Below are 115343 nucleotides of genomic sequence, written 5' to 3' on the forward strand. Positions count from 1 at the left end.
TTTAACAAAGGGGATTCGTGTATTTTTTAAGGTTTTGGCGGCTTCCCGTCAGGTTAAGTAATTTTTTTTGAATCCACACGACGTTTGTGAAGTTATGGTAAAAATGACATTTTCTAAAAAGGGGCGTAAAGTTAGGTCATCAGTACAGGTAGATCGTAAGACTCAGAGCGAATCTTTGGAAGAGGTTTTACGACGACTACAAGAGGAAAGAAAGGCCTCTTTTGGTAACTATCGGGAGAGGTCGCTTGCTATTCACGGTCTTGTATGTGCTCGTTGCGGGAGATCGTTTTCGGAAAAGGATATTCATTTGCTTACCGTTCACCATAAGGATGGAAATCATTTCAACAATCCTGCAGACGGGAGCAACTGGGAGAATTTGTGTGTGTACTGTCATGAGAACATCCACAGTCGGGAGATTCTTGCAGATTATCTTGCTAAAGATAGTACCGGTCCTGAGTTTGGATTGGTTTACACTGAGGAGACAAAAGATAGTAGGCAAGGTGGAGGATTTGTTTCTCTCGGTGACGTTATAAAAAAGAAGAGGAGGTGAGTAATAAAGGGGAATCTTGGTGGTTTGTTGGTAGATAAAGAAATTTCCCTCTTGAAAAGGTTGAGAAATGTGTGTTAAAAACAGTCGAGCTTGAGATCTCAAGTAACACGTCTTACTTAAAAGTAAATTCAAATCTATGGAGGAGGGTTGATCAGTGGAAGTTTTAGAGCAAGGAATCGGAAAGATATTCACGGATCCCGATGCGGATAAGGCAAGGGAGTTTTTCCGCAAGAAGAATCGAAAATTAGAAAGCAAATTGATGACTGTAAAAGAGGCGGTGGAGAAATTTGTTCACGATGGAGATTATCTTGTATTAGGTGGTTTTGGGGCAAATAGGATTCCCACAGCTGTTGCTCATGAAATTGTCCGTCAGGGGAAGAAAAATCTCGCCTTTGCGGGGCATACTTCAACGCATGATTTTCAGATTTTGTGCGCAGGAGAGTGTTTCAACAAGGTTGATGTGGCGTACATAGTGGGACTTGAAGCGCGTGGACTTTCTCCCAATGCGAGACGTTACATGGAGAGCGGAAAGGTAGAAGTGAGTGAATGGACTAACTATGCGTTGTCTGTGAGGTTCAAAGCTGCAGCTGCTGGTGTATCTTTCTACCCCGCTCGTAATATGCTTGGGACAGATACGTTTAAGTATAGTGGGGCAAAAGTTATAAGTTGTCCATTTACGGGAACGAAGTACGTGGCACTACCAGCGATTTACCCGGATGTGGCGGCCATTCATGTCCATGAGGCGGATATTTATGGAAACTGCCGTGTAAGAGGTATAACCGTATCCGATTTTGATGTGGCACGCGCAGCGAAGAGGCTGATAATTACCTGTGAACGATTGATACCTCATGATGAAATTAGAAATAATCCCAGTTTAACTGTGATCCCCTACTGGTGTGTTGATGCAGTTTGTGAAGTGCCTTTTGGTAGTTATCCAGGAAATATGTACGGTGAATACTTCTCTGATGAAGAACATCTGCGTGAATGGCTGAAAGCAGAGGAAGATCCAGACGAGTTCAAGAGGTTTCTCGATAAAAACATATACAGTTGCAAAGACCATATTGAGTATGTGGAGAAGAACGGTGGCATTCGTAAAATGCAGATGCTCCGTCAGAAAGAGTTTATGTTTATCGGTGCTAGGGCTTAAGGAAAGGAGGAGGTAATTCAAATGGCAAATTACAATACAATGGAACTTATGATTTGCACCGCTGCAAGGGAACTTGAAGACGGTGCTTCTGTTGGGGTTGGTACAGGTGCGCCATGTGCCGCTGCCATGTTGGCCCAGAAGCTGCATTCCCCAAATCTTGTCATAGTATTCGAGGCGGGAGGAGCTGTACCTCAGATTCCCGAAATGCCCATTTCGGTTGGCGATTCTAGGACAACCTGGAAGGCGGTTATGGCCAGTGGTATGTGTGAAATAATGGAAACCGCCTGCAGGGGTATGCTTGACTATACATTCCTTGGTGGTGCCCAGATAGATATGTACGGCAACCTAAATTCCACACGAATTGGGCCTGATCACCAGAAACCGAAAGTACGCTTCCCTGGTAGTGGGGGGGCAAATGATTTTGCTTCCTTCTGTTGGCGTATGATCGTCATGACACCACAGGATCCTCGTCGATTTACTGAGAAAGTTCAATTCATAACCACGCCTGGTTGGTTGCAGGGCGGTGATTCTCGTGCGAGGTCGGGACTTCCCCTTGGAGCGGGACCTTACAAGATTATCACCAACATGGCGGTGATGGATTTTGAGCCCGAATCTAAGCGTATGAGAATCATTGCTATCAATCCGGGATATTCAGAGAAAGATGTTCAGGATAATTGTGGTTTTGAATTACTCAGAGCTCCGAAGATCGTTGAGAACCCACCGCCGACGGAAGAGGAGCTTGTGATTCTCAGGGAACAGGTTGATCCATACCGTTACGTTATAGGAAGATAGGATAGGAAAAACATCGTAAAGAAAAGCCGGTATTTACTAAAGAATGCCGGCTTTTCTTTTAAGGGATTATCAAATGTATGTTCTCGGCAGATTTTACGATTTTATCACCAACTGATGTACCACAAAATACACAAGTATAATCGTATTTTTCGCCATCTGGTAGGATCAAAAGTAACCGTTTCCTTACTGGCACGGCGCGGCGACATCTAGGACAGAAGAGTTCTAGTGCTTCAAAATCGCGGTACTGTTCTTTTCTGTCTCCTATCCTTATCATGTTCTCTTATTCCTCGTCGGGTATTAGTTTGGCGTTTTCAAGCCACACCGTGGCTTCACTGTCACTCGGTGCTCTGTAGTCTCCTCTAGGAGAAAGTGATCCCCCTGAACCAACCTTAGGACCATTGGGCATACAGGAGCGTTTAAACTGGGTCGTTTTGAAGAATCGATAGAGATATACGTTGAGCCAACGTTTTATTTCTCCTATAGTGTAAGCTTTGCGCTTGCTTTGAGGAATATCGGGCCATTCTCCTTTATTCACATCGTGCCACGCGTTATAAGCCAGAAAGGCAACTTTAGTGGGCAAATAACCGTACCGTGTGATGTAGAAATTGTTGAAATCCTGAAGCTCAAAAGGTCCTAATACCTCTTCTGTTTTCTGAGCCGGTTGGTCTTTGTCTTCGCCCGGGATGAGCTCCGGACTTATTTCGGTGTCGAGTATTTCTCTCAATATTTGCGACACCTCGGGTGAGAAAATTTCCCTTTCCGCTACCCATCTTATAAGGTGTTGTATGAGGGTTTTTGGTACACTAGAATTGACGTTATAGTGGGACATATGATCACCCACGCCGTAAGTGCACCAGCCTAGGGCAAGTTCACTCAAGTCTCCTGTACCTACCACCAATGCTCCGTGCATATTGGCCAAGCGGAATAGATAGGAAGTTCTTTCTCCGGCCTGAACATTTTCGAAGGTTATATCGTAGACCTTTTGCCCGAAAGCGAATGGATGACCGATATTTTTTAGCATTAGTAGAGAACTGTCCCGTATATCCAGTTCGTTAATCTCCACTCCGAGAGCTTTCATGAGTCTCTTTGCATTGGTGTACGTTTTTTCCGAAGTCGCAAAGCCTGGCATAGTATAAGCTTTAACATTGGTTCGTGGTAAGCCAAGGAGATCCATAGTTCTCGCTGCTACAATTAGTGCGTGTGTTGAGTCGAGTCCACCGGATACGCCTATAACAACCTTCTCTATTCCTGTAGCTTCCAGTCGTTTCGCGAGACCATTAACCTGGATGTTGTATGCTTCGAAGCACCTTTGATCCCTTTTCTTTGGGTCGGCAGGGATATAGGGAAATCTTGACACCTCACGATCGAGGAGCAGCTTTTCACCCCGGCCAACTGTGGGAACTTTTACTTCAAAAGTAATCTTTCTAAAAAGTTCTAATTCTTTTTTGAAAGTTCTGCTGCATTGATTGAAGGTGTTCATACGCATGCGATCCTGACTTAAACGATCGAGATCGATGTCAGCGTATATGATCTGGGGTTCTCTAAGAAACCTTTGTGTTTCAGCAAGCAAATTGCCATTCTCGTATATCATGGCATGTCCGTCCCACGCGAGATCCGTAGTGGATTCTCCTGGCCCTGAAGCCGCATATAGATAAGCTGCTAGACATCTTGCAGATTGGTTACCTGCCAGACTTTGTCTGTACTCGGATTTTCCAATTGTGACATTAGATGCGGAGAGGTTAGCGATGACTGTTGCGCCTGCCATTGCTGCGAAACTTGAAGGGGGAATTGGGACCCAGAGATCTTCGCATATCTCTATAAAAAAGCAGAAATTCCTTATGTTCGAAACTTGGAATAGTAGATTTGCACCAAAGGGAATGTCATCTATGCCAGCGAGGCGCACCTTTTTTGATAAGGCTTCTTCGGCGGGGCAGAACTGTCTTCTTTCGTAGAACTCTCTGTAGTTTGGGAGGTAGGATTTTACAGCCACACCTAGAATTGCACCCTGGTGTATGACCGCACCACAATTGAAGAGTTTGTTTTCTACCTGAAGTGGCAAACCAACGATGATAATTATGTTCATCTTCACTGACGCCTTTTTCACGCGTTCTATACCTTCTAAGGCGGCACTTATGAGAGCTTCCTGATGGAATAGATCCTCGTTAGAGTACGCTGTTAAGCCTAATTCGGGGAATAAAACGAGTATGGCCTTATTTTTTTCCGCTTCCTCGGCGAGTTCTATGGTCTTCTCAGTGTTAAAATAAACGTCGGAAACACGAACTTCAGGAACGCAGACTGCCACTCTTATGAAGCCGTGGCTGTAAAGGTTGAAGAATGTTTCTGTCATGGTAGTTTTTTCTCCACATAAGCATAGGCGCTATGGTTGTGAATGCTCTCAAAATTCTCTGCTTCCACGCTGTACCACGTGAAATTTTCTATTTCGTTGAGCCGAAGGGCTACGTTTCGTACCACGTCTTCTACAAACATAGGGTTGGCGTAACTTTTTTCTGTGATGTATTTTTCGTCTGGACGTTTCAGAAGTGTATAAACTTCACCGCTTGCAGACTCTTCGACGATCTTTATCAGGTCCTCGATCCAGAAAAATTTTCTGAAACGTACCTTCACGGTCACCATACTCCGTTGGTTGTGGGCTCCTACTTTACTTATCTCCTTGGAACAGGGACACACGGTTGTTACGGGAACCGTTACTCCTACGATAAAATCCAGAGAATTTCCGTTGATTTCCCCACTGAAAGAACACTGGTACTCCATTAGACTCCTCGCACCAGAGATCGGCGCACTCTTTTCGACAAAATATGGAAATGTAATTTCCATGAAGGAAGACTCTGCGTGCAGTTTTTCTTTGATTTTTGTGAGAATTAAGTGAAAAGTTTTCAGGTTTATCTGTCCTCGGAATTCGTTTAGTACTTCTACAAAACGGCTCATGTGGGTTCCTTTGAAGTGGTGGGGTAGATTCACATACATGTTTATAGTAGCGTTCACATATTGCGTGCCCGCTTTTTTATCGAGGACAAGTATGGGATACTTGATACCTTTTACTCCCACTTTTGTAATATCAATGCGGCGATGGTCCTTCTGATTCTGTATGTCCATCATGGCTCTTTGTAAGTTGCTCTGGCGTTATCCGATTCCCAGACGGTTACCTCCTTGAGTTTCACACCTGGTATTTTGATGCGTGAAAGTAACTCTTTGTATATGTAGGCAGCGATGTTTTCTGCTGAGGGGTTTATCCCTCTGAAAGCGGAGGTTTCGTTGAGATAAGAGTGATCCAGTGTCTCCAGTATTTCGGATACCCATCTTTTTAAATCCCGAAAATCAACCAGAATTCCTTTTTCATCTAATGCGGGTCCAGATACAGTTATTTCCACATGGTAGTTATGTCCATGGAGGTTTTCACACCTACCACCCATTTCCAGGCTGTGTGCGGCGGAGAAACATTCTCGGATGGAAATTTCGTACATATCACGTCTTCTCCCAATTTTTTTAAGTCTAATTAAAGATGACAAATATTGCAATCCTTTTGAAAAATCGATTTAAAATAACCAGTTTGTCTGCTTATGGTAAAAAAAATTTGAATGAAGCGGTTTAATGTGGTATTTGATTAGCGCAAAAAAGGGGGTGATGCGGGGAATTTGACCTATAAGAAGTGTGTGTCTTTGCTAAAAAAAATGAAGGAGGTTGAATATGAAGGTGTTCAGAAGAAAAAGAGGTGAGAAGGGTTTCACTCTTATTGAGTTGATGATAGTCATTGCGATTATTGGAATACTTGCTGCAATCGCCATTCCGCAGTTCATGGCGTACAGAACAAGGGGTTACGAGGCGGCTGCTCGGGCGGATGTGAAGAATGCTTTCACAGCTGCACAGGCATTTTTCTCTGATAACCCGGGTGGTACCGCTACTCTTGATGCTCTTAAGAGTTATGGCTTCAATACAACGGCAAATGTAGTTACGACTGTGGTTAATGGGACGCAAGCTGCCTTACAAATTACTGCCTCTCACACTGGTGGAGGTCGTGCCTTTACGGTGGATAGTACAGGGGCAATTACACCATAAAGAAATGGTTTTTGTTAAGAGGAGTAAAGGGGTGAATACATCACCCCTTTATTTTGTTTCTAATGTGGGTAGTGAAATTAGAAGAGCTATAATTTGTTCGTTATTATTATCTTTCGCGGTTCTTTGCATTTATTTTCAGGTTCAAGATTTCAAGTTCGTATATTACGATGATGATGTTTACACAACGGGTAAACTCCATATTATGAAGGGTGTTACCTGGGAAGGTGTAAGATGGGCTATAACCGCGACAGAGGCGGGATTTTGGCATCCTTTAACGTGGTTGTCCCTGATGCTGGATATGGAACTTTTCGGATTAAACACGGGGGCCTTCCACTGGACGAATGTGGTGATTCACCTTGCTTCTAGTATCATCTTTTTCTTATTTCTAAAGGCCGCAACGGATGATGTAAAGAAAAGCTTCCTCGTAGCCATTCTCTTTGCCGTTCACCCACTTCATGTGGAGTCCGTTGCCTGGGTTGCCCAAAGGAAGGATGTGCTTTCGACGCTTTTTGGTTTTGCTAGCCTCCTTGCATATGTACGTTACGCGAGGTTGTTACATTGGGGATGGTATATAGGAACTTTTCTGTTCTTCATTTTGGCGTTAATGGCGAAACCGATGGTGGTCACCTTCCCGGTAGTAATGCTGCTTTTAGATCTATGGCCCCTCAGACGTTTTCCAGAAACGCCGATTAAACGACTATTTTTTGAAAAGATCCCCTTTTTTGTTGCATCGTTTGCTGCCTCTTTGCTTGTGATATATACGGAGAAGAAAGTTGGGGCCATTACGCCTCTGGAAGACTTGGGTTTGCTGAAACGTATAGCAAATGCTTTGGTATCTTATGTGAAGTACGTCGTACTCACCATTTTCCCTAATAACCTTACCTTTCATTACCCTTACCCAGACTACATCCCTGCATGGCAGGTTGTAGGAGCTTTGTTTTTCTTGTTGGGTGTTACGATTTTTGTTTTATCTTGCCGGGAGAAGTATCCATATCTCGCTGTGGGTTGGTTTTGGTATTTAATAACTCTGTTTCCTGTGTGTGGGATTATTCAAATAGGACCCCATGCAATTGCGGATCGTTACAGTTACGTGACAATAAATGGTTTATTCCTTATGTGTGTATGGGGGATAGAGGACTGTGCAAGAACAAAACTTAAGCAAATGATAATAAATGGTTTTTGGGTTGCTGTTATCGTTGCTTTTTCAATAGCCGCGTGGTTTCAAACGGGATACTGGCGCAATACTGAAACACTTATGGAGAGGGCTTTGAGGGTGACTGATCGCAACTTTATAGCGATGAACAATTTGGGGGCTTATTATATTGATAGCGGTAATCCTTTTAGCGCTTTACCCGTTCTCTGTGAGGCGCTGAAGATTAAACCCCAGTTGGGTATAATACATTTCAATTTGGGCAGGGCTAACTATTATGCGGGGAATTTTGATGGCGCCCTTGAATCTTTTCATAAAGCTTTTGATCTTTCCTATAGAAGAGATGAAAGTCTATGGTGGATCGCCAGGGTATACGGTAAATTGGGTGAGTGGAAGAAAGCGTCGGAGATTTACGAGAGAGTACTTGCTTATAAGATAGATGATTGTTCGCTTCGCTTTGAGTATGCTTGGGCGTTGAAAGAAAGCAAGGAAGTAGAAGGTGCTAAGAAGGAACTTTTTTTTATTTTAAAAAGAGAACCACATAACGTTCAAGCAGCAATTTCACTCATAGATATCTTTATGGATGAGGAAGATTTTGACAGGGGCATCAGTTTGGGGGAAGAAATGATAGGAGAGGGATACGTTGATGAGCAGTTATTCAGGAAACTATCTCAGGTATGTGCAAGAAAGGGATTTTACGGCATGAGTGTATGGTATGCATCGATGGCTGAGAAAATGGCAGAGATGGGATCTCCTGAGAAGCTCAGTTCGCGCCACTAGACTTCGCAGAGAACTCTGGGTGAAAGTGTAATGATTTCATTCTCATGATTTTTGACGAGAATCATATCTTCAAGTTTTACTGCCCCGACACTTTCATCCATCATGTGTAAATCCAGTGCGATGACTGCACCCTCTCCAATTTCAGAATGGTCATGCTCAGCAAGAATGGGAGGTTCGTTTAACTCTAGTCCTACCCCATGTCCTACGAGGTGCGCTTTTTTCCCTCCTTCAAGGGACTGAAATTCTTTTTCTTTACCCACCTGGGCGGCCTTTTGTACTGCGAGTCTGTATACCGCATTCGCTTTTATACCTGGTTTTATATTGTCTATGAGATAATCTGCAATCTCTCTCAATGCATTAAAGAGCTCGTGGATTTTGGTTTTTGCTTTTCCAAGGACGTAGGTTCTTGCTTGGTCCGCATGATAACCCTCAACCAGAGTTGGAATGTCCACAATAACCACATCACCTTTTGATACTTTTCTTTTTGATGGTCCTGCGGGAACAGCGGGGCTAAGTCCAACACCTGAAATCGTCTGCACAACACCACTTGTACGAAAGAGGTTTTCACCCGAGGCAAGTGGTCCCCTGCTCATGAAAAAGTCTGGTTGTCTGATAAAAAATATTCCTTCATGCCCAGCAAGGCGGTGAGCGTATTCGATAGCCGCAGCCAGCTCCAGTTCTGTAATACCCTCTTTTAACGTATTAAGTATGGCTCCATGTCCTGCATTAACGGCGATACAGGCCCTTTTTATTGCCTCTATTTCTTGCACATCTTTTTTCTTCCTCTGATCCATGATGAGTGGGGAAATGTTTACACAATTAACATTAGGTATGGTATTTTTAATTGTCAGCCAATCTTTTGCAGTAATTATATCCATTTCCAGCCCTAAAGAGGTTTTCTCAGTTAACCTTTTGGACTGAATCATAGACAAAAGGAATTTTAGTTTTTTTTCCTCTCTAACTTTGTCCAGAGGTATGAAGACTTCTTCCTTTGCAAAGGGTAATCCATGGCGGACATAAAGGGCATACTCGTTAGGTGTAACGAGTAACCATGATGGTTGTGAAGTACCGGTTAAATAGAATACATTTCGTGAATACCCCACGATGGCAAATTCTATTCCGTTATCTTCAAGGGCTCTCTGAAATTTTTTTATTCTCTCTCTTTTCTCCATCCCGAACAAATTTTTATAACAATTTTTCGATTGATTCAATTCGAATAATAACGGTAACTTAGTATTACACCGTATAGATGGGTTCGCACTGCGAAAATGCTTTCGCATAGCCAGTCTGTTTTTTTGTTGGTTGCTCGTCTAAATATTCAGTGATTTCAATTAATTTTGATGTTTAAATAAGCTTAGATATGGCACGGTTTATGGATAGGATGTTTAATAGTTTGGCAAAAGGAGGGTGTGAAGTATGAATTCTGGTATTTATGGGTCTGGATTTGGTGTAGAGGTACCTTACGAGTTTGGAGGAATGGAGTATATAATAGATTATTTGAGCTTAGAAAATCATCCCTTGAGCTTGGAGTCAGGGGAGAAATTAGACGTAGAGTTTTTTTACTACGATCTGACCAATCTATTGGAAGGGGATACGGATATCACGGTAGATTTTGATTATTCTGTGCATAGAAGTGCTAGCGAATATCACACTAATGAGGATATACAATTTACTGTGGTTCCACCTGTTTACGAAAGCGCTGTCTGTTTCCGCTATGTTTAGACTTAGGAGATGATCTGTTCGGAGGAGTGGCTCCCTCTTTTCTGTTGTTACTTTTTTAAAAGTACGGTCTTATTCTTGACTTAAGGGGAAGGCATTCTATAATGCTTGTGTGGAAACATTCGTCCTGGCTGTATTAAGTTTTGCTCTTGCCGTTAAGGTCCTTATCACGAGGAAACTTAGCGGCACCATGATCTCCTTTGCCATTCTTTGTTTTTCCATTTCTTTTTTCAAAATCAACTATTTTCTGTACGGCATTTCTCAACACAAGCTTTGGTTTAACCTTTATCTTCTGGGGCTTTTTTCGATCGTACCATCATTTCTCCTATTTGTGTGGTACGTCACAGGATACGGAAGTATTTTGTCAAGAAGGATGTTAATCTTTACCGCATTGCTGGGTCTGATTGCGTTATCTGCTGCTTTTATTAAATCCCCATGGTTTCCGGGACACTGGTATGTGTACTTTTATGTTTTTACCGTGCTCTGTGCGGGTAATATAGATATGTACTACGTTTTAGCACGAAAGAGGGATGGAGTTGAGAAAGCTCGTTTATTTTATGTATCTTTATTCGTCTCAGCAGCACTGCTAGTAAGCCTACTTGACTTGATTTTCCTGTTGGGAGTTGCCTGGCCACCTATTTCCAATTTCATCGTAGCTGCATTGCTTTACCTTATTTTCTCTGTCATCACCCATCCTCAACTTCTGGAGTTAAAGGAACTTATGGCACGTGCGCTTGTTACAGCTGTTCTAACGTTAACAGTTATGACTACATTCTTCTGTGTTGTTTACCTTTTGGACAAGGTGGGTTCATCTTACCTCACCGGTGTTATGCTTGCGTCATTCCTTATCGTTATCATAATCGATCCCGCACGGTATTTTTTTAAAAAACTTCTGACGATGCTTTTTCCAGAAAGCAAGGATGTATTTGATTTTGTTTATTCCTTTGACAGTCGGCTGGAACAGGAGAAGAGTTTGTTGCTTGAAGAGATGGCCCCTGTTCTTGCCCATGAAATACGAAATCCACTGGGTTCCATTAAAGCCGCTGCTCAGTATCTGCGATCGGAATCGGAGAAGGAGGAAGATCAGAGATTGCTGGATGTTATAATAGAAGAGGTAAATAGACTTAACAATGTGGTGACCCAGTTTCTCTACTTTGCTAAGCCCTATACTTTGAATCTTAAGGTTCAGGATGTGAATACCGTAGTAGAAAAGGCTGTTTCTATTATACGCGCAAGTCCCCTTGCACAGGGAGTAGTAATTGAAGAGGATCTTCGCGATGGTATTCCCCAGATATCTGTAGATGCGGAACAGCTAATAAGGGTGATCTTGAATATTGCGTTCAATGCTCTGGAGGCTATGGGTGGGAAGGGGAGGTTGACAATACGGACGAGAAGGATTAACACAAATGAAGGAGTTTCCGTAGGTATATCTATAAGGGATACGGGGCCTGGAATTCCAAAGGAGCATATAAAGAATATTTTCAAACCTTTTTTTACTACCAAAGAACGAGGAGTGGGTCTTGGTCTCGCGATATGCATGAGGATTGTCAAAGGTCACGGCGGGCATATAAGAGTGAAATCGATTCCAGGTCAGGGCAGTATCTTTTACATTCGTTTAAATGCACAGCGATAAGGGGGATATACGGATGAGTCATCTTCTCGTTGTAGATGATGACAGGAGCATGCGCCTGGTGTTAAGTACCATGCTGAGGAAAGAGGGCTATGAGGTGACATCTGCGGTCGATGGCATGGAGGCGCTTGAGGTGCTCCGTAAGAAGGATATCGACGTTGTCATCACCGATCTGAAAATGCCCCGTCTAGATGGAATGGGTCTTCTTGAGAGGATCCGTTATGAATACCCGGAGATTCCCGTCATATTAATTACAGCCTATGGGACGGTAGCAACAGCAGTGGATGCCATCAAAAAGGGGGCTTTTGACTATATAACAAAGCCTTTTGAGCAAGATGATCTGAAGAATATTGTATCCAAGGCTGTAAGGACTAGGAATCTCAATCGAGAAGAGGTGATACTTAACCCTGATGATCTCAACCGTTTCGGTATGGTGGGTTCCAGTCCGGAGATGCTTGCCATTTTTGAGACGATCAGGAGGGTGGCTCCCACCACAACGACAGTTCTTATAACAGGAGAGACGGGCACGGGGAAGGAATTAACGGCGAATGCCATACATGCGAATAGTCCCAGGAGGAACAATCCATTCATCAAGATAAACTGTGCGGCGATTCCTGAGAATTTAATGGAGAGCGAACTATTTGGGTACGAGAAGGGGGCTTTTACCGGAGCTGTGGTGAATAAGCCGGGGAGAGTGGAACTTGCTCATAAGGGTACGCTTTTTCTCGATGAGGTGGGTGAATTGCCCCGAGAGATGCAGGTTAAGCTACTGAGAGTAATTCAGGAGCAGTCCTTTGAGCGGGTCGGTGGATTGCGCACCATACATGTTGATGTGAGAATCATCGCTGCTACTAACCGCAATCTTTTCCAGGAAGTAAAGGAGGGAAGATTCAGAGAGGATCTCTTTTACAGGTTGAATGTGATGCACATCCATATGCCAGCACTAAGGGAGAGAAGAAGCGATATCCCTGCGCTTGTGGATTTTTTTATAGAAAAATTCAACAAGAAGCTCGAAAGAAATGTTACGGGTGTCGATGAAGAAGTAATGAACCTATTTATGAATTATCGCTGGCCGGGCAACATACGACAGATGGAGAATGTTCTTGAGCGGATGATACTTATGTGCCGGGGACATGTGCTGAGGTTGGAAGATGTTCCTCAAGAGATTAGGTTGGCAGTTGATGATGAACACCGCATACCCGATGTGCAGAGTGGTCAGTTTAAAGAAGTCATCCGTGAGCAGATCAGCGAGGTGGAAAAACAGTTGATCATCCGCTGTCTAGAGGAATGTGGTGGTAATATAACAAAGGCTGCACGTCAGCTCGGACTTAGCCGTAAAGGATTGCAGCTAAAGATGATCAAGTACAATCTTCGTAAGTGAACCCCACCTTGACAATCAAAAAATAAGAACTAAATTAGTGGCGAAAAAAGAAGAAAAGTTGAATACTTAGATAGGGAGGTGGAATCAATGTTGGAATCTACGCTCTGGAGGTTTGGTAGATTTATGGATCCGTTTGCGGAGATGATGCGTTTGCGAGAACAAATGAACAGGATATTTTCCAGTTTTATCTATGGAACAGAAGCGGCGTTTCCGCCCGTTAACATGTGGTTGGGGGAAGATAAGGTGATTGTCACAGCAGAAGTGCCCGGTTTAGAGCCGGAAAACATAGAAGTTACCGTGTTAGGTGACTCGCTTACTATCGCTGGTGGCCGCGAGGAGGAGATCCAGAGGGAAGTGAGCTACCGCCGGAAAGAACGTAATAGCAAGCGTTTTGCTAGAACTTTTAAGTTGCCTTTTAGGGTTGACAGCGATGGTATTGAAGCCCGTTTGGAAAGAGGAGTTCTTGTGGTCACCCTTCCAAGAGATAAGGCTGATATGCCGCGCAAGATAAATATCCGGGGCTAAATTAATTATGAAAGGGGGTATTGATTATGGAGCGGGAAGCTCAGGTTGTAAAAGAGCAAGAGTTTCGCACGCCTGAAGAAGGTGCTCGTACAAGGAATAAAAGGGTATTTATCCCAAGGGTAGATATTTATGAGAGCAAAGATAGTATTGTGCTCTTAGCTGATATGCCTGGTGTTGATGTGGATGACGTGGATGTTACTTTAGAAAAGAATACTCTCACGATCCGGGGCAGCGTGAAACCCATGTCCTTTGAAGGATTGGATTTGGTATATTCGGAATATGATGCGGGAGATTATCAAAGGTCGTTTAGTGTGCCAGAGGATGTTGATCGGGAGAGAATTGAGGCTACGGTAAAGAACGGTGTTCTGAGACTTGTGCTTCCTAAGAGTGAAGCAGCAAAAGCTAAAAAAATAGCCATAAAGGTTGAAAACTAAGCGAAGGAGGTGAAGTAACTATGTTCGGCAAATCACTGCTACCTTCCATTTTCGGAAACAGAGGAGTTACCATCAGAAGGGAAGAAGAACATCCCTTCTATAGATTACAGAGAGAGTTGAACCGCTTGTTCGATGATTTCTTCCGAGGATTTGGGTCAGTTACACCATTTGAAGGGGAGTTTGGACGTTTTGTCCCTTCAATTGATGTAAGAGAGGATGAGAAGGAGTTTGTTGTTCAGGCAGAATTACCGGGCATGGATGAAAACGATGTAGAGGTGCTCCTTACGGATGATACCCTGACCATTAGAGGAGAAAAGAAAGAGGAAAAAGAGGATAGGAAGAAAGGGTATTATCATGCGGAGCGCACCTACGGTGCATTTTCGAGGACCATCCCTCTGCCTGAAGGTGTGGATACTAAAAAAGCCGAGGCTACTTTCAAAAAGGGCGTGTTGAGTATCACGCTCCCGAAGACTGATGAGGCCCGCTCACGGGTGAAGAAGATAACTATAAAGTCAGAATGAGAATGTAAGTGGCAAAAAGTAGCCCCCATCTCCTGGGCAGATGGGGGTTTTGCTCTATTATAAATCTTTCTCACCGTTTAAGCGTTTTATCCAATCTATCATGTACGCGAGAGTATGAGGATTGCGTCATTTTGCTTCAACGACTCGCCTTCATGATACCTGGTTTATTTGACGAAATCGTGAAAATGTTTAAAAAGGTAATCAGTGATCAAGATTGAGCTCCAAGTTGTTGGTCTGGATAGACATTAGCTTTAGGCAGAAAAGGGGTTATAGAGCCCTATTAATTCATTCGTAGGGAGAATTTCCCTGACAAGCTCGACATTGGGCACCGTCTTTTGCGGGATATGCTTCTCTACAGGAAGGGCAAATAGAAAAAATATCACTGAAATGTTCAGTGCGGTACTCTTTTTTTAGCGAAACGGGATGCAATCCGAGTATGGAGGCGCCTGCAGTGACTAGCTCTTGGATAAGAGATTCTGGTATTTTGATTTTTTCCCTCTTTCCTGTGTACCAGTTGTAGATTTCCGGCCAGTTGGAAATTTTGGAAGTGTCGATGAATACTCGGATACCTTCACCTTTTTTCCTATCGTAAAACGTGACGGCGAGTCGCCCAAGATCAATTATTTTCATCATACCATTTCCGATTGTGCAGTGTGTTAGAATCTGAATGGCATCCGGAAGGTAATAAGGGGTTTCACATATTACGTAGTAAGGCTCAGAACCGTAGAAATTTTCCAGTGCTAGCCTTACCATGAAACAACCGAGTATCAACTCCGGTGTCAGATGTCCGTGGAAGGATCTAACAATTTTCAAGTATTCTTCAAATGAGAAACCGTTCAGTTCTTTCATTTTATTATCTGAAAGATGTCTTTCGCCCGCGGATCATCAGCGGTTTTTAGAAGTTCAAAGAGGACCATTTCCGTGCTACTGATCATGGCGCCGGCGGAGACCATTCTCTGAATTCCTACCTCTCTGTTTAGAGGGGATCTGGAAGCTACAGCATCAGCTACCAGGTGAACCTCGTATCCTATCTTCAGAAGATCCAATGCTGTTTGGTAAACACAAACGTGCGCCTCGATACCACAAAGTATAACCTGTTTACGGTTATTTGCATGTATGATTTTCATGAAATTGCTATCGCCGCAGCAACTGAATGTACTTTTTACAATAGGCTTTACATCCGGCATTAGGTCTGTTAATTCGGGGACTGTAGCACCGATCTTAATCTGTTCTGTACAGATGATAGGTACATTCAGTATTCTTATCCCGTTGATTAGTTTTTTGACATTTGTTAGAAGGGAATCCCGATTGTGCATTGCAAGAAAAAGGTTCCCCTGGATGTCAATGATAAGAAGCAAGCAGTTTTCTCTTTCCAGCATGGTTTAAATACCTCAAGATAAAGATTTTGGAAGCCCTGCGTGATAAACGGCACTTGTTGTTATGATTCCAGGAATTGATTCCTGCAAATAGTGTGTCACTTTTAAGAGCGCATTCAGGTCGATGTCCGTTGCACAGCCCATACTGTTGAACATGAAAACGATATCCTCAGTGGCTATGTTTCCTGTCGCACCTGGAGCAAAAGGGCATCCTCCCAGTCCTCCAAGGGCGGCATCGAATCGTCTTATACCCATTTCATAGGCTTTGAGTGCATTGGCAAGTCCCAATCCCCGGGTGTTGTGAAGGTGAAGTGCAAATTCAATTGTCGGGAAGAGCTCAAAACAGAGGGATAGTATTTCCTCCACCAGCGCAGGATGGGCATAACCAACAGTGTCACACAGTGTTATTTTCCTTATACCAAGAGATACAGTTTTTTCGATGTATTTTACAATTTCATCGTTGGGTATGTATCCTTCAAAGGGACAACCGAAAACGGTTGCCAGAGCCACTGTTATATCCACGCTCTTTTCTGTGGCGAACTCTTCTTTGATTACTTTAAGCTCTCTAAGGGATTCATCTCTACTCTGGTTAACATTGTTCTGGTTGTGGGATTCGCTTAAGGAGTAAAAGAAAACTAGTTCTTTAATACCTTTTGAAACTGCTGTTACTGCCCCTTTCACGTTTGGAACGAGAACGTTTAATTTAGTGTCACCTAAATCTTTAAGGTTTTCGATTACTTCCTCCATATCACTGAACTGCGGTATAGCCCTCGGGCTTACAAAAGCGCCCACTTGAATTTCCTTTATGCCGCAGGTAGCGAGCTGTTTTATTAGAGAGATTTTTGTGGCTGTGGGAACAAAAAAATTGAGATTCTGAAGGCCGTCCCTTGGACCCACCTCTATGATTGTAATTTCACTCCTAGTAATCATCGCGTGTTCTTTTATAAAAGATGTTCGTTATTTTCAAGCAGTATTCTGATAAATTTCCCCTTGACATCGTTTGAATATTTAGGTACCCAGTACAACCTCGAAAACTACACGCATCAATTTGGAGGTTCCGTTGGCGAAGCATAAATCAGCGATAAAAAGGGCAAGACAGAACGAGCGTAGAAGGCAGCGCAATGCTGCGGTAAAATCAAGCATCAAAACGGCTATGAAAAAGGTGTTGAACGCTGTGTCGCTGTCAAATAAGGAGGAAGCCAGGAGGCTACTTCAGGAAGCTATTCCGAAGATTAGCAGGGCAGGAACGAAAGGATATATACACAAACGGAATGCGGCAAGGAAAATTTCAAAGCTGACGAAAAAGGTTAATGCTCTGTTTCAAACGTAATGTATTTAAAACCCGAAAGTCATCAGTTGATACGCCCTTTCTGCTATGTCAGTAGCAAGTTTGGAAATTGATTTCGATCGTGCAATTTCCCTTTCAGATAGGGTAACTGCGAAATAGTCCGCCGTTCCCTGAAAGGCAGGATTGGACCATATGATTTCTCCTTTAGATCTGTCTTTGAGTTTAACATCGAGGGTGAGATGAAGACGTTCTTCCAGTGCATAGTTTGAGGTTGATTGAGAAAGAGTTGATGACTTCAGATCGACAATTTTTATTTCTAGAACAGCATCTGCCTCTTCTGGACAGGCAACAACCTGAAAAATTCCTCCTTTTATGAGCCATTCGATAAATGCTGATTTTATGGTGTTTTCTATGTATGCTTCGTTCGTTTTATTTACGACAGGTTCTACGTAAATTTTCCGTATGTGTGGAGCTCTGTGAACAGACGCTTCCTTTACACTGTGATATCCGCATGCGCTGAATAGTATAGCCGAAATCACCATAATTAGACTCATAACGGAACTTTTTTCTTTACTAAGCATCTTTGACCACGATATTGATCAATTTTTTGGGTACGTAGAATTCTTTCACAATCGTTTTGCCGGCTGTGAATTTCTGAACCCTTTCGTCAGCCAGAGCTAAGGACTTGATGGTGTTCTCTTCTTCGTCTGCGGGAACTGTTATGCGACTTCTCACTTTACCGTTAACTTGGACCACTATTGTAATCTCTTCTTCAGTGGCAACTGCTGGATCGTATTCTGGCCAGGGGGTGTTGCACAGCATCTCTCTCATACCGAGATGACTCCAGAGTTCTTCGGCGAAATGAGGAACAATGGGGGATAGGAGTTTAAGCAGGGTTTCAATGGTTTCCCTTATTACACTTAGGCCTAAACTATCTGATGGTTTAGGTGTCGCATATAGTGCGTTTACTAGTTCCATAATAGCGCTTATTGCTGTGTTGAAGTGGTACCTATCCTCAATATCCCTCGTGACTTTTCTCACCGTCTGGTGGGTTTTTTTTCTGAGCGCTTTTATCTCACCTTCAATGGCTTCTGGACTGGAACAGGTTGGAATGTTCTTTATTTCATCCAAGTAATCAACAATGATTCTCCATGCACGATTGAGAAAACGAAAGATCCCTTCCACCCCCTGATCGTTCCACTCTAGATCTTTTTCGGGCGGGGCGGCGAAAAGACAGAACATCCTCACAGTATCTGCGCCGTACTTTTCCACGAGATAATCTGGATCTACCACATTCTTCAAAGATTTGGACATTTTTTCAACTTTTCCTATTACAACTGGCAATTGACAATGTTTGCATTTACCGTTTTCCACTTCGTACGGGTACAGATATCCATGAGTCGGGCACTTGGTGCTCTCTTTGCAAACCATGCCTTGTGTAAGTAAATTTATAAAAGGTTCGTCAAATCCTAGAATCCCGAAATCTCTCAGCACCTTTGTATAAAATCTGGAGTACAGTAGGTGTAATATGGCATGTTCAATTCCCCCTATGTACTGATCTACAGGCATCCAGTAATCCAGTTTTTCACGGTCCAGACCAGGTTTTTTGTCGTAATTGGCACAGCAGAACCGGTTAAAGTACCATGAAGACTCCACAAAGGTATCCATGGTGTCAGTTTCCCTCTTTGCGGGACCTCTGCAGTTTGGACATGAGGTGTTCAGAAAAGCTTCGTTTTTTGCCAGGGGTGATCCCCCCTCACCTGTAAACTCCACGTCTTTTGGAAGAATAACGGGTAAGTCCTCTTCAGGGACGGTAACGATACCACACTTGTCGCAGTATACTACGGGTATAGGTGCTCCCCAGTAGCGCTGTCTTGAAATACCCCAATCACGCAGACGGTACTGGACCGTTCTTTTACCCAGACCCATTTTTTCCAGATAGTCAGCAATTTTGTCCATCGCATCTCTATTTTCAAGGCCGTTGAAAGGTCCAGAATTTACGAGAACCCCGTCTCCCTCGTACGCTCTTTCCATTGTTTGTATGTTTAGGGCTTTTTGGTGAGGTTGTATAACGATGATGATGGGGAGATTGTATTTCCTGGCAAATTCGAAGTCCCTCTGATCGTGAGCAGGAACGGCCATGACGCACCCTGTGCCGTAGTCTGCGAGAACGAAGTTGGCGGCATAAATAGGCATTTTACGTTTGGTTACTGGATTTAAGCAATAAGTACCGAGGAAGATACCTTCTTTTTCATAGAAATCGGAGGTTCTTAGAATTTTATCCTGCTTTTTGATCTTATCAACCCATTCTCGAACCTCTATTTCACGGTCCTTTCCCTTAACAAGTTCCATGACCAATGGGTGTTCCGCCGCGATCAACATAAAAGTCGCACCGAAAATTGTATCCTGTCGAGTAGTAAACACTTTAATTTCTCCATTTCCATCGGCCATAGGGAATGTAATTTCGCATCCGTAACTTCTCCCAATCCAATTCTTTTGCATGGTGAGCACACGCTCCGGCCAGCCTTTTAGTTTGTCGCAATAGTCCAGCAGTTCTTCTACATAGGCGGTTATGCGGAAAAACCATTGTTCTAGTTCACGGATAGTAACTTCACTTGAACATCTCCAGCACAAACCACCTTCAACTTGCTCATTTGCAAGTACCGTTTGACACTGGGGACACCAGTTGACAAAAGAGGATTTTTTGTACGCTAGACCTTTTTCATACATCCACAGGAAGAATAGCTGTTCCCAACGGTAGTACTCAGGTTCGCATGTGGAAATCTCTCTTTCCCAGTCATAGCTAAATCCTAAACGTTTGAGTTGTTGCCTCATGGTGGTTATATTTTCGTTGGTCCAGATGGCCGGATGAATCCCATGGGCAATAGCAGCATTTTCAGCGGGCATTCCAAAAGCATCCCATCCCATGGGATGTAACACGTTAAACCCTTTCATTTTTTTGTAACGGGCAATTACATCACCGATTGTGTAGTTGCGCACATGCCCCATATGGATTTTACCTGAGGGATAAGGGAACATCTCGAGAAGGTAGTACTTAGGTTTTGAAGTGTCCTCTTCAACGTGAAAGGTTTTGTTCTCCTCCCATATTTTTTGCCATTTCACTTCAATTTCTTGAGGATTATAACGGAGGTTCATGGTTGCCTCCCTGAAAGAGATTTTATTTTGACATCCGTAGCATATATGCAGGCGTAATTCAATATATACAACTAATCGTGTTGTTGAAATTTCCTCAGTGATTTTGTTTATGCGAGGTCGTAATGGGTTGAGAGCTTAGAGCATCAAACACCCGCTGCCTTTCTAAGAATCTCAACCATGTCTGTTCTTTCCCATGGATAATCATCGAGGAAGAAGGTGACTGGGATTCTTCTGTAGATATCTCCGTTGAGGAGATCAAAACGCTCAATCATCGCTCCGGGACGGAGATCAAATAGTTCAGATACAATTTTGTCAAGCTGGCGATCAGGGATTATTCCTGTTCCAAATGTGTTTACGTATATTGAGAATGGTCTAGCTATACCTATGGCGTAAGACAATTGTACTGAACACTTTTGTGCCAATCCTGCAGCAACAATGTTTTTTGCCACGTAGCGAGCTCCGAATGCAGCAGAGCAATCCACCTTCTCCGGCGACTTGTTAACCACTGAACCACCGCCAACCTGTGCTCCTGGATATCCTCCGTAAAAATAGACAACCAACTTGCGGCCTGTTACACCTGAGTCGGCAGCGCTACATGAGTTTACCGCCTGCCACTCACCGGTGGGATTGAACAAAAATTCTGTTTTTTTATCCACCCATTCCTTAAGGCATGTGAAGGCAATTTTTTTAGCTTTTTCTTTCACCTTCTCTTTATTTCCCTTTACAAATCTGTAATCTACAGCATTGGAAACAAGCACTTTGACTAACCTTTTTGGCTTTCCTGTTTTATCGTCGTATTCAACCGAAACCTGCCCTTTACCGTCGGGTGCAAAAACAGGATCACCACACCTTTCAAAAGCTCTCATAAGTCGGCTAACCAACACGTATGGTAATGGCAATAACTCCGGCGTTTCGTCACAGGCGAAACCATACATTATGCCTTGGTCGCCTGCCCCCACCTCTCTTTCTACGTTGTGCTCCATGCTAGTACCCAGGTTTATATCGGGGGATTGGGGTATAATTGCATTTAACACCCCCATTACATTGCCGTCGAGCCCCACGGCTGAGCTGTTGTAACCTATTTTTAGAACCGTTTCTCTAGCAATCCGCTCAACCTCCACATTTACCCTAGTTCTTACTTCACCACCAACTAGGCATAATCCTTTCCCGAGGAATACCTCGAGACCACAATGAGGCATGTTTTGCAAAGACAACCCCAATTGCTTTTCTTTGTCGAGGATATCAGCAATGATATGGGCAGCTATCATATCAGCGACGATGTCAGGATGACCAATCTTTACGCTTTCTGCTGTAATTTGCATTTTTTAATCCTCCTCAGGGGTAAATAAAAAACCCGCACCAAAGCACGGGTTTAAACTGTGTATTTTAGCTTGGTGCTTTAGCACATTTATATAGCGGAGCAAGTTACCCTTAAATCACCGCTGTGTGAGCACATTACCACATGGAGGAAGTATGTCAAGGAAAATTAGCCAGAGTGGATTCTATTTTTCCATCTTGCTGTATATCGCATCAAGTATACCGTTTATAAAGGCTCCCGAGTTTTCCGTCCCGTAAAGTTTTCCGAGGTCAATAGCTTCATTTATGGTTACTTTAGGTGGAATGTCATTACAGTAGAGCAACTCGTATACTGCCATTCGGAGTATACATCTATCTACTACCGCCATGCGACTTATTGTCCAATGTTCTGAATAGTTGCCTATAATGGAATCTATTTCGTCACGATGTTCCCATACGCCCTGGACGAGTCTGAGGGAAAAATCACGGATGTCCTTCCCATCACTGATATCCTCTGGAATCCCATATATTTGGAAATAGAGTTCGAAGGCCTCTTCTACATCTCTGTTGTAGATATCCAAACTGTAAAGGATCTGGAGGGCAATTTCCCTCGACCTTCTCCTGCGGTGCATCGAAGTTGTGCATTTAAATCTTTCTGAAAAGATCTACCATTTCGATTGCCGTTATGGCGGCATCCCAGCCTTTATTGCCCGATTTTGTACCCGCTCTTTCGATGGCCTGCTCAATGGTATCCGTTGTTAAAACACCGAAAGCTATTGGTATCTCTGTTTCCAGGGTTACGTTGGCTATTCCTTTTGAAACCTCAGCCGCTATGTATTCGAAGTGCGGCGTAGCACCACGGATTATGGCTCCGAGACAAATGATTGCATCAAAACGTCCACTTTTTGCTAACTTTTTTGCAACGAGTGGGAGTTCAAAGGCTCCTGGGACCTTAACAATATAGAGGTCTTTCTCCTCTGCTCCTGCTCTTGTAAGGGCGTCGATCGCTCCTTCGATGAGGCGCCCGCTGATAAATTCGTTGAAGCGACTCGCCACAATGGCGAATTTCATTCCTTTAGCAACGATTTTCCCTTCCACAGTTTTTACAGGCATGTTTATTGACCTCTGATTTTATAGTAAGTGTCCTAATTTCTGTTTTTTTGTTTTAAGGTAGTGGACATTGTTGACGTTGGGTTCGATTACGATGGGAACCCTTTCAACTATCTGTATGCCGTAACCTTCAAGGCCGACAATTTTTTTGGGGTTGTTTGTCATGAGTCGCATCTTTCGCACTCCCAGATCTGCAAGAATCTGGGCACCAATACCGTAGTCCCGCAGGTCTGGCTTAAACCCGAGGGCGATGTTCGCTTCAACCGTATCTTTACCCTGTTCCTGAAGGGCGTAAGCGCGGATTTTGTTTACAAGTCCTATACCTCGCCCCTCCTGTCTCATATAAACGATGACACCTTTTCCCTCCTGTTTTACCATTTCCATAGCTCGATGAAGTTGATCACCGCAATCACACCGTTCTGATCCGAATACGTCGCCTGTTACGCATTCAGAATGCACCCTTACGAGAACTGCTTCATCGGGTTTTATTTCTCCCTTGACGAGCGCTATGTGCTGTAAATCATCTACATCGTTTTCGTATACTGTTACCTTGAACTCACCTCCCCAGCGAGTGGGCAGAGTTGCTGATGCCACTCGTCGGATTAAGGATTCGTGTTTTAACCTGTAATTGATTATGTCCGCTATAGTTACTATTTTTAGATTGTGCTCGGCGGCGAATTTTTCAAGGTCAGGCATTCTCGCCATCGTCCCATCGTCCTTCATAATTTCGCAGATCACCGCTGCCGGTTTTAGTCCAGCTAATCGGGCAAGGTCCACGGACCCTTCTGTTTGACCCGTACGGACAAGAACACCTCCTTTTCTCGCACGGATAGGAAATACGTGACCGGGACTCACCAAATCTTCGGGTTTTGCGTCATCAGCAACTGCCGTTAAGATCGTTGTAGCTCTGTCATGGGCTGAAATTCCAGTTGTTACACCCCTTCTGGCTTCAATGGAAACTGTGAATGCCGTTCCGAAGCGGGATCTGTTTTCCGGAACCATGGGTTTTAGGCCCAATCTATCCGCATGTTCCTCTGTTAGTGTCAGGCAGATCAATCCGCGACCGTACTTTGCCATGAAGTTTATGGCCTCAGGTGTCACAAACTGAGCTGCCATGCAAAGATCACCTTCATTTTCTCTGTCTTCATCGTCCACTAAAATTACCATCTTTCCCTGACGAATATCTTCAAGTGCCTCAGGTATGGAGCTTATGGGCATGTCATCACCTCACAAAACCGTGCTTCTGCAAAAATTCCAGAGTTATTCTTTCTTCTTTAGTTTTTTCTTTTAAACTCACGAATTTCTCGATGTATTTACCGATAATGTCTGTTTCGATGTTTACCTGGTCACCGATTTTCTTCATTGTTAAAGTAGTTACACTTGCTGTGTGGGGAATGATATTCACGTAAAAACAATTGTCAAGTACACGATTCACTGTAAGACTCACACCATCGACCGCAATTGATCCTTTTTCCACAATGTACCTCATAAGCTCGTTTTTAGTTTCGATGGCAATTACGGTCGAGGAGACTTTCGTTTCCTTTATCTTTATGTAACCAATTCCGTCTACATGCCCCAAAACGAAATGACCACCCAAAAAATCTGTCGGTCTTAGAGGTTTTTCTAGGTTGACCAGAGACTCCAATTTCAAATTACCGAGGGTGGTTCGGTTCAGCGTTTCTGCTGAAACGTCTGCAGTGAATTCATTTACTGAAACGCGTGTAATCGTAAGACAAACTCCATCGACAGCTATGCTGTCCCCGATCTTCAGATCCTCAAGGTTCAAGTTTGTTTTAATTACAATGCGTGCACCTTCACCTTGTTTACTTAACTGTTTAACTTTGCCAAGATTCTGTATAATTCCTGTAAACACGCTCAGTCCCTTTTGGCGTTGAGGAGTTGTTTCAATTCGTCAAAAAAGTCATTTACATCTCGAAACTGTCGGTATACTGAAGCGAAACGCACGTATGCCACCTTGTCAAGTTTATGGAGTTCATTCATTACCTTCTCCCCGATAAATGATGATGATACCTCTTTTCCCTGAATCTCCTGACAGGCCCGTTCTACCTCATCTACAATGCGGTCGATCTCATCAACACTTATAGGCCGCTTTTCACACGCCTTCAAGAGGCCATTTTTTATTTTCATTCTGTCGAAAGGTTCTCTACGTCCATCTTTCTTTACTACCATGGGATATATTTCTTCCACTATTTCGTAAGTTGTGAATCGTTTGCCACAACCGAGACATTCCCTCCGTCGACGGATGGCATTACTATCTTTGCTAATACGAGAGTCGATAACTTTGTTTTCGTGATAATAACAGAATGGGCATTTCACAGTTTGCGTACCTCTGTCATTGCTTCCCGCAGTATCTCTGATGAGAGGGGATCACTGTAGGGATCTTTTATAATTACTGTTGTAATTCCAGCATTTACGATCATCTTTGCACAAATTACACAGGGGTGGTGTGTGCAGTAAAGGCTTGCCCCTTTGGTGACCACACCGTGTCTTGCCGCCTGGATGATGGCGTTCTGTTCCGCATGAAGCCCACGGCAGAGCTCATGACGTTCCCCGGATGGTACATTGTTTTGTTCCCGCATACAGCCAACTTCTAAACAGTGCCTAAGACCTGAAGGTGCGCCGTTATAGCCTGTAGAGAGTATGCGTTTTTCTATAACGAGGACTGCTCCCACCGCCCGGCGCAAGCATGTCGATCGGGACGCCACGAGTTCAGCAATACTCATAAAATATTCGTCCCATGATGGTCGTGTTTTCGTGATCTTTAGCTCTCTTGCATCATGTATCATGTTTCAGCTGGGTTGAGTTCCTCGATGTTTACACCTTTCAGGTGATCCGCGTAGAGTGGAAATTTTTCACATAACTGGGATACTTGTTCTCTAACTTCTTTGATTATCTTTTCGTTGTCTATGTTTCTCAGCACGGTAGATATGAGCTGTCCAATCAGTTCCATTTCTCCTTCTTTCATTCCTCTCGTTGTTAAAGCAGGAGTACCGAGTCTCAGCCCGCTGGTAACCTGGGGACCTCTGGTATCAAAGGGAATGCTGTTTTTGTTAGCTGTTATACCAGCGCGGTCGAGAGCTTCTTGGGCTTCTTTGCCTGTGATTCCCTTGTCGGTAAGATCTATAAGCATAAGGTGATTGTCCGTACCTCCAGAGACGAGACGGAACCCTTCTTTCTTCAGTGTTGCCGCAAGGGCCTTTGCGTTTTTCACGATTTGTTCCTGGTATTTTTTGAATTCCTCTGTTAGTGCTTCTTTGAAAGCTACTGCTTTGGCTGCAATTACGTGCATTAGGGGTCCTCCCTGGGTTCCTGGGAACATGCGACTGTTGATTAGGGAGGCGTATTCTGCATTACACATGATGAGACCACCCCTTGGTCCACGGAGTGTTTTGTGAGTTGTGGATGTGACGAATTCACAAACGGGGATAGGAGAAGGGTGTAAACCTGTAGCCACAAGGCCCGCGATGTGGGCGATATCGGCCATTATCATTGCTCCCGTTGCGTCTGCTATTTCTCTGAATTTCTGGAAATCGATTGTTCGGGGATATGCGCTGGCACCTACTACAATCAGTTTTGGTTTGTGTTTCTTTGCCAGCTCTTCCACCTCGTTGAAATCGATCTCTTCTGTGTCTCTATTCACACCGTAAAATACGACGTTGTAAAGACGCCCAGAGAAGTTTGCCGGACTTCCATGGGATAGGTGACCTCCATGGGATAGGTTCATCCCCAGTATTGTGTCACCTGGCTGAAGAACTGCAAAGTATACTCCCATGTTTGCCTGTGTTCCCGAATGTGGCTGGACATTTACATGGTCAGCACCGAACAGTTTCCGGCAACGTTCGATAGCGAGGTTTTCCACAATGTCCACGTATTCGCAGCCACCGTAATACCTTTTACCCGGATAACCTTCAGCATATTTGTTTGTCATGACGCATCCTTGAGCCTCAAGGACGGCGTTGCTAACAAAATTCTCCGAGGCAATTAGCTCTAATTTGCTTGCTTGTCTGTGGGTCTCCAAGAGTATTGCCCTTGCCACCTCAGGATCAACCACTTTTAGGTGAGAAAGCATAGGATTTTACCTCCTTTTGTTTTAAAGGCCGTTAGCCTTTTCGATGAGAGTGATTTTTTCAATACGCCTCGCATGCCGACCCCCTTCAAAGGGAGTTTCAAGCCAGATCCTCACGATTTCTGACGCTTTTTTTGGGGTCGTCCACATACCTGAAAGAACTAGAATGTTGGCGTCGTTATGTCTTCTGCTGAGGTACGCCATTTTTTTGTTCAGGCACAATGTTGCCCTAATACCTCTAAACTTGTTGGCCGTAATAACCATACCCGCTCCAGAACCGCATACCAGAATTCCCCGTTTGAACTCCCCTTGAGAAACTGATCGTGCTACAGCCGCTGCATAATCGGGATAATCTGACGGTTCTTCACTGTTTGTACCCACATCCGCTACATTTAAATTTAATTCCTCAAGTATTGTTCTGACAGCCTCCTTGAGGCGATATCCTCTGTGATCGGCACCGATTATTATAGTTTCTATTTTATTCATGATTTGAATTTCTTGAAAATTAGTACAGCATTGGTTCCGCCAAACCCAAAGGAGTTTGACATAGCCGCCCTTACTTCTTTTTTCTTTGCCTTATGAGGTACAAAATCCAAATCCATCATGTCGGGATCGGGATTGAACAGATTTATCGTAGGGGGTATGATTTCTTCTTTTATCGCCATGACACAGAATATTGCCTCCACACCACCTGCGGCCCCTAACATGTGACCAGTCATGGATTTTGTTGAACTGATTGATATTTTATGAATATGATCACCAAATACCCTACGAATGGCCTGCACCTCGTATAAATCGTTCAGCGGTGTAGATGTCCCGTGTGCGTTGATGTAATCTATATCCTCTCTGGTGAGTTCAGCATCAACAAGGGCCGCTTCCATGCATCGCGCAGCTCCTTCGTGCCCTTCTGGTGGCGCTACCATGTGATAGGCGTCACTGGTAATGGCGTACCCTACAATTTCTGCGTAGATTGTTGCGCCCCGCTCCAGAGCATGATTGAGTTCCTCCAGTACGAGCAGGGCAGCCCCCTCGGCGATAACGAAACCATCTCTGTCTCTGTCGAAGGGTCTGCTTGCCCGCTCAGGCTCATTGTTTTTCCTCGAAAGAGCACGCATAGCGTTGAATCCGCCGACGCTAAGTGGTGTAATTGCTGCATCCACGCCTCCTGCAATCATGACATCAGCATAGCCATACTGAATCATTCGGAACGCATCACCAATACCATAAGTACCTGATGCGCAGGCAGCCACAGGACAGGCAATTGGTCCTTTAAGGTTAAACCTTATAGAGACGTGGCCAGCTGCCAAATTTGCAAGCACAGCTGGCACATCAAAAGGTGACATCTTGTTGGGTCCCCCTGAGAGGATCCTCTCTTTCGCATCTTCCATTGTGGAAAGACCACCGATTGCAGAACCTATAATCACTCCTGCTCTGTTGCATTCTTTAGAGGATAACTTTAGACGGGCGTGATCGACGGCCATATCAGCGGCTGCGAGGGCATATATGATGAAGTCATCGTATCTACGCAATTCTTTTTTTGTTACGTGTTTTAGTGGGTCAAAGTTTTTCAGCTCCCCTGCAATCCGTGTTTCGAAATTTTGGCAATCAAACTTAGTAAGGGGTCCTATTCCCGATTTTCCGCTGCATGCAGCAACCCACGATTCTTCTACACTGTTACCCAGAGGCGTTACTGCACCCATACCTGTGACCACAACACGTCTTTTCAAGAAAGACCTCCTTTTTTTTGGAGTTTATTCGACGCCTTTGCTTCGCAAAAACGCTATAACGTCTCCTATTGTTCGTATTCTTTCTAGTTCTTCGTCCGAAACCTGAATGCCAAAATTTTCTTCCATTTCCATGATGAGTTCAACAAGGTCAAGGGAATCGGCTCCCAAATCGTCCACAAATGACGCCTCCGGAACGCATTCCTCCCGGGTTACACCTAACTGTTCCATTATGATTTCGATGACCTTTGCCTCAAGCGACATATAGCATTCCTCCTGAACTTCCGTTTTTTTACATATAAAGACCACCATTGACGCGGAATACCTGACCAGTTATGTATTCTGCATCATCGGAGGCAAGAAAAGCGACAACGTTCGCAACATCTTCAGGTTTGCCAAATCTTTTCAAAGGGATGATCTCCTTTATTTTTTCCTTAGTTTCGCTTAACATTGTGGCTGTCATCTCTGTTTCTATTAGCCCCGGGGCTACAGCATTTACGCAGATGTTTCTAGAACCAACTTCCCTTGCCAGGGATTTTGTAAAACCGATAATTCCCGCTTTCGAAGCTGAGTATAAAGTGTCGCCGGCGTTTCCTGTTTCACCCGTAATTGAGGTGATATTTATAATTTTGCCCGACTTTCTTTTGATCATGTGGCGGATAACTGCGCGACAGCAGTTGATAGTCCCCTGCAGATTAGTACCTATGACTTTTTCCCAGACGGAGTTACCCAATCTTAGGAGGGGACCCCCAACCCAAACACCAGCGTTATTGACTAAGATGTCTATATGTCCCCATTCTTTAGCTATAGAGTTTATGTTTCTCTGAACCGCGTCTTCGTTCCGAACGTCAAAAGGACATAAACGACCTTTTCCTCCAATTTCTTCTACGGCTTTTAAGGTTTCTAGAGCAGCTTTTTCATTCTGTATATAATTGATGTAAACGAAGGACCCCTGCTTTGCTAGTTTTACTGCAATTGCCCTTCCGATACCGCGGGATGCCCCTGTTACAAGGGCCACCTTTTCTACGATCATGTGACCGTTTTTTCAATCGCTGTGATCACTCTTCCCCGGTACGTTCCACATTGACCACATACCCTGTGGGGTAGTTTATGCCCCCCACATTGTGGGCATAAAGAAAGGGAAGGAGAAGTAAGGAAGTCGTGGGCTCTTCTTTTGTTTCTTCTCGCCTTCGAATGTCTTTTTACAGGATTAGCCATAGATCTACCTCTTCAAAGGGTTATTTTACAACCTTGAGTTTCTTTAGTATGGCGAAACGTTCATCTACCTTTTCTTTGCTGCAGGAACATGGTTCGATGTTCCGGTTTTTGCCACATGTTGGACAGATCCCCTGACAATCGTCCCTGCAGAGAACTCTCATAGGGGCTTCAAGTATTAACTGTTCGTATATTAATGTCTCAAGGTCAATGGTTTCGCCGTCGTAATAGGTCACATCAAGATCTTCACTGCTTAGTTCTAGCTCTTCACTGTGGATTACTATTTGATGATAAGGTGTTATAACGTAGCGGAAATAACATTCCACAGGAAAGGTTACTGCCTCTAAACATCTGCTACACGCCATTATCAGAGATGTGGAAATTAACCCATCAACTATTACATTTCGCCGTGCCCTTTTTAACGTGCATGTTACTTGTACAACTGTGCTACTAAAAGGAAGGGGGTCGTTACTGGGAAGCTGTTGTGATAACCACTCCCGGTCTTTAAAAAAATTGAGATGTAAACCTTCATCAGGGATTCTGTTTACATTAATCTTCATATGCTTCTAAGCTTTGAATTTTTTGAAAGGTTTAATTACATTACAAAATAAAAGTCATGTCAAGAACAAAATATCATGTTGCTATTTGAGGAACTTGACAAATATATATACGGTCAATATAAAAGCCCCATTTGACTCGAGAGGGTTGGTGCATTTTGAGTGGTAAGAAGCCTGTAAGAACGAGGTTTGCTCCTTCACCAACAGGGCATCTTCATATCGGTGGTGCGAGAACGGCATTGTTCAACTGGTTATTTGCCAGGCATCATGGGGGGAAGTTCATTCTCAGGGTGGAGAATACGGATCTGAAACGTTCATCGGAGGAGTCAACCCGGGCTATTCTGGAATCTCTAACATGGTTGGGTTTGACCTGGGATGAGGGTCCTTACTTCCAAACGGACAGGATTGAGATTTATCGATCCATGGTGAGAAAGTTAATTGCGGAGGATAAAGCCTATTACTGTGTTTGTTCTCCTGAGGAGCTGGAGACTAAGCGGAGAATGGCCATAGCGGAGGGTCGAAAACCTAAGTATGATGGTACCTGTCGTGACAGGGGTCTAAAAAAGGTAGAAGGAGCAGTAGTTAGATTTAAGGCCCCAAAGATGGGTACCACGAGATTTAGAGACCTCATAAAGGGGTGGATAAGTTTTAGTAATGAAGAGATGGATGATTTGGTTATAGAGCGTGCTGATGGTTTTCCAACTTACAACTTTGCAGTGGTGATTGATGATGCTTTGATGGGGATCACACACGTAATAAGAGGTGACGATCATGTGAATAACAGCCCCCGCCAGATTTTGCTATACGAAGCTTTAGGTTTCTCCATTCCTGAATTTGCCCATGTGCCGATGATACTTGGTCCAGATCGCACAAGGTTGAGTAAACGCCACGGTGCGATGTCAGTTCTTGCCTATAGAGATATGGGGTACTTGCCCGAGGCGTTGGTGAACTACCTAGCACGGTTAGGTTGGTCACACGGTGATCAAGAGATATTTACCATAGAGGAGTTGATCGAATATTTCGATCTGGATGCAGTGGGTAGATCAGCGGCAGTTTTCAACCCAGATAAGTTGCTTTGGTTAAATCAGTATTACATAAAGCAGTATGATTCAGAAAAACTTGTAGATGCAGCACTTCCTTTTTGGCGTGCGAAGGGTATAAAAAAAGAAGATAGGGATTTTCTGAGAAATATTGTGAAAGACTTGAAGAGTAGATCCCGAACAGTTGTGGAACTCGTTGATAAGAGCTTATTCTATTTTAACGATGATATTGAGTACGATCCTGAGGTCAGATCAAAGTTTCTCACAGATGAGATTATCGTCCATCTTGAGGCGATAGCGGTTCGTCTTGCTTCATTGGAAGATTATTCCAAGGGAGGAATAGAACGGTTTCTCCGGCAATTGGCAGAAGAGAGGGGGATAACGCTGAAGACCATTGCACAGCCGCTTCGAGTGGCTCTAACCGGATCCACTGTAAGTCCTGGCATCGACGAGGTTATGCTGACGCTTGGTAAGGAACGCGTTATCAAAAGGCTGCTGAGGGCGATTTCTGTGGGTAGAGAGCGCTCAGGTTGATGCGAAAAATCTTTAAAATCTTCTTGACAAGAAGCAGGGTGTCAAATTAGTTGGTAAGATCATGGTCTTGGACATAGATGCTGGTCCTATCGTCTAGGGGTAAGGACGCCGGCCTCTCACGCCGGAAACCGGGGTTCAAATCCCCGTAGGACCATCAAATTAAGAGAGAAGGAGGACATAATGCGTATGTCATCATGCATTATGTCCTTAATTTATGGAGATGAGGTTATTATGGCGATACTTGTAACAGGTGGGACGGGTTTTATTGGAAGTCACACTGTTGTGGAGCTTATCGCAGCCGGATTTGAAGTCGTTATCATTGATAACCTCTCGAATAGTAGAAGAAGTGTTATTGACAGGATAGAGGTAATTACGGGGGAAAGACCCACATTTTACTTGGCCGATTTGAGAGATGAAGGGGCGTTGAAACGTATTTTTTCTGTAAATTACATTGAGGCTGTTGTTCATTTTGCTGGTCTTAAATCGGTTGCGGAATCTGTAGAGAGGCCACTCGATTATTACGATAATAACATTGTGTCCACTTTGATGCTGTGCAAAGCTATGAGGGAGGCAGGTGTTAAAAAGATAGTGTTTAGCTCCTCCGCCACAGTTTACGGAGATCCTCAAAAAGTGCCCGTTTCTGAGGATGCTCCTCTGAACCCCATAAATCCTTATGGCAGAACGAAGTTAATAATCGAAAACATATTGCGTGACCTTCAAGGAGCGGATAGGGAGTGGAAAGTGGTTTTGCTTAGGTATTTCAATCCTGTTGGAGCTCATGCAACAGGCCTTTTAGGTGAGGATCCACGAGGCATTCCCAATAACCTCATGCCTATTATTACTCAGGTAGCGGTCGGTAAGAGGGATAAACTTTTTGTGTTTGGAAGAGATTATCCCACACCAGATGGAACGGCTATACGTGATTATGTGCATGTCGTTGACCTTGCAAGGGGCCATGTGCAGGCTTTGAAATGGTTATTCAGTGCGGATCCGAGTGATGTCCTCATCTTAAACCTCGGAACGGGTCGAGGGTACAGTGTGCTTGAAGTAATAAAGGCTTTTGAGGAGGCTTCGGGGAGAGCAATACCATATGAATTTACAGTTCGGCGTCCAGGAGACGTACCTGTTATCTATGCTGATCCTTCACGTGCCATGGAAGTGCTGCACTGGGAGGCTCATTATGATCTAAAGCGTATGTGTATTGATGCCTGGCGGTGGCAGTTTCAAAACCCCAGTGGATATCCCTATTGAACTGAAAGAATTTTCCCCATTATGTCTGTTCCTATCGTTACTTTAATTACCGATTTTGGCACTAAAGATCCCTTTGTGGGCCAAATGAAGGGTGTGATGTTGAGCATTAACCCTAGGATTGTTATCGTTGATGTTACGCATCAGATCCCTCCGTTTGACGTCAGAAAGGCTGCTTTCGTGGTGTCAGAGAGTTTTGGTTATTTTCCTCGAGGTACTATCCACGTCGCTGTGGTGGATCCAGGTGTCGGATCTGCAAGAAGGCCGATCATTGTTGCGGCTCAGGGTCATTTATTCGTGGGTCCGGACAACGGTATTTTTTCTCTGATAATTGACGCGGATGATAACTATAAAGTGATAAAAATCGAAAACGTAAAGTTTTTCTTTCCTGAAAGAGGTTCAACATTTCATGCCAGAGATGTTTTTGCCCCAGTGGCAGCATGGTTAGCAAAAGGGATTCCTGTAGAGGATTTTGGTCCCCCTGTAGCGGATCCTGTCACACTGAACATAGATATTCCCTTGATTTTAAGTAACTCCATTAAGGGGAGAGTTGTGTATATAGACAGGTTCGGGAACTGCATTACCAATATTCATAAAAGAATGTTGCCGCGGGAAGATATGAGTACTCAATGGGAAGTTCTCTGGAGAAACAGAACCGTTGAACTGGTAAGTCATTACGAAGCTGCATCAAAGGGCGATATCTTTGCCCTTTTCAACAGCTCGGGTTATCTTGAACTTTTTGTGTTTATGGGAAACTGCGCAGCTGAATGGAACTTTCTCTGTGGTGATGAGGTTGAGTTAGTCTTCCGATCCAAATGAGAGTTTTTATTTCTTTTTATGGCGGTTCATTTTAAGCCTTTTTCTGTATTTGTGCTTGCTCATTTTTTTCCGTCTCTTCTTTACCACACTTCCCATGGCCTAAACTTCCCTTCCTACGGTAATAAGAGCTCTACTACCATAAAATCTATTAAGAGTACAGCAGATCTTATCAGCCACCTTCCCAACCTTTAAAGCCCCTGAGAGTGGCTGTTAGCTTTTCTCCCAGATAATGATAAACCTCGTATTCCGTAACATTCCCAGTTACTTCGTCGATTTTGCTCTGTTTTGCTGTGCGTTCTGGACTTGCTTGCCATGATTTCCAGTCCTCTATACTTCGCCATGTGCTGATCACTAGAAACTTATTCGGATCATCGGCGGAGACGAGAGTTTCACCACTAATGTAACCCGGTTGATTTACCGCTAATTTTCTCAGTTCTTTCACGAGGTCTAGGACCTCTTTCTCTTTGCCCTGAGGGATTTGCCTCCGGATAAACACCTTAACAGCCATGCTGCCCCTCCTTTTGAAATGCTCTTTACGATTTAAATTTAGAGTAACGGCTTTTTGGTGTCAATAGAAAAGAGAAAAAATTTTGTATCATTTACCGTAAGTGTAGACAAAAGTTTCTTTTAGAGGTAAATGTAAAACGAATGGACAGCTAGTTTTGAGGGGAGTTTTGGGCTATGGATGATTACGGGGACCTCAAAATAATTGATGCTCACATTCACTGCGGGGTTCAGAATGTCCATCAGCCTTTTGAAATGATTGTGGATTATCTTAAGACCGGTGGCATATCAGGGGCGTGTTTATTTGCCCCCGTTGAAGACGTATATGATCGCTACGACTACAATTTTAAGGATAATGCTTTCTGGCAGGTGTGTCGTAAAAAAGCGAATGAGTATGTTTTAAAAATTCAGGAAACACACGAATTTTTTTGGGCCTTTTATTTTGTTTGGAACGATTTTCCTGTGTCGGAGTTGAAAAAAGGTTTCAGAGGTGTTAAATGGCATCGGCACGAATACGAGCCAGTGTATAATTATGATGATCCTGCATGTGATACCTTTCTACAAACTGTTTTTCAACTTCGCCTACCTATTATTCTTGAAGAAACTTTCCATAACACGATAATGTTCATCTCTCGGGTTGATGGAAAAACACCGATTATTATACCCCATTTAGGGGCTCTAAATGGAGGGTTTTATGCGCTTTTTCATTCTGGGATATGGGATCTCGAAAATGTGTACGCCGATACCGCACTTGCTTCGCAAGACGAAATAGAAGCTTTCATAAACCGGTACGGCGTGGAGAAACTGATTTTTGGTAGCGATTTCCCCTTTGGCATACCGTCCCATGAACTGTCTAAAGTTAGACGGTTAGGTCTTTCTATGCAGGACTTCGAAAAGGTAGTTTGTAAAAACATCAGACAGCTGATGGGTTGTTAGAACCTTCCCTCGAGAGGATATTGATGGTCCTGTCTATAAGAATTACTGCAAATTCAGGTTCTTGGAGGGCTTTTTGGTATTCATCAAATGTGATGAAGTCACTGTAATTTTCGTAAAGCGTTCCGATTATTTCCTCTAGCTCTGCTGAGGCGATGATTGCACTTCCTAAATCGGCACATCCCATAGAAGATATAGTGAAACACAAAGCTATCCGTAAGGATTTTAGCTCCGATAATTTATCTTTAATCATGCTTAAAGTTTACTTTTTAATTTTGGTTTATTTTTTTAACTTACGCGAGCTGAAAGGTCAAATGCAAATGTGGGAAGGAGAATTGAGAAAGATGATATCAAACTATTTTCCCAATTCCCCGTTTCCCTCTATGACTCTATGCCAATTTTCCTACCCAATTCTTTGAAGAATTTTGGGAATTCAGGCTGGAAGTTAAGGTTCATTGGTATGGGGTATGTTGCCCCGACTTTTTTGCCCGCTTCTTTTAGGTTTTCAAATAGTTCGCTGAGAAATGCGCCGGGAATCGCAAAAATCATTTCGTCATCCTGAGTAAGAGAGAAGATGCGATCTCCAGTGCCAGGAATAGCCAAACGTGCATCCTGGGTTATGAAGGGAGCAATTAAATATTCAGAACATTCGACCTTGCCTCCGCAGGAACACATAACTCTGGTTCCTCTTCCATAAGTCCATGCATGGATCAACCTCATGAGCTGGGCGGGATTACCATAGAAGACAACTGTGTCCGGTTTGAAGCTCGCTCTGTGTAAGGGGGAAAACAGGAGCGCACTGTATTCGTTAGTTTTAAATGTATAGAGATTTTTTGCCTCCCTGTATCCGATTTCCTCGGTTTTTGAATAACTACCTTCGCACCACAGTTGAGACATCGTTTTAGCTGGATCTTCAGCAGTACTGAATCCAAAGACAATTGCACCAGGAACACAAACTACATCTTCCTTCGTGATACCTACAGTCCATCCATAGAGCCGAGCCATAGATAATGCTTGACAGATGGAAACTTTTTTACCGAGCTGTTTAGATGGAGTTCTGGTTTTCTCCGGAAAATCGGAGGTATCTTTTAGAAATTTTGATGCAACAGGGTAGGACTTTAGCCTGATCGTATTTCTGATAAACTCACTTACTTCTTCAAGGTTCAAGTTTGTACTCATGGGAGAACCCTCCTCTTTTTTCGATTTTTATACCATAGGTTTTATCTGGGATACTATTTTTTGTTTGTTTTAACACTGGACAGGTGTATCCATTATGAGTAAATTTTCTTTCTCAGAATTGTGCTAAAAACCTCTACTGTAAACTTGTGGGTAAGTAAAAGGGGGTTAACAGACTGAAGAATGGGAAATAGTGTTGATCTTTATGTTGGTATAGATATCGGTAGTGTCAGTATAAATCTTGTTGTCATAAATGATAGAGAGGATTTGGTGTATGAGCGACCTTACGAAAGGCATTTTGGGAAAGTGGAGGAAAAATGTACTGAGGCGCTTTTCGATGTTTTAAATAGGTTTGGGTACGAAAGAGTAAGATCTGTTTCTTTTACGGGTAGTCACGGACGTAAGATCGCGGAGCGTTTGGGGTTGTTCTACGAGTTTGAAAGCATAACCCAAGTTATGGGTACTTTGAAGGTGTATCCAAATGCCAGAAGCATCATATGCATGGGCGGCCAGGATACATCCTTTTTCCAAATTGCTCACCATTATGAGGGGGAGTGGAGTATTGAGCATTTTTCAACCAACGGACCGTGTGCTGCAGGAACGGGTTCTTTTATTGATCAGCAGGCTGAGCGATTAAGTATTGCTATGTACGAGCGTGAAGCTGTAAGGGAGGTACATGAAATTGACAAAATTTTGAAGGATTTCATCACATTGGGAATGAAAAGTAACTCTCCTGCTTGTGTGGCTTGTCGGTGTACCGTGTTCACTAAATCCGACATGATTCATCTGCAAAACAAAGGTGAAAAACTGGAGGATATAATTTACGGACTTCACGTAGGAAATGCCCGAAACTACATAAGCACTATTATAGGGAATAGAATGGTTGCGGAACCTGTGATATTCATAGGTGGTCTTTCATTAAATGCACTGCAGGTAAGAGCATTCAGGGAGTATTTCACGGAGCTTGTTATCCCTCCCTTAAGCACATCCCTGGGAGCTCTAGGTGTTGCTATTCTTGCACTGAGGGCAGGGGACAATAGGATTGTTAAACCTGAGGATATTGGAACCACCTCTGATCTTTCGACCAGTGGGACGCTGCCTGTTGGAGAGAGGTTGATCTTGGAGAAAACCGTTTTTCAGGATTCGGGTTTTCCTGAACCGGTGGAGACGGATGGGAAAATAAGGGTCTATCTGGGTATCGATGTGGGGAGCACTACTACAAAATATGCTCTTGTGGATGAGCGGGGTAGGATTATTGGAAAGAGGTATGTAACTACTCGGGGAAGACCAATTGAGGTAACACAGGAGTTACTGAAGAATATTTGCGAAACATTTGGTGACAGACTGGAAATTCTTGGTGTAGCTACCACAGGTTCGGGGAGACATGTGGTGGGTGATTTTTTGAATGCAGACCTTATGGTGGATGAAATAACCGCCCATGCTAGGGGAGCCGTGGAGATAGATGGAGATGTGGATACTGTGTTCGAAATAGGAGGTCAGGATTCAAAGTACATCTACATACATAATAGGAATCCTCTGGATTTCGATATGAACAAGGTTTGCGCTGCAGGAACAGGAAGCTTCTTACACGAGCTCGCCAGTAAATATGGAGTGAATATCGTCGGAGAGTTTCAGGATATCGCCATGAGCGCTGAACATCCCATAAAGCTGACAGAGAGATGTACTGTTTTTATGGAATCTGATCTCCTTTCTTACCACCAGAGAGGGGCCTGTCGGAATGATCTTCTTGCTGGTCTCTGTTATGCTATTGTTCACAATTACTTAAACAGGGTGGTAGGAAAAAGAAAAATTGGTAAAAGAATAATGTTTCTTGGAGGACCTTCACTAAACAAAGGGGTAGTTGCGGCGTTTGAGAAGGTTCTCGGCGTAGGTATTGTTGTACCCCCACATCGCGAGGTACTTGGAGCCTACGGAGCTGCTCTTTTTGTAAAGGAGTATATGGAGCACAGACCCTCGGTGCGATCGCGCTTCCGGTCCGTTAAGAGTGTTATAAACGACAAACTTGACTATGTTGAGCGGGTCTGCAGGGCTGATGCCAACTGTCACAATCAGTGTAAATTGAAGATTTATGATTTTGATGGGAGGAAGAGTATCTGGGGTGGAGAGTGCGGGCGATACGAAATTTTAAAAAGTGTTGAACGGGTTGCGAAGAACTATTTTAAGGTGAGGGAGGAGATTCTACATTCGTTCATAGGAGATTTAGATAGTTTTTCTGTCAAGGAAGGTAAAGTTTTGTCTCCAGTTGTAGGTTTAGCCCGATGTCTCCACTTTTTCCAGACAGCTGTATTTTGGGTCTATTTTTTTAATGAACTCGGAATGAATGTTGTGCTTACACCACCAACGGATACGCGTATCGCCGAAAGAGGAATAGAGCTTACCCTTGCCGAGACGTGTTTTCCCGTAAAATTGAGTTACGGTCATTTCGAACTTTTAAAAGGTAAGGTGGATTACTTTTTTGCTCCCCATATGATCGATATGCCTGTTGCAAACCCTGGGGAGGTAGGCCTTTACTGTCCTTTAGTTCAGGCAAGTCCTTCTATGATTAACGCAGTACTCCAAATGGACAATTTTTTGGATCCTGTGGTTCGGTTAAACCAGGAACCGGAAATAGTTGCCCACGACCTTTACGTGCAGCTCAAGGGGAAGCTGTCCATCAAATTCAAGAAGGAAGATGTAAGAAGGGCGGTTGTGATTGGTTTGGAGAAACACCGCGACTTCCAGAACAAGTTGATAGGTATCGGTCAGGAAGTTTTGAATGGGATTGACGATCGTGGTTGGATGGTTGTTGTAACAGGGCGTCCGTATAACCTTTATGACGAAAGGATCAACCTACGCCTCGGATATCATTTGAGCCGTCTTGGGATCACTGCACTTCCCATGGATTTTTTGGATGTGCGTGGAGTAGATCTCTCGGATTTTCCATCGATGTACTGGGGTTTGGGTGCTACTATTCTAAAGGTTGCTAAATTCATAAAGAATCATCCCCGCCTATTTGGTATTCACATCACCAATTTTAGCTGTGGTCCCGATTCTTTTCTGGAGCATTTCTACCGGTATGTCATGGGCGACAAGCCGTATTTGATTCTCGAGATGGATGAGCACACAGCGGTTGCAGGAATGATGACCAGGATTGAGGCGTTCCGAAACGTTATCGAGAATGTAGTAAATACATGAGGTAAAGCGTAGTTATGTCCAAGAGTGAACAGAAGATATTCAGCAGTGTTATGAACGGTGTGGGAAAAATCGGCATACGCGGCAAGACACTGCTCATTCCCGAAATGGATAGGATAGGTAGTCACCTGCTTGCAGCTGTTTTCAGGTCTTTTGGGATAGAGGCTAAAGTTTTAGAAACATACAGGGGTATAGAATTGGGAAAACAGTTTACTTCCGGCAAGGAGTGTTTTCCCTGTCAGATAACAATAGGTGATATCCTTTGGTTTGTGAAACAGGAAAGATCTAAAGGAAACTTTGATCCAGAGCGGTATCTGTACTTCATGCCGGAGACTGACGGTCCCTGTAGATTCGGCATGTACAACAAGTATCAGAGAATGGTGTTGAATTCCTTCCCGGAAACAAAGGATTTGAGAATAGTTGCGCTTACCACCGGAGATGGATACTCGCTTGAGGGACTTGTGGAAAGGGATGTTGTGAGAAACCTCAGAAAAAGTGCTTATTTTTCCGTTGTTGTCGCCGATATTGTAAATCGGTTGGTCTGGCGAGTACGACCTTACGAAAGGCGCTCAGGAGAAACGGATGATTTGGTGGACAGATCACTATCACGGCTGGTAGATTTGTTTGAGCGTTACAGCTCCCAGGGAGAATGGAGGAAGATCGAGGACGGTCTTGGAATGATATTCGCTGCAGCGCGAGATTTAGTGGATACTGAGATACCAAGAAAACCGAGGATAGGTATTATTGGTGAGATTTATGTTCGGAGTCATGAAAAATCTAATCAGGATACTATTAGGGTGATTGAGAAATACGGCGGCGAAGTGGTAAACGCCAGTTTAGCCGAGTGGATAAACTATACCACTTATTCCAGACTGAGGGATGCGAAAAGAGAGCTCAATATCGCTCTTATGCGTCTTGATTTAGATGTTTTTTTACGCACGTTGAAAAAAGTTGTAAATTTCGCTGAAGCGCTATTTTATCAGGAAGTAAAGTTATCGCAGCTTTACAAGCAGTTTCTCCGCTGGGTGGATATCCACAGGGATCATAGGATTGGGGAATTAGAAAAGATATTACATAAAACGGATGTATTCAAGTTTGATGTGGGCACTGAGGCCTGTCTGGGTATACCGGGAGCAATAACCTATGCTAGGGAAGGGTTTAACGGTGTGGTCAACGTATATCCTTTTACTTGTATGCCTGGAACTATTACAGCTGCTATCCTGAAACCAGTTATGTCACACTTTGGTGTTCCTTTTCTCAACCTGGCTTACGATTCCAGTGTACAACCAAACAGGGATATGGCCATTCGTACTTTTATGTATCAGGCGAACCAGCACTTTATTAAAAACGGCGGAAGGAAAGAGCGATGAATTCGGTCGTTGATGTTTGATTGCTTATTTCAAGATGCTTCCCTAGGTTGTGGATTTTAGTTCGAATTTTAAATGGCTTTATTCCGTGGTATCAACCCCAGCTAGGTCTTCGTGGGTGAAAATTACACCCTTCTCTCTCAGCTTAACAATCCTTTCCTCGGGGTATTTCAAGACGTTCTTTAGTATTTCCACGGTGTGTTCTCCCATGAGAGGTGCTGGCGCGTATACTTGACCTGGTGTTTCAGTCATTTTGAAAGGTGAACCAGCGATCTTTATATTCCCGGGGCCCGGCTGGTTAATGGCAACAATCATACCTCTGAAGTTAATAGCCGCATCGTTCACGACACTGTCTATTGTATTCACCGGTGAGTAGGGAAGGTTGAACCTTTCAAAGAGTTCAGACCATTCTTCAAATGTCTTTGTGATAAATATATTTCCCAAAATGCTGGTCAGTTCTTCCCGATTTTCAGTTCTCATTCTGTTTGTTCTGAATCTGGGGTGATCTATGAGATCCTCTCTCCCTAACATGCTGCACAGTTGTGACCAGAGATTATCATTACCTATGGGTACGATGATCCACTTGTTCTTTGTTTTGAAGGCCTGGAAAGGTGTGATTGTTGGGTGCATTGATCCCATTGGTTTTGGAATTTCTCCGGTTACGGTGTAGCGAACAATGGCATTCTCCAGGGTATACACCAGACTATCAACCATAGATATGTCTATCTTTTGTCCTTTGCCCGTTCTGTTTCTGTAGAGTAATGCGGCAAGTATGGCTATAGCGCATTGATGCCCTGCCATAATGTCGCCAATTGAGGTTCCTGCTCGGCAAGGAGGGCCCCCTTCGGGACCCGTTATGCTCATGAGCCCGCTGTACGCCTGGGCGACTAAATCATAGGCTGGTCTGTTTCGGTAATCTGGAAGAGTATTGTGGCCGAAACCGGAAATGGCGGCGTATATTATGGAGGGGTTTATTTTTCTCACATCTTCGTACCCAAAACCGAGTTTTTCCATCGTTCCAGGTCTAAAATTTTCCAGTACTACGTCGGAACGTTTTATAAGATCTGATAGTATCTCCTTTCCCTCTTCTTTTTTTAAATCGACGACAATACTTTTTTTGTTACGATTGATGCTTATGAAATATGCGCTGTGTTTTCCAATGAACGGACCGAATTCCCTGGCATCGTCGCCATTCGGAGGTTCTACATGAATTACCTCCGCACCCAGGTCGCCAAGGATCATTGAGGCGGTAGGACCGGCAAGGACGTGACTCAAATCGCATATCCGTACGTCTTGTAGTGCTTTCTTCAAGGAAACCTCCCTCTTGAATTTGTTTCCTTAATTTCTCACGAAAGAATTATCGATTTTTTTTTGGAAAGTCCAGGAGTAATCGGCGTGTGAGACGAAAATTTCATTCTTTACATTGCCTTGAATTTTGATTTTAAATCGTGCAATAAGTTTCCTTATATGGAGGTGATTTCAAAATATGCCGCATGATTGTCCTTCACCGGAATTCAAACCTGGTGATTTTTACGAAGGGTTTCTTGTTAAAAGGGTGGAATTGATCTCTCATCTTAGGATTACCGCCTATGAGATGGAGTATGTGCCTACGGGAACGGAGATTTTACATTTGCACTGTAACGACAGAGAGAATCTCTTCGCCATTACCTTTCTTACCCCGCCTCCGGACTCCTCGGGGTTACCGCATATATTGGAGCATTCTGTTCTCGCCGGTTCGCAAAATTTTCCCGTAAAGGATGCTTTCAACGAGCTTTTAAAGGGTAGTCTCCAGACGTTTCTCAACGCATTCACTTACCCTGATAGGACCATTTACCCCGTTGCCAGTACTAACAAAGTGGATTTTTATAATCTTGTCCGCGTGTATATGGATCTAGTTCTTAGACCTCGTCTTTTGGAGGAAACGTTTTGGCAGGAAGGCTACCATCTAGAACCTTACGATGAGCCGGGGAAAGGGCGTAGTTATACAATATCCGGTGTAGTTTATAATGAGATGAAAGGTGCGTATTCATCACCTAATAACTTGATGTACAAGGTTATTCAGGAGGGGATATTTCCTGATACTGTCTACCGCTTTGACGCCGGTGGCCATCCGGAGCACATTCCCTCACTTACATATGAGAGTTTTAAGAAATTTCACACCGCTTATTATACACCGTCTAATGCTCGAATTTTCCTGTACGGTGACATATCTCCAAAGGCGCATATGGAATTTTTTTCGGGTATGGTACGGAGATTCGAACGGGTACAGGCAAACATTGCAGTGAATCCGCAGCCACGATGGAATAGCCCCCGTTATTTAAAAGCGTATTTCCCCATTGGGAGGGATGAGGATCCAAAAGAGAAATCAATTGTGAACTGTACCTGGTTGCTTTGTGATGTTACAGACGAGGAGACGGTTCTTGCGCTTAAAGTAGTGGCTGGTTGTCTTGTTGGTACATCGGCAGGACCTCTTAGAAAAGCTCTAATTGATTCTCGTCTCGGTCACGACCTCTCCCCTGCTACGGGTATGGAATGTGATTATCGACAACCTGTTTTTACAGTGGGACTAAGGGGTACTGAGGACAACCGGGATAGGGAGATTGAAGCGTTGATTCTGGAGACACTGGATAAGGTGTGGAGGGAAGGACTGGATAGGAAGATTGTTGAGGGCATACTGCATCAGGTAGAATTTAGAGGACGGGAGATTGTTCGGGCGGAGTATCCTTATGGATTGATTCTGATGAATAGAGTCCTTCAGAGCTGGATATACGGAGGTGATCCTATAAGAAGTTTGAACTTTGCAGGACTGATAACGAGATTGAGAAAGAGATGGGAAGATAACCCCAGAGTTTTTGAAGAGGCTATAAAGGAGTGGTTGATAGACAATCCCCATAGGTTGCTCTCAGTGATGGTTCCTGACCCTGACTACCTTATGCGAAGAGAGGATAGGGATCGTCGGGTTATCGAGGAGAAGATCAGTGGTATATCCGAGAAAGAGGAGCAGGAGATTATTAATCGTGCCCAGTATCTCAAAGAATTTCAATCCATGCCTGATCCACCGGAAGCACTTAGAACGATACCGCGTTTGCGTCGCCTGGATCTTGATAGATATGGTGAGAACATACCTAAAGAAGTGAAAATTATAGAGGATGTAGCTGTCCTTTGTCATGACCAGTTCACGAATGGGATAGCTTACATTGATCTTGTATTTGATGTTGGTTCAGTCGTGGAGGATTGTCATGTTGTACTTCCTTTTCTTTGCCAGTTGATGGCGAATATGGGAGCTGCTGGTCTAAGTTACGACGAAATGGCCAAAAGAATTGCCCTTAGAACTGGTGGTATTACTTGTCGGTTGGTCTCGGGTATGGTTAGAGGTGAAGGTAATCTTTGGCAGAAAATGGTCATAAGAGTGAAAACACTAAATAGAAACATTAAGGAGACTATGGAGATTATTTCCGATGTTCTCTTCAGAGGGGATTTTTCCGATGTGAAAAGGGCAGGTGACTTGTTGGTCGAGAAGAGGAATAGTCTATACAATGCGGTGGTTCCTTCCGGCCATATATTTGCCCGACGGGTCGCTGCTGAGTCTCTCTCCCCAGCGGCATACCGAGACGAACAGTGGTATGGTCTTAAGCAGCTTGCTTACCTTACTGAGATTATACGTGGGAAGAAGATTCTGGAAGAGAATTACCTGGAAAGTCTCGCCCGTTTGAAGGAACACATTATGAACAGAACCGGTTTAACCATTGTCCTAACGGCTGAGGAAACAGGACTTAATCAGCTCTTTGGCAATGTGGGATTTTTGATAGAGTCCCTACCTAAGGGTTCATTGATGGAAGAATCTGTTCGTCTGCCTGAGTTACCTGATTTCATAGGTGTTGTTGTTCCAGCAGAAGTGGCATACGTAGCGAAGGTATGGGGAGCTCCCGTTTATGGTCATCATTTGTGTGCTCCCCTGATGGTGGCAGCCCGTTATCTCTCCAACGGTTTTATGTATAAAAAAGTCAGGGTGCAGGGTGGTGCCTATGGTGGACTATGCCAGTATGATCCTCTCCACGGGATCCTAGCATTTCTCTCCTATCGTGATCCCCATGTGAAGCGGACGCTTGATGTCTACGACGAAGCTTTGGCTTTTATAAGGAATGTTCTTCCTGAAGATGATGAGGTGGAAAAAGCGGTTATAGGAACAGTGGGGGCTTTGGATAGACCTTTGGATCCTGCAGGTCGGGCCTGGGTTTCAATGGTTCGTCATTTTTCTGCAATTACGGACGAATATCGTCAAGAACTCAGGGAAGAGATCATCCGTGTGGATGGGAAAAGAATACGAGAAGCCGGCGAAGAGTTTTTCTCTTTATCCCTCCATAAAGGTCGAGTAGCTGTTTTTGCTGGGGAAGAAAAACTACTTCAAACTAAAGAAGGTATTGAAGATATGGTTATTCGGCCCCTAGTCGAAGATATGAAGATCTGTTGAGGTGCAATATGTCTAAACATATGTCGTTTATGTTCGTTGTTCTGTCCGTGATTGTGTTTTTCCTTTCAGGATGCACTAGTGGGAGATACGGTGATATCATTCCCGATGAGAAAGTGGATAGGGATTTCAGTGCGTATGTAATGGACGCTGACTATAACTATTACTACAGTGGGCCTGATGTATATCCCAATGTTATTATCGGTGTTAAGAAAGGTCTTGTTTTAGCACCTGACCTCTGGAAACCTTTAAGAGGTGATCAGAAACAGTTTCGCGAGGTTATTCAGGATATGCAGTCTAAGGCCCGCGAGTATGGAGAAAGTGTCTTTGGTTCTGTCATCAGGGATCATCAGGGGAGGACTGTGGGCGTTTGGTATTCCATTCTTCGCGCAATAACGTTTTGCGAAATTAAGGGGGATAAAACGATTGTCGTTTACCCCCCCAATCTTGTCATTTTCCAGAGTGATGGAGCTGGTTTCGCCCCCACCGACAGGGACAAATAATTTGCCGGCAGTATTACTAAAGTATTTCGTATATTTTGTTTATAGCTTCATTGACTTTTTCTCCGTTAGGTCCTCCAGCCTGGGCCATCTCGGGGCGTCCTCCCCCGCTTCCTCCAACAATGGGAGCTACTTTTTTAACAATTTCTCCTGCTGAATAGCGATTGGTAAGGTCCTTAGTAACCATACAGAGGATCATTGCTTTTCCTTCAACAACGCTTCCAAGGAGTATGATGCCGGAACGCATTCGGTCACGCAGTTTATCTCCCAGGTCTCTCAGGGTTTTCACATCGGGGGCGTTTACCACGCTGGCTAGTACTCGAACACCTTTGACATCCTTTATTTGGTTTACCAGTTCAGCGGAATCTTTGGCCGCTAATTTGCTCTTTAGGATTTCAATTTCTTTCTCAAGTTCTCGCTGATGGCATTGAATTTTTTCCACTCGGTCAGCAATCTCCAGAGGATTTGCTTTGATCAAATTGGCCACCTTTTTTAACTCACCTTCTACTTTCCGGAAGTATTTGATAGCCTCTTCCCCGGTTAGGGCTTCTATTCGGCGAACACCCGCAGCGATGGATGATTCACTTATTATCTTCAGGGCTCCTATGTCACCGGTTCGGTTGACATGCGTTCCGCCGCAGAGCTCCATACTGATATCACCCATCTTTACGAGTCGTACTAAGTCCCCGTATTTCTCATCGAAAACGGCAGCAGCGCCCGTTTTGAATGCTTCTTCTTTGGGAAGTACTTGCGTTACAACTTCCACATTCTGGCGGATGTATTCGTTTGCTAAGAGTTCTATTTTTTCCAGCTCTTCCTCATCTATTTTTGAAAAATGCGTAAAATCAAAGCGAAGTCGTTCGGGATTAACTAGAGACCCCGATTGCTTTACATGTTCCCCTAGTACCTTTCTCAGGGCAGCATTTAGAATGTGGGTACCCGAATGGTTCGCCTCTATGGCTCTCCTACGTTTTTCATCCACCTTGAGTTCTGCTGCATCTCCCACACGGATGTCGCCCTTTCTCACCTTTCCTATATGGGTGATGAGAGTATCAAGTGGCCACTGAGTGTCCCACACTTCGAAGAGGAAATGTTCACCTTTTATAATGCCTGTGTCCCCTATTTGGCCACCTTTTTCTCCATAAAACGGAGTTTCGGTAACGAATATTTCTACATTTTCTCCTTCCCTAGCTTCATAGACTTCCTGATCGTCTTTTAGGATGGCAATTATCGGGGATGTAGCTTCAGTAACACCGTGATAGCCTACAAACTCTGTGGTGACGCCTTTAAGAGAGAGACGTTTGTACGATTCTGCCACTGCTTCTGCCCCGCTTCCTTTCCACGACTCTCGGGCTTTTTCCCTCTGGGCTTCCATACACCGCTCGAAACCTTCCATATCGAGTGTGAGATTGTCCTTTCGGACTATATCGTCTGTTAAGTCTACTGGGAACCCATAAGTGTCGTACAGCTTGAATATAAGTTCACCGGGGATTACAGTTTTGCCTTCTTTCTTGAGGACAGAAACTTCCTCAGCGAGCAATCTCATCCCGGTGCCGAGTGTTTCCAAGAAACGTTGCTCCTCATTCACTACAACCTTTCCTATATATTTTTCTTTACCGATGAGGTCGGGGTAAGCGTCTTTCATTATTTCTATAACAGTGGGTACAATCTCGTGCAAAAACGGTCGATCCATGCTGAGGAGTTTACCGTGCCTTGCCGCCCGGCGGAGTATTCTTCTTAGCACATATCCTCTTCCCTCGTTGCTGGGTAGGCATCCATCGTTTATAAGAAATGTTATAGCTCTTATGTGGTCAGCAATTACCCTTATGGAAACGTCGTTATCGGGTTCTTTTCCGTATGGTTTGCCTGTTATTTCTGAAATAGTTCTAATAATGGGTGTGAATAGATCTGTCTCGTAGTTACTGGTTACTCCCTGAACAACAGCGGCAAGCCGCTCCAAACCCATACCTGTATCGATGTTTGGTTTGGGGAGAGGATGGAAGTTACCTTCTCTGTCGCGATCAAACTGGGTAAACACGTGATTCCACAGTTCTAAGTAACGATCGCAGTCGCATTCTACTGAACAGTCTGGACGCCCACAACCTACACCTGGTCCTTGGTCATAAATTATTTCAGAACATGGACCACATGGGCCAGTATCACCCATCATCCAGAAATTGCTGTCCATTCCCATACGTACTATTCGTGTCGCTGGTACACCGATTTCCTTTTCCCATATCTCGAATGCCTCGTCGTCATCTTTGTATATGGTTACCCATAGCCTATCAGGTGGAAGTCCCATGACTTCGGTTAAGAACTCCCATCCCCAGGTTATTGATTCTCTTTTGAAATAATCTCCAAATGAGAAATTTCCTAGCATCTCAAAGAAGGTGTGATGACGGGCAGTGTAACCCACATTTTCCAGATCGTTATGTTTTCCTCCTGCACGAACGCATTTCTGTGAGCTGGCAGCTCTCGTATATCCCCTATCTTCCAAACCAAGAAACAGATTTTTAAATTGAACCATACCCGCATTTGTGAAGAGAAGCGAAGGATCATCTCTCGGTATTAGTGATGAGCTTTCAACGATTGTATGTCCTCTTTCTTTGAAGAACTGGAGAAACTTCTCGCGGATTTCCGCCGATGTCATTGCCATGATGTTTTCTCCTCCTTTAAATGTTTTAATGACTCGCAGATTAAGGATGAGGAAAACCCCCTGGCTCTCAACATGCGTGCAAAGCGGGCTTCTTCTTTTCTGTCCAGAGAGCTACTTCTCTTTTTCCGTTTTATAATCAACTTTATAGCTTCCTCTTCAGGTAACTCTGATCGTAACTCTTTGAGGGCATCGTTTATCTGCTCCTCGGATACGCCTTTGGCGAGAAGATCGGCTTTAATGCGCAGATCTCCTAAGAGATGTTCCTGAGCAAGGTAACGAACTCTCTGTTTTGTAAATCTCTCGTTGTTGAGAAATCCCAATGATTTGAATTCGGAGATGATTTCTCCGATCAGATCTTCTTCCAGGTTCATCTTCCTGAGTTTATCTCCTACCTCTTTTTCTGTCCTATCTCTGAAAGACAAAAACCTCATTATTGCTCTTTTTGCTTTTTCTTTAAAGGCTGATTCATCCATTAGTTTTCCGTAACTTCCCTTAGGCCGAAACGATCCCTTAATATGCTTTCCAGTTCAGCGAGCAATTCGGGATTTTCTTTCAGAAACGATCGGGCGTTATCCCTACCCTGGCCAAGGCGGGTACCTTTGTACGCATACCAGGCTCCACTTTTCTCGATGATTCCCTGTTCGGTGGCTAGATCTAGAATGTCTCCTTCTTTAGAGATGCCTTCACCGAAGATGATGTCGAATTCCGTTTCCCTAAAGGGAGGTGCAACTTTATTCTTAACAACCTTGACCTTACTGCGCATGCCGATCACATCCTGTCCCTGTTTGATAGTGGTGGTTTTCCTTATATCCAGTCTCATAGAGGCGTAGAATTTAAGGGCATTACCACCTGTTGTAGTTTCCGGACTGCCGAATAAAACGCCGATTTTCATTCGTAGCTGGTTAATGAATATCACTGTTGTTCTTGATTTGCTTATACTACCGGTTAATTTCCTCAAAGCTTGGGACATAAGACGTGCCTGTAAGCCCATTTGGGCATCTCCCATTTCTCCTTCCAGTTCTGCCTTTGGAACAAGGGCTGCAACTGAATCAATTACAATAACATCAAATGCTCCGCTCCGAACCAGTGTCTCCGCAATTTCCAATGCCTGCTCCCCCGTATCAGGCTGAGAAATGAGGAGCTCGTCAGTGATAACGCCAATTCTCCTTGCATAACCTACATCCAGAGCGTGTTCAGCATCGATGAACGCGGCTTGACCGTTTCTTTTTTGGGCTTCGGCAACGATATGTAAAGCTAGGGTCGTTTTTCCGCCTGCTTCAGGACCGAATATCTCCACCACCCTTCCTCGGGGTACACCACCGACCCCGAGAGCAATGTCCAGACTGAGGCAGCCCGTGGGTATTACGGGTACATCTATCTTTTCCGCACTGCCCAAACGCATAATCGCGCCTTTACCGAACTGCCGTTCTATTTGGGCAATGGCTAGATCCACCGCTTTGGTTTTATCTATGTCAGCCATTATTCACCTCCATGGTGCTTTCTCATTTTTATCCCGAGTAATTCAAAAATATCAATTGTTTTTTTATCCCCCAAAAGGAAACGAGTCTAGCTTAGTGTACACGGCCCCACTCGGTGTTAAATTGCTTTGAAAAAGAATGAGTTTATCTACTTTAAATTCACCGAATCGCGCGTGTTTTTGCGTTTTCACCAATTCCATAAGCTCCGGAATTGGTTGGGGTTTTTTTAATCGTCCCAGGGTGAGATGACCCCTGAAGTCTCTTTCCTCGTTTTTGAAGCCCAAACTCTGGAAGACATGTTCAAGTTTGCTCTGAAGGTTTTTTAGCGTATCTACGTCACCGCTTGTGCCCACCCACAATACCCGCGGACGCTTAAGGTCAGGGAAAGCACCCAGCCCTTCTACACTAATAATGAATGTCGGAGATGCAGTGCATACGGTGCGTATTGATGTGCTGAGCGATTTGAGGGTGTCTCTGTGTACAGTTCCGAAAAATTTCAGCGTGAGATGGATGTTTTCCTTACGCACCCATGTAATGGAGTACTTTAGAGTTTTTTTTAATTGTTCCTCAAAGATTGAGAGTGCCCTTTGGATTTCTTCGGGGGGTTCTATAGCGAGGAAAGCCCGGATTAAACTTTCATTTTTCATTTCAACTTTCCTTTCAGGTAATTGTTGAGAAGCATCAAGGCTGAGTGGGCCATGATAATTTTGTTACGTCTTCTATTCCAGCGAAACGTGTAGTGGCGAACGAAGGTGTCTTTATCATCTGCAAGAGCAATGTAAACTGTACCCACGGGCTTGACGTCAGTTCCACCCGTTGGTCCAGCTATCCCTGTGGTAGACAGTCCCAAATCGGTTCTTGAGATCTTTTTGATACCTTCTGCCATCAATCGGGCTGTTTCTTCACTTACAGCTCCGTAGCGTTCAATTGTTGTTTCAGGTACACCGAGGATTTCCACTTTGGCGGTATTACTGTAAGCGATTAGACCCCTTTCGAAGAACGCAGAACTTCCAGGTACGTCTGTCAGGTGATCGGCGATGAGTCCACCTGTGCATGATTCGGCTACGCTTAAAGTGAGTCCTTTTTTAATCATTTTAGAAGCAACAACTTGCTCGAGTGTCTCTTCGTCGGTTGCGAAAATGTAAGAGGATAACCTGTTTTCAACCTCGCTGCACACCCTTTGGAATTTCTGAAAGGCTATGGTTTCCGATGAATCTTTGACAGTGATGACCACGTGATTTTCCGGAAAAATTGGATAGAAACCGATCTCGATACCATCATCGTCTTTTACGTCCTTGAGAATTTCATCTATTCTGGACTCAGTAAGCCCGAAAGTCTTGTATGTTCTTGAAAATGTAAAACCTGTTGATTCTGGAAAGAATCGCTTCATAAGGGGGAGAACGCCAGAGGAAAACATCTGCGCTGCTTCGCTGGGTACACCGGGGATAACCGCTATGAGTTTTTGTTCTCTATAAAGGGCAAATCCCGGCGCTGTTCCGGTAGTATTTGGAATAATTTCTGCACCTATGGGGAATCTTGCTTGTTTTGCATTGTTTTCTGTCCACGGAAGATTCCGAGATGCAAAGAGATTCTTAATATGGGCGAGGACATTTTCTTCGGTATACAGGGGGAGATTAAAGAACCGAGCAATCGCCTCTGTAGTAATGTCGTCCTGGGTGGGGCCGAGTCCCCCTGTGATTACGATTACATCGGCCCTTTCCAAAAGAAATCTTAACCCATATTCGATATCCGTGAAGTTATCGCCTACAGATTCAATGGCGACAGTACGCCATCCTTTTTGGTGGACTTCACGGGCGATCATTGCAGCGTTATGGTCTACAATTCGACCAGTTGTGAGTTCGTTCCCTATTGTGAGGATACCTACGTTCATGAGGCCCCCCATAGTTTTGTTATCAGGTGCAAAGAAGTACAAGCGTATATACCCGCTGCAACGTCGTCCATAACAATCCCCCACCCTCCTGGTAGAGCCTTCTGAATTCTACGTATGGGAAACGGTTTAACGATATCAAAAAAACGAAAAATTAGAAAGCCCGCAGTAATGTTAAAAAAATCAGGAGAAACGAGAAACATAGTCCACAGAAAACCTGTTATTTCATCGATAATGATTGGTGGCGCATCTTTTTTCTTGAGATTCATCTCTGCAATACCGGCTATGTACACGCTGAGAATTGTAAAGGCAAGTATTGTAAGGAGGTAAAGGGTCCATTGAAGATCTACGAGGGCAAGGAATATGGGAATTCCAAGAATTGTTCCCGCTGTTCCTGGTGCGTACGGTACAAAACCGATACCGCAACCCGTAGCAAGTATTTTTGCAACTTTTGCGCTCAACGAGACAGTCCTTATGAAGACTCTTTATATCTTGGTTACGTCAATTCCTGCCTTTATAGCCAGTTTGTATGATTCCCTTTTCAGAAATATGCCAATACATATGACGGAGAAAGAAAAAATTATACCCCCCGCACCAATTTTTGCTCCAAGTACCCATCCATCTTCGTAGAGGTAGTAAAATAGGATTGGGAGAAACATTATGATAAGGAGAAAACCCACCTGAAAGAGAAGGTCTCCTATGAGCCAGAGTCGAGCCGCTTTCGGTGCTCTGACAAGCATCTTTTCGTAGAGAGGATAGTCTAACGATGTTAAAAACCTTCGTTTCATATCTTACTTACTGTTAACATGACGCTATTTCCTTGACAAGATGTTTGTTAAGTTTAAAAATTCTTCTACCCTATGCGATTGGTGGTTTTGGAAACCGAAAGGTGTGTGGGTTGTCAGAGCTGCATGTTCGCCTGCACCCGCAGGCAGGGAGGGGCGGGTCTTGCACGGTCATGCATATCTGTGAAGTCTATAGGGGGTATGGAACGCGGATTCAAGGTAATCGTCTGCAGGGCCTGTTCTGACCCACCGTGTGCCAGGGTATGTCCCACTGAGGCCCTGACTCCCCGGACGGGTGGTGGTGTGCGAATGGCAATGTCTAAATGCATAGGGTGTGGATATTGTAAAGAGGCATGCCTTTTGGGAGCGGTAATGTGGGATGAGGGGCTTAATAAGCCTATGATCTGTTTGCACTGTGGATTCTGTGTACGCTATTGTCCCCATCATGTGTTGGGGATGAGAGAAGAGAAGTTCGAGTATGTTATCCGGTGATCCTCTAAGCAACGTTCTCTACATTGATCTTACGCGCAAGTCTTTTTATGTACTTGAGCGACGTGACCTCTTCGCGAAGTATCTGGGAGGCACCGGTGCGGCAATTGCTCTATTGCACGAGGAATGCCCACCTGACTGCGATCCTTTGGGGGAAGAGAATCCAATAGTATTTGCTGTAGGTCCCTTGACGGCTCTCTACCCGCTGGCTTCGAAGACCGTGGCTGTGTTCAAGTCGCCGCACACGGGAAATCTTGGGGAAAGTCACTGTGGAGGTCGCAGTGCAATTGCCATTCGTATGGCGGGATACGGTGCAATAGTCATAAAAGGAAAAAGTGAAATACCTTTATATGTGGCTGTTCATGGGAATAGAGTATCTTTTCACGACGCCTCGTCGATTTGGGGTATGAGGAGTGATTCCACGGGACGGGTGATAAGAGAAAGGGAAGAAGGTGCGGGACTTCGAACAATTATGAGGATTGGTCCAGCAGGCGAAAAACTTGTAACTTACGCGTCGGTAGCTACAGAGACTTATAGACACTTCGGCCGTCTTGGTTTGGGTGCTGTTTTTGGTAGTAAGAAGTTGAAAGCTGTGGTCATTTCTGGCAAACGGATGATTCCCATCGCTGATCTTAAAGGCTACAGAAAACTTTACGATCACATCTACGATCTTGCTGTTTCCTCACCAGTTATGAAAAAGTATCATGATCTGGGAACGGCAGAAAACGTATTGTCCTTAAATAGGTTCAAGGGTTTACCAGTTAGGAATCTTCAGGAAACATCCTTTGAAGGCGCGTTAAACCTTTCAGGAGAAACGTTTGCAGCCCGCTTTCTGGGACGGAGACTTGCGTGTGCTCACTGTCCTGTTGGATGTATTCACATCGCTGCTTTGAGAGAGCCCTATGAGGATGAGCCATACTTTTATAAAACCTCCATGATTTCATATGATTACGAGCCTATTTATGCGCTTGGAACGATGCTCGGGATTAAGAATCCGGAGGATTTTCTTGTTCTAATGGACAGGGTGGAGGCCTTAGGTATGGATGTTATGACTACGGGTGTAACGCTCGCCTGGGCGACGGAAGCGATGGAAAAGGGTCTGATCTCTGTGAAAGATACGATGGGTGTTTGTTTTTCTTGGGGGGATGTGAAGAGCTATATGGAGGCATGTCGAATGATTGTGGAGCAGCCAAACGAATTCTATCGATCTCTTGCAAGGGGAGTAAAGTTTGCAAGCGAGATGTACGGCGGCAAAGATTTTGCGCTTGTTCTCGGAGGAAACGAAATGCCGGGGTACCATACAGGTCCTGGTGCTCATTTGGGAGTTCTCATTGGCCTTCGCCATAGCCATCTCGATAATGCAGGTTATAGTTTTGATCAAAAGCTACTTTTGGAAAGGGAAGTTTCACCAGAGGAACTTGTAGATGTACTACTTTGTGAAGAAAGATGGCGACAAGTATTATCTTCTCTAGTTGTATGTTTCTTTGCTCGAGGTATATACACACCCGAGGTAGTCCTGGAGCTTTTGAAGACTACGGGATATGAATTTAAAGAAGGAGACCTGCAGCAACTTGGTCATTTTATCTACTTTAACAAGTTTCGATTTAAAGTGAGGGAGAAATTCGCCATTTCTTACTTAACTCTTCCAAAACGTCTTTATACAACGCCGTCTCCTACTAGATCGCTAGATCCCGAATTTGTTGCACGGGCTCTTGAACATTTTAAACGCGTTATGGAGGAGGATGAGAAAAGATTTTCACCATAGTACTTTTTGTTTCGTAAAATGTGTTGTCGTAAAGTTGTAGTGGATTTCGAGCGAAGTTTTGCAAATAAAAACGTTTAGTGTTAGGTTGCCTTTCTGTGAAAACTGAGGTGAGTATAGTCATACCTGTGAAGGATGAGGCGGAGAACATAGAGGTTCTCGCAGCGGAGATTAATGCGGTTATGGGGTCACAATTCGATATTTGGGAATGCATATGGGTTGATGACGGATCTAGTGATGAAACTCCCCTGATTTTGGAGAGAATTGCCAGGGAAGATCCTCACCATCGATTTGTACAGTTGTCACGTAACTTTGGTCAATCGGCAGCACTTTTTGTCGGGTTTAAAAAGGCGAGGGGTGATATTATTGTTACCCTCGATGGTGATGGGCAAAACGACCCTTCTGACATTCCTCGGCTTGTCGGACTCCTTATGGAGCGGAATGTAGATATGGTGAATGGTGTTCGATTGGAACGGCATGATTCGCTGGTTAGGAAAATTTCTTCCTGGATTGCCAATAATTTTCGCAACTGGGCAACCGGAGATCGTGTAACCGATGTTGGATGTTCTCTCAGGGCATTCAGGTCGTATTGTGTAACCCATCTCCCTCTTTTCAAGGGAATGCACCGCTTTTTCCCCACTCTTGTTAGAATGGCAGGTTATACGAAGATAATCGAGACCCCTGTGAATCACCGTCAACGTCTCAGGGGGAAAACGAAATATGGTATACGCAATAGGCTATGGGTGGGATTGGTCGATATTTTTGGAGTTAAGTGGATGCAGAAAAGATTTGTTTTCCCCTCGGTAAAATGCGAATTTCCAGGTTCCGGGGACAATACGCAGCGGAGGGGTTTATGACCAACACATTTTGGCTTGTAGTTGGATTTGTGGCTCAGGGTCTTTTTTCTGCGCGTTTTTTGGTACAGTGGATAGCGAGCGAACGAGCAGGTAAAAGTGTGATGCCGGTGTTATTCTGGTATCTGAGCATCGTTGGTGCGGCATTGTTACTTGCTTATGCCATATACCGTCGTGATCCTGTTTTTATTCTTGGTCAGTCTGTTGGATTGATCGTGTATGTGAGAAATCTTTACCTGATACGGCGTGAAAAAGCTTCTCTTTCTGAATAAAATTTGTGATTCTCGAATTTCAGCGATTCTAGTAGTTGCTCTGCTGGCAGGTGTTGTTGCCTTTGCATTTCAAGGCACCAGGGGGCTTTACGAGACCACCGAAGGACGATATGCTGAGGTTGCCCGGGAAATGCTCGAAAAGGGCAACTACCTCGTACCCACCCTGGACTATAGGCCTCACTGGACTAAACCCCCCTTTTTTTACTGGATTGAAGTGGCAGGAATAAAGGTGTTTGGGTTGAATGAATGGGGTCTGCGGACCGGAAACGCTCTAGCGTTTCTTTTGACAAGTGTTTGTGTTTCGTTTTTTGGAGTTTCGTTGTGGGACTGGAAAAGGGGATTCGTTGCGGGATTGATCTATGTCTCTTCACCATTTCCCGTTTTTGCTGCAAATGCCCTATCCACTGACACAGTGCTTACTTTATGGGAGGTTCTGGCTGTTTTCTTTTATGTGAAGGCGTACAGGGAAATTAGGGTTAAGGTGCGGCGCTTCTTTATTTGTGGAATGTGGTTGGCTTTTGCACTTGGATTTTTAACCAAGGGTCCTCCTGCCCTTCTACCTTTTTTAGCTATTCTTGTGTGGAATCTAAAGCGGGAAAGACCTGTTAAACTTTTCTATTTTGCAGGTATTTTCGTTTTTCTTATAGTAGGTTTCTCGTGGTTTAGCTTTGTTATTTACCGAAATCCGGAGCTTCTCGATTATTTTTTAAGGGTGGAGGTGCTAGAGCGTGTTGCTTCGGAAAAGGGACATAATCCCCAATGGTATGCGCCTATCACTGTTTTTCTGCCGGTTCTTGTTTTAGGTCAGGGTGCTTGGTTATACTTTACTCTACGGGGAATGATCTCTACATTCAAAGCAGGTGTGAAGAATTTTATCCTCAACATCAAAAAACGAGAAGAAACAGCATTTCTCTTCTTATGGATTTTGATTCCTCTCATTGTTTTCTCCTTCTCTAAGAGCCGCTTACACCTCTATGTTCTACCCCTTTACGCTCCAGTATCTTTGCTCATAGCCAATCACGTGTGTGAGGAAGGTTTATGGGGCACGAGGCGTATCCTTATCGTTGCTACCTTCAGCATTGTGATCCTCGTCACTTTAAAATGGATAGTTGCTATTTACCCTAATAGAAACGATATGCGCGCCGTTTATGAAGCGGGTATTCGACTTGGGGGTAGAGGGGCGCATTACTACGTTTTTTCAGAGGACAAACTCTACGGACTTGAATTTTACATGGAAGGTAAACTCCAAAGGGTTGCTGGGGAAAATGTCGACCACCGTTTCAATATGAAAATTGATGATCTGCTGTATCAAATCTCCACGGGGACCTCTGGTGGGAGGCACCTCATTCTCGTGTCCAGGAACAAGTTGCCTGAGTTTGAGCGATTTTTATCGCGGTATTCTCTGAGGATGGAAACTGGCGGCTCTGATAAGTGGATCTGGTTTAGTCTCAGCAAGCAGGAGTGAAGTGTACCCAAAACCAGGAGTAATCCATCACCTGGAACATTTCGGGGTACTCCGTTTCTTATCAAATTAGAACGCAGGGTTAATCTAAAACCTGGATAATCAGTAAGCCCTTTTACTCAAAGATAATTCTCGCATCTACTGGGACGCATTTTTCTTCTGAAACGATGACAGGGTTCAAGTCCATCTCCTGTATTTCTGGAATAACTTGAGCCATGAATGAGAGTCTCTCTAAAATATCGATAAGCATTTCAATATTTACAGGCTTTTCACCTCTGACACCTCTCAATATGGGATAGATCTTTAGTCTTTTTATCATCTCTTCTGCCTCTTTTCTACCAATTGGGGTGAGCTCTCTTGCGATATCCATAAAGACCTCTGTGTAAATTCCTCCAAGTCCGCACGCGATGACATGCCCGAATTGGGGATCCTTTTTCAACCCTAGAAGTAGTTCTTTGCCTACGATGTGTTTCTGTATTTGCCAGGATGAAATGCTCAATTCAGCATTTATTTTTCGCACGTTTGATTCTATACGTTTGAATGCTCTTTTCAATTCTGTGGCGTTACGAATCCCGGTTTTTACCCCTCCCCACTCACTTTTGTGAAGAAATTCCGGGCCGGTGACCTTAAGCACTACGGGGTACCCAATTGCTGCCGCCACGTTCTGCCCTTCCTCTATGGAGTAAACAGTTTTAGATTCTGGAGTGGGTATGTCAAAGGCAGAGAGTAATTCTTGTGCTGCATCACCTACTAGTATTTTCCCCTTTTGCTTGAGTTTTAAAACCTTTTCCTCATCGTAGGGGAAAGTTCTCACTTCGGGTTTCTTCAATGTTTTGTTTTTTGTTGCTTGAAGTGCAAAGTTGAGCGCTAAAACAGCTTGTTCCACTGATTCAAAGCAGGCGGTACGATCAATCTTCTCTAAGTCTTTAACAAAGTACTCTCGATCCAAGTAGGGCCATACTGCAAGAGGTTTATCACTCTTTGTTTTTTTTCTGAGTTCATCGATGACATCTACGATTTTCAGATCTTGGTGTAATGGCGAGTTGGAGACGGGGAATATACCGATGATGGCATCAGCCTCATCCGATGTAAGTAATGACTCCAGCGCTTCAGAAAAGGCTTCACGAAAACCTTTACCGATCATTCCGATTGGCCATATATCAATAGGATTCTTTACGTGAAGCCAGTCTGGAAGCCCCTGTGTAAGCTTTTCTGCAAGACCTTCAGGTAGTTTCGAAGCGATGAGTCCCTGTTCTTCCGCTGCATCGGCGAAAATGATACCCCCTGCACCCGTGACCGTAATCACCGCAACACGGGGTCCCTTCATTTCTTTGAGGAATAGGAGGGCGTGAACGGCTGTTTTTAAATCGTCCATCGTTTTCACTCTTATAATACCTGCCCTGCGAAAGGCAGCGTCAAATACGTGATCTTCGCCCACAAGAGATCCCGAGTGGGAGAGGGCCATCTCCCCTCCGTACTTTGTTCTACCCGTTTTGAGCACAACAATTGGTTTTTTCTTTGTTATGTCTGTGGCTAGTTCCAGAAAGGCCTTGCCCCGTTTTATTCCCTCCATGTGTATGCATATGATCTCCGTTTGGGGATCCTTACCAAAGTATTCTAGGGCATCTACAAAGTCCACATCACATGCATTTCCTATGTCTATCGCTTTCCCTATGTCCCCATAAAATATTTCATGCGAAGCAACCTGGAAAACGCCAGACTGGGCTATAAGTGACACAGGTGCGAATTTCTCTGGACGGGGTTTATCGACAAAAGATGAGGTGAAGCAATCGTAGTTGTTTAAGACTCCCATGGTGTTAGGCCCCATTATCCTTACACCGTTTGTCTTGGCAAATTGGGTAAGCTCCTCTTGGAGAGATTTTCCAACGTCATCTGCATCTGCAAACCCCTGGGTGATAACAATGATGCGTTTTATCTCTTTTTTTGCGCACTGTTTTACAATTGAAAGCACTCTGTCCCTACTCACGGAGATGATAGCCAGATCGGGTGATTCAGGGATATCATCTACAGAGGAATAAGCTTTTAGGCCACATATATGTGAGGCATTGGGATTTACGGGGTATATTTTCCCCTTGTAACCATAGCGAAGCATCATTTCCACATTGTTGAAAGTTCCGGGACCAGTTTTCCTAGGAACGCCAATTACGGCGACTGAAGCGGGGTTAAGAAATAGATTCATGCTTATGCCTCCCAAATTTTATTTCGGTTTGCCTCTGAGTACTTCACTCTTTGCGTTGTCAAAGTTATATGATCTGATTAACGTAAATTTACTTAAGAAGATGAACATTTCCTAACCTTACCCTTTTGAGTCCCACTTGCAAAGCCGTTTCACGACACTGCTCTGCCTCTTTCCAGCTCATAAGGGGGAGATCCCGAAAAAAGTGGTGCGGAAAAAAGGCAAGGAGCGTGTAGGGTATGTCAGGGTCAAGTTGAGCTAAAAATCTGGCAATTCCTGCTACTTCTTCCACTCCGACGTATCCTGGAACGAGGAGTGTACTTGCCACGAGGAATGGAGGATCGGGACGTTTTGGGATGAATTTTGCGAGATAGGCAAAATTATCCATTGTCTTTTTGTTGCTTACCCCAGAAAGAGTACGGTGGAGGTTTTCGTTTATGGCTTTCAAATCGAATTTTATGCAACCTCCTGAAATCAGAGAAAGCTCAGCCATTTCGTCGATAAAAGTTTCATGTATGTTTCCGTTTGTTTCCCAGCATAATCGGAGGATTCTCCCCCTTTTTTTTCTGATAGCAAGCCGGCATACTTCTAGAGCAAAGGGCATCTGTGGGGAAGGGTCTCCCCCGAAGAAACACAGGCAAGCTGTGCGTTCTGTTATAGCATCCACCAGTTCCTCGGGAGTGTGTAATTCACTAGGTTCTACGGCCATTGCGTGGTAGCTCCTGTTCTGACAGAAAAGGCAATCGAACGAGCAGCCTCCAAAAAAAACAGCAAGATTCGTATATCCGCATTCTTTGTTAGGTGTGTATGAATAGTCTGGGTAACCACTTTGTGAACCGGCGGGACACACCCAGTCAGCCACACAGTTTGTTGGAAGGGGATCATGGTACCAAGTGACGAGGCCCTTTCTGCTGTCCCCTGCAATCACGGCTAGTCGGTTATCTCTGTTCTCTTTGAGTCCGCAAAACCCCCTTTTTCCAAGTTCTATACAGCAGCGGTTTGGGCAAAGAAAACATGTGACACCACCACTTTCTTTGGGTGGTGTTGCCGGAAGTGGATAGCGACTCTGTTTGTGAGTTTTTAGAATTAGTTCTTCTAACTCGGGGCCTGATAGATTTTTGATACAATCGCCGCATATAAGAAGCGACCGTGAGACAGGATATTTACCGCAGAGCTTACATGTTGCCATTTTCTGTACACTTTTTTTGTGATAGAAAGTCCATTACAGCTTTTGTGAACTCTTTTGGATTATCCGTCATTACAGGATGGGCTGCCCGGGAAATTTCATGTATGCGGCAGTTCTTAATTAAAGTGCTCATTTTAAAAGCTCCTTCTCTTGTGAGCACCCGACTTTCCTCTCCTCGTACGATCATTGTGGGGCATTCTATGTATTTTAGATAAGGTCTTAGGTCGTAATTGTCGAAATTGCGGAGCACCTCCCTATGAAAACAGAGACAGAAGCTGCCGTCTTCCGTCTTTTTTAAATTATGCAAGGCGAATCGAGAAAGGCTCTCTTTTTCTGCGTATGTGCTGTTCTTTTTTAGTATATTGACGTATTCTTCTATTGATGAGAAACTTTGTGTTAGCGATAAGTAGAGCTTTTCAAGGTATCGTTTATTCCACACTGGGGGAGCAGGTTCTATGTCTGTGTGTACGAGTGCTTTCACTTTTTCCGGGAAAAGGGTTGCAAACCGCGTTCCATGAAGTGCCCCCATGGAATGGCCCACAATAACCATTTTTCTCAGTTTTAAATGTTCGGTGAGTGCGTGGATGTCTGAAATATAATCCTCGCATTTATAAGCGGGTGGATCCGTCCAGTCACTGAGACCGTGACCGCGCTGATCGAGAGCTATAACGTAATGGGTATCCATGGCACTTTTTGCAAGGTTTTCCCAGATCCAGGCACTGTCTCCAATACCGTGAAGGAGAAGTAAAGGCTCTTTTATGTTTGTACCTCCTGTTAGATAATGGAGTTTTAGCCGGCCATTTGCGAAGAAATTGCTTCGGAAGATTTGGTCTTTGTTCATTTTTACCTTTCTGTAACGGTATTATATATTGTGAAGGAACTTTGGCAGTCAATAGATAAAAAATTAAAAAATTTTTAGTCCCTTCAAACATTAAACCCTCTTTACCAACATAGTTTGAATTAGTGGCTAAGCATTGATATTGCTGCTGATAAAGGATGAAGGTAAAGAATCTGTTTTGGGAAAACCCTCATTTGTTTACTACTCTTAGAGCCTCTTGCTGTTTATATGGGAGGCCCGTTGAGGTATATTTTACTGACTCGTGTGATTGATATAGACTAAACGGCTCGCTTTAAATAAACCGTTATACTATCTGCCTATAAAAAACTTTTTTGTAAATTGTTTATCTTTGGGGTTTGAGATACGGAGCTTGAAGTGGTGCATTAATCAGGTTTTATTGTAAAGATGTCTTGACAATGAAGGAAAGTATAATCTTATTCAATTCAACGGACAAAAAGGGGGTTCAACTATGGATCGAAAGAAGGTAGCAATTGTGAAATACGAGAAACCATACGAGTCTGTCGAAAAAGTGGTTAGTCTTTGTAAAGGGCTTGATCATCTACCGCACAATGCAAGGGTCTTTATAAAACCCAATATTGTTTTCTGGACAAAGGTTACGGCGTTTCCCAAATGGGGAGTTATAACGACGTCTAGGGTTATCGAGGATGTGGTGATAATCCTGAAAGAAATGGGAGTACAAGATATAACAATTGGAGAAGGCACTATCACATATGATCCGAAGGATAGAGAAACGCCAGCCCATGCATTCGAAACTCTTGGGTACGGCACACTTAAAAAAAGGTACGGGGTAAGAGTGGTGAATGTTTTCGAAAGATTCTTCGAAAAGGTTGATTTTGGAGATGGGGTTGTGTTGCGCGTAAATGCCGATGTGCTTCAGAGTGACTTTGTGGTAAATGTTCCAGTCCTCAAAACGCATGCCCAGACTGTTGTTAGTCTTGGAATTAAAAATTTAAAAGGATTCCTGGACATCGATTCACGGAGAAGGTGCCACGGCACCGATCCGGCAAAAAATCTTCATTATATGATATCCAGACTTCCCTTAAAGCTCCCTCCTACTTTGACTCTTATCGATGGTATCTACTCGAACGAAAGGGGACCCAGTTTTGACGGGAGAATAAGGAGGACTGACATACTCATTGCTTCCTCAGATATTTTATCAGCTGATATGGTGGGGGCGAAGGTTCTTGGCTACGAACCACGCGAGGTTCCTCATTTAGTATATGCTGCAAAAGAATGTAATAGACCGCTGGATCTTTCAGATGTGGAAATACTGGGTGAGAGAATAGATGAGATCGGCTTGCATTATGAGTATTCTTTTCCTTACACGGATGATGATTCTCTTCCATCGTCTTTAGCTATGATGGGTATAAAGGGACTTTATTACAGGAAATACGACCTCACTATGTGTTCCTATTGTTCAAGAATCAACGCGCTTATACTCCCAGCGATTGCCAGGGCCTGGAAAGGTGAACCTTGGGATGAAGTGGAGGTCCTCACGGGAAAATCCATGAGGCCCTCCAAAGGTAAAAACAAAACGATACTTCTTGGAAAATGTATGTATCAGGCTAATAAAGACCACCCTGACATAAAAGAATTGATCGCAGTGAAGGGATGCCCGCCGAAACTAAACGACATAGTGGAGGCATTTCACAAGGCTGGAATAGATATAGACCCTTCTCTCTTTGATGATATTGATAAATATCCAGGCACATTTATGAAACGCTACGAGGGCAAACCAGAATTTGATGAGTCTTTTTTCAGGGTTGTGTAAAGGTTCCTTTGTGGCTTGTTTTTGAGTTGAGAAAGCCAAAGATTTGATGCCGGAGGTGGGATTCGAACCCACATGACCTCAGGGGTCGGGGGATTTTGAGTCCCCTGCGTCTACCAGTTTCACCACTCCGGCACTATATTACGCATAATATGGGCCAGGTTAAAAAGTCAAGGGGGAAATATGCCTTGAAATTTTAAAGAAGTTATTAGTATAAGCTTTACTTTCGAAGTGGTTTGGGATTTTTGTAAATGGCTATACTAGGAATAGATTACGGTGAAAAGCGAATAGGAGTGGCGATTAGCGATGATATGGGGCTTTGCGCCTTTGCGTTGACTACTATTCGCAGAGGCAGTAAGCAGAGGGACATCGCTGTAATATGTGAACTAGTAAAGAGTCGTGGTGTAGAGCTTATTGTTGTGGGTTATCCTGTTTGCCTTAACGGATCGGAGGGCGTGCAATGTCGGAAAATAAAGTCTTTCGCAAAGGAGGTGGAGAAAGCCACGGGCAGAGAGGTGGTTCTCTGGGATGAAACCCTTTCAACTTGGGAGGCTTGGGAATTGATGGAGAAAGCGGGTGTAAGGAAGAAAAAACGAAAGGAGGTTGTTGATAGCATGGCTGCCGCGGTCATCCTTCAAGGTTTTCTTGAAGCCCGCAGGCGAAAAGGTGGGGGTGGTTTTTCGTGAATTTGCTTAAAAGTAGGGGAATTTTTTACCCTATTTTTTTGGTTTTTATTTTGATGCTCGTTATTTTAATTGTTTATGCATACGGGCCAGTGTCAAGTGACAGAAAGACTATTCTTATAGAGATCCCTCGAGGGACTAAATTTTTCCAGATAGTAAATCTTCTTGATGAGGCAGGGTTAGTTAATAATAGGCCTCTCTTCTGTGTTCTGGTGATTGCTAAGGGTGCGGCACGGAAGATAAGGGCAGGAGAATACGAATTTTCCACTTCTATGTCGCCTTTAGAGATCATAGAGAAGCTTCTCGTGGGGGACATAAAGAAGTATAGAATTACAGTGCCTGAAGATCTGAGCTTGAAGGAAATCGCCGCCCGACTTGCGGCCGAAGGTTTGGTCGATGAAAGTACATTTCTTTATTGGGCATACAACAGGGAATTTATTTCCTCACTGGGAGTGGAAGCGAATAGCATAGAGGGGTATCTTTTCCCTGATACATATTTTTTTGATAGATCTATGACAGCTCGGGATATAATAAGGACGATGGTAAAGCAGTTCTGGAAAGTGGCGACACCTGCGCTTAGACAGCGGGCTGAACGGATGGGCATGAGTGTCCACGAGTGGGTCACGTTAGCATCTATTATAGGAAAAGAGACCAGTTACAGTGCTGAGAAACCTCTCGTATCAGCTGTTTTCCACAACCGGATGAAAAGGGGAATGAAACTTCAGAGTGATCCGACGGCAGTTTATAATATTGACTTTAATGGAGTTATCACCAAGACCCATTTGCTTCTTGATCACCCTTACAACACCTACAGGATTTATGGATTGCCTCCTGGACCAATTGCGAACCCTGGACGGGATTCTCTTTTGGCTGCCCTTTATCCTGCCAAGGTGGATTATCTGTACTTTGTTTCTAATGGAAATGGTTCCCACCGATTCTCATCCACACTTGAAGACCATAACCTTGCGGTTCAGAACTATCGATCTCAGAGAAAATGATTTTTAAATTTCCCTTGACAAGGTTTTTACTCCCCCCTATAGTGGAGCAAAGTGGATTGTTGTGGAGGACAATCCCGTGTCTACATTCCGGGGGCAGTACTATCATACCATTGATGAAAAGGGCCGTATAATCTTTCCCTCTCGTTTTCGTGAGGTGCTCTCAGAGAAGTATGATAACCGTCTCGTCATAACTAAATGGGACGGATATCTCATGGTGTTTCCCTACGATGAGTGGCGGATCATTGAGGAGAAAGTGGCGCACCAGTCCATTTTGCGAAAGGAGATCCGTTCATTTCAGCGTTTCTTCATGTCTGGAGCTGTGGATTGTGCCCTCGATTCTCAGGGGAGGGTCCTCATTCCTTCAAACTTCCGAGAATATGCAGGCCTGGACAGGGATGTGGTTCTTGTAGGTATGCTTAGGGTCATTGAGATATGGAGCAGGGGCCGTTTTGAAGAGGAAATGCGGAAGATAGGTGAAAATATGGATTTGCTTATGAATTTTTTGAATAGCATTGGCATTTGAATGGTACGCTAAGATGGGTGATTTCCATGTACCTGTTCTGCTTGAAGAGGTGGCTTACTACCTTAATTGTCGAAGTGAAGGGATATACGTTGATGGTACTGTTGGGGGTGGAGGACATGCTCACAAGATTCTGGAAATGTCGGCTCCAAATGGGAGACTCATTGGTATAGACCTTGACGAAGATGCTCTGAAAACCGCTGAGAGAAATCTTAAAAAATTTGGCGATAGGGTGACTTTAATCAGAGGTAACTTTGCCGATGTGGAAGATATCCTGGGCAGGTTAAACATTTTTCGGGTTGACGGTGTTCTTCTCGACCTCGGTCCTTCTCTGCATCAACTTACATCACCAGAACGGGGTTTTGGCTTTTCCGTGGATGGTCCTCTGGATATGCGAATGGACAGGAGGAGTCGACTAACGGCGAAGACGATAGTTAACAGATTTGGTATTGAGGAGCTGGAGGAGATAATTTGGAGATACGGTGAGGAAAGGATGGCTGCAGAAATAGCACAAGCTATAGTCAAAAAGAGGGAAACTTCGCCCATTGAAACCACGAAAGAGCTGAAAGAACTGATCATGTCAGTTTTGCGAACAGGGGCGAAGAGATCCATTAATCCGGCAACGAAAACATTTCAGGCTTTGCGTATCGCCGTAAATAGGGAACTGGAGAATCTGAAGAAGGCCATCCCTGCCTGGATAGAAGCTCTTAATCCGTCGGGTAGAATGGTTATCATTTCCTATCATTCCCTTGAGGATCGTATTGTTAAGGAAGTTTTCACTTTTTACTCCAAGGATTGCGTCTGTGCCCCACGCATTCCTCATTGTATATGTGGTCACAGTAGAAAAATAAGATTGATAACGAGAAAACCCGTTCGCCCTACGGACGAAGAAGTGCAACGTAATCGCAGGGCTCGAAGTGCAAAGTTAAGAGCCTCAGAGAGAGTCTAGTGATGGATATGAACCAGTTTTTTAGCAAATCTCACTTTTCATATTTGTATAACCCTCTTAGAGGTTTATCTGTATCAAGATGGGTTTTTTTAGCTTTGCTATTTATGTCGGTATTCCTCCTTTACGTATGGAGTCACGTAAACATGACGCGATTGGAGTACAAAATTGCGGAGGCAATGGAGGTTCAAGTTGCACTCCTTGAGGAGCAGAAGAGGTTAAAACTAGAAATCGCCCGTTTAAAATCGCCGCGGCGTATCAGTGCTATTGCTCAGGAAAGACTAGGGCTTGGGCCTCCTTCACAGGATCAGATTATCCTGATCAGGTCAAAGGAGTAGGTTTAAAGTGACCTACATAGAGAAAAAATGGCTTCGTTTTCGGATAGCAACTGTACTTGCAAGTTTTGCGGTATTTTTTCTCGCTTTGATGACGCGAGCGTTCCAATTACAAATAATTTCAGGGGAAACACTCAAGAATCTTGCCAATCGTCAGCACTTTAAGGTTGCTGAAATATTGCCTGAACGTGGTAAAATTTATGACCGCAATGGTGTTGAGCTTGCAGTAAGCTTAATGGTTGAGTCAGTTTGTGCTGATCCTAGCAGAATTCGCAATCCCAAAGTGGTGGCTGATCACCTAGCCAGAGTCCTCGAAATGAATGTGGATGATATTTATAGAAAACTGACAGGAAGCGGTGGTTTTTCCTGGATTGCCCGACACATACCACCCGAGAAAGCAGAAATGGTCAAGGCATTGAGGTTGGATGGTATATATATGATAAAGGAGCCGAAACGTTACTATCCTCACGGAGAATTGGCTGCTCATCTTCTTGGTTTTGTGGGGATGGACTCCGTTGGCCTGGAAGGTCTAGAGTTGAAATACGATAAGTACCTTCGGGGCACACCAGATAGGCTGGTATGGGTGAGAGATGCAAAGGGTAGGCACCTTTATCCTCGTGTTGAACAGAGTCCGGACGGTAAAGGGGAAACCTATCATCTTGTGTTGACTCTCGACAGTAAGCTCCAACACGTGGTGGAATCTCAGTTGCGGGAGGCCGTGAAAGAGAAAGCGGCAAAGGGCGGCCATGTCATAGTGATGGATCCTCGAACAGGGGAGATCCTCGCTATGGCAAGTGAACCAGCGTTCAATCCCAACGAATTTAGGCAGATTCCTCCTTTTATTCGGAAAAATAGGGCAGTAACCGATAGTTACGAGCCCGGTTCTGTTTTGAAGCCTTTTGTAGTAGCAGCGGCCCTTGAGGAAAAATTAGTGAGAGAGGGAGACAGGTTCTATTGTGAAATGGGACGTTATACAGTAGGTAACCGCGTCGTTCATGAGGCTCAGCACAAACGATACGGATATCTTAACGTTAGAGAGATTATTAAGTACTCAAGCAATATAGGAGCCGCAAAGATCGGGGAGCGACTGGGCAGAGAGCGTTTGTACAAATATTTGAGCAGATTTGGATTCGGATCAAAGACGGGGGTTGGTTTGCCTGGAGAATCGCAAGGGCTGTTAAGACATTACACGTACTGGAGAAAAGTGGATACAGTGGCGGTTTCTTTTGGTCAGGGGATAGCTGCAACACCTCTTCAGCTGGTTACGGCGCTTTCTGCGATTGCGAATTCTGGGATACTTATGCGACCCTACGTTGTTAAGGAAATCCTTGACTCTCGTGGACGTGTGGTAGAAACATTTCAACCCACGGTAGTAAGGCAAGTTCTTTCTTACGAGACATCTAGAAAGATGAGGGCCATAATGAAATCTGTGGTAAGTGACGACGATGGAACAGGAAAGATGGCAAGAATAGAAAGCGTATCTGTGGCCGGGAAAACGGGCACGTCTCAAAAATTTGATTTCAAAAAGGGGGTTTACTCCGTGGATAGGGTCTGGGCTACCTTTATGGGATTTTTCCCGGCAGAGGAACCAAAATTAGCAATTATTGTGGTTTTGGACGAACCCAGAAGAGACCGTTGGGGTGGTTTGGCATCTGCACCACTCTTTCAGAGGATCGGGGAACAAATTCTGGTATGCTGGAGAATGGACCTCCGGGACCGTTTGGTTGGTGAAAATGGTATAAATCAGTGGAAAGGAAATATAAGACTTGCTGAAGCTTTAAAGCCATATGTGGTGGTTAATGAGGATAGGATAGATGATAGTGGGAATAGAGTTCCCGATTTCAGAGGGCTGACGATCAAAGAAGCATTCAGGAAAGCAAGGGAAACGGGCGTGGAACTAAGTATAGAGGGAAGTGGTTGGGCTGTAAAACAGGACCCGTTGCCAGGTGCAGTTTTTGGTAGGTCAAGGTTTTGTAAAGTGATCTTTAGCAGGGGGATGTAATTTGAGATTACGGGATGTGATAAGAGATACAGAAGTAATTTCCGTAAAGGGTGATCTTGAAGTGGAAGTTACCTCTCTGTGTTATGATTCTAGGCAGTGCGAGGAAAACAGCTTATTTGTGGCAATTCCAGGATTCAAAACCGATGGACATGCGTACGTTCAAGAGGCGATTTCTCGTGGAGCACGTGTTATTGTACATGAAAAAGACTTAATTTTTCCTAGTAATGTGACTGGTGTAAAGGTCAGAGATGCCCGGGACGCACTTGGGAAATTTAGCCGGAATTTTTACCGTAATCCATCCCGTTCTCTCTGTTTGATTGGTGTGGTAGGCACGAACGGTAAAACGACGATTACCTATCTGTTGGAGTCCATATTTAGAAAAGCGGGTGTTAATTGTGGTGTACTGGGAACAATAAACTACCGTTTTGAAGGTCGAGAAATTCCAGCTTCTAATACGACTCCAGAATCCTGTGATTTTCAGAGGATGCTCTATGATATGAAAGAAAGTGGGGTAAAGGTGGTTGTTGCAGAAGTATCTTCCCATGCTTTGGCATTGAAACGTGTTGACGACTGCGAATTTGATGTAGGTATCTTTACCAATCTCTCCAGGGATCACCTCGATTTTCATGGAAACATGGAAAATTATTTCAATGCGAAGAGGCGTTTTTTCTCAGAAATTCTCGCGTGTTCACCGAAGAAAAGGGAACGGGGTATGATCGTTAATGTGGATGATATGTGGGGTAAAAGACTGCTAAGGGATGTTCCTCTTAAGGCGTGCACATATGGTGTTGAGAGTGCCGCCAATATTAGACCTCTTCACTATGAATGCACTTTGGAGGGGATATTTGCCGAGGTAGCCGCAGGTGGTGTTGTGTTAACCTTAAATTCTCCTCTGATAGGAAAATTCAACCTCTCGAATATCCTTGCAGTGGTTGCCTGTGGACTGGTACTAGGTGTAGGAGCAAAAGACATCATCGATGGGGTGGCCTCTCTAAAGTGTGTTCCTGGGCGTTTAGAGAAGATTAGTAGGGATGGTCAGCCTTGTGTTTTTGTGGATTACGCACATACTGAAGATGCCTTAAGTAAGGTTTTGGGGAATCTGAGGGAGTTTAAAACATCACGTGTCATAACGGTTTTTGGATGTGGTGGTGACAGGGACAGGGGTAAGCGGCCACTGATGGGAAGGGCTGCCTTGGAAGGTAGTGACTGGATCGTGATTACCTCTGATAATCCCCGTTCCGAAGACCCTCTTTCTATAATTGCAGAGATAGAGAGTGGTATAAAAGATTTAGCGCGTAATGTTTCTCCAGAAAGATCGTTTGATCACCAAGGAAAGATCTACTCCGTTATACCGGACCGGAGGGAGGCCATTGAATTAGCTATAAGTCAGGCAAGACCTGGGGATATTGTGCTGGTTGCGGGTAAGGGTCATGAGGACTACCAGATCATAGGTGATAGAAAGATCTTCTTTGATGATCGGGTAGTAGCACGGGAAGCTCTGGAGAGGTACCATAGTTGAATATTTTACGAAGGTGTTAATGGGAAGTGAAGCTGACGGCGAAAGATATTACCCGAGCAACAGGTGGGTACATAGTGAGAGGGAGTGCTGATGTGGAGTTTTCTGGAGTGAGTACAGATTCCCGCACGGTTAACCGGGAAGAACTCTTCATATGTCTCATTGGGGAGAGGTTCGACGGCCACGATTTCGCAGAAAATGCTCTGCAAAAAGGGGCCAAGGGTGTGCTTGTGTCACGGCATATTTCCCTCAATAAGAGTTATGATGCGACGATTATTTCTGTAAAAGATACTCTTAAGGCCCTGGGAGATATTGCCACTTTTGTCAGAGATAGATTTTCTGGACCTGTGGTGGCTATTACAGGGAGCTCCGGAAAGACCACAACGAAGGAGATAATTGCAGCAGTTTTTTCTCAGTTAGGACCAACCCTTAGAACAGAGAAGAATTTTAATAATCTAGTTGGTTTGCCCCTTACCTTGCTTCGGCTTGAAGGTAGGCATGTAGCTGCCGTGCTTGAAATGGGAACAAATTCTCCTGGGGAGATACGCCGTCTTACAGAGATTGCCCTTCCTACTGTTGGTGTTGTTACAAATATTGGTCCCGCACATTTGGAAGGTCTCAAGTCAATTGAGGGTGTTTTTGAGGAGAAGGTGGATCTATTCCGGTATATGCCCGGGGGGGGCACAGTTGTGCTTAACGTAGATGATGCATTTCTTAGAAGGTACGTGTGCGGGAGTAAACACCGATGTATAACCTTTTCTATAAGATATAATGCTGATGTCAGTGCCTCTGATATTACCCTGGGCGAGGAAGGTATATGTTTCACCTTGAACGTAAGGGAAGTTACTGATCGGGTTTTTTTAAGGTTGATAGGGCAACATCAATTGGGGAATGCCCTTGCAGCAACAGCAGCGGCTTTGGCAGCAGGTGTACCGTTTGATTGTATCAAAAAAGGTCTGGAGACTGTTCGTCCCATTTCGGGAAGGATGAACGTATTGAAACTTTTAAATGGAGCTTTTGTGTTGGACGACACTTACAATGCAAATCCCTCATCAGTCAGGGAGGCAATTCATACTCTAGCCGAGTTAAACAAAAACGGGCGCAGTATTGTTGTGTTGGGAGATATGCTGGAATTGGGAAAAGATGCGCCTTTATGGCATCGAAAGATAGGTTCTCTTCTTGCGGAGGTGGGTGTGGATGGGTTGTTCCTCAAGGGAGAGTTTGCGGGAGAGCTAGCAATGGGTGCCTTGTCATATGGTTTCGATGGAAAGAAGATCCATATCGTGGAGGATAATAGGGAGTTAGCTGAACGATGCGCCGCTATCCTATCAGATGGTGATTGGGTTCTAGTTAAGGGTTCGCGCCGAACAAAAATGGAAGAAGTTGTTGCAAAGATTGTGGAAATTGTGGGTTTGAAGGAAGACAAGGAGGGTCGGGTGTGATCTACCATCTTCTGTACCCACTCCACACAGTATTCTCCTTTTTCAATGTTTTCCGCTACATTACCTTTAGAACCATCTACGCGACAGTCACCGCTCTGGTAATCTGCTTTATCATAGGACCTTGGTTGATAAGGAAGCTGCAAGAACTGCAGCTCAAACAACCGATAAGAGAAGATGGTCCAAGTAGTCATTTGTCCAAGGAAGGAACTCCCACGATGGGGGGACTAATGATCATATTCGCCGTTATTATATCGACTCTTCTTTGGGCTAATCTAACAAATCCTTATATCTGGCTGGTAATTATGGTGACTGTGTCGTTTGGTCTTATCGGTTTTTTCGATGACTATCTCAAATTGACACGGGAGAATAGTAAGGGCCTCCCGGGACGAGTACGCCTTCTGGCCGAGATAACTGTTGCATTTTTTGTTGGCCTTGTCCTTTACTTCAAACCAAATTTCAGCTCAGCAGTAACCATGCCGTTCTTCAAGACTGTTTTACCCGATATCGGTTGGGGGTATGTGCTCCTTACTGTTTTTATCATCGTGGGTTGTGCAAATGCCGTTAACCTGACAGATGGTCTGGACGGTCTCGCCATCGGCCCGGTGATTGTATGTTTTATGACTTACCTCCTTTTTTCTTACTTTTCAGGTAATGTAAAGATTGCCAATTATCTGCAGATTCCTTACGTTTCAGGTACGGGAGAGTTGGCGATATTCTGTGGAGCAATGGTTGGTGCGGGATTGGGATTCCTCTGGTACAACGCATATCCTGCCCAAGTTTTCATGGGTGATGTGGGTGCACTTGCCCTCGGTGGTGCATTGGGAACGCTGGCCATACTTACCAAACAGGAGATTCTTCTTGCAATTGTGGGTGGTGTTTTTGTTTTGGAAACTGTTTCTGTGATTTTTCAGGTAGGATGGTTTAAGCTGTCGCACGGGAAGAGAATCTTTCGCATGGCACCTCTACATCACCATTTTGAACTTAAGGGATGGGCGGAGCCTAAAATAATCGTTCGTTTCTGGATCATTTCAATACTCCTTGCGTTGCTTGCCATAAGTACACTTAAATTGAGGTGATTATTGTGGATTTTAAAGGGAAAAGGGTTCTCGTGGTTGGGCTTGCACGTACGGGTATAGCTGTTGCGAGATTTCTCCTTAAGAGGGGGGCTTACGTTTTTGTAACAGACATAAAACCCCTCCATCAGATTCCTGAAGCTGTAAGTTTACTTGAGCACTGCGGGGATAGACTTATGGTGGTTCCCCATAGCGAAGAAGCATTAGATGGGATGGATCTGGTGATACCATCGCCGGGTGTTCCTCCGAACAATGTGATTCTCAGAGCAGCATCTGGACATGTGAAGGTTCTCAGTGAAATAGAAGTTGCCGCGCGTTTTTTGAAGCGACCAATTATAGCTGTTACGGGTACCAACGGAAAGACGACGACGGTTTCTCTTACGGGATTTCTCCTCGAGCAAGGAGGTATGCATGTCTTCGTGGGGGGGAATATCGGAAATCCGCTGATAAGTTATGTGGACGGTCCTCAGGAGGATGATTACTGTGTAGTGGAGGTTAGCAGTTTTCAGCTGCAGTGGGTGAATGATTTCCATCCTTATATCGCTGCCAATCTTAACGTGACAAATGACCATCTTGATTATCACGGTTCTATGGATGAATATAGAGCCGCAAAAGAACGCATTTTTGCAAATCAGACAGAGAGGGATTATGCGGTTCTTAATGCTAGTGATGCTCGTACATCAGAACTTCGGTCCACTCTTAGATCGAACGTGGTTGTTTTCAGTTCGGGCGGATCTTCCTTAGACTGCAATGTGTATCTGCAAAATAACGCCATTCATTATATCAATACGGATGGTTCTTCTGAATCATATCCTCTTTCGATTCTTTCTCTTAAGGGAAGGCATAATGCCGAAAACGCGATGGCAGCCATTGCAATTGCTCGTCTATGTGGATGTTCGGTGGAAAGTATAAAGAAATCTCTGCCGTTGTTCAGGACTCTTCCTCATAGGATTGAGTTTGCAGGCCAGGTGAGAGGAGTGGAATTCTACGATGATTCGAAGAGTACCAATGTCGATTCAGTGCGAAGGGCCTTGGAAACATTTGAAGATAGATCTGTGATCCTTCTTATGGGTGGAAAGGACAAAGATGGCGATTTCGCGAGCTTGAGGAATGTAATTAAAAAGCGAGTGAAGAACCTTGTTCTCTTTGGTGAGGCAAGGGATAAGATAGCAAAGAGTTTAGAAGACACTGTGTCCATGGTCGTTGTTCCCCGTTTGAGAGATGGTATCTATGAGGCATACAGTTTGGCCCTTCCCGGGGAAATTGTCCTTCTTTCGCCGGGATGTGCCAGTTTTGATGAGTTTAGAGATTACAGGGAACGGGGGGAGTTTTTCAAAAGCGTCGTAAGGGAGATTGGTAGAAGTGGTGGATGAAGGGAAGAACTTGGGTACACCCGATAAAGTTCTGTTTGCTGTGGTGCTTATCCTTATTATCATGGGAACGATTATGATTTATAGCTCTAGTTCTATAATGGCACTTGAAAGGTTCAGGGATCCTCAATTCTTCCTGAAAAAGCATCTGCTTATGTTGTTGTTATTTGGTTTCCCCATCATGGTATATTTTATGAAAATGCCGTATGAATGGTTGCAAAAGCTTGCTTACCCTACCGTTATAATATCTATTTTTCTGCTCATACTTGTACTGATCCCACCTTTCGGACCTCAGATAGGGGGTGCGAAACGGTGGTTGAGACTAGGAGTGTTTTCCATACAGGTGTCAGAACTTGCAAAAGTGGCTGTAGTACTTTTCATGGCTCATTTTCTCTCGCGAAAGTACGATCTCCTTAAGGATCCTAAAAGGGGCATTGTGCTGCCCCTTACGGTAGTTCTGGCTGTGATTTTCCTTATACTAAGGGAGCCTGATTTTGGGACTGCTGTAATGGTTGGGGTTATTTCTATTGTAATGCTTTACATCGCCGGTTGTAGACTCCGTTATTTAGTTATCACAGGAATGATGTCTATTCCTTTTTTTGTCTGGCTTTTGGTTAGCAAGGCTTACAGGTTGAAGCGCTTGACTGCCTTTTTGGATCCCTGGAGCAATCCTCATAGTACGGGTTTTCAGATCATACAGTCATTTCTCTCCTTCGGATCGGGTGGAACTTTCGGTGTGGGGCTGGGGGATGGTATGCAGAAACTATTCTATTTGCCTGAACCCCACACGGATTTCATTTTGGCGGTTGTGGCGGAAGAAATGGGATTCTTCGGTGTTGCTGTGGTCATTATTCTTTTTGGGATACTCGTCTACAGAGGGTTTGTAATATCCATGCGGGCACCGGATCTTTTCGGTATGTTGCTCGCTTCGGGGTTGACAGTGTTGCTAGCCCTTGAGGCTTTTATAAATATAGCAGGTGTTATGGGATTGGTTCCTGTGAAGGGATTGGCCCTGCCATTTATGAGTTACGGGGGGAGTTCCCTTGTTATGAGTATGGCGGCAGTTGGAATGCTTTTGAATATATCGAGTCGTGATTAATAAAGAAGGTATAAAGGTAATCATTGCTGGAGGTGGGACAGGAGGACATCTCTTCCCAGGAATAGCCATTGCTGAGGAATTTATGAAGAGATCTAGCAAAAACAGGGTACTTTTTATAGGGACGAGAAAGGGGATAGAGAAAAAGGTACTTGAAGAACTCGGTTTTCCTCTTCGCTTCATAGATGTTGAAGGGATTAAAAGAAGAGGGATTTTGAAGACGGTTGCTGCTCTGTTAAAGCTTCCGAAAAGTTTTGCTGAATCACGAAGAATCCTGAAAACCTATGTCCCTCACATAGTCGTTGGAGTGGGAGGATACGCCTCAGGTCCGGCGGTACTAATGGCTGTTATAATGGGGATTCCCAGCGTGATTGCAGAGCAAAACGCAATTCCCGGCATGACAAATAGAATTTTGGGGCACTTTGTGGATCGTGTTTTTTTGAGTTTCCCCGATGAAATGGGATGTTTCGACCAAGCTAAGGTGAGAGTAACGGGAAACCCCGTTCGTTCTGCTTTTTTGGAGGCGTCTTTCCACGAAAGAAAAAGAAATGGGAAGTTTACTATTCTTGTATTCGGGGGTAGTCAGGGGGCTAGGACTTTAAACAGGACTTTCCTAGAAGCGTTGAACTACCTTGAGGAGATGAGGAATCTGATAAGAATTGTTCATCAGACAGGTGAGCATGATCTTAGCGAAGCAGAAAAAATGTACAGGGAGCGAGGTTTTGAGGCTTGTGTTTTTCCCTTTACAATGGATATGGCTCGTGCTTATGCCGAGGCGGATTTGCTCGTATGTAGGGCAGGGGCTTCAACGGTAGCTGAAATAACCATTGCGGGAAAGGCTTCTATACTCGTTCCGTATCCCTATGCGGTGAACGATCACCAGGCAAAGAATGCTGAGTACCTTGCCAGAGAGGGTGCCGCTATACTTTTGCCGGAAAAGTATCTTACGGGAGAAAGATTGGCAAACATCATAATTGAATGTATACATGACCCTCAAAAGTTGAGTTACATGGAGGAAAGGGCAAGGAGTTTGGGGAAAAGAGAGGCAGCGAAGGCCATAGTTGATGAATGTCTAACTTTATTAATGGAGAAATCAGTCACATAAGAGAGTGAAGAGAATGATGAAGAAGGAGAGGAACAGTTACTCACGTGCGGATGCCATGAAATGGAAGGTGCGGAATATCCATTTCGTTGGTATCGGCGGAATCGGGATGAGTGGTATCGCCGAGGTCCTTCTGAACTTGGGCTATAACGTATCTGGTTCCGACATAGCACTTTCGGATATCACTCATAGATTGGAGACACTTGGGGCTCGCATATATAAAGGGCACGACCGCCGCAATGTAGGGCAGACCGACGTGGTGGTTACTTCCACTGCGGTGCGCAGTGATAATCCAGAAGTTCTAGAAGCACTTAGGAGAGGAATCCCTGTTATCCCAAGGGCCGAGATGCTGGCTGAACTCCTGAAAATGAAGTTTTCCATAGCTATTTCGGGCAGCCATGGAAAAACGACCACTACCTCTATGATCGCCACTGTGCTTGCCGCAGGAGGACTGGATCCTACGATGGTCATTGGGGGTAAATTAATGAGCATTGGCAGCAATGCCCGTCTTGGAGGTGGTGAGTTGATAGTGGCAGAGGCCGATGAGAGTGATGGTTCTTTTTTGAAACTCAACCCACACATTGCAGTAATTACAAACATAGATCGTGAACATCTGGATTTCTATCGAGGGATTGAGGACATCAGGGAATCTTTTCTGAAATTCGCGAATAGCGTTCCTTTTTATGGATGCGCTGTTGTCTGCGGTGACGATCCCAACGTTCTTTGTATTCTACCAGAGGTAAAGAGAAGGATTGTGACGTATGGTATTAAAAATGGAGATTATAGAGCACGGGATATAAAGTTTTTAGGCCGTTCCTCCCTGTTTACTGTGTGCTACCAAGGTAGTACGTTGGGTCAGGTTGAGATAAACGTACCAGGACGATTCAATGTGTACAACTCATTGGCAGCTGTAGCCGTGGGTCGGGAACTGGATATGGATTTTGAGGATATTAGAGAGGGACTCAGACAGTTCTCTGGGGTTCATCGCCGCCTTGAGGTTAAGGGGGAAGTGAACGGTGTTACGGTGGTGGACGACTATGGTCACCATCCCACTGAAATTTATGAAACGTTGGCAGCTGCAAGAATGATGTGGGATGGACGAAGGTTGATTGTGGTTTTTCAACCCCACAGGTACACGAGAACCAAGGCGCTCTTTGATGAGTTTTCAAAAGCATTCCCTGAAGCTGATGTTCTTATTGTAACTGAGATTTATGCTGCAAGTGAGGATCCTATTCCTGGTGTTTCTGGCGAAGCTCTTTTTAGTGCTTTGAAGGAGAGGAACAAAGGTGAGGTGCATTATATTGCCAACCTTGATGATGTGGTCGATTTTCTCGTTGAGATAGTCCGACCAACGGATGTTGTAATTACCCAGGGTGCGGGTTCTGTCTGGAAGGTTGGAGAATCTTTATTGAAAAGAATGGCTTAGGTGAGATTGAACACCGATGAGGGAAAGCGTAAGAGAAAAGCTGATGGAGATCTGCTCGGGACGCGTAGAATTTTCCTTGCCTATTGCTGAATATACTTCCATGGGTGTGGGTGGTACTGTTGATGCGTTTGTTTATCCCCGTACGTTCGAGGAGGTTAAACAGATCATAAGGTATCTAAATGCGGTTGGGATACCTTTTCTGCCGGTGGGTCGCATGACCAATATCATTGTTAGGGATGGAGGCTACAGGGGGGTTTTTCTGTCCCTTGCCGAGCTTCGACAGGTGCGTATAGAAGAGGATGGGAACCAGGTGGTTATATATGCACAGGCCGGTGTATCCCTGGCACAGATGGTTTCACTGTGTGTCGAGAAAGGTTTTGGCGGTGTGGAGTTCTGTGCGGGTATTCCGGGAACAGTGGGTGGAGCTCTGAGGATGAATGCGGGGGCATTTGGTAGGGAAATCAAAGATGTTACCCGAGCGGTAGATTTCGTGTTTCCCAATGGTGAGATAAAAACTGTGGCAGCTGAGAAACTCCTTTTTTGTTACCGCAAGTTGGATGTTCCTGAAAGTACTGTCATAGTTGGAGGAAGTTTTGTTTTGTGGCGTGATGATCCCTCAAAGGTTGGAGGTTACGTGCGCGATATACTGCGTAAGAGAAAGGAAAAACATCCTCAGGAATTCAAAAGTGTAGGGTCGGTTTTCAAAAATCCCGAAGGTTACGTAGCAGGTCGTCTTATAGAGGAAGTTGGATTGAAAGGTTTGACCCTCGGAGGGGCCCAGGTATCAGAAAAGCATGGAAATTTCATTGTGAATTTGGGAAATGCCCGAGCAAAAGATATTCTTACCCTCATGGAGATGGTCCGGGAGAAGGTATATAGGGAGAAGGGTGTTCTCCTGGAATCAGAGGTGGTCGTTGTCGGGGATGACTAGTGGAATAAGTACAAGAACATTTAGAAAGAAACAGTATCGTTTGGAGGTTTTGAAGCAGAGGACGAAACGCCATTTCAAAGAGATTTTGCGGGAAATTTTATCGTCTCTGTTTATCCTTTTCAGTGTGCTTTTACTTTCCCTGTGTGGCGTTTATTTGTACGCTCAGATTATTACGTTGCCGTGCTTTGAAGTAAAGGATGTCGTTGTAAGAGGGGCAAGGAAGGTGAGGGAAGAAGAGATTCTTAAATTGGCGAATGTGCAGAAGGGTCGATGTATATTGAACATTGACCTTGAAGGTGTAGCTACAAGGGTTAAGTTGAATCCGTGGGTCAGGGAAGCCTTTGTGGGGAGAGAGTATCCCGACCGGATAGTGATAGAAGTAAGGGAAAGAGAACCAGTGGCCTTTCTGTGTATGCATGATGGATTTTACTTTGTGGACAGTCATGGTGTGGTGTTCAAGAAGGTTTCACAGGATGATGAGGTGGATCTTCCCGTTTTGACGCTGAGTGGGGATGAAAATGATGGCTGGGCAAGTGCTATAGAGAGATATCTTGATTTACTCCGATATCTGTCAACCCGTTCTACCTATCCTCGTCTGGAGCATGTTGCTGAGGTTCACTGGAGCAGTAAAGAGGGGTTCTTGCTCTTTACCACGGATGGTTACGGTTTGCGCATCGGAACAGGCAATTTCGAGGAAAAATTACGTTATCTGGCGAGCGTTATTGCCGATTTGGATAAAAGACAGGTAAAAGGTGGCTTCCTAATGGTGGATCTTAACAACCCTGGTCAAATTACCGTGCAAATGAGAAACGTTGTTTCACCACGTGATGTGGTACCTCTGAAGGGTAGATACAAGATATAGGAGGTAAAGCAAATTAGATGGGCAAAAAAGCCAGTATTGTGGCAGGATTGGATATTGGAACAACAAAAACCTGTATGATTGTAGGAGAAGCAAAGGAAGATGGTGTTGATATAGTGGGGATAGGAGTCCAACCATCTGAAGGTCTCCGCAAGGGAGTGGTAGTAAACATTGAGAGTACGGTGGAGTCCATTAAGGGTGCGCTTGGAGAAGCTGAAAAGATGTCGGGTTGTAGTATACGTTCTGTTTATGTTGGTATTGCAGGGGGTCATATTAAATCACAGAACAGTCTAGGGATTGTGGGTGTAAAAGGCAGGGAAGTGGATGGAGATGACGTGCAGCGGGCTATTGAGGCATCAAAGGCTATTGCTCTACCTCTTGATAGAGAGATTATTCACTCGATTCCGCAGAGCTTTGTTGTGGATGGTCAAGACGGAATTAAGGACCCAATAGGGATGTCTGGTGTGCGTCTGGAAGCGAAAGTTCACATAGTCACAGGTATTACCACGTCCATCCAGAATGTGGTGAAATCGGTTAACAGGGCGGGTCTTGAGATAGAAGAAATTGTTTTAGAACAACTTGCCGCCAGTGAGGCTATTCTTAGTGAAGATGAAAAGGAGTTGGGGGTAGCCCTTGTGGATATAGGTGGTGGCACAACAAACATCGCTGTCTTTACTGAAGGAAGTGTCAAACATACGGCTGTTATTCCTGTAGGTGGCCAGTACCTGACAAGTGATATTTCCATAGGTCTGCGTACGCCGCCCGCTGAGGCGGAGAAGATAAAGATTCACTTCGGCTGTGCCTATATGCCCCTCATTCCCAGGGATGAGGTTATAGAGGTACCAAGCGTGGGGGGGCGAGAACCACGAGAGGTGTCACGCCAGATTCTAGTAAGGATTATAGAACCTCGCATGGAAGAAATTCTGAATCTTGCCTACCGAGAGATTATCCGTTCGGGTTGTGAAGATCTCCTCGGTGCAGGTGTGGTGCTAACGGGAGGAACTGCACTTTTGCCCGGGATTGTGGAGTTGGCAGAACATCTCTTCAACGTTCCTGTTCGTTGCGGTTATCCCGTGGGGGTAGGTGGAATGGGCGATCTCGTGAGCAGTCCTGCCTATGCCACGGGAGTAGGATTGATCATCTATGGTACAAAGGAGATAGCCCAGGGGAGAACTCGGATGGGTTCAGGCCTTTTCGGTGGGTTATTTACAAGGTTAAAGCGTTGGGTTTTGGAATTTTTCTAAAATAGGAGGGCTAGGTATGTTTGAGTTTGCAGATACTTGCAATGTGCAAGGTGCGAAGATAAGGGTTATCGGTGTTGGTGGGTGTGGTAACAATGCGGTAAATACAATGATTTCCTATAATCTTACCGGTGTGGATTTTCTCTGCGCTAATACGGATATCCAGTGTCTCAGGGTATCGTCAGCGCCGATAAAGATTCAACTAGGTGCAGAGGTTACGAAGGGACTGGGAGCTGGTGCAGATCCGGAAATAGGTAAAAAGGCGGCTCTGGAGACGAAGGACCTCCTATTTAAATATCTCGAAGGGTCAGACATGGTCTTCATAACAGCGGGCCTCGGTGGTGGAACAGGTACAGGTGCAGCACCGGTGGTTGCAGAACTATGCAGGGAAATTGGTGCTCTAACAGTGGCTGTTGTTACAAAACCGTTTCAGTTTGAGGGGAAGATCAGAATTAAACAGGCTGAAGAGGGTATCGCTCGGCTCCGGGAAATAGTGGACACCCTTATTGTGGTACCTAATCAGCGACTTTTGAGCCTCGGTGGTCGAAACATCTCTGTCCTTGAGGCTTTTAAAAAGGCAGACGATGTGCTCTATCATGCTGTGAAAGGGATCTCAGATCTTATCAATGTAAACGGTTTAATTAACCTGGACTTCGCAGACGTGAAAACGGTAATGGCCAATATGGGTCTTGCCCTAATGGGTATTGGAACAGCATCCGGTGAGAATCGAGCTGTGGAGGCTGCCCAAAAGGCTATATCATCTCCTCTTCTAGAGGATAACAGTATTCAAGGTGCGAGGGGACTTTTACTGAATATCACGGGGAGTTCCAATCTAACACTCTATGAAGTTAACGAAGCTTCCTCTATGATTCAGGCGGAGGCCCATGAAGATGCAAATGTGATTTTCGGAATGGTGATTGATGACAATATGGGGGATGAGGTAAGGGTTACAGTGATTGCCACAGGATTTGAGGATCCTGGTGGAAAACGAAACGTATCCGCATCAGCGCTTCATAGGAGCGACATAAGAATTCCTACTTTTGTAAGGAAAATGGATCAAGAAACGATGAAGTCGCTTAAGACAGGTGTTCATGAAGACGAAGAGGATCTCGATCTTTCTGTGCCTGCCTTTATGAGACGGCAGGCAGACTGAAATTTATGTCCTGGGAGTTGAAAAGAAAATACCGTGATCGCCTCTTGCGGGAGAGAGGTTATGTGCGGAAGATATGGGGAGAGTGTCTAAGGATTTGTTTAGCCTATCCCAGTTCGTATCCAGTTGGCATGAGTAACCTTGGAGTTCATGCCGTTTACCGGCTGCTCAATGACTTCCCGACGGTACTGTGTGAACGTGTTTTTTTACCCGATGCCGAAGAAGAGGGATTCTATGGGAGATCTTTACCTCTTTTCAGCCTTGAATCACAGAGACCCCTGAGGGATTTCGATATTATCGCATTTTCCCTCTCTTTTGAAAACGACTATCCAGGAGTGTTAAAGATTCTGTCGCTGGGTTGTATAAATCCCCGTAGATCAGAAAGAGGTGAGGAAGAGCCTCTCATAATGGCTGGTGGAATTGCAGTGACCATGAATCCTGAACCACTGGCCGATTTTATCGATCTATTCCTCCTGGGGGAAGCGGAGGGTGTTTTGCCATCTTTTGTCAGATGTCTCCTTGATTTGTGGAAGGTAAAAAGGAACAAACAGGAGATTCTTGTGGAGCTCCAGCGATGTGTGGAGGGTGTGTATGTACCGGAACTATACCGGGTGGAGTATGGAGGGGATGGCAAAATCAAAAAGTTCTTCCCGGTTGATAAATCTTTACCTGAGCAGGTGAGAAGACCTTATGCTTCTGATTTTAATTTGTGCTCTGCGGCGCAGGCAATTGTAACTCCTGATACTGTTTTCTCAGACATGTATCTCATAGAGGTGAACAGAGGTTGTCGCCGGGGGTGTAGATTCTGCGCGGCGGGTTTTATGTATCGACCACCACGCTTCAGACGCTGGGGTAGTTTGGAGGGTGTAGTTTCTAATGGTCTTTCTGTGGTTAATAGGGTGGGGCTTGTCGGTACGGCTGTATCTGACCATCCAGACTTGGTTACAATGTGCCGTTTTATACTCAACAGTGGGGGAAGGATTGCCGTGAGCTCCCTTCGTGTAGATGCTCTGAAGGCGGAGATGGTGGAACTCCTCGCTGAAGGCGGTGTTGACACCCTTTCTCTTGCACCGGAGGCGGGTTCACAGCGATTGAGGGACCTGGTGAAGAAAGACATAACGGAAGAGCATGTACTGCAGATGGCCGATACACTTTTGGAGTATGGTATTCTGAACCTGCGTCTTTACTTTCTCCTGGGTTTACCATCAGAGAGAGAAGAGGATGTAGAGGATATTGTGAGAATTGTGAAGATTCTCGGTGGGAATTCAAAGAAAAAAGAAGGTAAAGAGTTGCGATTCCGCAAGATAACCGTCAGTGTAAATTACTTCGTACCAAAAGCTGGGACACCCATGCAGTGGTTCCCCCTGGATAATGTTAGAAAAACGGAAAAAAAGGTGCGTTACATCGAATCTGCTCTAACTGGAAGAAGAGAGTTTGATGTTCGTCCCATGCCGGTTCGGGAGGCTTATATCCAAGCTTTATTTTCAACGGGAGATCGGAGAGTGGGTGAGATTTTATGGGCAGTTCACAATGGGGAGAGTTGGGGAAAAGCGTTGCGTCGTGCATCCTTCGATGTTGATTTTTTCGTGTATCGCTTCAAAGATAAAGAGGAGTTCCTTCCCTGGTATTTCATTCATCATGGTGTGGAAAAGTCATACCTGCTTGAGGAAATGGAAAAAATTATGGTTTTGATCGGGTAATAGGGTTGCTATTAACCCTCGGATTACGATCCACTCTTTTTCGCTGAAAGATCTTGCCTACCCAATTTATTGACCTACGGTAATTTGTTCAAGCTCTTTCCACAATTATTAAGGGTTTTTCCGATTTGAAATTTTTCATTAGAAGTGTATTAGAAACAACGCTAAGAGATGATAATGCCATAGCAGCGGCTGCAATTGATGGATTCAAAAGCCAGCCAGTGAATGGATACAAGACACCAGCGGCGATTGGAATGGCTGTAATGTTGTAAAAAAAGGCCCAGAAAAGATTTTGGCTGATTTTTTTGAAGGTATATGAGCTCAATTCAAGTGCCGTTACCACATCCCGTAAATCATCCTTGAGCAGTATAATATCTCCTGTTTCAATTGCCACATCGGTTCCAGAACCTAAAGCTATACCTAAGTCAGCTTGAGCCAAGGCTGGTGCATCATTGATACCATCGCCAACCATTGCCACAACATGTCCCTTTTGCTGTAATTTTTTTATTTCGACTGATTTATCATGGGGTAGTATTTCAGCAATTACCTCATCTATGCCTGCCTGTTGTGCTATATTTTCGGCGACTATTTTGCTGTCCCCGGTAATCATTGCTATTTTTTTGCCCATTTTTTTGAGCATCTGTACTGTTTCTCTTGCGTGGTCTTTAAGAGTATCGGCAACCGCAATAATGCCGATAATGTCTCCGTTTTGAGCCAAAAAGATCGCTGTTTTTCCCTGGTTTTCCAAAGAGGTTATTGCATCTTGTGCAATGGGTATATTAGTTAAATTGTCTAACATCAATTTTTTTGATCCTAGAAAGATTTTTTTATCGTCTAATTCTGCTGAAATTCCGTAGCCTGGCATAACTTGAACTTTTTCTGCTTCCAATAAATTTATTTTCATTTGTTTTGCTTTGTTAACAATTGCTTGAGCCAGGGGATGTCCCGAATTTTTTTCTAGAGACGCAGCTAATTGTACAATGTAGTTTTTTTCAATATCATCGGTTTGGATAATATCAGTGACGCTGGGTTCGCCTCTTGTTAAGGTTCCTGTTTTGTCAAACACAACAGTGTCTACACTTCTTGCGATTTCTAGTGCTTTGCCACTCTTTATTAAGATGCCATTTTTTGCTGCGAGACCTACACCCATTATGACAGCGGTTGGTGTTGCTAAACCTAATGCGCAAGGACAGGCAATGATCAATACAGCTACGAAAACCTGCAGAGAAAAAGCGAAGGATTTGCCATACAGAATCCATCCGACAAAAGATAGAACGGCAATACCTATTACGAACGGGACGAAATAGAAAGAAACTTTGTCCACCAAATGCTGTATGGGTGGTTTCGTTCTCATTGCGTCTTCGACTGCTTTTATAGTCTGTGCAAGTACTGTATCTTTTCCAACCCCTGTTGCTCGGAATTTCAAAATACCGGTTTTGTTAATTGTTGCGCCAATTACTTTATTGCCTTTTTTCTTTTCTACAGGTATGCTTTCTCCGGTAATCGCTTTCTCATCAACAAAGGAATAACCATCGATAACAACACCATCAACGGGAATTTTTTCACCAGGTCTGACCAAGATGACATCACCCACTACTACTTTGGAGATGGGGATTTTTATCTCTTCATTGTCTTTTATTATGGTTGCTTCTTTGGATTGAAGATTTATTAATGCTTCAATTGATTCGCTTGTTTTGCTTTTTGTTATCCCTTCTAGATATCTTCCGAAGGATATAAAGACTAGAATTAGAGTAGCGCTCTCGTAGTAGATAGGAGCGTCTACTTTTGTTTTCGAAAGTTCCATTATTGAAATTATCAAACTATAGAAGTAAGAAGTGGCTGTTCCTATGAAGATGAGCGAGTCCATGTTTGGTAACAGGCGGATCAAATTCTTCAAGCCGCTAATCCAAATTTCCGCACAGGCGATAATAACAGCAGTCGTAAGTACAAGCTGAATTAGATCCCCATATAATTCCAGAAGTTCAGGAATGGGGACATTCAAATGCTCACCCATAGCAATATACATGATGGGTAGGCTGCAAATGAGGGTGAAAATAAAGCGTTTTTTAAGCTTCTTCGTTTCTTCGGCTTTTGCTTCTTCGAAAAATTTCTTTTCTTCTTCCTCAAATGTTTCAGTGTACACTCGATAACCAAGATCCTCTATTATTTCTCGTATTTTGGCAATACTGATTTCTGTAGGATCAAACTCCAAGTAGACTTTCTCAGATGCAAAGTTGACGTTTGCAGACTTCATTCCGTGCGTTTTTCTCAAAACGTTTTCGATATTGGCTGCACATGCGGCGCAACGCATGCCTGATATTTTTAAGACATCTTGTTTCATAGCTCGGCTGTCAATCATGGGTTAGTCTTTAAAGCGTATCGCATGTTTTTTCAATTCTTTTGTATAGACTTTCTTTAAATTGATTCCCCGGTCAATACGCTTCTCCTTTAGGGGTTGATTTTAGGCTTTTCATATTGGAATTGTCTGAAGTCTTAATTTTTTTACCTGGTGGGCAGGAAAAAATTGAATATATTTTTTTCTTTCTGGTAATACTTCTGCTATCGTTTTTACGTTTTCTTCTTTGATATCAGATGGAAGATGCTGCCTTTGGTATCTCATCATGTAATGCCTTTATATCTGTTTGATAACAATGTTCGTATCCACTTTGGGAAGCTTTTACGGAGTTTTTATTTTAACTTAATTTGGCGCCGAATTTTTATCTTGAATTTTTACTTTTGATGGTGTTTATACAGACATTCCAAAATGAAAATTGCAATTTTCCGTGAGCTGTAATTCGTTAGTTGGCCATTTTAAAAAGTGTTCCATTATACAAAAGAGGGGTTTATTTAAAATCTGAAGCATGAATGGCAAAGAACCTACTTTATCTGTAATCACGCCGTCTCTAAATCATGGGAAGTACCTTCGAGCGACAGTGGAATCTATATTAGCCCAATCTTATGACGATTGGGAACATATTGTTGTGGATGGTGGATCAACAGATGAGACGATTGAGATCCTGGAATCGTACAGCCATATTAAGTGGATTTCCGAAAGAGAAACGGACAAGAACACCATTCTTGAAGCGTACAGAAAGGCCTTCTCCATGTCAAGGGGAAGGTATATCATTCAGTGCTGTGTAACCGATGGTTTTCTTCACAAAGATTGGTTTAGGATGTGTGTGGATATTCTAGAGAGTGATCGGGATATTTCTTTGGTTTGGGGGCTTCCCCAGCGTATGTCATCCGATGGAGTTTTGGGGAAAATTCATTTTGTGGAGTTTTTGGACAGAAGCCCACCTCAAAAAAAGGAGTTTCTTCCCTTTTGGTTGGCTACAGGTTTTGGTTTTCCCGAAGGTAATTATTGTGTCAGACGCAGAGTGTTTGATATCTGTTTTCCAAAGCGGGGGGATGAGGATCTACTCAGTTTAAATCCTGCTTGGGGGTTTAACTACAGGTTTAATACGCTGGGATATCTCCCTTTTTTTCTTCCGATTATCGCAAATTACGGTAGGAAACATGAAAATCAGCGGGGCATCCGTCTTTATGATTTGGAGGATAAAGCCTCGCATTTTTACAGAAGACTTGTTGATAAATACAAAATTTTGCTGTTAAAAGGTAGTGTTACACATTATTTTAGAGATGGGGATTCTGAGATTATAGATGAGGTCCGTCGAAGAGACTTGGGTGAGATAATGGTTAAGGTGTATAAATACAAAGTAAAACAAAAGATAAGGAAAAGGTTTCAGGAGTTTTTGGAGAAACTATAAAGGCGAAGGGAGTTGTGACATATGTCGATGAAAGTTCTTGTAACCGGCGGTGCGGGTTATGTTGGATCTATTTTATGTGAGCATTTGTTGAGAGAAGGTTTTAAGGTCACGGTACTGGATAATCTTATGTACAGGCAGACCTCTCTGTTCCATCTCTGTGCAAACAGAAATTTCGAATTTGTTCATGGTGATGTTAGAGATGAAACACTAATGAGAAAGTTAGTTGGTCAGGTTGACGTATTGATTCCTCTTGCCGCTATTGTGGGAGCACCTGCATGTGATCGAGATCCGTGGCTGGCAAAGTCGGTGAATTATGAGTCCATATGTATGTTGAATAGAATTCGCAGTAATAGTCAGCTGGTCATATTTCCTACGACAAACAGTGGTTACGGAACAAAATCGGGTGACATCTACTGCACTGAGGAGACTCCTTTAGAGCCGATTACTCTGTACGGGCAGACTAAGGTTGAAGCCGAAAAAGTACTACTAGATAGTGAAAATACTATAACTTTGCGGCTTGCAACGGTTTTTGGAATGTCTCCAAGGTTGAGAATAGATCTTCTTGTAAATCACTTTGTTTATGCTGCAGTTACAGAGGGTTACATCGTGATTTTTGAGAAAGATTTCAAAAGAAATTATGTCCATGTTCGGGATGTTGCCGATTGCTTCATTCACTGTATAAAGAATGCTGAGAAAATGGTTGGTAAGCCTTACAATGTAGGATTGGATGAAGCAAATCTCTCCAAGGAAGAATTGGCTTTAAGAGTTAAGAAACATATACCCAATTTTTATATTCACTTTTCAGATGTGGGAAGTGATCCAGATAAAAGAAACTACATTGTATCAAACCAAAGGTTGAGGGATGCCGGTTTTGAAGCGAAGATTACGATAGATGATGGCATTAGGGAGCTCATCGTTGGTTATAAAATGCTGGTCAGAGGAAAGTTCAGGAATGTGTAACAATTTACCCTTATTGTAGGAGGGAATTGCGTTTTGGAGAATAAAAAACGTTTTTTAGAAGATGATGTTCAAGCTTTCATTCTTGCAGGCGGGATGGGAACTCGTTTGAAGTCGGTGATTTCTGATCGGCAGAAAGTCATTTCCGAAGTAAAAGGCCGACCTTTTATTACATACATTTTCGATCTTCTACTCAGAAATGGAATTGAAGAAGTGGTAATATTGGTAGGCTGGAAGGGAGAAGAGGTCAAATCTCTGATAGGGGACAAGTACGGTGATCTTAAAATATCGTATTCAATAGAGGAAAGACCTCTTGGGACAGCTGGAGCTCTTAAGAATGCTGAATCCTTTATCAAAACGGAAGAAATACTTGTGCTGAACGGAGATTCCTACTGTCATTTTGATTTTCGTGAATTATTGATTTTTCACAGGATGAAGAATTCTCAAGTTACTGTAGTTTCAATAGAGGTAGAAGATACTTCTCGGTATGGAACTTTATATTTAGATGAAACCTCGCGTATTGTTAAATTTGCGGAAAAGGAGGGTGAATCAAGGAGGGGGTTAATTAACGCGGGGGTGTACCTTATGTCGCGGAGTGTTGTTGAGTCCATTCCTTTCAATCAAAACTGCTCTCTGGAGAAGGATGTGTTTCCTTATTTAACTGGAATATGTGGGTACATAGTTCAAGGACCTTTCATAGATATAGGAACACCTGAGGATTACAAGAGGGCTTCAGAGTTTTTTGATTCTTTTGCTAAAATCTCATATGGGTGATTTTGCCAGTGCATAAAGAAAACCAGGTGCTGTAAAACTGAAATGGTGATTGTTAGAACCCCTTTTAGAATATCTTTCTTTGGCGGCGGGACGGATTATCCAGCGTGGTATGAGAGAAACGGTGGGGCTGTTTTAGCTGCCGCAATCAACAAATACTGTTATTTAACGTGTCGATACCTTCCCCCATTTTTTGAACATCGTATTCGTGTTGTGTATTCTAAAATAGAGAACTGTTCGGTCATAGATGAGATTCAACACCCTGCTGTAAGGGAAATCCTCCGGTATATGGATATACAGAGGGGGATTGAGATTCATCATGATGGCGACCTCCCGGCGAGGAGTGGTATCGGATCCAGCTCCTCATTTACAGTGGGATTGTTACACGCTCTTTATGCCTTAAAGGGAAGAATGGTAGATAAGGAAACATTGGCCAGGGAGAGTATTCACATAGAACAGAATATCCTGAAAGAAACTGTGGGTTCTCAAGATCAGATTATGGCCGCATATGGTGGGTTTAATCACATAACTTTTAAGGCTAACGAGTTCAATGTAACACCAATTACCATTTCGAAAGACAGAATATCGCACCTGCAGCTTCACCTTATGTTGTTCTACACAGGTATTAAAAGGACGGCCGCAAAAATTGCGGAAACGTACGTTAATAAGCTCGGTAGTGTGGAGAATCACTTGATACGCATGTCTGAGTTTGTGGAGGAGGGTTTGCGTATCCTTAATAGTTCTAGCGATATAAAGGATTTCGGAAGACTTCTTCACGAGGCGTGGATGGTAAAAAAAGATTTGAGTGATAGAGTCACCAATCACTATGTGGATGAATTGTACGAAACGGCTCTCTCCGCTGGTGCCATTGGAGGAAAGTTACTTGGCGCTGGTGGGGGAGGATTTATGCTTCTTTTTGTTCCACCTGAGCAGCGGCCAGTTGTTCGGGAGCGCCTTAAGAAGCTTGTTTACGTTCCTTTTTCCTTTGATTATAGGGGCAGTCAGGTGATCTTTAATGATCCGCAGGAAGACTACACGGAACTCGACCTAGAAAGACGTAGCAAAAAGGTGGAGGTTTTTGAAGAACGCGAGTTCATTGAGAATGGGGAAAAGATATGATCGCGTATTCAAGAAAGTTTCTTCGAAGGCTATTTTATGAGATGCTTCGCATTCGCCTTGTGCAACTTAAAATTGAATCACTTTACCACCTGGACGAAATGAAGACACCGGTCCATCTCTGTATAGGTCAGGAAGCAGTAGCAGTTGGTGTATGTGCAGCCCTAAGGAGAGATGACTATATTTCGAGCAATCATCGAGGGCATGGTCATTATCTGGCGAAAGGTGGAGACTTGAAAGCCCTCATTGCCGAGCTTTACTGCAGAGAGACAGGGTGCTCAAAGGGGCGTGGGGGGTCAATGCATCTCGTTGACACATCTTGTGGTCATATGGGTAGCTCTTCAATTGTCGGTGGAGGGATACCTATCGGTACTGGTTTGGCTTTGGCTTCTGTTATGAAAGGTGAGGACAAGGTAAGTGTTGTCTTCTTTGGTGATGGTGCAGCTGATGAGGGGGTTTTATATGAGAGCGTGAATTTTGCAGTGTTGAAACGGCTACCAGTTATCTATATATATGAGAACAACGAGTATTCTGTATGTTCTCATGTTTCTCAACGTCAGTGGGGTGATGTGGTTTTTCATCGCACACCCGCTAACAAAATGATGACCTGCATCATTGATGGGAATGATGTTTTAGCTGTTTATGAAGCAACCTTCAAGGCGGTGAGGAGGGGACGGAAAGGATTGGGGCCATCGTTAATCGAGTGTAGAACTTACCGTTTACGTGGTCATGCCGGTGCTGGTTCAGATGAGAAGCTGGGTTACAGAACTGCGGGAGAAATTAGAAAATGGGAAAAGAGATGTCCGATAAAGAGATTTAAAGCAAAACTCCTAAAAGAAAAGATTATTTCCCGAGCTGATATTGAGATTATGGAGAAAAAAATCAGTGAGGAAATTGAAGAAGCGTTTAGCTTTGCTCGAGAGAGTCCGTTACCACGGGAAGAGGATCTAGAATTGTATCTCTTCAAGGAGTGATAGGTTATGCCATGGACCCGCATTGCTGCAGAGCGTAATGAGCCATTTAGCGACACTATGAGAGGTGAGCGACGTATTTCCTATGTGGAAGCTATTCGTGAAGCACTGGATCAAGCTCTTACCATAGATCCGCGTGTTTTTGTTATGGGACAGGGAGTTGATGATCCTGCAGGCATGTTTGGTACAACATTGAATCTACATAAAAAGCACGGAAAGAATCGCGTTTTCGATACACCACTCGCTGAAAATGCACTCACTGGTATTGCCATAGGAGCGGCTATTGGGGGTATGCGTCCTGTCTATTTCCATAACAGGCCAGATTTTCTTTTCCTTGCTATGGATCAATTGGTGAATCACGCGTCGAAGTGGTATTACATGTTTGGAGGTCGAGTCTGTGTACCGTTAGTTGTATGGTCATGTATTGGAAGAGGATGGGGATCGGGAGCTCAACATTCCCAAGCAATTCAGGGTCTGTTTATGCATATTCCGGGCATAAAGCTAATAATGCCAAGTACCTGTTACGATGCAAAAGGGTTGATGCTTGCTGCGATAGCTGATGATAATCCTGTTTTGATTATTGAGCATAGGTACAATTTTCGACACATCGGTGTAGTTCCAGAGGAACCCTATCTTGTTCCCATAGGGCGAGGTGTCGTTCGGCGGAAAGGAAATGATGTAACAGTGGTTGCTGTTTCATACATGGTGACAGAGGCTTATTATGCAGCTCAGAAGCTTGCGGAGGAGGGAGTGGAGATTGAAATTATCGACCCTCGTACCCTTCGTCCTCTAGATGAGGAACTTATAATTTCCTCGGTGGCGAAAACACGTAGGGTTGTAATTGCTGATACAGGATGGAAAACAGGGGGGGTAACAGCTGAAATTGCGGCATTAATTGCAGAAAAGGCCTTCCTTTTTTTAAAAGCACCGGTGCGTAGGGTTGCTTGTCCTGATGTGCCAACTCCTGCGGGTTATACACTGGAGAAGGCATTTTATAGAGGAGCAGAAGATATTGTTGCTGCAGTAAAGGAAGTTATGAGCTATAGTTAGTAACAGTTACATTTTGTTTCTTTGAGAGAGGGATTTTTATGGTTAAGGAGATGTTGAAAGTACCTTTTGGAACCATATCAATTACTGATTCGGCAAAGGATTTGATCCAGGAAATCATTGCTGCAAGAAGGATATCCAGTGGAAGATACGTGCGCTTGTTTGAAGATAAGTTTGCAGAACTTTTAGGAGTTAAAAGTTCCGTTGCTGTGAGCAGCGGTACCGATGCTGATATCCTGGCCTTGGCGGTGTTTCATGATTTTGGTGCAGAGAGGGGCGATGAAGTTATAGTGCCAGCTTTATCTTTTGTTGCTACTGGAAATGCTGTAGTTCACGCGGGGTACAAACCTGTTTTTGTAGATGTAAGCAGGGATACACTCAATATCGATCCTTTACAGATAGAAGATGCGATTACGGAGAGGACAAAGATAATTATGCCTGTGCACTTGATGGGTAAACCTGCAGACATGGATGAGATAAATCGTATTGCAGGAAAGTATGGACTTTTCGTCGTGGAGGATGCAGCAGAAGCGCACGGGGCATTTTACAAAGGGAAGCCTGTTGGAACGCTAGGAGATATGGGAGCTTTTAGTCTTTACATTGCACACATAATAACCACGGGTGAAGGAGGTATTGTAACGACCGATAATGAGGAATACGCAGAGATATTACGGTCACTTAGATCGCACGGAAGATCGTGTAAATGTAAGGAATGTGCTATAAACGTCACTTCTTCTTTCTGTAAGAAGCGGTTTCAAGGTGAAGACGGCGAAGATCGCCGGTTTTTCTTTGAAAGGATTGGATATTCATGCAAAATGAACGAGCTTGAAGCTGCAATTGGAATTGGTTCGTTGGCTATGTATCACGAGATAGTAAACAGGAGAAGAGAAAACCTTTTGTATTTCATCTCGAAGTTTGATCAGTTTAATCCTTACTTATCAACCATCAGGGAGGATCCGTGGGAGAGTATTGGACCTCACGCGATTCCCATTGTTGTGCAGGAAGATGCCTCTTTCACGAGAGCACAATTGGCCCGTTATCTCGAGGAAAGAGGAATTGAAACTAGGACCCTATTTGCTTCTATGCCCACTCAGTGTCCTGGTTTTGCGTATCTTGGCTACTCACTGGGGCAATTTCCCAATGCGGAATATATAGGTAGGAATGGAATTCACATAGGAGTTCACCAGGATCTGACTATAGAACATATGGATTATGTAATAGAGGTGATTAGAGAGTTTTTAGAAAAGTACCAGGATTAGGGTTTTCTATGAGAAGGCACGATATTGACGTAGTTCTTGTAAATCCTGGCAATCGCTCAGAGGCCTATCAAGAATTGGGAGATACTTTGGCCGCCATTGAACCCCCTGTCTGGGCGGGGTTGATAGCCTCTTTTATAAGAGCCAAAGGTTTTTCTGTGGCAATTGTGGATGCGAATGCGGAAGGTTTGACGCCATTGGAGATCTCCCGAGCTATATATGACGCAAATCCTTTGCTGGTTGTTGTGGTTGTTTATGGTCACCATCCATCAGCCTCAACACAGAATATGCCTAGTGTAAGGAGGATATGCAGGGCGATAAGGGAAACTGATCCTACAATAAGGATAGCGCTTCTAGGTGGTCACGTAGCTGCTCTGCCGGAAAGGACATTGGAGGAAGAAGAAACTGATTATGTATGTGATGGTGAAGGTCTATATACCATCTTGGATCTTTTGACCTTATTTCATGAAGACGGTCATAATGTGGAAAAGGTCCGGGGGCTGTGGTACCGGAAGGATGGGAAGATTTGTAGAACGGAAGCGGCTCCCCTTGTTATGGACCTAGATGGGGAAATGCCAGGGGTTGCCTGGGATCTTTTACCTATGAAAAGATACAGGGCGCATAACTGGCATTGCTTTGGAAATATTTCTCGGCAGCCTTACGGCTCGTTGTATACCACCCTGGGATGTCCCTTCAACTGTCATTTCTGTTGTATTCAGGCACCTTTCAGAAGTGGGGAGCGTGTCTTGGGCATGAAGAAAAATAGCTATCGACTCTGGAGACCTGAGTCGGTGGTTTCTCAAATTGAGACATTGGTGAGTCTTTACAATGTGCGCAATATAAAATTTGCTGATGAGCTATTCGTACTGAACAGGAGGCATGTTGAAGGCATATGTGATTTGCTCATAGAGAGAGGTTTCGATTTGAACATATGGGCCTATGCTCGTGTCGATACACTGAACAAAGCTATTTTGGAGAAGTTGAGGATGGCAGGAGTGAGATGGCTGGCTTTGGGTATTGAATCGGCGAGCGAGAGGGTACGCAATGATTCTCAAAAAGGGGTTGATAATTCTAAAATTTATAAAGCGGTAAACGAAATTAGGGGGCAGGATATAAACATCATCGGTAACTACATATTCGGACTCCCGGAAGATGATCTAGAGACGATGAATGAGACACTGGATATGGCTTTGTCTTTGAACTGCGAATTTGCCAACTTCTACTGTGCTATGGCTTATCCAGGATCTAAACTGTACGAACGAGCCCTTAAGAATGGCTGGCCTTTGCCTGATTCCTGGGGTGGATATGCTCAACATTCCTATGACACCGTACCTTTACCGACCAAATACTTACCACCTCGGGAGGTACTCCGTTTCAGGGATGAAGCGTTCCACCGTTACTTTACGGACAGTGGTTACCTTGCGATGATAGAAAGGAAATTTGGCATCAGCACTGTCAGAGAAATAGAAGAGATGACTAAAAGACGTTTGAAGAGGCGATTGTTGGAGTGATTTCAGGTCACTTAGTGATAAGGTCTTAGTGAGTTTATACATGAAACTTTTCTCTGTTGCTTGACTCCCACTGAAAACTCCTTCAATTTCGACGAAAATTTCTTTTCTCCGACCAAAGCAATACTTTTACTTCTTGATAAATGCTTGGAGTGGACACTTTTTAAAATCTGCTTGACTTTAGAAAAAAATTGGACGATACGGAACGAACATTCATTCCAAATGTGTCTCTATGGTTCAGGGGAGTAAGAGAGAGAGAATTATGCGTGCAGCGCTGGAGGTTATAGCGGAACGTGGTTTTCATGCCTCTCCTATGTCACTTATTGCGGAAAAAGCCGGTGTTGGTGCGGGTACCATATATAGGTACTTCGAGAGTAAGGATGTTCTCATCAATAAGTTACACGATGATCTCAAGGAATACATACTTAAAATTCTAATGGATAAGTACCCTTCGGGACGTACCCTGAGGGAAAGGTACATTCATCTGTGTTTTACTTTGCTTAAACATTTCATGTCACATCCCTTACACTTTCGGTTTCTGGAACAGTACTACAATTCGCCCTATGGCGTTTCCCAGCGGAGGGATAAGATCCTACGCAGGTCAAATAACAATTCTGATATTTTTTTAAAGCTGTTCGATGAAGGGGTTTCTGAGGGGATTTTAAAGGACCTGCCTGTCGCCGTTTTTGTGGCTTTATCCTTCGGTCCATTGATTGTTTTGGCGAGAGATTATATCTGTGGTTTATTGGAACTTGATGATGAACTTGTTATGAAAAGCATCGAGGCATGTTGGGATGGAATTAGGAAGTTAAACCAAAGTGAGGCGGAGTGATGTGTAGTAGGGTGAAGGTATTAAGAGATACACTTGGCGGGACAATTACGTTTATTTTTTTACTTCTGTTTCCCCTACTGTATGCTGGTTGTGGGAGACAGCAGGCTGCTCAAGTCTCAGGAGCCCCCCCTGAAGTGGGTGTGATTTACGTTAGAGCATCCACCGTACCCATAGTTACGGAATTAACTGGTCGCGTAGTTCCTTCTCAGATATCTGAGGTAAGGCCACAGGTAAACGGGATTATACTGAAGAGGCTTTTTCAAGAAGGTTCTGATGTAAAGGAAGGTCAAGTTCTTTACCAAATAGACCCTGCTCCCTACCAGGCAGCCCTGGATAATGCTCAGGCCGCGCTGGAAAGAGCAGAGGCGAATCTGCCAGCGATAAGAGCAAAGGCGGAGAGAGTGAGAGAGTTGCTCGCCACAAGGGCGGTGAGCCAGCAGGATTACGACGATGTAACAGCTGCTCTAAGGCAAGCGGAGGCTGATGTGCAGTATTGGAGAGCTGTAGTGAAAACGGCTCGTATAAATCTAGGATATACTAAGATAACTGCGCCGATATCTGGCCGGATAGGAAAGTCGAATGTTACAGAAGGGGCGTTGGTTACGGCGCATCAACCGGTACCTTTGACAACTATCCAGAAATTAGACCCCGTTTATGTTGATGTACTACAGTCCACAGCGGATATGATGCGCCTGAAAAAAATGGTTCAGAGTACTTCCCGGAGCGGAAACAAAGATAATGTTCGTCTAGTTCTGGAAGATGGTACACCGTATCAATGGACGGGCAGGCTTCAGTTCCGTGATGTAACTGTTGAGCCATCTACGGGTTCAGTAATCCTCAGGATTGTTTTCCCCAACCCTCAAGGCATACTTCTCCCCGGAATGTTTGTGAGGGCCCTTGTTGAAGAAGGGGTTAACAAAAACTCTTTACTCATACCCCAACAGGCGGTTCAGCGGAACTATCGTGGTGACCCCTATGTGTTTGTGGTTGACCCGGAAGGCAGAGCGCAGGTGCGTCTAATTGTTTTGGAAAGGGCCATAGGGGATAAGTGGCTGGTATCTTCAGGACTTAAAGCTGGTGATCAAGTTATTGTGGAAGGTATAATCAGGGTAAGACCAGGTGTTCCCGTGAAACCTGTACCTTGGAGCGCGGCTCCTTCACCATCACCTGTATCTGCAAAGTAGTAGGTGGAATCATGATTTCCCGATTTTTTCTCGACCGTCCCGTTTTTGCCTGGGTTATTGCTATAGCCGTTATGGCGTGGGGTTTGCTCGCCATTTACTTTCTACCTGTTTCACAGTATCCTGCCCTTGCCCCACCTACTATTAGGGTATCAGCCTTTTATCCTGGTGCATCGGCAGAAACGGTGGAGAACAGTGTCACCCAGATCATAGAACAGAAGATGACTGGTCTTGATCGGATGATTTATATGTCCGCAATAAGTGATTCTGCTGGATCGTCTACAATTGAACTTACGTTTGCACCTGGCACAGACCCCGATATAGCCTGGTCAAAGGTTCAGAACAAGCTGCAACTTGCCCTTGCGAGCTTGCCGGAGGTGGTACAGCGAACAGGTGTAACGGTGGCGAAGTCCACGAGGAACTACCTTTTAATTGTTGGGCTTATTTCCGAGGACGGTAGCATGAGTGGCTACGACCTTAGGGACTACGCGCAATCGAAACTTGAGCAGGTTCTGGCAAGGATTCCTGGTGTTGGTGAGGTAGAGCTCTTTGGTTTCCAGTATGCCATGCGTATATGGCTGAATCCGGATAAACTCACGGAATACCAACTCACAGTGGAAGATGTTATCCAAGCGTTGAAAGCTTATAACGTGGAAGTATCTGCAGGGCAGCTTGGGGGAGCACCAGCTGTGAAGGGTCAACGACTCAATGCGTCTATCGTGATACAAAATCTCCTGAAAACTCCCGATGAGTTTGCCGCTGTTCCGCTGAAGATAAGACCGGATGGTTCAGTTATTCGCATAAAAGATGTGGGAAGAGTAGAACTGGGAACCGATTATTACGACATAGAGGGGAACTACAACGGAAAACCCAACGCTGGTCTGGCCATCAGGCCCGAACCTGGGGCAAATGCCCTTGTTACGGCTGATCGCATTAAGAAAACAATGGAAGAGATGAGCCGTTACTTCCCACCGGGAATGAAAGTGGTGTATCCGTATGACACTACTCCTTTTATAAGGGTTGCCATTGCCGAGGCGTATAAGACACTGATCGAAGCTATAATACTTGTCTTCCTCGTTATGTGGCTTTTTCTTGGTGACCTGAGAGCTACCCTTGTCCCCACTATTGCCGTACCTGTTGTCATTTTGGGCACATTTGGGGTTCTGTGGGTTTTCGGCTTTTCTATAAATATGCTCACCATGTTTGCTATGGTTCTTGCTATTGGATTGCTGGTTGATGACGCCATCGTCGTAGTGGAAAACGTGGAACGTATCATGACTGAGGAAGGCCTTCCACCGCGGGAGGCAACGGCCCGTTCTATGGACCAGATTACCCCAGCCCTTGTGGGGATTGGTCTCGTGTTATCAGCGGTCTTTGGTCCGATGGCGTTTTTCCCCGGATCTGCGGGTATTCTATACCGTCAGTTTTCAGTTACGATTGCGTCAGCAATGTTGCTTTCCGTTCTTGTAGCTTTGATCCTTTCTCCTGTTCTTTGCGCTTCTCTGCTTAGGCCCGTGGAAAAGGGTCATGAACCGGCGGAGCACGCAATACCGTTCTTGAGACCCTTTTTTCTTTGGTTTGATCGGGTATTTTTCAAAACACGGGATAAATATGTGCGATACGTAAGGCATACCCTGACAAGAAAAGGACGATACCTGATTATTTATCTCGTAATAGTTGTGGCATTAGGTGTGCTTTTTGTCCGTATGCCTACAAGTTACATACCTGATGAGGATCAGGGTATTTTATTGTGTCAGGTAGTTTTACCCTCCGGTGCCACCATGGAGCGGACCCAGATGGTAGTAAGTAGTGTACAAAATTACTTCCTAGAACAAGAAAAAGAGGCGGTGGCTTCCACTATGGGTGTTGTGGGTATTGGGTTTGCCGGGAGAGCACAGAATCAGGGGATGGTTTTCGTAAAGATGAGGGATTGGCATCTTCGGGATAGAAAAGACTTGAGGGTTAAGGCCGTTGCAGCACGGGCAATGGTTTATTTTTCGAAGATCAGAGAAGCTTTAGTTTTTGCCTTTCCACCACCACCAGTAATAGAACTGGGAAGGGCAAGAGGTGTGGATTTCCAGCTAGTGGATAGAGGGGGGATCGGTCATATTGCTCTTATGGAGGCCAGGAATAAGCTCTTAGCTACGGCATCAAAGGATCCCCGTCTTGTGAACGTCCGCCATAACGGTATGGATGATGTCGCTGAGTTCCGTGTTGATATAGACTGGGAAAAGGCTGGCGCTATGGGTATACCTATTACCAGTATTCACAATGCCATATCTGCGATGTTTGGTGGTGCTTACGTTAATAACTTTATTCAGGGTGGACGAGTTAAAAAAGTGTATGTGCAAGCTGATGCACCTTTCAGGATGTTGCCAGCGGATCTGAAGAAAATATACGTGCGGAATCGCGAAGGGAATATGGTGCCTTTTGATTCCATTGCCTCTACTCGATGGACGATAGGTTCACCACGGTTGGAGCGTTTCAATGGTTTTCCATCCATAAATATACTGGCAGAACCAGCTCCTGGGAGGAGTACGGGAGAGGTTATGAGGATCCTGGAAGATATAACCAACAAACTAGGGCCAGGGGTAGGTTATGATTTCCAGGGTGCGTCATATCAGGAGCGTCAGGCAAGGAAACAGGCAGGTCCTATCTATTTGTTCTCTATATTTGTCATATTCCTCTGTCTGGCTGCTCTTTACGAGAGTTGGGTCATTCCCATATCCATTCTTTTGATACTTCCCCTTGGGGTTATAGGGGGTGTTGTGGCATCTACGCTCAGAGGATTGCCTAAAGATGTGTATTTCCAGATTGGTTTACTTACCACACTTGGTCTTGCCACAAAGAACGCTATTCTAATTGTTCAGTTTGCCAAACAGGCTCTTGAGAGCGGGATGGATCTCACCCAGGCCACTCTGGAAGGTTCGCGCATACGTTTTCGCCCTATAGTGATGACTTCTCTTGCTTTTGGTTTCGGGGTATTACCTCTTGCTGTAGCTACAGGTGCGGGTGCAGGGGCCATGAATGCCATTGGTACTTGTGTATTAGGTGGCATGGTGACGGGGACGGCTCTTGTTGTTATCTTCAATCCCCTTTTCTACGTTATGATAGAGGGAAGTTTGGGTAAGACGGCACGCAAAGATAAGGGGAAATTAAAAGTGCTCAGTACTATGGCAGATTGGTTGAGAGAAAATGTGAAAAGGCTGAGATCAAATAGAAAAAAACAAGAGCAACAAGGCAACTTCCCTACGGTGGTGATATGAGAAGGATAGTTCTGTTTTTCGTATTTGTGTTTATAATTTATGGGTGCACGTTTGCCCCTGAATTCCAACGCCCTGCAACGCCTGTTCCTGATAGCTGGCCGAAGGGGGAAGCTTATAGTATTCCTGTTGAGGGTGCAAAGATTCCCACAGAAATCAAATGGCAGGATTTTTTTGCTGATGGGAAGCTGTGCGCTGTTATATCTGAGGCCCTTAAGAATAATCGTGATTTAAAGCTTGCCGTTTTGAATGTCGAAAGGGTTAGGGCGCTTTATGGAATCCAGCGTGCTGAATTATTGCCAAGTATAAATGCTGCCGGGACCATGGCTAAGGAAAGAGTTCCTGCAGATCTTTCAAGCACTAGAAGGGTAACTACACAGGAGAAGTACAGTGTTAATCTTGGTATAAGTGCGTGGGAGATCGATTTTTCAGGTAGGTTGAGAAGTTTGAAGGATCGTATGCTGGAGGAGTACCTGGCGACAGAACAGGCGAGTCGGGGTGTGCGTGCGATGCTGATTGCATCTGTTGCTAATGCGTACTTTTCACTTGCGGCCGACAGGGAAAATTTGAGAATTGCCACTTCGACACTCAAGACCCAACAGGAGATGTTCGAGCTTATGAAAAAACGTTATGAGGTCGGACTTATCTCCGAAATTGATCTCAAGCGAGCACAGTCGCAACTTGAAGCGGCAAGGGGTGATGTAGCTCGATTTACCCAGTTGGTAGCGCAGAGCGAGAATGCCCTTTTTCAACTTGTAGGTTCAACTCTTCCACCTGAACTTCTCCCCGATGGTCTGGATCATGTGAAGCCGCCCCAAGATGTGACTCCGGGTATACCTTCAGAGGTTCTTTTGAAACGGCCTGATATTTTGGAGGCTGAGCACAGATTGAAGGCAGCGAATGCAAATATAGGTGCAGCCCGTGCTGCTTTTTTCCCCCGCATCGCTCTAACCGCAAGTGTGGGGACAGCGAGTGCAGAGCTTTCCAATCTTTTCAAATCAGGCCAGGGTACTTGGAATTTTATGCCGCAGATTGTGATGCCGATCTTTGATGCCCGCACGTGGGCTGCGTATGATGCAGCTAAGGCAGAGAGGGAAATGGCGCTCACTAAGTATGAGAAGGTGATTCAAGAAGCCTTTAGAGAGGTTGCCGATGCTTTAGCAATAAGAGGTACCGTAACAAAACAACTGGAGGCACAGCAATCTCTGGTTGAGGCACTTAATCAAACTTACATTCTTGCGACTACCCGTTATATGAGGGGTCTTGACAGTTATCTAAGTGTGCTCGATGCACAGCGTTCCCTTAACGATGCAAAAAAGGGTTTAGTCAATCTCCGCCTCGTGAGCTACACAAACTTGGTTACGCTTTACAAAGTCCTCGGTGGGGGAAGTTAGTTTTTAGTGATGACTTTCAATTTTTCGTTGATGATCTCCTTTGCTTCTCCGATAATACGATCCACCAGTTCTTTCACGGTGGGTATATCCTTTATTAGACCTATGCACTGACCTATTGAAACGATGCCTTCATCGATGGTTCCCACTTCGAACATTTTTTGACCTTTACTGCCAGCGATGAGATGGTGCAGTTCATCAATGGTTGCACCACTTTTTTCCATTTCCATCACCTTCAGACTGTATGGTGTTTTCGCCACTCTGAGGGAATTTCGGAACGCACGGAGGAGTATCATTGTGTCTCTTTCGGAGAATTTGATTAACCATTCCTTCACATTTCGATGAACGGGTGATTCTTCCGTAAGGAGAAAACGGGTGCCCATATTGATACCGGAGGCGCCAAGGGCAAGAGCCGCTACTAGGCCGCGCCCGTCGGCGAAGCCACCGGAGGCGATAATGGGAATGTTCAACGCATTGGCGGCCGCGGGTATCAGTACCAGTCCTCCTACGTCATCTTCACCTGGGTGGCCGGCGCATTCGAAGCTGTCTATACTGACGAAGTCACAGCCGAGTGATTGAGCCTTAAGGGCGTGCCTAACACTTGTGCACTTGTGAATGACGGTAATTCCATTTGCTTTGAGGCGCTCTATTACCCGCTCGGGATTATTTCCCGCTGTTTCCACAATTTTTATGCCCTCACTTATGATCACGTCTAAAATCTCATCGTAGTTTACATCGCGGAATGTGGGAAGCAGAGTAACGTTCACTGCAAAAGGTCTGTCTGTCATGTTTCGCGTTTTTTCAATTTCTTTTGCCAGTTCCTTCCCGCTGGCAAAAGTTAAAGCGGTTAGAGTTCCGAGAGCTCCCGCATTGGAAACTGCACTTACCAGCTCGGCACGTGATACCCAGAGCATACCTCCTTGCATGATGGGATGTTCGATGTTCAGTATCTCAGTCATCTTCGTTTTGAGCATAAGTTTCTCCTTTCTTTTGGATTTTCAGGATCTAAATGTGAGTCGTGTTCCTGCCATGTTGAGAATGAAACTGTCATGCATTGATTTTTCAATTTCCAAAATGGCCCGCCGTCCTGTACAGTGACAGGGGATTACATAGTCAGGTTGTAGTTCTTTGAGTTTCTCGACCGTTTTTCCGATGATCCCTTCAAAGAGTGAACCTGAGAGGTGGAAGCCTCCCATTACTGCGTGAATTTTGTTCACACCCGTTAATTCTACAGCATATAGCAAGGTGTTGACAATACCAGCATGGGCACATCCAGAAACTACAACGAGTCCTTTACCCTCAAGATGCATCACGATGGAAGTATCATCTTCTATGGGGTCCCATTTTTCCGATCCCTCGTCCTCGTAGTATGCTATCGGAAATCCCCTTTCGAAGTCTGTCCGTCTAGGAATTTCGCCTAGAAAGAGTACTGTATCGTCCAGAAGAAAAAAGGGTGATTTTGATTCAATCAGTTTCAACCCTGCTTTCTCAATCTCTGTTCTATCCAGAGGAGAGAAATAAACTTTACGACCTGGCATTTTCAAATATCGAGGTGTGCGAAACACGGCGGGGTGAACAACGAAAGGTATGTTTTTCTTATTTATCAATGCTGTTAGAGTTGAAAACCCTCCTGTGTGGTCATTATGACCGTGGGATAGGACTACAGCCTCTACCTTGTCCATCTCGATGCCCAGAACTCTAGCGTTGTACGCAGCACCAATTTCCGAAAAGCCAAAGTCAAGTAGTAATGACCTTGATTGGTCTCCGTATACCGTTTTTACGTATACTGAGAAGCCGTGCTCGGCGATAACGGACATCCTTAAATTGTCTTCCGAAAAGGGTGCTGCTCTTGTCACTATAGCGGTGTTATCCATAGCTGTTATTTCAATGTAATTGTCTTGAAGCGTCGTAATTTCAATACTGTTTACGGGTTTTAATTTTTTATCCATTTTCCACTCCATAGATTTATTCTGGCTTGTCTTCCGGCAGTTGTTCACCAATGGCGAGACGGCATATGTCGCTTATCATGTAGTTTTTCATACCGGCCTCACGAGCTTTTTTGCTGAGTGTCCTGAAGCACATAGGACATAAGTAGACCATGGCCTCCGCCCCATTTTTTTTAGCGTCTTCTATATTCTTGTCTCTGAAAGGTTCGAAGTTTTTACCTCTGGGAAACAGTTTCAAATTGGGACCCGCAATCTCAACACCACAGCACAAGGCATTTACGGCATCGTAAGTTCTTTTAACCCTTTCCACACCTATGAGGGAAAATATCTCGTCAAGAAAACGGTCCTTTTCAGGGGCATAACGGGAAGCGCAAGGTCGCTGGTAGGCTATTTTCATGTCTAATTTCCTGATCTTGTCGGAATGCTTTCTCAGATATTCGGCGAGGTACTCAATTATAGATACTGGACGGAAAGGCACTTTAATACCGTACTCTGGGGCTATTCCTGCAAGCAGGGCATAACAGTCTTCATGCACAAAGACGATTTCCTTTGCTCCTGTTTTTGCTAGGTTATCCACAAGACCCTGGAGGCGTTCTCTCATGATGGACTCGTCCCCCATATGGACAAATAGAACGTTGCAGAAGTAATGCCGTCCCTTAAGCAAAGGTAACTCCTGGAAGAGGTCTCCCTGAATAGCCCATGGCATGCTGCCTTCCATTACGCAGAGAGACATGTAACGTTCCTTCGGCTCTACAGGACGGGGTTCGCCTTCAGCTTTGAATCTGTCTGCCATTTGTTTTCTTAAAGCAGGGTCGGTGAAATCGCCTGCCTCTTCCATGCGTTTAAGGATGAGATCGAAGGGGCGGGCATCTTTGGGACAGTATTCGTTACAAGCAAAACATGTTACACAATCATAGATCCAGTTTTCCTTTTCACCTCTGGCAAGTTTTTTAAACGCCTCTGACCCGCTTTCTCTGTCAAAATCCAGGTAGTTACACCTTGCAAGACATTCACCGCAAAAATCACAGCGATCTTCACGAAACATGATTTATTTCCTCCATGTTTTAAAGTGGGCAAGTTAATTTGACATAGACTATCTCCTTAAGTCAAGGATATATGAGAATATGCACCTCATATTTATGTGATCGATCACACATTGTATTTCGAGGATGTGAAAGGAGTGTGTTTTTCTCAGCTTTACAATTCTGATACCGGAGATTAACTCTCGGTGCAGCTGATTGATCCTGAGGAGACAATTTGACCTTGACTTTGGTATTACAAAGTAATAGCTATGGTGTACTGGGGGTAATATGAAGAAGAAAGAGCGAATTATCACATTTAAGGTCCCGCATGATCTTGCTGAGGTTATTAAGAGTATACCTAACAGGTCGGAGTTTATCAGAGCTGCTGTAAAGATGGCGCTGGATAGTACATGTCCTCTCTGTGCTGGTACGGGCACTCTTTCGCCTAGCCAGAAGGCCCACTGGGATGATTTTAGTCGGAATCATAAAGTGAAGCGTTGCACGGAATGTGATGAGATCTACATTGAATGCGAAAAGGGCATACTTTCTGATCCTCACAGTTGAAAGTATCCTTCTCTTCATTATTTTTTTCTGGATGGAAATCACCTCTGCTGCAGAACGAAAAGTGGTGAGGGTGGTTACCTCAATACCGCCACATGCATACGTTGCAGAGCGGATTGGGGGCAAATTCGTTCATGCCGATGTGCTTATCGATGAGGGAAAATCACCCCATAGTTGGGAACCAACGCCTACGAGGGTCGCTAAGTTATCTCAGGCCGATGTCTTCTTTACCCTGAATCTCCCTGAAGAGAGAATCCTTTTAGGGAAGATTAAAAAGTTGCACGGGACGCTGAGATATGTGGACCTGCAAAGAGGTGTGAATTTCAGGTGTTTAGACCGGGGTATTGATGTTGAGAAAAAGGAATTGGCTTGTGTAATTGATCCCCATACTTGGTTGTCCCCAAAAAACATGGCAATCCAGGCCGGGATTATCTGTGATACACTTGTTAGCATGTACGGTGAGCACACAGACTACTTCAGAAGGAACTTAAAGGCTTTTCTTGCGGATCTTGAAGAAGTGAATTCTATGGTTACGCATATACTTGCTCCTTTCAAGGGTAAAAAAATTTATGTTTTTCATCCGGCGTTTGGTTATTTTACTGACACCTATGGTTTGTTCCAGGTGCCGATACAAGCAGAGGGTAAAGAACCTGGACCGCGAACGTTAAGCATTATTGTGCACCAGGCAAAAAGGGAAGGTGTAAAGGTGATTTTTATACAGCCTCAATTTTCAGTGAAAAACGCCCAGGCTATTGCCAGAGCTATCGGGGGGGAAGTTTTTTCCATAAACCCACTGTCTAAAAATTATATTGCAAACCTTGAAATAATGGCAAGGACAATTGCTAAGGGTCTGGGGACATGAATCATGAATGGAGAAAAGGCCGATGCTATCAGTTTTGAGAATGTTACCTTCACATACAACGGAGCTCCCGTCTTAGAGGATGTAAAATTTTCCCTGGAAGAAAGGACGTTTGTCTCCGTTGTAGGACCTAATGGAGGGGGCAAAACGACTATGCTAAAATTGATTCTCGGGATATTGAAACCGACCCGTGGTGAAGTTAAGGTTTTTGGATGCCCTCCCGAGAAAGTAAGACAATGTGTTGGTTACATGCCTCAGCATATGCTTTTTGATCCAAAGTTCCCGATGACGGTTATGGATGTGGTCCTTATGGGACGCCTTGGAAAGGATACGTGGGGTATATGGCCGTATAGAAAGAAGGATAAAGAAATTGCCCTTGAGACTCTGGACAAGGTGGGGATGGTGGGGTACGAAGAAAGGTTGTTTATGTCCCTCTCTGGAGGAGAACGACAACGTGTCCTTATAGCAAGAGCTTTAGCCACAGAACCACGTTTGCTACTCCTGGATGAACCTACGACTAATGTTGATGTGGTGGCAGAAGGGGAAATCTTCAAACTTCTAGATGAAATGAGTCGTGAAATTACTGTGGTCGTTGTCAGTCACGATCTAGGCTTTGTGTCCCAGTTTGTTAAAAAAGTGATCTGCGTAAATAGGAGAGTTGTTCTGCACCCCACAGATGCTGTAACAGGAGATGTGATATGCTCGCTGTACGGAGCTGATGTTCATATTGTCCGTCATGGAAGAGAAGGATGATCCTGTTGTGTGACGTTGCTTCCGTTGCTGCGAAATATACAATTCTCAGTGCCGCTGTCTGGGCTGCACTGCTTGTAAGTGTTTCCTGCGGTATTGTGGGAAGTTATGTGGTCACAAGGCGGATAACGTATGTAGCTGGAAGTATAGCCCATACCATACTTGGAGGAATTGGAGCTGCCCGTTTCTGTCAGGAGGTTTGGGGCTGGACGTGGTTTACACCGGTCCTAGGTGCTGTAGTTACTGCAATTTCTGCGGCGGTAATAATCGGTTTAGTCAGATCGAAGTCGAAACAGAGGGAAGATACCATAATTGCCGCGCTCTGGGCGTTAGGGATGTCAATGGGGATTCTTTTCATGTACAGTACACCTGGTTACGCTGAAGACCTTATGAGTTACCTCTTTGGTAACATCCTTATGATCACCTCGGATGATCTCTGGATGATAGTTCTCCTCGATGGGATTATTCTGATTGGGGTTGTTATTTTTTACAATCCTATCCTTGCAATATGTTTTGATGAAGAGTTCGCCCTTACCCGTGGGATTCCCGTTCAACTCTACTATGTCGTACTTCTCTGCGCAACAGCTCTTACTGTAGTTTTGCTTTCTTTTGTTGTTGGGGTGGTCATGGTGGTGGCTTTGTTATCCATTCCTGCAGCGATTGCAGGTGAATTCTGCAAAAAACTCTGGCAGATGATGACTTTTGCGACACTTCTGACAGCTATTTTCATACTTTCTGGTCTGTTTTTTAGTTACAGATGGGATATACCGACAGGTGCCACAACCATAGTGATTGCAGGTTTTTCCTATTTGGCTGTGATTGTGGCAGATAGAATCGTAACTAGGTTAAGAATGCGTGGTTGATTGAGGGTACAGATGGGTTTAATTGCAGGTATTGATGGTTGTCGTTCTGGATGGTTCTGTCTTACCGAAGATATGGCTTCTGGGGAAATTGATGCACGCATCATTTCTAATATTGAGGAGATTTTAGGCTGGCAGCCTTCTCCGGAAGTCGTTACTGTAGACGTGCCCATCGGGATTCCAGATGTGGGTTATCGCGTTTGCGATATAGAAGCTCGTAAGCGTTTGGGATACCCACGGGCGAGTTCTGTCTTTCTAACCCCTGTGAGGGCAGTGCTTCTGGCCGGATCATATGGGGAGGCTTGTGAAATAAATAGAAAACGCACTGGTAAAATGTTGAGCAAACAAACGTGGAACATAATTCCAAAAATACGCGAGATGGATGGCTTTGTCCGGGGTTATGACGTGGAACAGACATGGATACGAGAAATTCATCCTGAGGTTAGCTTCTGGGCATGGAATGGTGGCAGGGCGATGAAGTTCAGCAAACGGGTAGCTCAGGGACAACAGGAGAGGGAACACCTTATAAGAACGTTTTACGGTGTTCGCTTTGATCATGTGAAAGAACAATTAGGTGCAAAAGGGTTTAAGTGCGATGATTTGCTTGACGCTTTTGCTGCCCTTTGGAGTGCGAGGAGAATCGTAAACGGTAAAGCAATAATTTTGCCAGAATATCCACCAGTGGATCCAATGGGGCTCCGAATGGAGATAGTGGTATGAAAAAGGGTGCCAAAAAAATGGCACCCTTTTTCATTTTTCTTATTTTTCTGGTTTTTTAAGTAGCGCGAAGGCTGTGAGCATACCGAACAGCGCAAGAACGGCTGTAGCGTAGAAAGCATACAGATAGGAACCAAGTACATCCTTTGCTTGGCCTGAGATTATACCTCCCAAGATAGCTCCCAGTCCGTATGCAAAGAAGACAAGTCCATAGTTGCGTGCGTAGTTTTTAACACCAAAGTAGGTGGTTGTTGTTGTGGGTGCTATTGCAAGCCAGCCGCCAAGGACGAGCCAGAAACCCATAAAACTCAGAACGTATGTCCATAATGTGCCTTCTCCGGCGGTTAACATTGCCAGTGAGCAAACGAGAATAATCACAAAGGATATTATGGCGGTAGTTCTTGGTGAGAGCTTATCGGTTAAGTACCCGAATAGTGGACGTCCCACACCATTGAAAATAGCGAATACACCAACTAGGGTTGCTGCTGTTGCTGCATTGATCTTAATGATTTCCTGACCAACTGGGCTGGAAATACCAATTGCCATGAGACCAGCCAGACAACCAATGGTGTAGCAAATGAAAAGTCCATAAAAGGCCCCTGTCTTTACCATTTCACCCATTGTAAATTCCTGACCAGCTGTGCTTTGGCCAGACGTGACAGGTTTCCAACCTGCCGGTGCCCATCCTTCCACTGGGTAGCGGAAAGGTAGGAAGCAGATCACTAGAATGACGAGGAATGCAGCACCCATAACAAAGAAAGTTTGCATGGGTCCAATAGTTTTTATCAGATAAGCGGCAACATTGGCGGAGATGAAAGGAGACCCACCAAAACCTGCCAGTGTTAACCCGAGAGCCAATCCTCTTTTGTCGGGGAACCAGCGCCCCACAACTGCTAAAGGTGCACCATAGGCAAGACCAACACCTCCACCTCCAATAACACCATAGGCAATGGTTAGCATCGCAATACTTGTGGATTGGCTGGCTAACATCCATCCCACCCCTACAATTACGCCTCCTAAAATGCCCAGATTACGGGGACCGAGTTTGGCCATTAACTGACCACCGAAGAACATCATTACAGCAAACATGGCTAGAAATACCATGAATGGCAATCCCGCTTCCGTCGCTGTAGCATTAAGCAACTGCTGGACAGGCTTACGGAACACGCTGTACGCATAGATGCTGCCGAGACATAGGTTGATCGCAAATCCCAGTAGAACCAACAACCAACGGCCTGATTCTGCTGGCATTCCCAATAATTTTGAATCATTCATACTATTCCCCCTCCTGACAATTGGTTTGGCAGGACATAACCGAACACGGTCGATTTGTCAAGGATTTAAGCAATTTTATTGTGGCATGAAAAGTGCATCATACATAATTTAAAAATGAACCTTTCGTGCATAGAATACTTAAAGAATGCTTTTTGACACATTATGAGAAGTTACTGTGATGGGATTTTTGAAATAACGCCGTCAATATTTTGACGAAGAAAATTAAGGAGGTTTGGGTATGAAAAGGAGGTTTTTAGCGGTTTTGTTGGTTGGTTTTTTTCTAGTAGGTTTGGCGTGGGCTTCTTCTAAAGGTACGGCAAAAGAAGCTGAGGAACTGGTTAAGAAAGCGGTGGCACTGTACAAGTCTGTGGGCCAGGAAAAAGCCTTTGCCGAGTTTAACGATCCTAAGGGGAAGTTTGTGGATCGTGATCTTTACATCTACGCATTGAACATGAGTGGAACGGTTTTAGCTCACGGGGCGAACAAGGCGCTTATCGGGAAGGACCTATATAATCTGAAGGACTCTGCGGGCAAGCAGTTTCTGAAGGAAATTATCGATGTTGCCAAATCTAAAGGGAAAGGTTGGGTTGAGTACAAGTGGACCAACCCTGTGAGCAAAAAGGTAGAGGATAAAGTGGCCTATTTTGAGAAGGTGGGAGACGTTATTCTCGTGTGTGGTTACTACAAGTGATGTTTTTGGGTTCAGGCTGTGATGCTGGAAGGCATCGCAGCCTGTTTAACCCTGGGAGGGACGTGAGATGATAGGACGACTGTTTGGAAATCTGAAAATGTGGCAAAAATTGTTGTTGGCCCCTCTTCTGGTCACGTTGTTTATGATTGGTTTGTCGATCTGGGTGTATCTTGGTTTAAACAACCAGAAGATAGCTGTGGATGATATATACAACAGTCGGTTTAAAGCTTACCAGAACATATCTCGCATTGCCAACGATATAGCGAATGTTCACTCTAACGTCTACAGGGTTTTAAGCTGGGCCAACTCCAATTATGAAAAGGGAAAGATAGATGCCCTTGCAAAGGAACAGATTGTGGCAATTGAAAGGAACATAAAGGAATTGCAAAGCATTCTGAGATCGCAGAATGTAAATGCCGAGGAGAAAAAACTTCTGCAGGAAGCTATTGGGACACTTCTGGAGTATCAGAAACCGGCTGTTGGTGTGTTGGATGTAGCATCGGCAGATGTTCACGCATCTACAATGTTCATGGGGGTTGCCGACGAGGCGTATTTGAAACTAAACAAGCATCTCGAACAACTCATGTCTCTTGAGGAGAAGCTGAGCAGAGAGAAGTTCGAGTTTTCTGTGAAGAATTCCAACACAACAATGCAGATTTTCATTGTGGTTTTTGCATTAGCGTTGGTTATGTCCATATCTCTTAGTATCTTTGTCAGCCGTGCCGTAGTGGCGCCTATATACAGAACCATAGAGGTTGTGCAGAAAGTGGCCGAAGGCGATTTGACAAGGGAAATAGATTTGAATTCACGTGATGAATTGGGAGAGCTGGCTCGAGCAGTAAATACCATGAGATTGAAGATGGGTGATGCTGTTGGTCGGTCCCTTTCTATATCAAAGGATCTTTCAGAGTCTGCCTCTCATCAGGCATCATCCCTTGAGGAAACTTCTGCTGCGATGGATCAAATGGCTTCGATGATAAAGCAAACTGCAGATCATACCGCAGAAGCAAACAGTTTGATGAATGCTGCGAAGGATGCCATCCAGAAGGCAAATGGTTCCATGAATGACCTCGAGCAATCTATGAAGGTGATAGCCTCGTCGAGTGAGAAAACGCAGAGTATTGTAAAAAGCATTGACGAGATTGCTTTCCAGACGAACCTCCTGGCTCTTAACGCGGCGGTGGAGGCCGCTCGTGCAGGGGAGGCGGGTGCGGGTTTTGCAGTGGTAGCTGATGAGGTGCGTAATCTCGCTATGAGGGCAACTGAGTCGGCGAAAAACACGTCAGGTCTAATCGAGGATATTGTTCGGAAGGTTAAGGAGGGCGAAAAGCTCGTTCAGTTAACAAGCAATGCTTTCACCCATGTGACTGATACATCGAATAAAGTAATGGAGCTGATAAGTGAAATAGCCACAGCATCAAAGGAACAGTCGGAAGGAATTAATCAGATAAATCGTGCACTGGCAGATTTAAACCAAGTAACGCAACAAAACGCGACTAATGCACAAGAGCTGGCACACATCATGTCGATGTTCAGTACTGAGGACAATAAGAGACAATTAAAAGAGAGGCCAGCTTTCATTGCTTTTAAGGAAGCCGCTGTGAAGAAAGAGAGTGCTGAAAAGCTTATACCTCTTACTACTTGAGATAAAAGATAACAGGAAGGCACAGGTGCATATGGACCCTGTGCCTATCCTTGTTTTATCTCCGTTTAAGTTCCCTTTCTCTGAGCTCCCGGCGTAGAACTTTGCCCACGGAGCTTTTGGGAAGAGAATCCATAAACTCCACAAACAGAGGAACTTTGTAAGGGGCTAGTTTCTCCCGGCAAAACGCTAATATTTCTTCTTCACTCAAAGTTTCACCGGGTCTAGGTACCACAAAAACTTTAACTACTTCTCCTTTATATGCATCGGGTATACCGATAGTGCAGACCTCAAGTACTTTGGGATGGGACATGATTAGCTCATCTATCTCCCTGGGATATATGTTGTAACCTCCGGATATTATGACGTCTTTTTTGCGATCTACTATGGTCAGATAACCATCTGTGTCAAGAAAACCAACATCACCAGTCTTAAGCCATCCATCTTTAAGGACGAGCTGTGTTTCATCTTCTTTTTTATAGTAGCCCTGCATCACTTGAGGTCCTTTAAAGCAGATCTCACCTGTTTCTCCGATGGGAAGTTCTTTTTCGCCTGTTTCTAAGTCCACAATTTTTAAATCGGTATTTGGCAAGGGTACACCAACAGTTTCCGGTTTCTCCAACCCACCCCATGGGGTTGCTGTTCCCATAGGAGTTATCTCTGTGAGTCCGTAAACGTTAATCAGGGGAACATCTCTCACTTTTTTGAGGGCAGCAATCGTTTCCACAGCCATAGGAGCAGCGCCGGTTAGGTACGCTTTCACAAAGGAAAGGTCCATATTCAAAAAACGCTCGTTATTGAGGAGTGCTACGAAGATTGTGGATACACCGGGAAGGAGAGTGGGTTTGAACCTCTCAATTAAGTCAAGAATTATTGCTGGTTCGGGTCTTGTAACTAGGATGTTTGTCCAACCAGCGTATATACATGTGTTCTGTATTCCCGTCCAACCGGCGGCGTGGAAGAAAGGATATATAGCCAGCATCCTCTCGCCACCATCCGGGCACTCGGGAAACCAGCTCCGGAACTGCTGCACATTGGAAGAGATATTTCCGTGACTTAGCATCACACCTTTACTTATACCAGTAGTACCCCCCGTGTATAGCAATGCCCCAAGATCGTCCCAGGTCGGGTTGTTGTCAACCGGGGTATCTTTTTCGGCCTCTACGAGTTGTGAAAACCTAAAAACGTTTTTTACTGAAGGAATCTCAGCCACGGGGAAATTGGGTTTCAAAGGAGGAGGTAAGAAATCCGCAATGGAACAGAAGATGATCTTTTCTACCTTTGTTCGTTCCATGAGCTTTTCTCCCAGGGTTGCCGCATTGTCTAACATAATGGCGGTTGTTGATTCCGAGTCATTGAACTGATAGGTTAACTCATCGAGTGTGTATAGGGGATTGTTCATGACCGTTACCGCGCCAATACGGAACATGCTGTAGTTGGCTATGGTAAATTGGGGAATATTGGGGAGGACCATGGCCACTTTATCTCCCTTTTTTACACCGAGATTTATGAGTGCACGGGAGAATCTGTTAACAAGGGCCTCCAGTTCGCTGTATCTGATTTCCGTGCCAAAAAATATCAGGGCTGGGTTATTGGGGTATCTCTCGGCGGTTCTTCTCAGAATTTCCGGCATTGTCAAACGTTCAAAAACGATTTCCCTCGGAACCTTTGGGTGGTAATGCTTGTGCCAAGGTCTTACGAATTCAGACATGTTTCCCTCCTTTTTTAAGTGATTTTATGTTCTCTCTATTATTGTTGCAGGGGCCATACCACCTCCTGTGCAGAGAGAGATGAGGGCGTATTTACCTTTGCGGCGTCTGAGTTCGTGCACGGCGGTTACCATCAAACGGCAGCCAGAATTCCCCACGGGGTGACCGAGGGCCATTGCACCTCCGTTAACATTGAGGCGGTTCAAATCTGCATGGAGTTCTTTTGCCCAGGCAAGAGGAATGGGTGCAAAGGCCTCGTTTATTTCGTAGATGTCCATATCTTCAAGTTTTAAACCCGCTTTAGAGAGCACTTTTGGTGTTGCGAAAATGGGGCCTGTAAGCATGAGTCGTGGGTCTGACCCTGCAACGGCATTGGCCACTATGCGGGCAAGGGGTTCTATATTCAGTTCCTTCATTTTGTTCTCTTCCATAAGAACCACTGCGGATGATCCATCCGTTATGGTGCTGGAAAGACCTGCTGTTATCCATTTTGTTTTCGGTAAGATCTTTAGGCTGTTTAATATCTCATGGTTGGTTTCTGGGCGTATTGTTTCGTCTGTGTCCCGGATTATTTCGTTTCCCTCTTTGTCAAGACCTTTCATAGGAAGAATCTCATTTTTGAAGTATCCCTTTATTGTTGCCTCATGGGCTTTGCGGTGACTGGCTATCGCAAAATCCTGACACTCTTCCTTGGTGATGTTCCAGGCGTCGGCGACCATTTGGGCAGCTTCTATTTGATCTGGTATCCCGAATTGTTCTGTGTAGAAGGGGCCAAATGGGTTCCCCATGGGTTTTCCGTTGTAGAGTGTACCATTTAAGTCGGAGAACATTCCGTATTTGGACATGAGTTCGCAACCGCTGGCTATCACTATGTCCATCGTTCCTGAGGCTATCAGGGCATAGGCCATTTGAATT

Annotated in this window: 108 protein-coding genes, 2 tRNA genes and 1 pseudogene (1 of these 111 cut by a window edge); 64 read left to right on the forward strand and 47 right to left on the reverse strand. The window is 44.4% G+C overall.

From position 1 onward, the window contains the following. Nucleotides 1-103: 103 nt before the first annotated feature. The 3 genes from N2317_02130 to N2317_02140 all read left to right on the forward strand — a co-directional run bounded on the left by N2317_02130 (nt 104) and on the right by N2317_02140 (nt 2489). On the forward strand, nt 104-550 hold the full coding sequence (locus tag N2317_02130; GenBank protein MCX7816297.1) for a YajD family HNH nuclease: 447 nt from the start codon (nt 104-106) through the stop codon (nt 548-550). A 154-nt stretch (nt 551-704) separates the two neighbouring features. Next, complete coding sequence (locus tag N2317_02135) at nt 705-1697, forward strand: hypothetical protein (protein MCX7816298.1); 993 nt, start codon at nt 705-707, stop codon at nt 1695-1697. Between the two features lie 21 nt (nt 1698-1718). Beyond that, the gene (locus N2317_02140; protein MCX7816299.1) at nt 1719-2489 is read left to right on the forward strand and encodes a ketoacid-CoA transferase; all 771 of its coding nucleotides are present in this window, start codon (nt 1719-1721) and stop codon (nt 2487-2489) included. A 58-nt stretch (nt 2490-2547) separates the two neighbouring features. Here N2317_02140 and N2317_02145 read toward each other — a convergent pair whose 3' ends face one another. The 4 genes from N2317_02145 to queD are packed head-to-tail and all read right to left on the reverse strand — an operon-like array spanning nt 2548 to nt 5971. After that, a complete protein-coding gene (locus tag N2317_02145) occupies nt 2548-2763 on the reverse strand; it encodes a cytoplasmic protein (protein MCX7816300.1) in 216 nt (71 codons plus the stop codon). 6 nt (nt 2764-2769) lie between these two features. Next, nucleotides 2770-4836 (reverse strand): NAD(+) synthase, encoded by a 2067-nt coding sequence (locus N2317_02150; GenBank protein ID MCX7816301.1) that lies wholly within the window; start codon nt 4834-4836, stop codon nt 2770-2772. Beyond that, nucleotides 4833-5606: a GTP cyclohydrolase FolE2 gene (folE2, locus tag N2317_02155; GenBank protein ID MCX7816302.1), complete on the reverse strand. Its 774-nt coding sequence runs from the start codon at nt 5604-5606 to the stop codon at nt 4833-4835. Before folE2 ends, N2317_02150 begins: the two co-directional genes overlap by 4 nt. Next, the gene (queD, locus tag N2317_02160) at nt 5603-5971 is read right to left on the reverse strand and encodes a 6-carboxytetrahydropterin synthase QueD (GenBank protein MCX7816303.1); all 369 of its coding nucleotides are present in this window, start codon (nt 5969-5971) and stop codon (nt 5603-5605) included. Before queD ends, folE2 begins: the two co-directional genes overlap by 4 nt. A 223-nt stretch (nt 5972-6194) precedes the next feature. On the opposite strand from queD, the pseudogene N2317_02165 reads away from it, so the two are divergent. Continuing rightward, nucleotides 6195-6302 (forward strand): annotated as a pseudogene (locus N2317_02165) (prepilin-type N-terminal cleavage/methylation domain-containing protein). 292 nt (nt 6303-6594) lie between these two features. After that, nucleotides 6595-8493, forward strand: coding sequence for a tetratricopeptide repeat protein (locus tag N2317_02170; GenBank protein MCX7816304.1), 1899 nt, complete (start codon nt 6595-6597; stop codon nt 8491-8493). Here N2317_02170 and N2317_02175 read toward each other — a convergent pair. Next, the gene (locus N2317_02175; GenBank protein MCX7816305.1) at nt 8490-9665 is read right to left on the reverse strand and encodes a Xaa-Pro peptidase family protein; all 1176 of its coding nucleotides are present in this window, start codon (nt 9663-9665) and stop codon (nt 8490-8492) included. The two genes, N2317_02170 and N2317_02175, sit on opposite strands and share 4 nt — an antisense overlap. Nucleotides 9666-9909: 244 nt before the next feature. Here N2317_02175 and N2317_02180 point away from each other — a divergent pair, with 244 nt between their 5' ends. The 6 genes from N2317_02180 (at nt 9910) to N2317_02205 (ending at nt 14703) form a co-directional block, all read left to right on the forward strand. Further along, nucleotides 9910-10215 (forward strand): hypothetical protein, encoded by a 306-nt coding sequence (locus tag N2317_02180; GenBank protein MCX7816306.1) that lies wholly within the window; start codon nt 9910-9912, stop codon nt 10213-10215. Nucleotides 10216-10324: 109 nt separating this feature from the next. Continuing rightward, nucleotides 10325-11845 carry an ATP-binding protein gene (locus tag N2317_02185; GenBank protein MCX7816307.1) on the forward strand — a complete coding sequence of 507 codons (1521 nt, stop codon included), beginning with the start codon at nt 10325-10327 and terminating at the stop codon, nt 11843-11845. 13 nt (nt 11846-11858) lie between these two features. Continuing rightward, entirely contained in the window at nt 11859-13223 is a 1365-nt protein-coding gene (locus tag N2317_02190; protein ID MCX7816308.1) for a sigma-54 dependent transcriptional regulator, read from the forward strand. An 87-nt stretch (nt 13224-13310) separates the two neighbouring features. Then, complete coding sequence (locus N2317_02195) at nt 13311-13748, forward strand: Hsp20/alpha crystallin family protein (GenBank protein MCX7816309.1); 438 nt, start codon at nt 13311-13313, stop codon at nt 13746-13748. A gap of 26 nt (nt 13749-13774) precedes the next feature. Next, entirely contained in the window at nt 13775-14182 is a 408-nt protein-coding gene (locus N2317_02200) for an Hsp20/alpha crystallin family protein (GenBank protein ID MCX7816310.1), read from the forward strand. A gap of 20 nt (nt 14183-14202) precedes the next feature. Continuing rightward, nucleotides 14203-14703, forward strand: a complete 501-nt coding sequence (locus N2317_02205) for an Hsp20/alpha crystallin family protein (GenBank protein ID MCX7816311.1) — start codon at nt 14203-14205, stop codon at nt 14701-14703. Nucleotides 14704-14988: 285 nt separating this feature from the next. On the opposite strand, the gene N2317_02210 is transcribed toward N2317_02205, so the two are convergent. From N2317_02210 to N2317_02220, 3 genes are read right to left on the reverse strand one after another with little or no spacing between them, the layout of a single operon-like run. After that, on the reverse strand, nt 14989-15552 hold the full coding sequence (locus N2317_02210; protein ID MCX7816312.1) for a formylmethanofuran dehydrogenase subunit E family protein: 564 nt from the start codon (nt 15550-15552) through the stop codon (nt 14989-14991). Next, nucleotides 15549-16082, reverse strand: coding sequence for a hydrolase (locus N2317_02215; protein ID MCX7816313.1), 534 nt, complete (start codon nt 16080-16082; stop codon nt 15549-15551). Before N2317_02215 ends, N2317_02210 begins: the two co-directional genes overlap by 4 nt. 12 nt (nt 16083-16094) lie before the next feature. Next, complete coding sequence (locus N2317_02220) at nt 16095-17009, reverse strand: hydroxymethylglutaryl-CoA lyase (protein MCX7816314.1); 915 nt, start codon at nt 17007-17009, stop codon at nt 16095-16097. Nucleotides 17010-17139: 130 nt separating this feature from the next. Between N2317_02220 and rpsT the strand changes: the two genes are divergently transcribed. Continuing rightward, a complete protein-coding gene (rpsT, locus tag N2317_02225; protein MCX7816315.1) occupies nt 17140-17409 on the forward strand; it encodes a 30S ribosomal protein S20 in 270 nt (89 codons plus the stop codon). A 5-nt stretch (nt 17410-17414) separates the two neighbouring features. Here the strand turns inward: rpsT and N2317_02230 are convergent, their stop codons facing one another. From N2317_02230 to N2317_02305, 16 genes are all read right to left on the reverse strand, one after another. Then, nucleotides 17415-17909, reverse strand: a complete 495-nt coding sequence (locus N2317_02230; protein MCX7816316.1) for a penicillin-binding protein activator LpoB — start codon at nt 17907-17909, stop codon at nt 17415-17417. A gap of 31 nt (nt 17910-17940) precedes the next feature. After that, nucleotides 17941-20523, reverse strand: coding sequence for a leucine--tRNA ligase (leuS, locus tag N2317_02235; GenBank protein ID MCX7816317.1), 2583 nt, complete (start codon nt 20521-20523; stop codon nt 17941-17943). 143 nt (nt 20524-20666) lie between these two features. Continuing rightward, nucleotides 20667-21845, reverse strand: coding sequence for a methionine adenosyltransferase (gene metK, locus N2317_02240; GenBank protein ID MCX7816318.1), 1179 nt, complete (start codon nt 21843-21845; stop codon nt 20667-20669). A gap of 180 nt (nt 21846-22025) precedes the next feature. Next, a complete protein-coding gene (nusB, locus tag N2317_02245) occupies nt 22026-22451 on the reverse strand; it encodes a transcription antitermination factor NusB (protein ID MCX7816319.1) in 426 nt (141 codons plus the stop codon). A 13-nt stretch (nt 22452-22464) separates the two neighbouring features. Next, on the reverse strand, nt 22465-22932 hold the full coding sequence (gene ribE / locus N2317_02250) for a 6,7-dimethyl-8-ribityllumazine synthase (protein MCX7816320.1): 468 nt from the start codon (nt 22930-22932) through the stop codon (nt 22465-22467). Between the two features lie 18 nt (nt 22933-22950). Next, nucleotides 22951-24147, reverse strand: a complete 1197-nt coding sequence (locus N2317_02255; protein ID MCX7816321.1) for a bifunctional 3,4-dihydroxy-2-butanone-4-phosphate synthase/GTP cyclohydrolase II — start codon at nt 24145-24147, stop codon at nt 22951-22953. A 4-nt stretch (nt 24148-24151) separates the two neighbouring features. Then, nucleotides 24152-24802, reverse strand: coding sequence for a riboflavin synthase (locus N2317_02260; protein MCX7816322.1), 651 nt, complete (start codon nt 24800-24802; stop codon nt 24152-24154). A 2-nt stretch (nt 24803-24804) separates the two neighbouring features. After that, nucleotides 24805-25266: a transcriptional regulator NrdR gene (gene nrdR / locus N2317_02265; protein MCX7816323.1), complete on the reverse strand. Its 462-nt coding sequence runs from the start codon at nt 25264-25266 to the stop codon at nt 24805-24807. Next, nucleotides 25263-25736, reverse strand: a complete 474-nt coding sequence (locus tag N2317_02270) for a dCMP deaminase family protein (protein ID MCX7816324.1) — start codon at nt 25734-25736, stop codon at nt 25263-25265. Before N2317_02270 ends, nrdR begins: the two co-directional genes overlap by 4 nt. Beyond that, nucleotides 25733-27019: a serine hydroxymethyltransferase gene (locus N2317_02275; GenBank protein MCX7816325.1), complete on the reverse strand. Its 1287-nt coding sequence runs from the start codon at nt 27017-27019 to the stop codon at nt 25733-25735. The genes N2317_02270 and N2317_02275 overlap by 4 nt, the downstream gene beginning before the upstream one ends. 21 nt (nt 27020-27040) lie before the next feature. Beyond that, nucleotides 27041-27502 (reverse strand): ribose 5-phosphate isomerase B, encoded by a 462-nt coding sequence (gene rpiB / locus N2317_02280; GenBank protein MCX7816326.1) that lies wholly within the window; start codon nt 27500-27502, stop codon nt 27041-27043. After that, entirely contained in the window at nt 27499-28743 is a 1245-nt protein-coding gene (gene fabF, locus N2317_02285) for a beta-ketoacyl-ACP synthase II (protein ID MCX7816327.1), read from the reverse strand. The genes rpiB and fabF overlap by 4 nt, the downstream gene beginning before the upstream one ends. 24 nt (nt 28744-28767) lie before the next feature. Continuing rightward, nucleotides 28768-29004, reverse strand: coding sequence for an acyl carrier protein (acpP, locus tag N2317_02290; protein MCX7816328.1), 237 nt, complete (start codon nt 29002-29004; stop codon nt 28768-28770). Nucleotides 29005-29032: 28 nt separating this feature from the next. Next, nucleotides 29033-29773: a 3-oxoacyl-[acyl-carrier-protein] reductase gene (fabG, locus tag N2317_02295; protein ID MCX7816329.1), complete on the reverse strand. Its 741-nt coding sequence runs from the start codon at nt 29771-29773 to the stop codon at nt 29033-29035. After that, on the reverse strand, nt 29770-29958 hold the full coding sequence (gene rpmF / locus N2317_02300) for a 50S ribosomal protein L32 (protein ID MCX7816330.1): 189 nt from the start codon (nt 29956-29958) through the stop codon (nt 29770-29772). The genes fabG and rpmF overlap by 4 nt, the downstream gene beginning before the upstream one ends. A gap of 20 nt (nt 29959-29978) precedes the next feature. Further along, on the reverse strand, nt 29979-30515 hold the full coding sequence (locus tag N2317_02305; protein MCX7816331.1) for a DUF177 domain-containing protein: 537 nt from the start codon (nt 30513-30515) through the stop codon (nt 29979-29981). 155 nt (nt 30516-30670) lie between these two features. Between N2317_02305 and gltX the strand changes: the two genes are divergently transcribed. The 4 genes from gltX (at nt 30671) to N2317_02325 (ending at nt 34153) form a co-directional block, all read left to right on the forward strand. Further along, entirely contained in the window at nt 30671-32086 is a 1416-nt protein-coding gene (gene gltX / locus N2317_02310; protein ID MCX7816332.1) for a glutamate--tRNA ligase, read from the forward strand. Between the two features lie 82 nt (nt 32087-32168). Beyond that, nucleotides 32169-32240: transfer RNA gene (locus N2317_02315), tRNA-Glu, on the forward strand. A 26-nt stretch (nt 32241-32266) separates the two neighbouring features. After that, a complete protein-coding gene (gene galE, locus N2317_02320; protein MCX7816333.1) occupies nt 32267-33337 on the forward strand; it encodes a UDP-glucose 4-epimerase GalE in 1071 nt (356 codons plus the stop codon). 21 nt (nt 33338-33358) lie between these two features. Then, complete coding sequence (locus N2317_02325) at nt 33359-34153, forward strand: SAM-dependent chlorinase/fluorinase (GenBank protein MCX7816334.1); 795 nt, start codon at nt 33359-33361, stop codon at nt 34151-34153. A 6-nt stretch (nt 34154-34159) separates the two neighbouring features. On the opposite strand, the gene N2317_02330 is transcribed toward N2317_02325, so the two are convergent. Both N2317_02330 and N2317_02335 read right to left on the reverse strand, forming a co-directional pair. Further along, nucleotides 34160-34249 (reverse strand): AURKAIP1/COX24 domain-containing protein, encoded by a 90-nt coding sequence (locus tag N2317_02330; protein MCX7816335.1) that lies wholly within the window; start codon nt 34247-34249, stop codon nt 34160-34162. A 73-nt stretch (nt 34250-34322) separates the two neighbouring features. Continuing rightward, nucleotides 34323-34661 carry an antibiotic biosynthesis monooxygenase gene (locus tag N2317_02335; protein ID MCX7816336.1) on the reverse strand — a complete coding sequence of 113 codons (339 nt, stop codon included), beginning with the start codon at nt 34659-34661 and terminating at the stop codon, nt 34323-34325. Nucleotides 34662-34834: 173 nt separating this feature from the next. On the opposite strand from N2317_02335, the gene N2317_02340 reads away from it, so the two are divergent. Then, nucleotides 34835-35593 (forward strand): amidohydrolase, encoded by a 759-nt coding sequence (locus N2317_02340; GenBank protein MCX7816337.1) that lies wholly within the window; start codon nt 34835-34837, stop codon nt 35591-35593. Here N2317_02340 and N2317_02345 read toward each other — a convergent pair. Both N2317_02345 and N2317_02350 read right to left on the reverse strand, forming a co-directional pair. Next, a complete protein-coding gene (locus tag N2317_02345; GenBank protein MCX7816338.1) occupies nt 35571-35843 on the reverse strand; it encodes a hypothetical protein in 273 nt (90 codons plus the stop codon). The two genes, N2317_02340 and N2317_02345, sit on opposite strands and share 23 nt — an antisense overlap. Before the next feature lie 128 nt (nt 35844-35971). Further along, nucleotides 35972-36769, reverse strand: coding sequence for a DUF169 domain-containing protein (locus N2317_02350; GenBank protein MCX7816339.1), 798 nt, complete (start codon nt 36767-36769; stop codon nt 35972-35974). Between the two features lie 180 nt (nt 36770-36949). Between N2317_02350 and N2317_02355 the strand changes: the two genes are divergently transcribed. Both N2317_02355 and N2317_02360 read left to right on the forward strand, forming a co-directional pair. Beyond that, on the forward strand, nt 36950-39961 hold the full coding sequence (locus tag N2317_02355) for an acyl-CoA dehydratase activase (GenBank protein ID MCX7816340.1): 3012 nt from the start codon (nt 36950-36952) through the stop codon (nt 39959-39961). A 14-nt stretch (nt 39962-39975) separates the two neighbouring features. Further along, entirely contained in the window at nt 39976-41328 is a 1353-nt protein-coding gene (locus N2317_02360; protein ID MCX7816341.1) for a hypothetical protein, read from the forward strand. Between the two features lie 78 nt (nt 41329-41406). Here the strand turns inward: N2317_02360 and N2317_02365 are convergent, their stop codons facing one another. Next, on the reverse strand, nt 41407-42636 hold the full coding sequence (locus N2317_02365; protein ID MCX7816342.1) for a CoA transferase: 1230 nt from the start codon (nt 42634-42636) through the stop codon (nt 41407-41409). Between the two features lie 175 nt (nt 42637-42811). Here N2317_02365 and N2317_02370 point away from each other — a divergent pair, with 175 nt between their 5' ends. Together N2317_02370 and N2317_02375 are read left to right on the forward strand one after the other, a co-directional pair. Continuing rightward, nucleotides 42812-45796: an insulinase family protein gene (locus tag N2317_02370; GenBank protein MCX7816343.1), complete on the forward strand. Its 2985-nt coding sequence runs from the start codon at nt 42812-42814 to the stop codon at nt 45794-45796. Nucleotides 45797-45804: 8 nt separating this feature from the next. Further along, on the forward strand, nt 45805-46296 hold the full coding sequence (locus N2317_02375; protein MCX7816344.1) for a hypothetical protein: 492 nt from the start codon (nt 45805-45807) through the stop codon (nt 46294-46296). Nucleotides 46297-46312: 16 nt separating this feature from the next. On the opposite strand, the gene alaS is transcribed toward N2317_02375, so the two are convergent. From alaS to N2317_02410, 7 genes are all read right to left on the reverse strand, one after another. Continuing rightward, nucleotides 46313-48949 (reverse strand): alanine--tRNA ligase, encoded by a 2637-nt coding sequence (alaS, locus tag N2317_02380; GenBank protein MCX7816345.1) that lies wholly within the window; start codon nt 48947-48949, stop codon nt 46313-46315. Then, nucleotides 48940-49422 (reverse strand): recombination regulator RecX, encoded by a 483-nt coding sequence (locus tag N2317_02385; GenBank protein ID MCX7816346.1) that lies wholly within the window; start codon nt 49420-49422, stop codon nt 48940-48942. The genes alaS and N2317_02385 overlap by 10 nt, the downstream gene beginning before the upstream one ends. After that, nucleotides 49422-50429, reverse strand: coding sequence for a recombinase RecA (recA, locus tag N2317_02390; protein MCX7816347.1), 1008 nt, complete (start codon nt 50427-50429; stop codon nt 49422-49424). The genes N2317_02385 and recA overlap by 1 nt, the downstream gene beginning before the upstream one ends. 63 nt (nt 50430-50492) lie before the next feature. After that, on the reverse strand, nt 50493-51074 hold the full coding sequence (thpR, locus tag N2317_02395; protein MCX7816348.1) for an RNA 2',3'-cyclic phosphodiesterase: 582 nt from the start codon (nt 51072-51074) through the stop codon (nt 50493-50495). Beyond that, nucleotides 51071-52318, reverse strand: a complete 1248-nt coding sequence (locus N2317_02400; protein MCX7816349.1) for a competence/damage-inducible protein A — start codon at nt 52316-52318, stop codon at nt 51071-51073. The genes thpR and N2317_02400 overlap by 4 nt, the downstream gene beginning before the upstream one ends. Further along, nucleotides 52315-52776 carry a phosphatidylglycerophosphatase A gene (locus N2317_02405; protein MCX7816350.1) on the reverse strand — a complete coding sequence of 154 codons (462 nt, stop codon included), beginning with the start codon at nt 52774-52776 and terminating at the stop codon, nt 52315-52317. The genes N2317_02400 and N2317_02405 overlap by 4 nt, the downstream gene beginning before the upstream one ends. A 24-nt stretch (nt 52777-52800) precedes the next feature. Further along, the gene (locus tag N2317_02410) at nt 52801-53103 is read right to left on the reverse strand and encodes a hypothetical protein (protein MCX7816351.1); all 303 of its coding nucleotides are present in this window, start codon (nt 53101-53103) and stop codon (nt 52801-52803) included. An 87-nt stretch (nt 53104-53190) separates the two neighbouring features. Here N2317_02410 and N2317_02415 point away from each other — a divergent pair, with 87 nt between their 5' ends. The 5 genes from N2317_02415 (at nt 53191) to N2317_02435 (ending at nt 57942) form a co-directional block, all read left to right on the forward strand. Continuing rightward, nucleotides 53191-53592 carry a hypothetical protein gene (locus N2317_02415; GenBank protein ID MCX7816352.1) on the forward strand — a complete coding sequence of 134 codons (402 nt, stop codon included), beginning with the start codon at nt 53191-53193 and terminating at the stop codon, nt 53590-53592. Beyond that, entirely contained in the window at nt 53579-55354 is a 1776-nt protein-coding gene (locus N2317_02420) for an aldehyde ferredoxin oxidoreductase family protein (protein MCX7816353.1), read from the forward strand. The genes N2317_02415 and N2317_02420 overlap by 14 nt, the downstream gene beginning before the upstream one ends. Nucleotides 55355-55449: 95 nt before the next feature. Continuing rightward, nucleotides 55450-56208 (forward strand): glycosyltransferase family 2 protein, encoded by a 759-nt coding sequence (locus tag N2317_02425; protein MCX7816354.1) that lies wholly within the window; start codon nt 55450-55452, stop codon nt 56206-56208. Then, nucleotides 56205-56477 carry a lipid-A-disaccharide synthase N-terminal domain-containing protein gene (locus N2317_02430; GenBank protein MCX7816355.1) on the forward strand — a complete coding sequence of 91 codons (273 nt, stop codon included), beginning with the start codon at nt 56205-56207 and terminating at the stop codon, nt 56475-56477. Before N2317_02425 ends, N2317_02430 begins: the two co-directional genes overlap by 4 nt. Beyond that, nucleotides 56452-57942 carry a glycosyltransferase family 39 protein gene (locus N2317_02435; GenBank protein MCX7816356.1) on the forward strand — a complete coding sequence of 497 codons (1491 nt, stop codon included), beginning with the start codon at nt 56452-56454 and terminating at the stop codon, nt 57940-57942. Before N2317_02430 ends, N2317_02435 begins: the two co-directional genes overlap by 26 nt. A gap of 112 nt (nt 57943-58054) precedes the next feature. Here N2317_02435 and N2317_02440 read toward each other — a convergent pair whose 3' ends face one another. The 3 genes from N2317_02440 to N2317_02450 all read right to left on the reverse strand — a co-directional run bounded on the left by N2317_02440 (nt 58055) and on the right by N2317_02450 (nt 62163). Further along, entirely contained in the window at nt 58055-60139 is a 2085-nt protein-coding gene (locus N2317_02440) for an acetate--CoA ligase family protein (GenBank protein MCX7816357.1), read from the reverse strand. Between the two features lie 88 nt (nt 60140-60227). After that, nucleotides 60228-61325, reverse strand: a complete 1098-nt coding sequence (locus N2317_02445; GenBank protein ID MCX7816358.1) for a radical SAM protein — start codon at nt 61323-61325, stop codon at nt 60228-60230. Then, the gene (locus N2317_02450) at nt 61312-62163 is read right to left on the reverse strand and encodes an alpha/beta hydrolase (GenBank protein MCX7816359.1); all 852 of its coding nucleotides are present in this window, start codon (nt 62161-62163) and stop codon (nt 61312-61314) included. The genes N2317_02445 and N2317_02450 overlap by 14 nt, the downstream gene beginning before the upstream one ends. A 466-nt stretch (nt 62164-62629) precedes the next feature. On the opposite strand from N2317_02450, the gene N2317_02455 reads away from it, so the two are divergent. Next, nucleotides 62630-63952 carry a DUF362 domain-containing protein gene (locus N2317_02455; GenBank protein MCX7816360.1) on the forward strand — a complete coding sequence of 441 codons (1323 nt, stop codon included), beginning with the start codon at nt 62630-62632 and terminating at the stop codon, nt 63950-63952. Nucleotides 63953-63999: 47 nt separating this feature from the next. On the opposite strand, the gene N2317_02460 is transcribed toward N2317_02455, so the two are convergent. Beyond that, a tRNA-Leu gene (locus tag N2317_02460) sits at nt 64000-64084 on the reverse strand. A 116-nt stretch (nt 64085-64200) separates the two neighbouring features. Between N2317_02460 and ruvX the strand changes: the two genes are divergently transcribed. The 18 genes from ruvX (at nt 64201) to N2317_02550 (ending at nt 84339) form a co-directional block, all read left to right on the forward strand. Beyond that, the gene (gene ruvX / locus N2317_02465) at nt 64201-64635 is read left to right on the forward strand and encodes a Holliday junction resolvase RuvX (GenBank protein ID MCX7816361.1); all 435 of its coding nucleotides are present in this window, start codon (nt 64201-64203) and stop codon (nt 64633-64635) included. Beyond that, entirely contained in the window at nt 64632-65630 is a 999-nt protein-coding gene (gene mltG, locus N2317_02470; protein MCX7816362.1) for an endolytic transglycosylase MltG, read from the forward strand. Before ruvX ends, mltG begins: the two co-directional genes overlap by 4 nt. A gap of 76 nt (nt 65631-65706) precedes the next feature. Further along, nucleotides 65707-66153, forward strand: a complete 447-nt coding sequence (mraZ, locus tag N2317_02475) for a division/cell wall cluster transcriptional repressor MraZ (protein ID MCX7816363.1) — start codon at nt 65707-65709, stop codon at nt 66151-66153. A gap of 13 nt (nt 66154-66166) precedes the next feature. Beyond that, nucleotides 66167-67099 carry a 16S rRNA (cytosine(1402)-N(4))-methyltransferase RsmH gene (gene rsmH / locus N2317_02480; GenBank protein ID MCX7816364.1) on the forward strand — a complete coding sequence of 311 codons (933 nt, stop codon included), beginning with the start codon at nt 66167-66169 and terminating at the stop codon, nt 67097-67099. Nucleotides 67100-67107: 8 nt separating this feature from the next. Beyond that, nucleotides 67108-67434 (forward strand): cell division protein FtsL, encoded by a 327-nt coding sequence (gene ftsL / locus N2317_02485; protein MCX7816365.1) that lies wholly within the window; start codon nt 67108-67110, stop codon nt 67432-67434. 7 nt (nt 67435-67441) lie between these two features. After that, entirely contained in the window at nt 67442-69433 is a 1992-nt protein-coding gene (locus N2317_02490; protein ID MCX7816366.1) for a penicillin-binding transpeptidase domain-containing protein, read from the forward strand. Between the two features lies 1 nt (nt 69434). Continuing rightward, a complete protein-coding gene (locus N2317_02495; GenBank protein MCX7816367.1) occupies nt 69435-70952 on the forward strand; it encodes a UDP-N-acetylmuramoyl-L-alanyl-D-glutamate--2,6-diaminopimelate ligase in 1518 nt (505 codons plus the stop codon). Nucleotides 70953-70978: 26 nt separating this feature from the next. Beyond that, on the forward strand, nt 70979-72391 hold the full coding sequence (locus N2317_02500) for a UDP-N-acetylmuramoyl-tripeptide--D-alanyl-D-alanine ligase (protein MCX7816368.1): 1413 nt from the start codon (nt 70979-70981) through the stop codon (nt 72389-72391). After that, nucleotides 72388-73467: a phospho-N-acetylmuramoyl-pentapeptide-transferase gene (gene mraY, locus N2317_02505; protein ID MCX7816369.1), complete on the forward strand. Its 1080-nt coding sequence runs from the start codon at nt 72388-72390 to the stop codon at nt 73465-73467. The genes N2317_02500 and mraY overlap by 4 nt, the downstream gene beginning before the upstream one ends. 5 nt (nt 73468-73472) lie before the next feature. Further along, nucleotides 73473-74837, forward strand: a complete 1365-nt coding sequence (gene murD, locus N2317_02510) for a UDP-N-acetylmuramoyl-L-alanine--D-glutamate ligase (protein MCX7816370.1) — start codon at nt 73473-73475, stop codon at nt 74835-74837. Further along, nucleotides 74830-75933 (forward strand): putative lipid II flippase FtsW, encoded by a 1104-nt coding sequence (gene ftsW, locus N2317_02515; protein MCX7816371.1) that lies wholly within the window; start codon nt 74830-74832, stop codon nt 75931-75933. The genes murD and ftsW overlap by 8 nt, the downstream gene beginning before the upstream one ends. Further along, complete coding sequence (gene murG / locus N2317_02520; protein ID MCX7816372.1) at nt 75926-77035, forward strand: undecaprenyldiphospho-muramoylpentapeptide beta-N-acetylglucosaminyltransferase; 1110 nt, start codon at nt 75926-75928, stop codon at nt 77033-77035. The genes ftsW and murG overlap by 8 nt, the downstream gene beginning before the upstream one ends. 13 nt (nt 77036-77048) lie before the next feature. Then, nucleotides 77049-78458, forward strand: coding sequence for a UDP-N-acetylmuramate--L-alanine ligase (gene murC / locus N2317_02525; protein ID MCX7816373.1), 1410 nt, complete (start codon nt 77049-77051; stop codon nt 78456-78458). A 16-nt stretch (nt 78459-78474) separates the two neighbouring features. After that, nucleotides 78475-79389 (forward strand): UDP-N-acetylmuramate dehydrogenase, encoded by a 915-nt coding sequence (murB, locus tag N2317_02530; protein MCX7816374.1) that lies wholly within the window; start codon nt 78475-78477, stop codon nt 79387-79389. Continuing rightward, nucleotides 79382-80251, forward strand: a complete 870-nt coding sequence (locus N2317_02535) for an FtsQ-type POTRA domain-containing protein (protein ID MCX7816375.1) — start codon at nt 79382-79384, stop codon at nt 80249-80251. The genes murB and N2317_02535 overlap by 8 nt, the downstream gene beginning before the upstream one ends. 17 nt (nt 80252-80268) lie before the next feature. Next, complete coding sequence (gene ftsA, locus N2317_02540; GenBank protein MCX7816376.1) at nt 80269-81492, forward strand: cell division protein FtsA; 1224 nt, start codon at nt 80269-80271, stop codon at nt 81490-81492. Between the two features lie 16 nt (nt 81493-81508). Continuing rightward, entirely contained in the window at nt 81509-82642 is a 1134-nt protein-coding gene (gene ftsZ / locus N2317_02545; GenBank protein ID MCX7816377.1) for a cell division protein FtsZ, read from the forward strand. A gap of 5 nt (nt 82643-82647) precedes the next feature. Further along, complete coding sequence (locus N2317_02550) at nt 82648-84339, forward strand: radical SAM protein (protein ID MCX7816378.1); 1692 nt, start codon at nt 82648-82650, stop codon at nt 84337-84339. Nucleotides 84340-84427: 88 nt separating this feature from the next. On the opposite strand, the gene N2317_02555 is transcribed toward N2317_02550, so the two are convergent. Beyond that, the gene (locus tag N2317_02555) at nt 84428-86677 is read right to left on the reverse strand and encodes a heavy metal translocating P-type ATPase (protein MCX7816379.1); all 2250 of its coding nucleotides are present in this window, start codon (nt 86675-86677) and stop codon (nt 84428-84430) included. Between the two features lie 520 nt (nt 86678-87197). Between N2317_02555 and N2317_02560 the strand changes: the two genes are divergently transcribed. The 12 genes from N2317_02560 to N2317_02615 all read left to right on the forward strand — a co-directional run bounded on the left by N2317_02560 (nt 87198) and on the right by N2317_02615 (nt 102399). Then, a complete protein-coding gene (locus N2317_02560; GenBank protein MCX7816380.1) occupies nt 87198-88103 on the forward strand; it encodes a glycosyltransferase in 906 nt (301 codons plus the stop codon). Between the two features lie 21 nt (nt 88104-88124). Continuing rightward, the gene (locus N2317_02565; GenBank protein MCX7816381.1) at nt 88125-89063 is read left to right on the forward strand and encodes an NAD(P)-dependent oxidoreductase; all 939 of its coding nucleotides are present in this window, start codon (nt 88125-88127) and stop codon (nt 89061-89063) included. A 33-nt stretch (nt 89064-89096) separates the two neighbouring features. After that, nucleotides 89097-89834: a nucleotidyltransferase family protein gene (locus N2317_02570; protein MCX7816382.1), complete on the forward strand. Its 738-nt coding sequence runs from the start codon at nt 89097-89099 to the stop codon at nt 89832-89834. 42 nt (nt 89835-89876) lie between these two features. Continuing rightward, a complete protein-coding gene (locus N2317_02575; protein MCX7816383.1) occupies nt 89877-90950 on the forward strand; it encodes a GHMP kinase in 1074 nt (357 codons plus the stop codon). Continuing rightward, on the forward strand, nt 90947-91921 hold the full coding sequence (locus N2317_02580; protein ID MCX7816384.1) for a thiamine pyrophosphate-dependent dehydrogenase E1 component subunit alpha: 975 nt from the start codon (nt 90947-90949) through the stop codon (nt 91919-91921). The genes N2317_02575 and N2317_02580 overlap by 4 nt, the downstream gene beginning before the upstream one ends. 6 nt (nt 91922-91927) lie before the next feature. Next, complete coding sequence (locus N2317_02585) at nt 91928-92968, forward strand: alpha-ketoacid dehydrogenase subunit beta (GenBank protein ID MCX7816385.1); 1041 nt, start codon at nt 91928-91930, stop codon at nt 92966-92968. A gap of 38 nt (nt 92969-93006) precedes the next feature. Continuing rightward, nucleotides 93007-94224 (forward strand): DegT/DnrJ/EryC1/StrS family aminotransferase, encoded by a 1218-nt coding sequence (locus N2317_02590; protein ID MCX7816386.1) that lies wholly within the window; start codon nt 93007-93009, stop codon nt 94222-94224. A gap of 8 nt (nt 94225-94232) precedes the next feature. Next, nucleotides 94233-95732, forward strand: a complete 1500-nt coding sequence (locus N2317_02595; protein ID MCX7816387.1) for a B12-binding domain-containing radical SAM protein — start codon at nt 94233-94235, stop codon at nt 95730-95732. Nucleotides 95733-95991: 259 nt separating this feature from the next. Then, entirely contained in the window at nt 95992-96561 is a 570-nt protein-coding gene (locus tag N2317_02600) for a TetR/AcrR family transcriptional regulator (protein MCX7816388.1), read from the forward strand. Further along, entirely contained in the window at nt 96561-97745 is a 1185-nt protein-coding gene (locus N2317_02605) for an efflux RND transporter periplasmic adaptor subunit (GenBank protein ID MCX7816389.1), read from the forward strand. The genes N2317_02600 and N2317_02605 overlap by 1 nt, the downstream gene beginning before the upstream one ends. 14 nt (nt 97746-97759) lie before the next feature. Further along, a complete protein-coding gene (locus N2317_02610; protein MCX7816390.1) occupies nt 97760-101008 on the forward strand; it encodes an efflux RND transporter permease subunit in 3249 nt (1082 codons plus the stop codon). Further along, the gene (locus N2317_02615; GenBank protein ID MCX7816391.1) at nt 101005-102399 is read left to right on the forward strand and encodes an efflux transporter outer membrane subunit; all 1395 of its coding nucleotides are present in this window, start codon (nt 101005-101007) and stop codon (nt 102397-102399) included. Before N2317_02610 ends, N2317_02615 begins: the two co-directional genes overlap by 4 nt. On the opposite strand, the gene N2317_02620 is transcribed toward N2317_02615, so the two are convergent. The 3 genes from N2317_02620 to N2317_02630 are packed head-to-tail and all read right to left on the reverse strand — an operon-like array spanning nt 102396 to nt 105387. Further along, nucleotides 102396-103370: a nitronate monooxygenase gene (locus N2317_02620; GenBank protein ID MCX7816392.1), complete on the reverse strand. Its 975-nt coding sequence runs from the start codon at nt 103368-103370 to the stop codon at nt 102396-102398. The genes N2317_02615 and N2317_02620 overlap by 4 nt on opposite strands. Before the next feature lie 24 nt (nt 103371-103394). Continuing rightward, complete coding sequence (locus N2317_02625) at nt 103395-104345, reverse strand: MBL fold metallo-hydrolase (protein ID MCX7816393.1); 951 nt, start codon at nt 104343-104345, stop codon at nt 103395-103397. Nucleotides 104346-104361: 16 nt separating this feature from the next. Then, complete coding sequence (locus N2317_02630) at nt 104362-105387, reverse strand: (Fe-S)-binding protein (GenBank protein ID MCX7816394.1); 1026 nt, start codon at nt 105385-105387, stop codon at nt 104362-104364. Between the two features lie 265 nt (nt 105388-105652). On the opposite strand from N2317_02630, the gene N2317_02635 reads away from it, so the two are divergent. The 5 genes from N2317_02635 to N2317_02655 are packed head-to-tail and all read left to right on the forward strand — an operon-like array spanning nt 105653 to nt 109114. Then, on the forward strand, nt 105653-105928 hold the full coding sequence (locus N2317_02635; GenBank protein MCX7816395.1) for a ribbon-helix-helix domain-containing protein: 276 nt from the start codon (nt 105653-105655) through the stop codon (nt 105926-105928). Then, nucleotides 105888-106787, forward strand: coding sequence for a zinc ABC transporter substrate-binding protein (locus N2317_02640; protein ID MCX7816396.1), 900 nt, complete (start codon nt 105888-105890; stop codon nt 106785-106787). The genes N2317_02635 and N2317_02640 overlap by 41 nt, the downstream gene beginning before the upstream one ends. 3 nt (nt 106788-106790) lie before the next feature. Continuing rightward, complete coding sequence (locus N2317_02645; GenBank protein ID MCX7816397.1) at nt 106791-107537, forward strand: ABC transporter ATP-binding protein; 747 nt, start codon at nt 106791-106793, stop codon at nt 107535-107537. Next, a complete protein-coding gene (locus tag N2317_02650; GenBank protein ID MCX7816398.1) occupies nt 107534-108397 on the forward strand; it encodes a metal ABC transporter permease in 864 nt (287 codons plus the stop codon). Before N2317_02645 ends, N2317_02650 begins: the two co-directional genes overlap by 4 nt. Before the next feature lie 12 nt (nt 108398-108409). Further along, a complete protein-coding gene (locus N2317_02655; protein ID MCX7816399.1) occupies nt 108410-109114 on the forward strand; it encodes a DUF429 domain-containing protein in 705 nt (234 codons plus the stop codon). 39 nt (nt 109115-109153) lie between these two features. On the opposite strand, the gene N2317_02660 is transcribed toward N2317_02655, so the two are convergent. Then, the gene (locus N2317_02660) at nt 109154-110386 is read right to left on the reverse strand and encodes an OFA family MFS transporter (protein ID MCX7816400.1); all 1233 of its coding nucleotides are present in this window, start codon (nt 110384-110386) and stop codon (nt 109154-109156) included. Nucleotides 110387-110624: 238 nt separating this feature from the next. Here N2317_02660 and N2317_02665 point away from each other — a divergent pair, with 238 nt between their 5' ends. Further along, on the forward strand, nt 110625-111077 hold the full coding sequence (locus N2317_02665) for a cache domain-containing protein (GenBank protein ID MCX7816401.1): 453 nt from the start codon (nt 110625-110627) through the stop codon (nt 111075-111077). Nucleotides 111078-111144: 67 nt separating this feature from the next. Beyond that, nucleotides 111145-112722 (forward strand): methyl-accepting chemotaxis protein, encoded by a 1578-nt coding sequence (locus tag N2317_02670; GenBank protein ID MCX7816402.1) that lies wholly within the window; start codon nt 111145-111147, stop codon nt 112720-112722. 55 nt (nt 112723-112777) lie between these two features. On the opposite strand, the gene N2317_02675 is transcribed toward N2317_02670, so the two are convergent. Then, nucleotides 112778-114430: a long-chain fatty acid--CoA ligase gene (locus N2317_02675; GenBank protein ID MCX7816403.1), complete on the reverse strand. Its 1653-nt coding sequence runs from the start codon at nt 114428-114430 to the stop codon at nt 112778-112780. A 24-nt stretch (nt 114431-114454) separates the two neighbouring features. Continuing rightward, nucleotides 114455-115343, reverse strand: the 3' portion of a protein-coding gene (locus N2317_02680; GenBank protein MCX7816404.1) for a thiolase family protein. Its footprint extends 284 nt past the window's final position; the window shows 889 of its 1173 coding nt (coding positions 285-1173); its start codon lies off the right edge, out of view — the gene reads right to left on this strand; its stop codon occupies nt 114455-114457.

This window comes from Syntrophales bacterium (assembly GCA_026417625.1).
Lineage (GTDB): Bacteria > Desulfobacterota > Syntrophia > Syntrophales > UBA8958 > JAOACW01.

What these genes read in the sequence shown, in the direction of transcription:
- N2317_02130 (MCX7816297.1), top strand. Translation starts at nt 104, where the DNA reads ATGACATTTTCTAAAAAGGGGCGTAAAGTTAGGTCATCAGTACAGGTA.
- N2317_02140 (MCX7816299.1), top strand. Translation starts at nt 1,719, where the DNA reads ATGGCAAATTACAATACAATGGAACTTATGATTTGCACCGCTGCAAGG.
- N2317_02145 (MCX7816300.1), bottom strand. Translation starts at nt 2,763, where the DNA reads ATGATAAGGATAGGAGACAGAAAAGAACAGTACCGCGATTTTGAAGCA.
- N2317_02150 (MCX7816301.1), bottom strand. Translation starts at nt 4,836, where the DNA reads ATGACAGAAACATTCTTCAACCTTTACAGCCACGGCTTCATAAGAGTG.
- folE2 (MCX7816302.1), bottom strand. Translation starts at nt 5,606, where the DNA reads ATGATGGACATACAGAATCAGAAGGACCATCGCCGCATTGATATTACA.
- queD (MCX7816303.1), bottom strand. Translation starts at nt 5,971, where the DNA reads ATGTACGAAATTTCCATCCGAGAATGTTTCTCCGCCGCACACAGCCTG.
- N2317_02175 (MCX7816305.1), bottom strand. Translation starts at nt 9,665, where the DNA reads ATGGAGAAAAGAGAGAGAATAAAAAAATTTCAGAGAGCCCTTGAAGAT.
- N2317_02180 (MCX7816306.1), top strand. Translation starts at nt 9,910, where the DNA reads ATGAATTCTGGTATTTATGGGTCTGGATTTGGTGTAGAGGTACCTTAC.
- N2317_02190 (MCX7816308.1), top strand. Translation starts at nt 11,859, where the DNA reads ATGAGTCATCTTCTCGTTGTAGATGATGACAGGAGCATGCGCCTGGTG.
- N2317_02195 (MCX7816309.1), top strand. Translation starts at nt 13,311, where the DNA reads ATGTTGGAATCTACGCTCTGGAGGTTTGGTAGATTTATGGATCCGTTT.
- N2317_02200 (MCX7816310.1), top strand. Translation starts at nt 13,775, where the DNA reads ATGGAGCGGGAAGCTCAGGTTGTAAAAGAGCAAGAGTTTCGCACGCCT.
- N2317_02205 (MCX7816311.1), top strand. Translation starts at nt 14,203, where the DNA reads ATGTTCGGCAAATCACTGCTACCTTCCATTTTCGGAAACAGAGGAGTT.
- N2317_02210 (MCX7816312.1), bottom strand. Translation starts at nt 15,552, where the DNA reads ATGAAAGAACTGAACGGTTTCTCATTTGAAGAATACTTGAAAATTGTT.
- N2317_02215 (MCX7816313.1), bottom strand. Translation starts at nt 16,082, where the DNA reads ATGCTGGAAAGAGAAAACTGCTTGCTTCTTATCATTGACATCCAGGGG.
- N2317_02220 (MCX7816314.1), bottom strand. Translation starts at nt 17,009, where the DNA reads ATGATTACTAGGAGTGAAATTACAATCATAGAGGTGGGTCCAAGGGAC.
- N2317_02230 (MCX7816316.1), bottom strand. Translation starts at nt 17,909, where the DNA reads ATGGTGATTTCGGCTATACTATTCAGCGCATGCGGATATCACAGTGTA.
- leuS (MCX7816317.1), bottom strand. Translation starts at nt 20,523, where the DNA reads ATGAACCTCCGTTATAATCCTCAAGAAATTGAAGTGAAATGGCAAAAA.
- metK (MCX7816318.1), bottom strand. Translation starts at nt 21,845, where the DNA reads ATGCAAATTACAGCAGAAAGCGTAAAGATTGGTCATCCTGACATCGTC.
- nusB (MCX7816319.1), bottom strand. Translation starts at nt 22,451, where the DNA reads ATGCACCGCAGGAGAAGGTCGAGGGAAATTGCCCTCCAGATCCTTTAC.
- ribE (MCX7816320.1), bottom strand. Translation starts at nt 22,932, where the DNA reads ATGCCTGTAAAAACTGTGGAAGGGAAAATCGTTGCTAAAGGAATGAAA.
- N2317_02255 (MCX7816321.1), bottom strand. Translation starts at nt 24,147, where the DNA reads ATGCCCATAAGCTCCATACCTGAGGCACTTGAAGATATTCGTCAGGGA.
- N2317_02270 (MCX7816324.1), bottom strand. Translation starts at nt 25,736, where the DNA reads ATGATACATGATGCAAGAGAGCTAAAGATCACGAAAACACGACCATCA.
- N2317_02275 (MCX7816325.1), bottom strand. Translation starts at nt 27,019, where the DNA reads ATGCTTTCTCACCTAAAAGTGGTTGATCCTGAGGTGGCAAGGGCAATA.
- rpiB (MCX7816326.1), bottom strand. Translation starts at nt 27,502, where the DNA reads ATGAATAAAATAGAAACTATAATAATCGGTGCCGATCACAGAGGATAT.
- acpP (MCX7816328.1), bottom strand. Translation starts at nt 29,004, where the DNA reads ATGTCGCTTGAGGCAAAGGTCATCGAAATCATAATGGAACAGTTAGGT.
- fabG (MCX7816329.1), bottom strand. Translation starts at nt 29,773, where the DNA reads ATGATCGTAGAAAAGGTGGCCCTTGTAACAGGGGCATCCCGCGGTATC.
- rpmF (MCX7816330.1), bottom strand. Translation starts at nt 29,958, where the DNA reads ATGGCTAATCCTGTAAAAAGACATTCGAAGGCGAGAAGAAACAAAAGA.
- N2317_02305 (MCX7816331.1), bottom strand. Translation starts at nt 30,515, where the DNA reads ATGAAGATTAATGTAAACAGAATCCCTGATGAAGGTTTACATCTCAAT.
- galE (MCX7816333.1), top strand. Translation starts at nt 32,267, where the DNA reads ATGCGTATGTCATCATGCATTATGTCCTTAATTTATGGAGATGAGGTT.
- N2317_02325 (MCX7816334.1), top strand. Translation starts at nt 33,359, where the DNA reads ATGTCTGTTCCTATCGTTACTTTAATTACCGATTTTGGCACTAAAGAT.
- N2317_02330 (MCX7816335.1), bottom strand. Translation starts at nt 34,249, where the DNA reads ATGGGAAGTGTGGTAAAGAAGAGACGGAAAAAAATGAGCAAGCACAAA.
- N2317_02335 (MCX7816336.1), bottom strand. Translation starts at nt 34,661, where the DNA reads ATGGCTGTTAAGGTGTTTATCCGGAGGCAAATCCCTCAGGGCAAAGAG.
- N2317_02340 (MCX7816337.1), top strand. Translation starts at nt 34,835, where the DNA reads ATGGATGATTACGGGGACCTCAAAATAATTGATGCTCACATTCACTGC.
- N2317_02345 (MCX7816338.1), bottom strand. Translation starts at nt 35,843, where the DNA reads ATGATTAAAGATAAATTATCGGAGCTAAAATCCTTACGGATAGCTTTG.
- N2317_02350 (MCX7816339.1), bottom strand. Translation starts at nt 36,769, where the DNA reads ATGAGTACAAACTTGAACCTTGAAGAAGTAAGTGAGTTTATCAGAAAT.
- N2317_02355 (MCX7816340.1), top strand. Translation starts at nt 36,950, where the DNA reads ATGGGAAATAGTGTTGATCTTTATGTTGGTATAGATATCGGTAGTGTC.
- N2317_02360 (MCX7816341.1), top strand. Translation starts at nt 39,976, where the DNA reads ATGTCCAAGAGTGAACAGAAGATATTCAGCAGTGTTATGAACGGTGTG.
- N2317_02370 (MCX7816343.1), top strand. Translation starts at nt 42,812, where the DNA reads ATGCCGCATGATTGTCCTTCACCGGAATTCAAACCTGGTGATTTTTAC.
- N2317_02375 (MCX7816344.1), top strand. Translation starts at nt 45,805, where the DNA reads ATGTCTAAACATATGTCGTTTATGTTCGTTGTTCTGTCCGTGATTGTG.
- alaS (MCX7816345.1), bottom strand. Translation starts at nt 48,949, where the DNA reads ATGGCAATGACATCGGCGGAAATCCGCGAGAAGTTTCTCCAGTTCTTC.
- N2317_02385 (MCX7816346.1), bottom strand. Translation starts at nt 49,422, where the DNA reads ATGGATGAATCAGCCTTTAAAGAAAAAGCAAAAAGAGCAATAATGAGG.
- recA (MCX7816347.1), bottom strand. Translation starts at nt 50,429, where the DNA reads ATGGCTGACATAGATAAAACCAAAGCGGTGGATCTAGCCATTGCCCAA.
- thpR (MCX7816348.1), bottom strand. Translation starts at nt 51,074, where the DNA reads ATGAAAAATGAAAGTTTAATCCGGGCTTTCCTCGCTATAGAACCCCCC.
- N2317_02400 (MCX7816349.1), bottom strand. Translation starts at nt 52,318, where the DNA reads ATGAACGTAGGTATCCTCACAATAGGGAACGAACTCACAACTGGTCGA.
- N2317_02410 (MCX7816351.1), bottom strand. Translation starts at nt 53,103, where the DNA reads ATGAAACGAAGGTTTTTAACATCGTTAGACTATCCTCTCTACGAAAAG.
- N2317_02420 (MCX7816353.1), top strand. Translation starts at nt 53,579, where the DNA reads ATGTTATCCGGTGATCCTCTAAGCAACGTTCTCTACATTGATCTTACG.
- N2317_02430 (MCX7816355.1), top strand. Translation starts at nt 56,205, where the DNA reads ATGACCAACACATTTTGGCTTGTAGTTGGATTTGTGGCTCAGGGTCTT.
- N2317_02440 (MCX7816357.1), bottom strand. Translation starts at nt 60,139, where the DNA reads ATGAATCTATTTCTTAACCCCGCTTCAGTCGCCGTAATTGGCGTTCCT.
- N2317_02445 (MCX7816358.1), bottom strand. Translation starts at nt 61,325, where the DNA reads ATGGCAACATGTAAGCTCTGCGGTAAATATCCTGTCTCACGGTCGCTT.
- N2317_02450 (MCX7816359.1), bottom strand. Translation starts at nt 62,163, where the DNA reads ATGAACAAAGACCAAATCTTCCGAAGCAATTTCTTCGCAAATGGCCGG.
- N2317_02455 (MCX7816360.1), top strand. Translation starts at nt 62,630, where the DNA reads ATGGATCGAAAGAAGGTAGCAATTGTGAAATACGAGAAACCATACGAG.
- ruvX (MCX7816361.1), top strand. Translation starts at nt 64,201, where the DNA reads ATGGCTATACTAGGAATAGATTACGGTGAAAAGCGAATAGGAGTGGCG.
- rsmH (MCX7816364.1), top strand. Translation starts at nt 66,167, where the DNA reads ATGGGTGATTTCCATGTACCTGTTCTGCTTGAAGAGGTGGCTTACTAC.
- ftsL (MCX7816365.1), top strand. Translation starts at nt 67,108, where the DNA reads ATGAACCAGTTTTTTAGCAAATCTCACTTTTCATATTTGTATAACCCT.
- murC (MCX7816373.1), top strand. Translation starts at nt 77,049, where the DNA reads ATGATGAAGAAGGAGAGGAACAGTTACTCACGTGCGGATGCCATGAAA.
- murB (MCX7816374.1), top strand. Translation starts at nt 78,475, where the DNA reads ATGAGGGAAAGCGTAAGAGAAAAGCTGATGGAGATCTGCTCGGGACGC.
- N2317_02535 (MCX7816375.1), top strand. Translation starts at nt 79,382, where the DNA reads ATGACTAGTGGAATAAGTACAAGAACATTTAGAAAGAAACAGTATCGT.
- ftsA (MCX7816376.1), top strand. Translation starts at nt 80,269, where the DNA reads ATGGGCAAAAAAGCCAGTATTGTGGCAGGATTGGATATTGGAACAACA.
- ftsZ (MCX7816377.1), top strand. Translation starts at nt 81,509, where the DNA reads ATGTTTGAGTTTGCAGATACTTGCAATGTGCAAGGTGCGAAGATAAGG.
- N2317_02550 (MCX7816378.1), top strand. Translation starts at nt 82,648, where the DNA reads ATGTCCTGGGAGTTGAAAAGAAAATACCGTGATCGCCTCTTGCGGGAG.
- N2317_02555 (MCX7816379.1), bottom strand. Translation starts at nt 86,677, where the DNA reads ATGAAACAAGATGTCTTAAAAATATCAGGCATGCGTTGCGCCGCATGT.
- N2317_02560 (MCX7816380.1), top strand. Translation starts at nt 87,198, where the DNA reads ATGAATGGCAAAGAACCTACTTTATCTGTAATCACGCCGTCTCTAAAT.
- N2317_02565 (MCX7816381.1), top strand. Translation starts at nt 88,125, where the DNA reads ATGTCGATGAAAGTTCTTGTAACCGGCGGTGCGGGTTATGTTGGATCT.
- N2317_02575 (MCX7816383.1), top strand. Translation starts at nt 89,877, where the DNA reads ATGGTGATTGTTAGAACCCCTTTTAGAATATCTTTCTTTGGCGGCGGG.
- N2317_02580 (MCX7816384.1), top strand. Translation starts at nt 90,947, where the DNA reads ATGATCGCGTATTCAAGAAAGTTTCTTCGAAGGCTATTTTATGAGATG.
- N2317_02585 (MCX7816385.1), top strand. Translation starts at nt 91,928, where the DNA reads ATGCCATGGACCCGCATTGCTGCAGAGCGTAATGAGCCATTTAGCGAC.
- N2317_02590 (MCX7816386.1), top strand. Translation starts at nt 93,007, where the DNA reads ATGGTTAAGGAGATGTTGAAAGTACCTTTTGGAACCATATCAATTACT.
- N2317_02595 (MCX7816387.1), top strand. Translation starts at nt 94,233, where the DNA reads ATGAGAAGGCACGATATTGACGTAGTTCTTGTAAATCCTGGCAATCGC.
- N2317_02600 (MCX7816388.1), top strand. Translation starts at nt 95,992, where the DNA reads ATGCGTGCAGCGCTGGAGGTTATAGCGGAACGTGGTTTTCATGCCTCT.
- N2317_02605 (MCX7816389.1), top strand. Translation starts at nt 96,561, where the DNA reads ATGTGTAGTAGGGTGAAGGTATTAAGAGATACACTTGGCGGGACAATT.
- N2317_02615 (MCX7816391.1), top strand. Translation starts at nt 101,005, where the DNA reads ATGAGAAGGATAGTTCTGTTTTTCGTATTTGTGTTTATAATTTATGGG.
- N2317_02620 (MCX7816392.1), bottom strand. Translation starts at nt 103,370, where the DNA reads ATGCTCAAAACGAAGATGACTGAGATACTGAACATCGAACATCCCATC.
- N2317_02625 (MCX7816393.1), bottom strand. Translation starts at nt 104,345, where the DNA reads ATGGATAAAAAATTAAAACCCGTAAACAGTATTGAAATTACGACGCTT.
- N2317_02630 (MCX7816394.1), bottom strand. Translation starts at nt 105,387, where the DNA reads ATGTTTCGTGAAGATCGCTGTGATTTTTGCGGTGAATGTCTTGCAAGG.
- N2317_02635 (MCX7816395.1), top strand. Translation starts at nt 105,653, where the DNA reads ATGAAGAAGAAAGAGCGAATTATCACATTTAAGGTCCCGCATGATCTT.
- N2317_02645 (MCX7816397.1), top strand. Translation starts at nt 106,791, where the DNA reads ATGAATGGAGAAAAGGCCGATGCTATCAGTTTTGAGAATGTTACCTTC.
- N2317_02650 (MCX7816398.1), top strand. Translation starts at nt 107,534, where the DNA reads ATGATCCTGTTGTGTGACGTTGCTTCCGTTGCTGCGAAATATACAATT.
- N2317_02655 (MCX7816399.1), top strand. Translation starts at nt 108,410, where the DNA reads ATGGGTTTAATTGCAGGTATTGATGGTTGTCGTTCTGGATGGTTCTGT.
- N2317_02660 (MCX7816400.1), bottom strand. Translation starts at nt 110,386, where the DNA reads ATGAATGATTCAAAATTATTGGGAATGCCAGCAGAATCAGGCCGTTGG.
- N2317_02665 (MCX7816401.1), top strand. Translation starts at nt 110,625, where the DNA reads ATGAAAAGGAGGTTTTTAGCGGTTTTGTTGGTTGGTTTTTTTCTAGTA.
- N2317_02670 (MCX7816402.1), top strand. Translation starts at nt 111,145, where the DNA reads ATGATAGGACGACTGTTTGGAAATCTGAAAATGTGGCAAAAATTGTTG.
- N2317_02675 (MCX7816403.1), bottom strand. Translation starts at nt 114,430, where the DNA reads ATGTCTGAATTCGTAAGACCTTGGCACAAGCATTACCACCCAAAGGTT.